Origin of the sequence: Vibrio sp. Vb339 (genome assembly GCF_902751245.1) — a bacterium.
GTDB classification, from domain to species: Bacteria; Pseudomonadota; Gammaproteobacteria; order Enterobacterales; family Vibrionaceae; genus Vibrio; species Vibrio coralliirubri.
In genome coordinates this window covers 115,343-207,909 of sequence record NZ_CADDIS010000007.1, presented here as the reverse complement: position 1 = coordinate 207,909, position 92,567 = coordinate 115,343, and the positions used below count along the sequence as shown (strand labels likewise).

Annotated in this window: 76 protein-coding genes, 12 tRNA genes and 1 riboswitch (1 of these 89 cut by a window edge); of the genes, 50 read left to right on the top strand and 38 right to left on the bottom strand. The window is 44.8% G+C overall.

The window, feature by feature from the left end; translation table 11 throughout:
• Positions 1 to 73 precede the first annotated feature (73 nt).
• The 13 genes from HRQ85_RS22795 to HRQ85_RS22735 all read left to right on the top strand — a co-directional run bounded on the left by HRQ85_RS22795 (position 74) and on the right by HRQ85_RS22735 (position 3,087).
• Positions 74 to 158, top strand: a tRNA-Leu gene (locus HRQ85_RS22795).
• A 30-nt stretch (positions 159 to 188) separates the two neighbouring features.
• Positions 189 to 263, top strand: a tRNA-Gln gene (locus tag HRQ85_RS22790).
• Positions 264 to 373: 110 nt separating this feature from the next.
• Positions 374 to 458: transfer RNA gene (locus tag HRQ85_RS22785), tRNA-Leu, on the top strand.
• A 199-nt stretch (positions 459 to 657) separates the two neighbouring features.
• Positions 658 to 742, top strand: a tRNA-Leu gene (locus HRQ85_RS22780).
• Positions 743 to 772: 30 nt separating this feature from the next.
• Positions 773 to 847, top strand: a tRNA-Gln gene (locus HRQ85_RS22775).
• A 94-nt stretch (positions 848 to 941) separates the two neighbouring features.
• Positions 942 to 1,026 (top strand) — tRNA-Leu (locus tag HRQ85_RS22770).
• A 30-nt stretch (positions 1,027 to 1,056) separates the two neighbouring features.
• A tRNA-Gln gene (locus tag HRQ85_RS22765) sits at positions 1,057 to 1,131 on the top strand.
• Between the two features lie 108 nt (positions 1,132 to 1,239).
• A tRNA-Leu gene (locus HRQ85_RS22760) sits at positions 1,240 to 1,324 on the top strand.
• A 30-nt stretch (positions 1,325 to 1,354) separates the two neighbouring features.
• A tRNA-Gln gene (locus HRQ85_RS22755) sits at positions 1,355 to 1,429 on the top strand.
• Between the two features lie 110 nt (positions 1,430 to 1,539).
• Positions 1,540 to 1,624, top strand: a tRNA-Leu gene (locus tag HRQ85_RS22750).
• A gap of 32 nt (positions 1,625 to 1,656) precedes the next feature.
• Positions 1,657 to 1,733: transfer RNA gene (locus tag HRQ85_RS22745), tRNA-Met, on the top strand.
• 70 nt (positions 1,734 to 1,803) lie between these two features.
• A tRNA-Leu gene (locus tag HRQ85_RS22740) sits at positions 1,804 to 1,888 on the top strand.
• Positions 1,889 to 2,046: 158 nt separating this feature from the next.
• Complete coding sequence (locus tag HRQ85_RS22735; protein WP_172380667.1) at positions 2,047 to 3,087, top strand: lactonase family protein; 1,041 nt, start codon at positions 2,047 to 2,049, stop codon at positions 3,085 to 3,087.
• A gap of 77 nt (positions 3,088 to 3,164) precedes the next feature.
• On the opposite strand, the gene HRQ85_RS22730 is transcribed toward HRQ85_RS22735, so the two are convergent.
• Positions 3,165 to 4,340 (bottom strand): 2-octaprenyl-3-methyl-6-methoxy-1,4-benzoquinol hydroxylase, encoded by a 1,176-nt coding sequence (locus HRQ85_RS22730; RefSeq protein ID WP_172380666.1) that lies wholly within the window; start codon positions 4,338 to 4,340, stop codon positions 3,165 to 3,167.
• A gap of 318 nt (positions 4,341 to 4,658) precedes the next feature.
• On the opposite strand from HRQ85_RS22730, the gene miaB reads away from it, so the two are divergent.
• From miaB to lnt, 5 genes are all read left to right on the top strand, one after another.
• A complete protein-coding gene (gene miaB, locus HRQ85_RS22725) occupies positions 4,659 to 6,083 on the top strand; it encodes a tRNA (N6-isopentenyl adenosine(37)-C2)-methylthiotransferase MiaB (protein WP_012603385.1) in 1,425 nt (474 codons plus the stop codon).
• Positions 6,084 to 6,246: 163 nt separating this feature from the next.
• On the top strand, positions 6,247 to 7,368 hold the full coding sequence (locus tag HRQ85_RS22720; protein ID WP_048607945.1) for a PhoH family protein: 1,122 nt from the start codon (positions 6,247 to 6,249) through the stop codon (positions 7,366 to 7,368).
• Positions 7,369 to 7,830: an rRNA maturation RNase YbeY gene (ybeY, locus tag HRQ85_RS22715; protein ID WP_012603383.1), complete on the top strand. Its 462-nt coding sequence runs from the start codon at positions 7,369 to 7,371 to the stop codon at positions 7,828 to 7,830.
• Positions 7,831 to 7,950: 120 nt separating this feature from the next.
• Positions 7,951 to 8,841, top strand: coding sequence for a CNNM family magnesium/cobalt transport protein CorC (gene corC / locus HRQ85_RS22710; protein ID WP_012603382.1), 891 nt, complete (start codon positions 7,951 to 7,953; stop codon positions 8,839 to 8,841).
• Positions 8,842 to 8,873: 32 nt separating this feature from the next.
• Positions 8,874 to 10,391, top strand: a complete 1,518-nt coding sequence (lnt, locus tag HRQ85_RS22705; protein WP_172380665.1) for an apolipoprotein N-acyltransferase — start codon at positions 8,874 to 8,876, stop codon at positions 10,389 to 10,391.
• 90 nt (positions 10,392 to 10,481) lie between these two features.
• On the opposite strand, the gene HRQ85_RS22700 is transcribed toward lnt, so the two are convergent.
• A complete protein-coding gene (locus tag HRQ85_RS22700) occupies positions 10,482 to 10,952 on the bottom strand; it encodes a zinc ribbon-containing protein (protein ID WP_017062329.1) in 471 nt (156 codons plus the stop codon).
• 263 nt (positions 10,953 to 11,215) lie between these two features.
• Here HRQ85_RS22700 and leuS point away from each other — a divergent pair, with 263 nt between their 5' ends.
• From leuS to lipA, 12 genes are all read left to right on the top strand, one after another.
• Positions 11,216 to 13,792: a leucine--tRNA ligase gene (leuS, locus tag HRQ85_RS22695; RefSeq protein ID WP_017068503.1), complete on the top strand. Its 2,577-nt coding sequence runs from the start codon at positions 11,216 to 11,218 to the stop codon at positions 13,790 to 13,792.
• Between the two features lie 179 nt (positions 13,793 to 13,971).
• Positions 13,972 to 14,625 (top strand): LPS-assembly lipoprotein LptE, encoded by a 654-nt coding sequence (locus HRQ85_RS22690; RefSeq protein WP_172380664.1) that lies wholly within the window; start codon positions 13,972 to 13,974, stop codon positions 14,623 to 14,625.
• Between the two features lie 12 nt (positions 14,626 to 14,637).
• The gene (gene holA, locus HRQ85_RS22685; RefSeq protein WP_048607954.1) at positions 14,638 to 15,663 is read left to right on the top strand and encodes a DNA polymerase III subunit delta; all 1,026 of its coding nucleotides are present in this window, start codon (positions 14,638 to 14,640) and stop codon (positions 15,661 to 15,663) included.
• Positions 15,664 to 15,727: 64 nt separating this feature from the next.
• Positions 15,728 to 16,045, top strand: a complete 318-nt coding sequence (gene rsfS, locus HRQ85_RS22680; protein WP_004735247.1) for a ribosome silencing factor — start codon at positions 15,728 to 15,730, stop codon at positions 16,043 to 16,045.
• 3 nt (positions 16,046 to 16,048) lie between these two features.
• Positions 16,049 to 16,519 (top strand): 23S rRNA (pseudouridine(1915)-N(3))-methyltransferase RlmH, encoded by a 471-nt coding sequence (gene rlmH, locus HRQ85_RS22675; RefSeq protein WP_004735246.1) that lies wholly within the window; start codon positions 16,049 to 16,051, stop codon positions 16,517 to 16,519.
• Positions 16,520 to 16,525: 6 nt separating this feature from the next.
• Positions 16,526 to 18,418, top strand: coding sequence for a penicillin-binding protein 2 (gene mrdA, locus HRQ85_RS22670; RefSeq protein WP_172380663.1), 1,893 nt, complete (start codon positions 16,526 to 16,528; stop codon positions 18,416 to 18,418).
• A complete protein-coding gene (gene rodA, locus HRQ85_RS22665; RefSeq protein ID WP_048607962.1) occupies positions 18,418 to 19,539 on the top strand; it encodes a rod shape-determining protein RodA in 1,122 nt (373 codons plus the stop codon). The genes mrdA and rodA overlap by 1 nt, the downstream gene beginning before the upstream one ends.
• 3 nt (positions 19,540 to 19,542) lie before the next feature.
• Complete coding sequence (locus tag HRQ85_RS22660) at positions 19,543 to 20,382, top strand: septal ring lytic transglycosylase RlpA family protein (RefSeq protein ID WP_172380662.1); 840 nt, start codon at positions 19,543 to 19,545, stop codon at positions 20,380 to 20,382.
• Between the two features lie 93 nt (positions 20,383 to 20,475).
• Positions 20,476 to 21,657, top strand: coding sequence for a serine hydrolase (locus tag HRQ85_RS22655; RefSeq protein WP_017068508.1), 1,182 nt, complete (start codon positions 20,476 to 20,478; stop codon positions 21,655 to 21,657).
• Between the two features lie 232 nt (positions 21,658 to 21,889).
• A complete protein-coding gene (gene ybeD / locus HRQ85_RS22650; protein WP_026084358.1) occupies positions 21,890 to 22,168 on the top strand; it encodes a DUF493 family protein YbeD in 279 nt (92 codons plus the stop codon).
• 195 nt (positions 22,169 to 22,363) lie between these two features.
• Positions 22,364 to 23,023, top strand: coding sequence for a lipoyl(octanoyl) transferase LipB (gene lipB / locus HRQ85_RS22645; protein ID WP_004737632.1), 660 nt, complete (start codon positions 22,364 to 22,366; stop codon positions 23,021 to 23,023).
• Between the two features lie 4 nt (positions 23,024 to 23,027).
• Positions 23,028 to 23,993, top strand: coding sequence for a lipoyl synthase (gene lipA / locus HRQ85_RS22640; RefSeq protein WP_017059920.1), 966 nt, complete (start codon positions 23,028 to 23,030; stop codon positions 23,991 to 23,993).
• 181 nt (positions 23,994 to 24,174) lie between these two features.
• Here lipA and HRQ85_RS22635 read toward each other — a convergent pair whose 3' ends face one another.
• The 3 genes from HRQ85_RS22635 to HRQ85_RS22625 all read right to left on the bottom strand — a co-directional run bounded on the left by HRQ85_RS22635 (position 24,175) and on the right by HRQ85_RS22625 (position 27,146).
• Positions 24,175 to 25,536, bottom strand: a complete 1,362-nt coding sequence (locus HRQ85_RS22635; protein ID WP_048614238.1) for a sodium-dependent transporter — start codon at positions 25,534 to 25,536, stop codon at positions 24,175 to 24,177.
• A gap of 289 nt (positions 25,537 to 25,825) precedes the next feature.
• Positions 25,826 to 26,584 carry a YggN family protein gene (locus tag HRQ85_RS22630; protein ID WP_172380661.1) on the bottom strand — a complete coding sequence of 253 codons (759 nt, stop codon included), beginning with the start codon at positions 26,582 to 26,584 and terminating at the stop codon, positions 25,826 to 25,828.
• 88 nt (positions 26,585 to 26,672) lie between these two features.
• On the bottom strand, positions 26,673 to 27,146 hold the full coding sequence (locus HRQ85_RS22625; protein WP_172380660.1) for a GreA/GreB family elongation factor: 474 nt from the start codon (positions 27,144 to 27,146) through the stop codon (positions 26,673 to 26,675).
• Positions 27,147 to 27,291: 145 nt separating this feature from the next.
• Here HRQ85_RS22625 and HRQ85_RS22620 point away from each other — a divergent pair, with 145 nt between their 5' ends.
• Entirely contained in the window at positions 27,292 to 29,226 is a 1,935-nt protein-coding gene (locus HRQ85_RS22620; protein ID WP_172380659.1) for a RecQ family ATP-dependent DNA helicase, read from the top strand.
• 108 nt (positions 29,227 to 29,334) lie between these two features.
• On the opposite strand, the gene dinB is transcribed toward HRQ85_RS22620, so the two are convergent.
• The gene (gene dinB / locus HRQ85_RS22615; RefSeq protein WP_050052879.1) at positions 29,335 to 30,411 is read right to left on the bottom strand and encodes a DNA polymerase IV; all 1,077 of its coding nucleotides are present in this window, start codon (positions 30,409 to 30,411) and stop codon (positions 29,335 to 29,337) included.
• A 164-nt stretch (positions 30,412 to 30,575) separates the two neighbouring features.
• On the opposite strand from dinB, the gene HRQ85_RS22610 reads away from it, so the two are divergent.
• Positions 30,576 to 31,814, top strand: a complete 1,239-nt coding sequence (locus HRQ85_RS22610) for a GGDEF domain-containing response regulator (protein ID WP_050619909.1) — start codon at positions 30,576 to 30,578, stop codon at positions 31,812 to 31,814.
• A 135-nt stretch (positions 31,815 to 31,949) separates the two neighbouring features.
• On the opposite strand, the gene nqrM is transcribed toward HRQ85_RS22610, so the two are convergent.
• The 9 genes from nqrM to bolA all read right to left on the bottom strand — a co-directional run bounded on the left by nqrM (position 31,950) and on the right by bolA (position 40,069).
• Positions 31,950 to 32,204, bottom strand: a complete 255-nt coding sequence (gene nqrM, locus HRQ85_RS22605) for a (Na+)-NQR maturation NqrM (protein ID WP_009848378.1) — start codon at positions 32,202 to 32,204, stop codon at positions 31,950 to 31,952.
• 16 nt (positions 32,205 to 32,220) lie between these two features.
• Positions 32,221 to 33,225: an FAD:protein FMN transferase gene (locus tag HRQ85_RS22600; protein ID WP_048607978.1), complete on the bottom strand. Its 1,005-nt coding sequence runs from the start codon at positions 33,223 to 33,225 to the stop codon at positions 32,221 to 32,223.
• A gap of 174 nt (positions 33,226 to 33,399) precedes the next feature.
• Entirely contained in the window at positions 33,400 to 34,626 is a 1,227-nt protein-coding gene (nqrF, locus tag HRQ85_RS22595) for an NADH:ubiquinone reductase (Na(+)-transporting) subunit F (RefSeq protein WP_017631923.1), read from the bottom strand.
• A 29-nt stretch (positions 34,627 to 34,655) separates the two neighbouring features.
• Complete coding sequence (gene nqrE, locus HRQ85_RS22590) at positions 34,656 to 35,252, bottom strand: NADH:ubiquinone reductase (Na(+)-transporting) subunit E (protein ID WP_009848375.1); 597 nt, start codon at positions 35,250 to 35,252, stop codon at positions 34,656 to 34,658.
• 7 nt (positions 35,253 to 35,259) lie between these two features.
• Positions 35,260 to 35,892: an NADH:ubiquinone reductase (Na(+)-transporting) subunit D gene (locus HRQ85_RS22585; protein WP_008223083.1), complete on the bottom strand. Its 633-nt coding sequence runs from the start codon at positions 35,890 to 35,892 to the stop codon at positions 35,260 to 35,262.
• Entirely contained in the window at positions 35,892 to 36,659 is a 768-nt protein-coding gene (locus tag HRQ85_RS22580) for a Na(+)-translocating NADH-quinone reductase subunit C (protein ID WP_019823841.1), read from the bottom strand. Before HRQ85_RS22580 ends, HRQ85_RS22585 begins: the two co-directional genes overlap by 1 nt.
• On the bottom strand, positions 36,649 to 37,893 hold the full coding sequence (locus HRQ85_RS22575; protein ID WP_017067139.1) for an NADH:ubiquinone reductase (Na(+)-transporting) subunit B: 1,245 nt from the start codon (positions 37,891 to 37,893) through the stop codon (positions 36,649 to 36,651). Before HRQ85_RS22575 ends, HRQ85_RS22580 begins: the two co-directional genes overlap by 11 nt.
• A 5-nt stretch (positions 37,894 to 37,898) precedes the next feature.
• Entirely contained in the window at positions 37,899 to 39,239 is a 1,341-nt protein-coding gene (locus tag HRQ85_RS22570; RefSeq protein WP_019823845.1) for a Na(+)-translocating NADH-quinone reductase subunit A, read from the bottom strand.
• A gap of 521 nt (positions 39,240 to 39,760) precedes the next feature.
• Entirely contained in the window at positions 39,761 to 40,069 is a 309-nt protein-coding gene (gene bolA / locus HRQ85_RS22565; RefSeq protein ID WP_017064186.1) for a transcriptional regulator BolA, read from the bottom strand.
• A 174-nt stretch (positions 40,070 to 40,243) separates the two neighbouring features.
• Here bolA and HRQ85_RS22560 point away from each other — a divergent pair, with 174 nt between their 5' ends.
• The 4 genes from HRQ85_RS22560 to HRQ85_RS22545 all read left to right on the top strand — a co-directional run bounded on the left by HRQ85_RS22560 (position 40,244) and on the right by HRQ85_RS22545 (position 43,991).
• On the top strand, positions 40,244 to 41,395 hold the full coding sequence (locus HRQ85_RS22560; protein ID WP_172380658.1) for a methyltransferase: 1,152 nt from the start codon (positions 40,244 to 40,246) through the stop codon (positions 41,393 to 41,395).
• 66 nt (positions 41,396 to 41,461) lie between these two features.
• Complete coding sequence (locus HRQ85_RS22555) at positions 41,462 to 42,031, top strand: YajG family lipoprotein (protein ID WP_017059907.1); 570 nt, start codon at positions 41,462 to 41,464, stop codon at positions 42,029 to 42,031.
• Positions 42,031 to 42,579, top strand: coding sequence for a peptidylprolyl isomerase (locus HRQ85_RS22550; protein ID WP_172380657.1), 549 nt, complete (start codon positions 42,031 to 42,033; stop codon positions 42,577 to 42,579). The genes HRQ85_RS22555 and HRQ85_RS22550 overlap by 1 nt, the downstream gene beginning before the upstream one ends.
• Before the next feature lie 53 nt (positions 42,580 to 42,632).
• Positions 42,633 to 43,991: an AmpG family muropeptide MFS transporter gene (locus tag HRQ85_RS22545; RefSeq protein ID WP_172380656.1), complete on the top strand. Its 1,359-nt coding sequence runs from the start codon at positions 42,633 to 42,635 to the stop codon at positions 43,989 to 43,991.
• Positions 43,992 to 44,069: 78 nt separating this feature from the next.
• Here HRQ85_RS22545 and HRQ85_RS22540 read toward each other — a convergent pair whose 3' ends face one another.
• Positions 44,070 to 45,416 (bottom strand): DUF4397 domain-containing protein, encoded by a 1,347-nt coding sequence (locus HRQ85_RS22540; protein WP_172380655.1) that lies wholly within the window; start codon positions 45,414 to 45,416, stop codon positions 44,070 to 44,072.
• Between the two features lie 586 nt (positions 45,417 to 46,002).
• Here HRQ85_RS22540 and HRQ85_RS22535 point away from each other — a divergent pair.
• The 3 genes from HRQ85_RS22535 (at position 46,003) to csdA (ending at position 49,162) form a co-directional block, all read left to right on the top strand.
• A complete protein-coding gene (locus HRQ85_RS22535; RefSeq protein WP_065584404.1) occupies positions 46,003 to 46,860 on the top strand; it encodes a nucleoside-specific channel-forming Tsx family protein in 858 nt (285 codons plus the stop codon).
• 110 nt (positions 46,861 to 46,970) lie between these two features.
• Positions 46,971 to 47,864 (top strand): 2-dehydropantoate 2-reductase, encoded by an 894-nt coding sequence (gene panE, locus HRQ85_RS22530; RefSeq protein WP_172380654.1) that lies wholly within the window; start codon positions 46,971 to 46,973, stop codon positions 47,862 to 47,864.
• An 86-nt stretch (positions 47,865 to 47,950) separates the two neighbouring features.
• Positions 47,951 to 49,162 carry a cysteine desulfurase CsdA gene (csdA, locus tag HRQ85_RS22525; RefSeq protein WP_172380653.1) on the top strand — a complete coding sequence of 404 codons (1,212 nt, stop codon included), beginning with the start codon at positions 47,951 to 47,953 and terminating at the stop codon, positions 49,160 to 49,162.
• A gap of 569 nt (positions 49,163 to 49,731) precedes the next feature.
• Here the strand turns inward: csdA and csdE are convergent.
• The 4 genes from csdE to HRQ85_RS22505 form a co-directional block, all read right to left on the bottom strand.
• On the bottom strand, positions 49,732 to 50,163 hold the full coding sequence (gene csdE / locus HRQ85_RS22520; RefSeq protein ID WP_046224553.1) for a cysteine desulfurase sulfur acceptor subunit CsdE: 432 nt from the start codon (positions 50,161 to 50,163) through the stop codon (positions 49,732 to 49,734).
• A gap of 37 nt (positions 50,164 to 50,200) precedes the next feature.
• Positions 50,201 to 51,010: a tRNA cyclic N6-threonylcarbamoyladenosine(37) synthase TcdA gene (gene tcdA, locus HRQ85_RS22515; RefSeq protein WP_065676375.1), complete on the bottom strand. Its 810-nt coding sequence runs from the start codon at positions 51,008 to 51,010 to the stop codon at positions 50,201 to 50,203.
• Between the two features lie 113 nt (positions 51,011 to 51,123).
• Positions 51,124 to 52,236: a murein transglycosylase A gene (gene mltA, locus HRQ85_RS22510; protein ID WP_172380652.1), complete on the bottom strand. Its 1,113-nt coding sequence runs from the start codon at positions 52,234 to 52,236 to the stop codon at positions 51,124 to 51,126.
• Between the two features lie 81 nt (positions 52,237 to 52,317).
• A complete protein-coding gene (locus HRQ85_RS22505) occupies positions 52,318 to 52,791 on the bottom strand; it encodes a DUF2850 domain-containing protein (RefSeq protein ID WP_050653300.1) in 474 nt (157 codons plus the stop codon).
• A 161-nt stretch (positions 52,792 to 52,952) separates the two neighbouring features.
• On the opposite strand from HRQ85_RS22505, the gene argA reads away from it, so the two are divergent.
• Positions 52,953 to 54,290, top strand: coding sequence for an amino-acid N-acetyltransferase (gene argA, locus HRQ85_RS22500; protein ID WP_172380651.1), 1,338 nt, complete (start codon positions 52,953 to 52,955; stop codon positions 54,288 to 54,290).
• A gap of 283 nt (positions 54,291 to 54,573) precedes the next feature.
• Entirely contained in the window at positions 54,574 to 54,765 is a 192-nt protein-coding gene (locus HRQ85_RS22495; protein WP_050649790.1) for a hypothetical protein, read from the top strand.
• Between the two features lie 81 nt (positions 54,766 to 54,846).
• On the opposite strand, the gene recD is transcribed toward HRQ85_RS22495, so the two are convergent.
• The 5 genes from recD to HRQ85_RS22470 form a co-directional block, all read right to left on the bottom strand.
• Positions 54,847 to 57,057 carry an exodeoxyribonuclease V subunit alpha gene (recD, locus tag HRQ85_RS22490; protein ID WP_172380650.1) on the bottom strand — a complete coding sequence of 737 codons (2,211 nt, stop codon included), beginning with the start codon at positions 57,055 to 57,057 and terminating at the stop codon, positions 54,847 to 54,849.
• Positions 57,057 to 60,731, bottom strand: coding sequence for an exodeoxyribonuclease V subunit beta (gene recB / locus HRQ85_RS22485; RefSeq protein WP_172380649.1), 3,675 nt, complete (start codon positions 60,729 to 60,731; stop codon positions 57,057 to 57,059). The genes recD and recB overlap by 1 nt, the downstream gene beginning before the upstream one ends.
• Positions 60,732 to 60,972: 241 nt before the next feature.
• Positions 60,973 to 61,119 carry a hypothetical protein gene (locus HRQ85_RS22480; protein WP_172380597.1) on the bottom strand — a complete coding sequence of 49 codons (147 nt, stop codon included), beginning with the start codon at positions 61,117 to 61,119 and terminating at the stop codon, positions 60,973 to 60,975.
• 6 nt (positions 61,120 to 61,125) lie between these two features.
• Positions 61,126 to 64,599 carry an exodeoxyribonuclease V subunit gamma gene (gene recC, locus HRQ85_RS22475; RefSeq protein ID WP_172380648.1) on the bottom strand — a complete coding sequence of 1,158 codons (3,474 nt, stop codon included), beginning with the start codon at positions 64,597 to 64,599 and terminating at the stop codon, positions 61,126 to 61,128.
• 127 nt (positions 64,600 to 64,726) lie between these two features.
• Positions 64,727 to 65,704: a TDT family transporter gene (locus HRQ85_RS22470; protein WP_048615247.1), complete on the bottom strand. Its 978-nt coding sequence runs from the start codon at positions 65,702 to 65,704 to the stop codon at positions 64,727 to 64,729.
• A 163-nt stretch (positions 65,705 to 65,867) separates the two neighbouring features.
• On the opposite strand from HRQ85_RS22470, the gene HRQ85_RS22465 reads away from it, so the two are divergent.
• From HRQ85_RS22465 to dapD, 6 genes are all read left to right on the top strand, one after another.
• Positions 65,868 to 66,764 carry a LysR family transcriptional regulator gene (locus HRQ85_RS22465; protein ID WP_050645516.1) on the top strand — a complete coding sequence of 299 codons (897 nt, stop codon included), beginning with the start codon at positions 65,868 to 65,870 and terminating at the stop codon, positions 66,762 to 66,764.
• A gap of 88 nt (positions 66,765 to 66,852) precedes the next feature.
• Positions 66,853 to 67,146 (top strand): YebG family protein, encoded by a 294-nt coding sequence (locus HRQ85_RS22460; protein ID WP_008223840.1) that lies wholly within the window; start codon positions 66,853 to 66,855, stop codon positions 67,144 to 67,146.
• A gap of 155 nt (positions 67,147 to 67,301) precedes the next feature.
• Positions 67,302 to 67,386, top strand: a riboswitch (Fluoride riboswitch).
• A gap of 194 nt (positions 67,387 to 67,580) precedes the next feature.
• On the top strand, positions 67,581 to 68,273 hold the full coding sequence (locus tag HRQ85_RS22455; protein ID WP_048608014.1) for an iron-sulfur cluster assembly scaffold protein: 693 nt from the start codon (positions 67,581 to 67,583) through the stop codon (positions 68,271 to 68,273).
• Positions 68,274 to 68,296: 23 nt separating this feature from the next.
• Positions 68,297 to 69,286, top strand: a complete 990-nt coding sequence (locus tag HRQ85_RS22450; RefSeq protein ID WP_065676367.1) for a GGGtGRT protein — start codon at positions 68,297 to 68,299, stop codon at positions 69,284 to 69,286.
• Positions 69,287 to 69,514: 228 nt separating this feature from the next.
• Positions 69,515 to 70,156, top strand: a complete 642-nt coding sequence (locus tag HRQ85_RS22445; RefSeq protein ID WP_048614308.1) for a MarC family protein — start codon at positions 69,515 to 69,517, stop codon at positions 70,154 to 70,156.
• Between the two features lie 256 nt (positions 70,157 to 70,412).
• Entirely contained in the window at positions 70,413 to 71,444 is a 1,032-nt protein-coding gene (gene dapD, locus HRQ85_RS22440; protein ID WP_172380647.1) for a 2,3,4,5-tetrahydropyridine-2,6-dicarboxylate N-succinyltransferase, read from the top strand.
• A 97-nt stretch (positions 71,445 to 71,541) separates the two neighbouring features.
• Here dapD and HRQ85_RS22435 read toward each other — a convergent pair whose 3' ends face one another.
• Together HRQ85_RS22435 and purL are read right to left on the bottom strand one after the other, a co-directional pair.
• On the bottom strand, positions 71,542 to 72,075 hold the full coding sequence (locus HRQ85_RS22435; protein ID WP_048608024.1) for a DUF3332 domain-containing protein: 534 nt from the start codon (positions 72,073 to 72,075) through the stop codon (positions 71,542 to 71,544).
• Between the two features lie 254 nt (positions 72,076 to 72,329).
• Positions 72,330 to 76,226, bottom strand: a complete 3,897-nt coding sequence (gene purL, locus HRQ85_RS22430) for a phosphoribosylformylglycinamidine synthase (RefSeq protein WP_172380646.1) — start codon at positions 76,224 to 76,226, stop codon at positions 72,330 to 72,332.
• A gap of 329 nt (positions 76,227 to 76,555) precedes the next feature.
• On the opposite strand from purL, the gene mltF reads away from it, so the two are divergent.
• Both mltF and HRQ85_RS26420 read left to right on the top strand, forming a co-directional pair.
• Positions 76,556 to 78,124 (top strand): membrane-bound lytic murein transglycosylase MltF, encoded by a 1,569-nt coding sequence (mltF, locus tag HRQ85_RS22425; protein ID WP_048614314.1) that lies wholly within the window; start codon positions 76,556 to 76,558, stop codon positions 78,122 to 78,124.
• Between the two features lie 329 nt (positions 78,125 to 78,453).
• Positions 78,454 to 78,585: a hypothetical protein gene (locus tag HRQ85_RS26420; RefSeq protein ID WP_017059878.1), complete on the top strand. Its 132-nt coding sequence runs from the start codon at positions 78,454 to 78,456 to the stop codon at positions 78,583 to 78,585.
• A gap of 61 nt (positions 78,586 to 78,646) precedes the next feature.
• On the opposite strand, the gene tadA is transcribed toward HRQ85_RS26420, so the two are convergent.
• The 7 genes from tadA to HRQ85_RS22390 all read right to left on the bottom strand — a co-directional run bounded on the left by tadA (position 78,647) and on the right by HRQ85_RS22390 (position 85,611).
• Positions 78,647 to 79,198, bottom strand: coding sequence for a tRNA adenosine(34) deaminase TadA (tadA, locus tag HRQ85_RS22420; RefSeq protein ID WP_172380645.1), 552 nt, complete (start codon positions 79,196 to 79,198; stop codon positions 78,647 to 78,649).
• Positions 79,199 to 79,333: 135 nt separating this feature from the next.
• Positions 79,334 to 80,623 (bottom strand): hemolysin family protein, encoded by a 1,290-nt coding sequence (locus HRQ85_RS22415; protein WP_172380644.1) that lies wholly within the window; start codon positions 80,621 to 80,623, stop codon positions 79,334 to 79,336.
• A gap of 222 nt (positions 80,624 to 80,845) precedes the next feature.
• On the bottom strand, positions 80,846 to 82,408 hold the full coding sequence (locus HRQ85_RS22410) for an AbgT family transporter (protein ID WP_019823905.1): 1,563 nt from the start codon (positions 82,406 to 82,408) through the stop codon (positions 80,846 to 80,848).
• 298 nt (positions 82,409 to 82,706) lie between these two features.
• The gene (locus HRQ85_RS22405; RefSeq protein ID WP_172380643.1) at positions 82,707 to 83,156 is read right to left on the bottom strand and encodes a type IV pilus modification PilV family protein; all 450 of its coding nucleotides are present in this window, start codon (positions 83,154 to 83,156) and stop codon (positions 82,707 to 82,709) included.
• Complete coding sequence (locus HRQ85_RS22400) at positions 83,146 to 84,456, bottom strand: hypothetical protein (protein WP_172380642.1); 1,311 nt, start codon at positions 84,454 to 84,456, stop codon at positions 83,146 to 83,148. Before HRQ85_RS22400 ends, HRQ85_RS22405 begins: the two co-directional genes overlap by 11 nt.
• Positions 84,453 to 85,034, bottom strand: a complete 582-nt coding sequence (locus tag HRQ85_RS22395; protein ID WP_172380670.1) for a PilW family protein — start codon at positions 85,032 to 85,034, stop codon at positions 84,453 to 84,455. Before HRQ85_RS22395 ends, HRQ85_RS22400 begins: the two co-directional genes overlap by 4 nt.
• Before the next feature lie 28 nt (positions 85,035 to 85,062).
• Entirely contained in the window at positions 85,063 to 85,611 is a 549-nt protein-coding gene (locus HRQ85_RS22390) for a GspH/FimT family pseudopilin (protein WP_172380641.1), read from the bottom strand.
• 102 nt (positions 85,612 to 85,713) lie between these two features.
• Here HRQ85_RS22390 and HRQ85_RS22385 point away from each other — a divergent pair, with 102 nt between their 5' ends.
• Positions 85,714 to 86,151, top strand: a complete 438-nt coding sequence (locus HRQ85_RS22385) for a type IV pilin protein (RefSeq protein WP_172380669.1) — start codon at positions 85,714 to 85,716, stop codon at positions 86,149 to 86,151.
• 117 nt (positions 86,152 to 86,268) lie between these two features.
• Here the strand turns inward: HRQ85_RS22385 and dnaJ are convergent, their stop codons facing one another.
• The 4 genes from dnaJ to HRQ85_RS22365 all read right to left on the bottom strand — a co-directional run.
• Complete coding sequence (gene dnaJ / locus HRQ85_RS22380) at positions 86,269 to 87,417, bottom strand: molecular chaperone DnaJ (RefSeq protein ID WP_048608049.1); 1,149 nt, start codon at positions 87,415 to 87,417, stop codon at positions 86,269 to 86,271.
• 284 nt (positions 87,418 to 87,701) lie between these two features.
• Positions 87,702 to 89,615, bottom strand: a complete 1,914-nt coding sequence (dnaK, locus tag HRQ85_RS22375) for a molecular chaperone DnaK (RefSeq protein ID WP_065677859.1) — start codon at positions 89,613 to 89,615, stop codon at positions 87,702 to 87,704.
• Positions 89,616 to 90,003: 388 nt separating this feature from the next.
• On the bottom strand, positions 90,004 to 91,041 hold the full coding sequence (locus HRQ85_RS22370) for a polysaccharide lyase family 7 protein (protein WP_172380640.1): 1,038 nt from the start codon (positions 91,039 to 91,041) through the stop codon (positions 90,004 to 90,006).
• 257 nt (positions 91,042 to 91,298) lie between these two features.
• On the bottom strand, positions 91,299 to 92,567 hold the 3' portion of the coding sequence (locus tag HRQ85_RS22365; protein ID WP_048614334.1) for a dicarboxylate/amino acid:cation symporter. It continues 6 nt past the right edge of the window; only the last 1,269 of its 1,275 coding nucleotides appear in the window; its start codon lies off the right edge, out of view — the gene reads right to left on this strand; it ends in the stop codon at positions 91,299 to 91,301.

Sequence of the window (92,567 nt, the reverse complement as noted above, 5' to 3'; positions counted from 1 at the left end):
TTASTTAAGTTGTTAACTAAGAGCACAACGTTATTTCGAATCACCTATTGCGAGATAACTATATAGATTTGCTGCGGGCGTGGCGGAATTGGTAGACGCACCAGATTTAGGTTCTGGCGCCTAGAGGTGTGAGAGTTCAAGTCTCTCCGACCGCACCATTATTTAGATATCTTAAATGATATCATTGTTGGGCTATCGCCAAGCGGTAAGGCACTGGCTTTTGATGCCAGCATTCCCTGGTTCGAATCCAGGTAGCCCAGCCACTATTTAAAACTCTTTGTTTTTAGTTAGCTTGTTTTCAAGTTAAATATCAAACCAAGAGCACAACGTTACATCGAACCACCAATATTCGATATGACTATAAAGATTTGCTGCGGTCGTGGCGGAATTGGTAGACGCACCAGATTTAGGTTCTGGCGCCGAGAGGTGTGAGAGTTCAAGTCTCTCCGACCGCACCATTATTTAGATATCTTAAATGATATCATTGTTGGGCTTGCCCCTTATACACATCTGATGGTGCTTACTAATAGAGATGCCTGGTTCGAATCCAGGGCGCCCAGCCACTATTTAAAATCTTTGTTTAATTACTTAAGTTGTTAACTAAGAGCACAACGTTAYATCGAATCACCAATGTCGATATAACCATAAAGATTTGCTGCGGTCGTGGCGGAATTGGTAGACGCACCAGATTTAGGTTCTGGCGCCGAGAGGTGTGAGAGTTCAAGTCTCTCCGACCGCACCATTATTTAGATATCTTAAATGATATCATTGTTGGGCTATCGCCAAGCGGTAAGGCACTGGCTTTTGATGCCAGCATTCCCTGGTTCGAATCCAGGTAGCCCAGCCACTATTTAAACTCTTTGTTTAATTACTTAAGTTGTTAACTAAGAGCACAACGTTATTTCGAATCACCAATGTCGATATAACCATAAAGATTTGCTGCGGTCGTGGCGGAATTGGTAGACGCACCAGATTTAGGTTCTGGCGCCGAGAGGTGTGAGAGTTCAAGTCTCTCCGACCGCACCATTATTTAGATATCTTAAATGATATCATTGTTGGGCTATCGCCAAGCGGTAAGGCACTGGCTTTTGATGCCAGCATTCCCTGGTTCGAATCCAGGTAGCCCAGCCACTATTTAAACTCTTTGTTTTTACTTAGCTTRTTTTTAAGTTAAATAGCAAACCAAGAGCACAACGTTACATCGAATCACCAATGTCGATATAACYATAAAGATTTGCTGCGGTCGTGGCGGAATTGGTAGACGCACCAGATTTAGGTTCTGGCGCCGAGAGGTGTGAGAGTTCAAGTCTCTCCGACCGCACCATTATTTAGATATCTTAAATGATATCATTGTTGGGCTATCGCCAAGCGGTAAGGCACTGGCTTTTGATGCCAGCATTCCCTGGTTCGAATCCAGGTAGCCCAGCCACTATTTAAAACTCTTTGTTTTTAGTTAGCTTGTTTTCAAGTTAAATATCAAACCAAGAGCACAACGTTACATCGAACCACCAATATTCGATATGACTATAAAGATTTGCTGCGGTCGTGGCGGAATTGGTAGACGCACCAGATTTAGGTTCTGGCGCCGAGAGGTGTGAGAGTTCAAGTCTCTCCGACCGCACCATTATTTAATAATGAATCTATTAGATTTATTATGGCTACTTAGCTCAGTTGGTTAGAGCACATCACTCATAATGATGGGGTCGCAGGTTCAAATCCCGCAGTAGCCACCATTTTTTCTTTGAAACAAGAAGACAACGTTATTTCGAACCACCAATGTCGATATAACTATAAAGATTTGCTGCGGTCGTGGCGGAATTGGTAGACGCACCAGATTTAGGTTCTGGCGCCGAGAGGTGTGAGAGTTCAAGTCTCTCCGACCGCACCATCATTAAATAAAACCCAGCTTTTTAGCTGGGTTTTGTTTTATCTGGAATGTGCAAATCTGCTAGCCAAGTCACCAAGTATTCTCTTCTATAACCTCACTTTTAATACGATTTTATAAGACAATGTCAGCTCTATTTTCTAATTGAGTATGACTAGCCTATGAAAGCCCTCCCCTTAACGATCGGTTGCTACACAGATACACCAAGTAAAAGCCAAGGTGTTTATCAAACTCAGTTAGATCTAGAAACAGGAAAACTATTACCTCTAGAGCTGATCATCAAATGTACTAACCCCTCTTTTGTTACTGTAACAAAAACTGGGATCTATACTGCATCGGAAGTTGACCAGCAAAAACAGCCCCAGCTCCTTCATATACCTAATGTTGATTCACAGCTAACGCCCAATGCGAGCCTTATCTCGGGAGATCACCCTTGTCACGTCGCAATAGATCCACACAATAAGTTTGCTATCACGTCGCAATACTCATCAGGCACATTCGATATTTTTAGCTTAAGTATCAATGGCAGCATCGATAAGCGACTCAAAACAATCAAGATGGTTGGTTCCGGGCCGAACAAAGAGAGACAAACTAGCCCACATGCCCATCAATGTTTGTTCTTACAAAACTCACCACAGTTTGTAACTGTCGATCTCGGCACCGATCGCATCAACTTCTATTGCTTTGATGAAGAGCAAGAAGAATTCCTTGATGAGCCAATGCAGTCAATTAAAGCGCCCGCTGGCAATGGACCTCGCCACCTAGTCTTTAACAAAGCTGAAGACAGAGCCTATGTAATCTGTGAACTCTCTGAGACGTTACTGGTTTTGGAAAAGGTTTTAGGCATTTGGAATGTAGTGGAAGAGATTGATGCATTACCTAATATGGAGAAGGGAGAAGCCGCAGCTGCGATTAAGCTATCGCCTGATGAGCAATTCCTTTATGTGTCATGTCGACATCAATCAAGAATCAGCAGCTTCAAAATCGACTCTGAGAATCAAAAGCTGACTTTCATTGATAGCTACGACACTGCAGGTAAATTCCCAAGAGACTTCCATATAACTGACGATGGAAAATGGCTTATCGCAGCCAACCAGCACTCCAATAACATCACCTCATTCAAGCGAGATAATGAGGACGGGTCTTTAGTTTATACAGGGTATTGTTTAGAGATCGATGCACCGGTTTGCGTTACGCAGTAGTTATAGCATTCAACACCATACAAAAAAGGAGAGCATCTGCTCTCCTTTTCTTTATAAATAACCGGAACTAATCAAAATTAAAGACCCAAGGCGTATTTCAATACTTGAGTTTTAATCGGCCCAGAGTTCTCTGCGAGTTTTAGTGCGGCATTACGAACAAACTTGAGCGGACCAATGTCGTTGCTGAATGTCTTGTAGAAGAAATCCATGCCACTCTGCATCATTAAGTTATCGCCTCTTCTCATCACTTCATAGCGTCTTGCTACAGACTGATTTAATTCACTCTTTTCTTTGGTGACATTCAACAGTACTGATACATCTTTAAAGCCTAAGTTAACACCCTGTCCAGCCAAAGGGTTGATCGTATGCACAGAGTCCCCGACTAAAATACAGTTATTCTTCGAGTATGATTGAGCATGACGTCGTGTCAGAGGAAAAGAACCCGAATTCAAGACTTTGATATCACCTAACTCTTTAGGAAAGTGAGTAAGTACTTCATTTCGTAGTTTTTCAGGAGTCATTGCTGACAGTTGCTTAATACGCAGCGGAGAATCATACCAAACTAACGAGCCCTGCCCGACTTCTTGATCGTCAGAGGTTAGAGAACACAAAGGCAAAAATGAACGAGGGCCACTTGGTAGAAATTGCTGCCAAGTAATATCTTGCTGAGGTTGTTCTGTTTCTACATTGATAAGCATACAGTGTTGTCGATAATCCCAAGCCGTAATGCCAATTCCAGCTTGTTGACGAACGGCTGAATTCGCACCATCAGCACCAACCACCCACTTCGCAGATAACTCAACCCCAGATTGAAGCTTAACGATATTGGTTTCACCAAACTCAATCTCATCGAGCTTTTCTGGGCATAACAGTTCGAGATTGTCGTAGGCATCAAATTGAGACCATAAACCCAATTGAATAAGTCTGTTCTCAACAATGTAGCCTAAACGAGGCAAATCTAATGACGCAGCATCAAAACGAGTACGACACTCTGGGTGCTCCCACGTCTCTAAACGCTTATAAGAACACACTCGCATCGCTGCAATACTTTGCCATGCACCAAGATCTTCAAGCAAATCGACCGATGCTTGAGAAATCGCTGACACACGAATATCCATCGCTTGTGACTCATCAAAAGCTTGTGGGGCAAAACCTTCGATTACCGCAACACTCAGACCTTGCTTTGCAAAACCGATTGCTGTTGCTGCGCCAACCATGCCGCCACCGACTACCACAATATCGTAACTGTTCATATTTTGTACTTATCAGTTTGATTCTTTGACTGTTTTTGATTGTTTTTGATTGTACTTTTTCATAACTAACTTGTAACCAAAAACCTTATTCGAAAAAAGGGTTATCCCTTATGGCATATGGCGTTAACGATAATAAAAACCACTACATAAGAGATTTGTTCAGACTACTAGTCAGTCGGTTTTGAAACCAGTACAATACGCCGCTTGCCGCTAGAGCCTGTCATAAAATTGAATACCGAATTATGACAAACGGGACTAGCGGATGAATAATGGGCGATTTGCTCCCTTAAATTAAACTAACGATCGAGCGAACATATAATGAGTAAGAAACTGCTAATTAAAACTTGGGGCTGTCAGATGAATGAATATGATTCATCAAAAATGGCCGACCTGCTTAACGCTGCAAATGGCTATGAGCTAACTGAAGTACCTGAGGAAGCAGACGTACTACTATTGAATACTTGTTCTATCCGCGAAAAAGCGCAAGAAAAAGTATTCCACCAGCTTGGTCGTTGGAAAACGCTTAAAGATAAAAAAGAAGGTGTGGTGATCGGTGTGGGTGGCTGTGTAGCAACTCAAGAAGGTGATCACATTCGTCAACGTGCACCATACGTAGACGTTATCTTTGGCCCACAAACATTACACCGTTTGCCAGAGATGATTAAATCATCACTGTCTAACGAAAAGCCAGTAATGGATATCTCTTTCCCAGAGATCGAAAAGTTCGACAACCTGCCAGAGCCAAAAGCTGAAGGCGCGACGGCGTTCGTTTCTATCATGGAAGGTTGTTCTAAATACTGTACTTACTGCGTTGTACCATACACACGTGGTGAAGAAGTTAGCCGTCCAATGGATGATGTACTTTTCGAAGTTGCTCAACTTGCCGAGCAAGGCGTACGTGAAGTTAACCTGCTAGGTCAAAACGTAAACGCATACCGCGGTCCAACACACGAAGGCGATATCTGTTCATTCGCAGAACTGCTTCGTCTTGTTGCTTCTATCGACGGTATCGACCGTATTCGTTTCACAACAAGCCACCCGCTTGAGTTTGGTGACGACATCATTGAAGTTTACAAAGATACACCAGAGCTAGTGAGCTTCCTTCACCTACCAGTACAAAGTGGTAGTGACCGTATTCTTACGATGATGAAACGCCCACATACGGCTATCGAGTACAAATCTATTATCCGTAAACTGCGTAAAGCTCGTCCTGACATTCAAATCAGCTCTGACTTTATTGTTGGTTTTCCTGGTGAGTCTAAGCAAGACTTCCAAGATACAATGAAGCTAATTAAAGAAGTTGATTTCGATATGAGCTTCAGCTTTGTTTTCTCTCCACGTCCAGGCACGCCAGCGGCAGATTACCCATGTGATGTACCAGCACAAGAGAAGAAAGATCGTCTATACGAACTACAACAAACGGTAAACACACAAGCTATGCGCTTCTCTCGTCTAATGTTAGGCACAGAGCAACGTATCCTTGTTGAAGGCCCATCAAGAAAGAACCTAATGGAACTTCGTGGCCGTACAGAAAACAGCCGTGTTGTGAACTTCGAAGGTTCTGCAGACCTAATCGGTCAGTTCGTAGATGTGAAGATCACTGAGGTTTACACCAACTCACTACGTGGTGAGCTAGTTCGCACAGAAAAAGACATGGGTCTACGCGTTGTTATGACTCCAGCAGAAATGATGGAAAAAACAAAACGTGAAGACGAGCTAGGTGTAGCAACATTTACGCCATAGGCAATACAACTGTTTGAGCACAAAGCGCAAACACAAAGCTTGAAATTACCTAACTAAGTGACCATCTTAGAAATAGGGATATCACCATCAGAAGCCCGGTCTAAATCGGGCTTTTTGCTCTTTGTTTTATTTAAGAGTGAGTGGCACAAAATGAGAGGCTAATTTGAGCAATAAAATCGTTACCTTAGAGATAAATCTAGAGCCAGCAGACAACAAGCGCTTGGCAAGTTTATGCGGACCATTTGACGACAACATCAAGCATCTTGAGCGTCGTCTGGGCGTTGAGATTAATTACCGTAGCAACTTTTTCACGATTGTCGGTAAGCCTCATACTACAGCCGCAGCTTTAGACATCATCAAACACCTCTATGTTGAAACGGCTCCAGTTAAAGGCAACATAATCGATATCGAACCAGAGCAAATACATCTGGCGATCACCGAGTCAGGCATTTTGGAGCAACACGTCGAGTCTGAAATTGACTACGGCAAAGAAGTGACTATTAAGACTAAAAAAGGCGTTATCAAACCTCGAACGCCAAACCAAGCACAGTACCTAATGAACATGGTGACTCATGACATCACCTTTGGTATTGGGCCAGCAGGTACAGGTAAAACCTACTTAGCCGTTGCTGCAGCAGTTGATGCACTTGAACGCCAAGAGGTTCGCCGAATCCTACTGACTCGCCCTGCTGTTGAAGCTGGTGAGAAGCTTGGTTTCCTACCTGGTGATTTAAGCCAGAAAGTAGACCCATATTTACGTCCACTTTACGATGCACTGTTTGAGATGCTTGGCTTTGAGCGAGTTGAGAAGCTGATTGAACGTAACGTAATTGAAGTTGCGCCACTGGCTTACATGCGTGGTCGTACATTGAATGATGCGTTTATCATTCTTGATGAGAGCCAAAACACCACGGTAGAACAGATGAAGATGTTCTTAACCCGTATCGGTTTTAACTCACGCGCTGTAATCACTGGTGATATTACGCAAATCGATTTACCTCGTGGGGCAAAGTCAGGCTTACGTCATGCGACTGAAGTGCTCAATGAAGTCGACGACATTAGCTTCAACTTCTTTATGTCTGAAGACGTCGTTCGTCACCCTGTGGTTGCCCGTATCGTCAACGCGTACGAGAAGTGGGAAGCAAAAGACCAGAAAGAGCGCAAAGAGTTTGAAAAGCGTAAACGTGAAGAGCGCGAAGCCAAACTTCTTGAGGCTCAGCAGGCAGTTACGACACAATTAGCAACACAAAATAGTTCTGTAATTGCAGAACAAGGTGATAAATAGATGTCTATTGAACTAGACCTGCAATTAGCGGTCGAAAATGAGCAAGGTCTTCCAACTGAGCAAGATATTCAGCTTTGGTTGGACAAGACCATTCCTCAGTTTCAAGAGAACGCTGAGTTGACGGTTCGTATCGTTGATACACAAGAAAGCCACCAGCTCAATCATGAATATCGTGGCAAAGACAAGCCAACTAACGTGTTGTCTTTTCCATTCGAGGCTCCTCCAGGGATCGAGTTAGATCTACTGGGCGACCTCATTATCTGCCGTCAAGTTGTCGAAAAAGAAGCAGAAGAGCAAAGTAAGCCTCTGCTAGCACACTGGGCTCATATGGTTGTACATGGCAGTCTGCATCTGCTAGGTTATGATCATATCGAAGATGATGAAGCTGAAGAGATGGAGTCACTCGAGACAGAAATCATGCAATCTATGGGGTTTGAAGACCCTTACATTCTAGAAAAGTAAATTGATTCTAGTAAAGTAGGTTGCAGAGAAACAATAACTCATCGAACCTGTGATTTTCGCAGGAATCTGAGTTGTAACGTGTGCTATCACACTTCTGATAGCGTTATTTTTTGAGAAATCATGAACGAAGGTAACCCCCCCACTTCTGAGGGAAGTAAAAAATCTGAAGGTCCGAGTAGAAAGTCCTTCTTTGAACGCCTAGGCCAACTATTTCAAGGTGAAGTAAAAGATCGCCAAGAGCTCGTAGATGTAATCCGCGACTCAGAAATTAATGACCTAATTGACCACGACACACGCGACATGCTCGAGGGTGTTATGGAAATTTCAGAGATGCGAGTACGCGATATCATGCTGCCTCGCTCTCAAATGGTTACAGTTGAACGCACCGATGATCTAGATACATTGATTGCGCTCATTACTGATGCTCAACACTCTCGCTACCCAGTGATCAGTGAAGATAAAGACCATGTTGAAGGCATTCTATTAGCGAAGGACCTACTTAAGTATTTGGGTTCAGAAAGTGCCCCATTTGATATCGAACAAGTGATTCGCCCTGTCGTGGTTGTTCCTGAAAGTAAGCGAGTTGATCGCCTGCTTAAGGAGTTCCAAGAAGAGCGTTACCACATGTCTATCGTTGTCGATGAGTTTGGCGGAGTTTCTGGCCTGGTAACCATTGAAGATATCCTCGAAGAAATCGTTGGTGAAATTGAAGACGAGTTCGACGATGAAGAAGAGTTAGATATTCGTAAGCTGAGTAAGCATACCTTCTCTGTAAAAGCTTTAACCACTATTGAAGAGTTCAACGATACGTTTAACACTGCCTTTAGTGACGATGAAGTGGATACAGTAGGCGGCATGGTTATGACAGCACTCGGTCACCTGCCGGTTCGTGGCGAAATTGTAGAAATCGAAAACTACCATTTCAAAATAACATCAGCAGATAACCGTCGTGTGATTCAGCTACAGGTAACCATTCCTGACGAACAGCCTCTTCCGACTATCGAAGAATAACAACTTCTCTCTAAAGAGATGACAGAAATTAGATGACTAAGACCTTTATTCATCGCCTATTACGGCCGCTTGCGGCCGTTTTTGTTGGCGCTATAACCACCCTTTCATTCGCTCCATACTCTATATGGCCTCTTGCTATTCTCAGCCCAGCTTTGTTGCTGTTACTGATCCACAACCGCTCTCCTAAAAGTGCGCTTTGGATTGGCTACGCATGGGGTTTAGGTCAATTCACCACAGGTATCAGCTGGGTATACGTCAGCATTGATGGTTTTGGCGGCATGCCACTGGCAGCCAACCTATTTTTGATGGCATTGCTTGTTGGCTACCTAGCCGTTTATTCCGGCCTATTTACCTGGAGTTTGAACAAGTTCTTCCCTGCCAATAATCTAAGCCGCTTTTTCCTCGCAGCTCCTGCATTGTGGTTAATCAGCGATTGGCTGCGTGGCTGGGTAATGACGGGGTTCCCTTGGCTTTGGTTAGGCTACAGTCAAATCGATTCGCCATTGGGGTCATTTGCACCGATTGGCGGTGTCGAGTTAATTACTCTAGTGATCATTGTTTCAGCCTCTGCATTCGCTTATGCGATTGTTAACCGGGCATGGAGTATCGCTATCATTCCCGCCGTCGTATTTAGCGCAGGTTTTGGTATTCGAAATATCGATTGGGTCACGCCTAACCCTGAAAAAACAACATCAGTGGTATTGATTCAAGGTAATGTCGATCAAGATAGCAAATGGCTGCCGAGTCATCGCTGGCCGACCATGATGAAGTACACCGACTTAAGCAGAGAAAATTGGGACGCGGATATCATCATCTGGCCTGAAGCCGCTATCCCTGCGTTTGAGGTAGAAATTCCTTCTTTCCTACGTAACTTAGATAGCGCAGCGAAGATGAATAACAGCTCGATCATCACTGGTGTGCTTAATCAGTCTGAAGATAAGAAATACTACAACAGTATTCTTTCTCTCGGCGTGAACCCATATGGTGAATACAGCTACGATCCTGACGAACGCTACCATAAACATCACCTATTGCCGTTTGGTGAATTTGTACCGTTTGAAGATATCTTACGCCCATTAGCGCCTTTCTTTAATTTGCCGATGTCATCATTCAGCCGTGGCGATTTTGTTCAACCCAACATAGTGGCAAATGGTCGTCACTTAGCGCCGGCACTGTGTTATGAGATCATCTTTAATGATCAAGTTAGACAGAACGTAACCGACGAGACTGACTTTATTTTAACGCTCTCTAACGATGCGTGGTTTGGTCGTTCGATTGGCCCTCTGCAACATATGGAAATTGCACAGATGCGTGCTCTGGAGCTTGGTAAGCCGGTTATTCGCTCGACCAACAACGGTGTGACGGCAGTTACTGATTACAAAGGCAATATAATCAAGCAAGTGCCTCAGTTTGAAACGGCAGTGTTAAAAGCTGAACTCATTTCAACGGATGGTCAAACGCCTTATCACACAGTAGGTACTTGGCCACTGTATATCTGGGCGATGCTCAGCTTGGTGATTGGTTGGATAATTAGAAAGCCAAAAATCTAGATTCGACGAAAAGTGATTTGAGGGTTGACTGATTGGGTCAACCCTTTTTCATTGCTGTGGTTTTACGTTGATACGCTATGGTTCAGAAGCTTACGGTTTAAGGGCTTTACGACTAAACCCTTTAGAACCACATTTAATGCATGGAATGATATTGGTTGGGTGGTTATATTCGGTTTGGTGACCACACTCGTCACATACTAAGGTGCCCAAGCCAATGACTTCACCCGCTTGATACAAGCCTTGGTGTTCTAAGTCTTGGAACAGTTCAACCCACTCCACCTTAGTACGATCAGTAATATCCAACAGCCCTTGCCAAATAGAGTCCGCAATCATCAAATAGAATGGACCGCTTTTACTCTCTTCATAGCTTTCGGAAAACTCTTTTAAGTCCGACTTCACGTAGGCAGAGATCAATGAAAGCTCATCTTTAGTCATATCATTAGCTGCTTTCGCAAACTTGCCCGACGTTTCGATTTTGTTGTTGAGCTCTTCAGGGCTATGCTTCAGCGTTTCAATCACCTCTTCGACGACTTCTTCATAGAGCGCTTTTTTCTTCGGCATAACAACCTCCTTAAGATAACCAACCTTTTAGTGAGCAAACGGATGCGCTGCAATGCACTCCCGCTTACAAACAAATGCAATTCATACTCTTAAGTATAGTTGCCCTGCGAAATTCAGTGAAAATTACACAATCTACTAGGCAGCAACTGCAAGTATGAAGGGTATAACTATTGTTGTACTCAGCTCCTTTAGGTATTCTATGACGATCTGTAAGATTCTGTTCTAACCGAACTCACAAATTCCAAGATAACCGGATACCATCGATGCAAGAACAATATAACCCGCAAGAGATTGAACAAAAGGTTCAACAACACTGGGATAACAGCGAGACTTTCGTTGTAAGTGAAGACCCAAACAAAGAAAAATTCTACTGTCTTTCTATGTTCCCTTACCCAAGTGGCCGACTGCACATGGGTCACGTGCGTAACTACACCATCGGTGATGTGGTATCTCGTTTCCAACGTCTACAAGGCAAAAACGTAATGCAGCCAATTGGTTGGGATGCATTCGGCCTACCAGCAGAAAATGCAGCTGTTAAAAACAACACAGCACCTGCACCATGGACTTACGAAAACATTGAGTACATGAAGAACCAACTGAAGCTTCTAGGCTTTGGTTACGACTGGAACCGTGAATTCGCAACCTGTACTCCAGAGTACTACCGTTGGGAACAAGAGTTCTTCACTAAGCTTTACGAAAAAGGCCTGGTTTACAAGAAGACTTCTTCTGTGAACTGGTGTCCAAACGACCAAACTGTACTGGCAAATGAGCAAGTAGAAGACGGTTGTTGCTGGCGTTGTGACACTCCAGTAGAGCAAAAGAAAATTCCACAGTGGTTTATTAAAATCACTGAGTACGCTCAAGAGCTACTAGACGATCTAGACAACCTTGAAGGTTGGCCTGAAATGGTTAAGACCATGCAGCGCAACTGGATCGGCCGCTCTGAAGGTGTTGAGCTATCTTTCGCTGTTAACGGCGAAGAAGCACCATTAGAAGTGTACACAACACGTCCAGATACACTAATGGGTGTTTCTTACGTTGGTATCGCTGCAGGTCACCCTCTTGCAGAGAAAGCATCGAAGAACAACCCAGAGCTTGCTGCATTCGTTGAAGAGTGTCGTAACACTAAAGTTGCTGAAGCTGAACTCGCAACGATGGAAAAGAAAGGTATGGATACTGGCCTAACGGCTATCCACCCTCTTAACGGTCGTGTTGTTCCTGTATACGTAGCAAACTTCGTACTGATGGATTACGGCACAGGTGCGGTAATGGCGGTTCCTGCTCACGATCAACGTGACTACGAGTTCGCAACTAAGTACGGCATCGATATCATCCCAGTAATCAAACCTGAAGATGGTTCTGAACTGGACGTTTCTGAAGCGGCTTACACAGAGAAAGGTGTTCTGTTCGATTCTGGTGAATTCGATGGTCTTGCGTTCCAAGAAGCATTCGATGCAATTGCTGCGAAGCTTGAAGCTGAAGGCAAAGGTAAGAAGACAGTAAACTTCCGTCTACGTGACTGGGGTGTATCTCGTCAGCGTTACTGGGGTGCTCCAATCCCAATGGTAACCACTGAAGACGGTGAAGTTCACCCAGTACCAGCAGACCAACTGCCAGTCATTCTTCCTGAAGATGTAGTAATGGATGGCGTAACTAGCCCAATCAAGGCAGACAAGTCTTGGGCTGAAACAACATTCAACGGCGAACCAGCTCTACGTGAGACTGACACGTTCGATACGTTTATGGAGTCTTCTTGGTACTACGCACGTTACTGTTCTCCACAAGCAGACGACATTCTAGATCCAGAGAAAGCAAACTACTGGCTACCCGTTGACCAATACGTTGGTGGTATCGAGCACGCGTGTATGCACCTGCTTTACTCTCGTTTCTTCCATAAGCTTCTACGTGATGCTGGTTACGTGACGTCTGACGAACCGTTCAAGCAACTACTGTGTCAAGGCATGGTTCTGGCTGACGCTTTCTATCACGAAAACGAAAAAGGCACCAAAGAGTGGATTGCACCGACTGACGTAACGGTTGAACGTGACGGAAAAGGTCGCATTGAAAAAGCAGTCGACGATCAAGGCCGTGAAGTTGAACACTCAGGCATGATCAAAATGTCTAAGTCTAAGAACAACGGTATCGACCCACAAGAGATGGTAGACAAGTACGGCGCTGATACAGTACGTCTATTCATGATGTTTGCATCACCTGCAGATATGACGCTTGAGTGGCAAGAGTCTGGCGTTGAAGGTGCTAACCGCTTCCTTAAACGTGTTTGGAAATTGGTTCACGCTCACTCTTCTAAGGGTGCTGCTGAATCTGTTGATGCTTCTGCGCTATCTGGCGACCAAAAAGCACTTCGTCGTGATATCCACAAGACTATCGCGAAAGTAACGGACGATATTGGCCGCCGCCAAACGTTCAACACGGCAATCGCTGCAATCATGGAACTGATGAACAAGCTGGCGAAAGCTCCTCAAGAATCTGTACAAGATCGTGCAATCCTTGATGAAGCACTAAAAGCGGTAGTACGCATGCTTTACCCAATGACTCCACACATCTCTTACGAAATGTGGATTGCACTTGGTGAATCAAACGTAGACTCAGCAACATGGCCAACTTTCGATGAGAAAGCGCTAGTTGAAGACGAGAAAACTATCGTTGTCATGATCAACGGTAAGCTACGTGCGAAACTAACCGTTGCAGCTGATGCAACAGAAGAGCAAGTTCGTGAGCTTGGTCTAAACGATGAGAACGCTAAAAAGTTCCTAGATGGCTTAACTATCCGTAAAGTTATCTTCGTACCAGGTAAGCTTCTAAACATCGTTGCTAACTAATTTCGTTAGCACAATGCAATTGCTAAAGAATTAACGAACTTAATTCATCAAAAGCAGTCTGTAGACAGGGTAACTAATTGCCCTGTCTACTTATTTAAGCGCTTTAGACTTGAGCCTAACCACTCAAACGAATTAAAGCCTTTAAATAAGTATTCTACCTTCATGAGAGCCATCAAATAATGCGCCTGATTTCACTATCTTCATTGAAAGTTACTGTTGTTGTTTTAACCGTCAGCCTATTAAGTGCCTGTGGTTTCCACCTACGTGGTGATTACTCCGTACCAGAAGAACTCAACAAGATCTCCGTAACCAGTTACGACCAATACAGTACGTTTACACGTATGATGAAAGGTCAACTGCGTATGAATGATGTAGAAATTGTGCCACCGGCTGAAAATACCCCTAACCTGCATATTATTAGTGAAGGTGTTGGTGAGCGAACTCTGTCTCTATACCAAAACACTCGCGCAGCTGAAATTGAGCTAACGTTCTATGCTTCATACCGTGTAACTATCCCAGACCTTGGCTCAAAGACATTCTCAACCAGCGTAACCCGTAGTTACCTAGATAACCCGCTGACTGCACTTGCGAAGTCGGTTGAACGAGACATGATCGAAGATGAGATGCGTAAGTTGGCAACAAGCCAAATCCTTCGTCAGATGGCTCGACTAAAAGCGAACATTGCAGCTGATAGCATGGATCTAGATGCACTAGAGCACGTTCAAGTGAAAGAACTCGAAAAGCAATACAACATCAAGAATGTTGAAATTGACGACGTTGAGACCATACCAGCTTCAGAAGAACAACCAACACTTAGTGATTCGGCTGAGTAATAGGTTTATTTGATGCGTATTTTTGCTGACCGCTTATCAGAGCAACTGGCTAAACAGTTGAGTAATGTTTACCTAATTTTTGGTAACGAACCTCTACTACTGCAAGAGAGCCGAGAAGCGATTCAAAAGGCTGCAAAACAACAAGGCTTTGAAGAACGTCATCGCTTTGCGATTGATAGCAGTCTCGACTGGAATCAAGTCTACGACTGCACTCAAGCACTGAGCCTATTCTCTAGCCGTCAGGTCATCGAGCTTGAACTGCCAGAGTCAGGCGTCAATGCCGCAATAGCAAAAGAGCTACTCGCAATCTCCGAGCATATCCACAGTGATATCTTGTTGATTTTGGTAGGCACTAAGCTCACTAAAGCTCAAGAAAGCGCTAAGTGGTTTAAGGCACTTTCGAATCAGGGTCACTGGGTCAGCTGCCTAACGCCCGATGTCAGTCGGTTACCTCAGTTTGTCCAAGCACGCTGCCGTCAAATCGGTTTAACGCCAGATCCTGAAGCGATTCAAATGCTGGCGCAATGGCATGAGGGTAATCTATTTGCTCTGACCCAAAGCCTAGAAAAACTGGCTCTCCAATACCCAGATGGAAAACTCACGTTAGTACGCTTAGAAGAATCGCTGAGTCGACACAACCATTTTACTCCATTCCATTGGAGTGATGCGTTATTGGCAGGCAAAGGAAACCGTGCACAACGAATCCTACGTCAACTAGAAGCCGAAGGTGTCGAACCCGTCATTTTATTGCGTAGCATACAACGTGAGCTTGCTCTGCTGTTACAGATGCAGCAACAAATGAAACAGATGCCGATTGGCCAGGTCTTCGAGAAACACCGTATCTGGCAATCTAAAAAGCCTCTTTATAACGCCGCGCTAACAAGAGTTTCGATTTCTCAATTACACTCTTTGTTCGCGTTGCTCACTCAAGCTGAATTGATGACAAAAACTCAATATGAGCAGTCGCCTTGGCCACTAATTCATCAGTTAAGCGTAGAGTTTTGTATCCCTTCAGCTTCAATACCATTTCACGCATAAAAGCGTGGTATATTCTAGGGTCAACAGCCCCTAAAAAGCTAAATTCAGATTAAAGGAACACCCCGTGTTACGTGAAGAACTAAAAGATTTTCTTGCAGACAAAGCCGACGACATGAAAGCAGAATCGATTGTGACTATCGATGTAGAAGGTAAATCAAGCGTTACTGATTACATGATTGTTTGTACTGGTACGTCTAAGCGCCATGTTGCTTCTATTGCACAGCATGTTGCTGATGAAGTACGTAAAGCAGGTATGCAGCCACTAGGCATGGACGGCCAGCAAGAAGGTGAATGGGTTGTTCTAGATATGGGCACAAGCATGCTTCACGTTATGCAAGAAGAACACCGTGAACTGTATCAACTAGAAAAACTTTGGGGCTAAGCTTTGAAGATCCAATTAATCGCAGTTGGCACAAAAATGCCGAAGTGGGTTGAAGAAGGCTTTAAAGAATACAAACGCCGCTTCCCTCATGATATGCCATTAGAGCTCATTGAAATCACTGCGGGAAAGCGCGGTAAAAATGCGGATATTGCACGCATTCTTCAAAAAGAAGGCGAAGCAATGTTGGCAGCGGTTCCAAAAGGCAACCGCATTGTCACGCTTGATATCCCAGGTAAAAAGTGGGACACCCCACAACTGGCAGAGCAATTGGAAAGTTGGAAATTGGATGGACGCGACGTTTCTATCCTTATCGGCGGGCCTGAAGGATTAGCACCTGCATGTAAAGCGGCTGCAGACCAAAGTTGGTCTCTGTCTGCGCTTACTCTCCCTCACCCATTAGTACGCGTTATCATGGCTGAAAGCTTGTATCGAGCTTGGAGCATCACTGCTAACCACCCTTATCATCGAGAATAAGCGTTAATGTTACGTAAACGTAGCCAAATCCGTGATTACAAAGCAGAAGCACGACTATTTACTAATCGTGCTTTTGTTGCGTTTGCGGGGATCATAGTCATGATATCGATGTTGGTTGTTAACCTGTACAACATTCAGGTCAATCAATATCAAGACTATAAAACCCGCTCTAACGATAACCGCATCAAGGTCGTTCCAATCGCCCCTAACCGTGGTTTGATTTACGATCGTAATGGTGTACTTCTTGCCGAAAATCGCCCGGTTTTCAACCTAGAAATCACGCCAGAAAAAATCAAAGATATGGATGACTCGCTCGTCCGTCTACAAGAATTAATCGAGATCCCGCCAGAGCGCATTGAACGATTTGATCGTGATCGTCGCAATTCACGACGCTTCAAGTCAGTACCTATTCTGAATCAGCTTACCGAAGAACAAGTTGCGATCTTCTCTGTAAATCAACATAAGTTCCCAGGCGTTGAAGTTACAGGTACGCTAAAACGTTTCTACCCTTATGGTGATGTGTTAACTCACGTGATTGGCTACGTATCGCGCATCAATGACCGTGATATGCAGCGCCTGGTTCGCGAAGAGAAAGACGCCAATTACCAAGCCACTCGCGACATCGGTAAACTTGGTATTGAGCGCTACTACGAAGACATGCTTCACGGTACCGCTGGCTATCAAGAAGTCGAAGTTAACAGCCGTGGACGAGTGATCCGTACTCTAAAATTTGTACCGTCGGTTCCGGGTAAAGATATCGTGCTCAACTTGGATATCAAGCTACAACTATATGTACATAAGTTACTTGATGGCCGCCGTGGCTCAGCTATCGTTCTCGACCCGAAAGACAATGGCGTGTTAGCCATGGTATCTAGCCCAAGCTACGACCCAAATGCATTCGTACATGGTATTTCGTCTAAAGGTTATAACGCCCTGCTTCAAGACAAAGACCGCCCTTTGGTTAACCGTGCAACGCTAGGTATTTATCCACCAGCATCGACGATCAAGCCATTCATTGCTGTTGCGGCTCTGCAAGAAGGTGTGATTACACCTAATACAACGCGTAATGACCCAGGTTATTGGAAGATCCCTAATTCAAAAACAAGACCATTCCGTGACTGGTTGCGTTGGGGACACGGGGTCGTTGATATCGAGAAAGCGATTGAAGAGTCAGTGGATACTTTCTTTTACCAAATTGCTTATGATCTCGGCATTGATCGCATATCCAAATGGATGATGATGTTCGGCTTTGGTGATTATACTGGCATCGATATTTATGAAGAGAGCAAAGCCAATATGCCAACTCGTGATTGGAAGATGGCAAGACACCGTGTGCCTTGGTACCAAGGTGACACCATCCCAGTTGGCATTGGCCAAGGCTACTGGACTGCAACACCAATGCAGATTGCAAAAGCCACATCAGTTTTGGTCAATGAAGGTGAAGTAACCGCACCTCACCTACTTCGTTCAACCATTGATAACGGTCGTCCATTCGATGAACAAATCATGTCGGACATTGAAACTTACCCACCGCTAACCGGGGTTAAGAAGAAGTATTGGGATATCGCTCAGGAAGGTATGAGGCTGGCTAACCACGGTAAGAAAGGTACGGCAAGACGTTCATTCCAGAAGATGTCTTACCAAACCGCTGGTAAATCGGGTACCGCGCAGGTATTCGGCTTAAAAGAAGATGAAGAGTACAACGCGGATGAAATCGCAGAGCACTTACGCGATCACGCCCTCTTTACGGGTTACGCGCCTTTTGAAGATCCTGAAGCCGTCGTGACTATCGTTCTAGAGAACGCAGGTGGCGGTTCTTCTAACGGCGGCCCAGTAGTAAGAAGGATTTTAGACCATATTATCCTTGCAGAAGATTATCAAAGTGAGCCAATTAAATAATGAAACTTGATCCTTCAACTGGACGAAATAGAGCCCTATTCGAAAGGCTGCATATCGACCTGCCGCTATTGCTTGGCATTCTGGTTTTAATGGGCTTTGCCCTACTGATCATGTATAGCGCAAGCGGACAAAGCCTTGCGATGATGGATCGCCAGGCGATGCGTATGGCTCTGTCTTTAGGTGTGATGATCTTCCTAGCGCAAATCTCACCTCGCACTTATGAGACCTTGGCACCACTGCTGTTTGCAGGTGGTGTCATCTTGCTATTAGGCGTGTTGTTCTTTGGTGAAGCCTCTAAAGGTGCACAGCGTTGGTTAAACTTCGGCTTTGTTCGATTCCAACCCTCAGAGCTATTAAAGCTCGCGGTGCCTTTGATGCTGGCACGATTTATCGGTAAGCGCTCACTTCCGCCCACCTTCCAAACATTAGCGATCTCGCTAGTGATGGTGTTTGTACCGACGATTCTAATCGCAAAGCAACCTGACCTAGGTACATCTATCCTTATCGCCGCATCTGGTATCTTCGTGATATTCCTGGCAGGTATCAGTTGGAAAATCATAGCTAGCGCTGCAATCGCGTTGGGGGCATTTATCCCAATCTTATGGTTCTTCTTGATGCGTGAATATCAAAAGGTACGTGTAAGAACCCTCTTTGATCCTGAATCAGATCCATTAGGTGCGGGTTACCACATCATTCAAAGTAAGATTGCGATAGGTTCGGGCGGTATATCTGGAAAAGGTTGGCTGCAAGGCACTCAATCTCAACTGGAGTTCATCCCAGAGCGTCATACCGACTTCATTTTTGCGGTCATCGCCGAAGAGTGGGGCATGATTGGTATATTGTTCTTGCTTGCTATTTACTTGTTTATTATTGGACGTGGCTTAGTGCTTGCGAGCCAAGCTCAAACCGCATTCGGTCGAATGATGGGCGGCAGTATTGTACTGAGCTTCTTCGTTTATATTTTTGTAAACATTGGCATGGTAAGTGGCATTCTACCTGTGGTTGGTGTTCCTCTTCCTCTAGTCAGTTATGGCGGTACTTCAATGGTTACCCTTATGGCTGGTTTTGGTATTTTAATGTCGATACATACACACAGAAAAGCATTCTCAAAGGCGACCTAATCGATGTCTATTACAACGTTTCTAAAAAAAGCATCCTTGGTTGAAGAGCTGCCAATCAAAAAAATAGTCTCTATCTTGGGGCTAGCGATTTTAATCAATGGTTGTTCTTCAAAACAGCCAACAGGGCGCTACGATATTGATTCAGATATTGCACCAGACGCACCGATCTCAGTAGAGCATCTCGAGGATGCTCACCCTCAATATGAACCTTATAGTTTAGGTGGTAACACGGATTACACTTTGCGTGGCGAAGACTACAAGATCGTAAAGAAGACCGAAGGGTTTACTGAGAAAGGCAAAGCCTCTTGGTACGGTAAGAAATTTCATGGTCACTTAACGTCTAATGGCGAGATCTACGACATGTATTCGATGTCTGCGGCGCACAAAACATTGCCAATTCCAAGCTATGTAAAAGTGACGAATATCGACAATAACAAAACGACGATTGTTCGTATCAATGACCGCGGCCCATTCCATGAAGGCCGAATCATTGACCTTAGTTATGCGGCAGCTTACAAACTCGATGTATTGAGAACCGGCACGGCAAATGTTGAGATTGAAGTCATTACTGTGGCTATGCCAACCGACGCAAATAAAAAGGCTGCTTTACCGCAATTTATTATTCAAGTCGCAACATCTCCGCATGAAGATAGAACCGAAAAGTTAGCTAAAGATCTAGCCGAAAAGCTAGAAGTAGCAACGTTCTTGCAGCCAAATGATGACAACTACCGTCTGATGATTGGGCCATTTCATGACTATGCTCTGACTCAAGAGAAATTAGAACAAGTTAAGCTAATGGGTTACCCGTCAGCTTATATAAAAAAACACACCCTAACTCGCTAATTAATCTAACAGTTACTTCTGGTAATCAGCGCTCTGGTGTGACAGAGTGATTCTGTTAATATATGAATAGTTCACCAAATAATTGCATTCAAAATGATTAAATCTAATAAACTTGTTAAATCGATTTTTGCTACTTCTGTTGCTCTTTCTGCAACGATAGCTACATCGTCATTCGCCGCTCCTATTGTTGTTCCTGATGCACCTCAAATCGCCGCTAAAGGTTTTGTTCTGATGGATTACCATTCAGGCAAAGTACTAGCAGAGAAAGAGATGAATACTCAGCTTTCTCCAGCAAGTTTAACCAAGATGATGACGAGCTACGTGATCGGCCAAGAGCTCGATCGTGGCAACATCAACCTGAACGACGATGTTGTAATCAGTGAAAATGCTTGGGCTAAAAACTTCCCAGATTCATCTAAGATGTTCGTTGAAGTTGGCACTACGGTAAAAGTTGAAGAACTGAACCGCGGTATCATCATTCAATCAGGTAACGATGCATGTGTTGCTATGGCTGAACACATCGCTGGCTCTGAAGATGCATTCGTTGATCTAATGAACGCTTGGGCAAGCTCTATCGGCATGAAAGACACGCACTTTGCTAACGTGCACGGTCTAGACAACCCGAACCTATACTCAACGCCTTACGATATGGCGCTACTTGGTCAGGCACTGATTCGCGACGTACCAGACGAGTACCGTATCTACTCAGAGAAGAAATTCACATACAACGGCATCACCCAATACAACCGTAACGGTCTGTTATGGGATAAGAGCATGAACGTTGATGGCATCAAAACGGGCCACACAAGCAATGCAGGTTACAGCCTAGTAAGCTCAGCGACAGAAGGCAAAATGCGCCTAGTTGCTGTAGTTATGGGCACCAAGAATGCGAATGCTCGTAAAACAGAAAGCAAAAAACTGCTTAGCTACGGCTTCCGCTTCTTTGAAACAGTGGCACCACACACAGCCGGTGAAACCTTCGTAGAAGAGAAGATCTGGATGGGTAGCAAGGACACAGTTGCGCTAGGTGTCGACGAAGATACGTTCGTGACGCTTCCTCGTGGTCAAGCTAAGAACCTGAAGGCAAGCTTTGTTCTTGAGAAAGAGCTAGAAGCGCCAATCAGCAAAGGGGATGTGGTTGGTAAACTATTCTACCAAGTAGACGGTGAAGACGTTGCTGAATACCCACTACTAGCACTTGAAGATGTAGACCAAGGCAGCCTATTCAGCCGTCTATGGGACTACCTAGTTCTTCTGTTCAAGGGTTTATTCTAAACAAGCCAAAGGTTTGTTCTAGGTAAAACCTAAGCTTGTTGTATAGCTAACCTAATGAGTAAGTTCATGATTTACTCATTAGTGAACCAAAAGCCGCCATGTGCGGCTTTTGTTGATCTTGAGTTCGGTGATATTTACACGTAATATTCCGCCTTATTACTCGTGTCTGTTGACCGAACACGCTTTTTATCGACATTTCGCCAATTTGCGAGAGTCTAGCCTTTTGGAGCTAATCATGAACATCAATTCTGATGCAAAACTAAAAGACCTCTTAGAGTTCCCTTGTTCATTCACTTACAAAGTAATGGGCCACGCTAAGCCAGAACTGACTGAGCTAGTACTAGAAGTGATCCAGCGCCACGCTCCTGGTGACTATAGCCCAACACTAAAACCGAGTGCGAAAGGCAACTACCACTCTGTTTCTATCAATATTACTGCGACTTCAATTGAACAAGTAGAAACTCTTTATAAAGAACTGGGCGAGATCGAAATCGTTCGTATGGTTCTGTAATCTCCGATTACACATGAAAAACAGCGGCTTATTGCCGCTGTTTTTGTTTAAAGCCCCGTAAAGAACTCAAATTCACTCAACTTAATTTTCAATAAATACAAAGAAAGTTGAAAAACCTTGCAGTCCGTCTGTAGTTAGAATCATGTTTCGCGTTTATAATGCGTTCACTTTATTAATCCTTGAGGGAGTGCAGCTTTGCAAAATAAGCTAATCGTAAAAAAATTAGGCCGTCAGGATTACGAACCTGTATGGAAAGCCATGCATAAGTTCACAGACGAACGCACGGAAGAAGACGTAGACCAAGTTTGGTTGGTTGAGCACAACCCTGTCTTCACTCAAGGACAAGCAGGCAAAGCTGAGCATGTATTAAATGCCGGTGATATCCCTGTAATACAAAGCGATCGCGGTGGCCAAGTGACTTATCACGGCCCAGGCCAATTAGTGGCTTACTTTCTGATTAACATCCGCCGCAAGAAATTCGGAGTGCGTGATTTGGTTACTCATATCGAGAACCTCGTAATCAATACTCTGAAAGCTTACAATATAGATTCAGCTGCCCGACCTGACGCTCCTGGTGTTTATGTCGATGGCAAGAAAATCTGTTCACTCGGATTACGTATTCGACGTGGCTGCTCGTTCCACGGGCTAGCACTCAACGTCGATATGGACCTGTCTCCATTCCTACGTATTAACCCATGTGGTTACCAAGGTATGGAAATGGCGCAGGTAAGCCAACTCGGCGGACCAAGTGAACTAGAAAACGTTGAGCAACAGTTAATACAAGAGCTCGTAGAGCTACTCGGCTATGACCAAGTAGACATTCAAGCCACCAGTAACATTACAGCAGAAGCATAAAATCATGAGCAAACCAATCCAAATGGAAAAAGGCGTTAAATATCGTGACGCTGACAAAATGGCATTAATTCCCGTAAAGAATATGCCTGCTGAACAGAAAGAAGTTCTACGTAAACCTGAATGGATGAAGATTAAACTTCCTTCAGACAGCCATCGTATTCAAGAAATCAAATCAGCAATGCGCAAAAACAACCTGCACTCAGTTTGTGAAGAAGCGTCTTGCCCTAACCTAGCCGAGTGTTTCAACCACGGTACGGCAACGTTTATGATTCTTGGCGCTATCTGTACTCGTCGCTGCCCGTTCTGTGATGTTGCCCATGGTCGTCCTGTTGCTCCTGAAGCTGAAGAGCCGAAGAAACTGGCTAAGACGATTAAAGACATGAAACTGAAGTACGTTGTAATCACTTCAGTTGACCGTGATGACTTGCGTGACGGCGGTGCTCAGCACTTTGCTGACTGTAACCGTGAGATTCGCGAACTAAACCCAAATATTCGTATCGAAACTCTGGTTCCAGACTTCCGCGGTCGTATGGACGTTGCACTTGATCTAATGAAAGACAACCCGCCAGATGTTTTCAACCACAACCTAGAGACAGCGCCACGTCTATACCGTAAAGCGCGTCCAGGTGCGAACTACAAGTGGTCTCTTGATCTACTGAAGAAATTCAAAGAGCAGCACCCTGATATCCCAACAAAATCAGGTGTGATGATGGGTCTTGGTGAGACAAAAGAAGAGATCGTTCAAGTACTGAAAGACCTTCGTGAACATGGTGTGACGATGCTGACACTAGGCCAATACCTAGCACCAAGCCGTCACCACTTACCAGTAGAACGCTACGTGCCGCCTTCTGAGTTCGATGAGCTGAAAGAGATTGCTCTAGAGCTAGGCTTCACTCACGCAGCGTGTGGCCCGTTTGTACGTTCTTCTTACCATGCAGACTTGCAAGCTCAAGGTATGGAAATCAAGTAATCACGATTGCTGAACGAACACTACAAAGGCGCTGAATATTATGTTCAGCGCCTTTTTTCTATCTTGTTCGTGCTGCTATAGCTTTATATTAAAACAACAAAGCCACTCTTATGAGTGGCCTTGTGCTTAATATTTCAAGTTCTGAGGAGGTAATTTCAAAAAGCCCTGAAAGGGTTCTGCATTAACCGAAAGAAGCCCAGATAACCGTTGCTACCAAGATTGGGCACACAAACTTCACATACATTGGCCAAACCTTACCAAACCAACCCAATTGGAAATCCGGACAACCTTGTTCAAGCTCTTTCACTTTTGAAGCTCGGCTCCACACCCAACCACCAAACACACAGAACATCAGTGCTGCGACTGGTTGAAGATACTGAGTTGCAATCATCGCTACCATGCCAAACATCGCAGCAAAGTTGTAAACAATCACCACACTAAACAGCGCGATAGCACCACCAATCACCCAGCTTGTTGGCGTTCGTCTAGTATTGAAACGCTCACTCACTAGCGCTACAGGGCCTTCAAGCATCGAAATCGACGAAGTCAGTGCAGCAATCGTTAGTAGTAAGAAGAACACAATCGCAAAGATCTGACCAAGCACACCTAAACTATCAAACATCAACGGTAGAACCGTGAATACGAGCGTGTCAGAACTTAATAGTGAGCCATCTTCCGCATAGATTTGTACGCCCTTTTGCATCGCAACAAACATTGCAGGCATCACCACTAGGCCAGCAATAAAAGCGACAGCAGTATCCACCAAAGTTACGTTCATCGCCATTTTTGGCAGGTTCTCTTTCTTACTTAAGTAAGAGCCATAAACCAACATCGAGCAACCACCAATGGTGAGTGAGAAGAACCCCTGTCCCATTGCCGCCAGAATCAGTTTTCTATCCCACACTTTCTCAAAGTCTGGGACTAGGTAATGTTTTAGGCCTTCCATCGCGCCAGATTGCGTCATGATGTAAACAAACAATAAGCCAAATAAAACAAACAGCGCAGGCATCAGACGAGTCGACCACTTCTCGATGCCTTGTTTAACACCGCCCTGCACAATCAAGATAGTCAGTACATAAAACGCGACGGTACCAAATACGTTGCGCTCAACACTGAAGCCTTTAAACCAATCAGCAATCGCTTCTAGACCGATAAGATCCGCGACCGCACCAATTAGGAAGCAGATCAACCAACCACCAACAATACTGTAAAACGCCAACACAGCGCTTGGTACACTCAGTCCAATCCAACCGACAAACTCACCGACTTTCTTACCCAAAGGGTTTGTCGTCAAAGATCGCATGCTATCAACTGGGTTTGCTTGGCCATGACGGCCGATAGCCATCTCTACCACCAGCATTGGGAAAGCAACCACGAAGATCATGATCAAATAGACCAAAAGGAAAGCACCGCCACCGTTGCTGGCAACTTGAGTCGGGAAGCCCCAAATATTACCCAAGCCAACCGCTGCACCAGCCGCTGCTAAAATAAAGCCTAAACGAGAGCTAAAGTGCTCTCTTGAAGAGGAAGATTGTTGGTCCATATCGCCCGCATTAAAAATCAGTGAACTAGTTGAGAAGTACAGTAATAAAAAGCAATGATAGGCACAACTAATAAATGAACAATTCTCTGATTTTTACAATCAATGCGCTATTTAGAACCACAAAATTAACAAATAACCAGTCTTATCGTTCAATTAGAAGCAACAAAGCGAAGTGGAAGGCTTGAGAAGGAAATAGATTAAATAGAGATAAATACTCGCCGTGTGGTTCCATTTATACAAACAAAAAGAGCACCAAACGGTGCTCTTGTGATTCATCAGTCAATTCAGATTAGATCGTGAAGACTTGATAGTCTTTTAGGTTCGGAATGATTTCATGCAACTCTTGCTCTTGTTCCGCCATCTCATCCAGAGAATCGCAGAACTCATTCGCTTCTTCTTGTACTTGTTGAGAGTGTTCTTTCATTCGCTCTTCAACTTTCAGCTGTAATTCAGCCATGCTGTCAGCTAATTCAGTCAGGTTTAGGCCACCGTCTTGTTTCATCTTTTCTGACATCGCATTAAAAGCACTAGAGATAAATTCTTGGTTAAAGATCTCTTTTGCCTTCTCGAAATCTTCAGACCAGCCATTGGCCATAGAATCAAAGCTTTCTGCTGGTAACACTAACTCGCCATCTTTGTAGTAACGCGCTTCCAGTTCTGCAAAGTAGGTTTTCATTGATTCTTTTACGTTATCAAATGACTCAGGTGAATCCAGGCTAGCCGCGATATCATCAATCACGTCATTGGCTAACGCTAAGCTATCGTTGGCCATTTGTTTCGCTCGAGGTAAGTACTCACTCATATTTTCGCGATATTTCTCAATCGCCGCTTGTTGGTCGGCATCAAGCTCAACCTTCTCACCATGGATATAGAGGTCGTTGTTATCATCAAAAACGGCCGTATCACCATTCACTTGATGGATTTCGACTTTTTGATCATCGATTCTTAGTTCATTTTTCAAATCAACTCGACACTGCGCTGCAAACGTTGGCAGGCTCACAACAGCGATAACCGCTGTTAGTGATGCAATTAATACATTGTTTTTCATAACATCCTCTCATCAATCTGACAGATTACTATACCCTTGGTATATGCTTCTTTGTCAGAGAAACGTTTAATATCTACTAATCAACCAGTTAGTCGATAGAGATAACTTCATAGCAAAACTGTTTATCAGCGACCTTAAATTCAATCTCATCGCCAACTTCTTTACCCATTAGAGCCTGACCGAAAGGTGCATTTGCCGTCACAATAGCTACTTCCTTGTCATTCCACGTGACAGAAAGTCCGCCGACTCTCGGCCCCATAAAGAAATGTTTATATTGATCATGCTCGTCAATGACCACAACATAACTGCTCACCGTAATCTTCTCACTATCACGCAACACTAAGTTACGATAACACTGAATGTCGTCTTCACACTCTTGTACCCTCACCGCTTGACCATGAGCAAGATACGAAGCTTCTAGTGCCAGTGTATCGTACTTATGCTCAGGCACTGTCTCTTCATCTGTCGCAGCGTCAATCGCGCGTTGAGTAGCAGATTGTGCGATACGTAATCGGGATTCGAGTTGCTCGATGATTATTTGGTGAAGCTCAGACTTATTCATACTATTGGGGTGCTTTTCTATAGGAGCTACAGAATAGAATTAGGTACAATCAGGTGCAAGACATTTGATTCATCAAGCGACGCTATCATGAATAGGCGCCCGCTTTAGCATCAATACGACACTTAATAACTCAGGTAGAACATAAATGATTGAGCAGAAGCTAAAACAAGTATTCGGATTCGACTCACTGCGTAATGGGCAAAAGCAAGTCATTGATAATGTTCTATCTGGTCACTCGACTGCCGCGATATTCCCGACAGGCTCAGGTAAATCGCTGTGCTATCAATTACCAGCATTAGAGTTGCCGCACTTAACCTTGGTGATATCGCCGCTGTTAGCCTTGATGAAAGACCAACTCGCTTTCCTGCACAGTAAAGGCATTAGCGCAGCGGCAATCGAGTCAAGCCAAGACAGACAAACCACACAACAGGTTATGCAGTCGGTACGTAACGGTGACACCAAGATCCTCATGATCTCCGTTGAGCGCTTGAAGAACGAACGCTTTCGCCAGTTTATCTCTCAAGTGCCGATCTCACTGCTTGTAGTCGATGAAGCGCACTGTATTTCAGAGTGGGGACACAACTTCAGACCCGATTACCTGAAGCTTCCTCAATACCAAAAACAGCTCAATATTCCTCAGGTTCTGCTACTGACAGCCACCGCGACCACTTCAGTTATCCAAGACATGAACTCAAAGTTTGAAATTGATGAGGAGCGCGTTGTGGTTACGGGCTTCTATCGTCAAAACCTCGATCTATCGATTCAACCTTGTGAACAAACCAGCAAGCTAGAAACCTTGTGCAATGTGGTTAACCAAGCTTCTCTCGCTCCGACTATTGTTTATGTCACCCTTCAACAAACAGCTGAGATGGTGGCTCAGCAGCTTCGAAACGCTGGCGTTAATGCTGTGGCTTACCATGCCGGTCTTAAGCCTGAAAATAGAGATGCTATTCAACATCAATTCATGAATGATGAAGTGAGCTGTATCGTGGCAACCATTGCGTTTGGTATGGGCGTAGATAAATCTAACATCCGCCGAGTAATTCACTTTGACCTACCAAAATCGATCGAAAACTACTCGCAAGAGATCGGCAGAGCTGGCCGAGATGGGCAAGCGTCTGAATGTATTTTACTGGCTAACAAACATGGTTTGAGCACACTCGAGAACTTCGTTTTTGGTGATACGCCAGACAAGATATCGATCCAAGCGGTATTAAAAGAGATTTACGAAAATCAAAACATTGGCGCTTCTGGCTCGAATCAATGGGAGATCATGCTTAACCAACTATCACGTGAATCCAACATTCGTCAGTTACCGCTAAAAACTCTGCTGGTGTATCTCGAAATTGAAGGCGTGATCGAGCCTAAGTACAGTTACTTCGCAGACTACAAATTTAAGTTCATTCGCCCGAAACAACAAATCACCGAACAGTTCCAAAGTGAACGTCGTCAATTTGTCGAAGCTATTTTCCAATGCTCTCCTCAAGCAAGAGTGTGGTGCCAAGTCGACTTCGATGCGCTTTGGACTCACTACCAAGCCGATCGCCAGCGTGTGATTGCGGCTATCGACTACTTCAATGAACAAGGTTGGATTGAACTAGAAAGCAAGCAGATCACCGATGTCTACGCAATCCACAATACTTCTGAAGATATGATGCAACTGTCAGAGCGTCTAACTGAGTTGTTTAAAGCAAAAGAAAACAGCGAGATAAACCGCCTAAACCAAATGCTGAATTTCTTTGAGGCGGATACTTGCCTAAGCTCACGCCTTGCGAGTTACTTTGCCGATGATAAAGCGCCAACAAACTGCGGTCATTGCTCTGTATGTCGAGGAGAAGTGGCAATCTTACCAACCGTTGATGTTGAACCTATCGATGATGAGACGGTGATGACATGGATACATGAGTTTATTTCGGCTAGCCAACAACTGATTACCGACGAGGCAATTACTCGCTTCTTATGCGGAATCGCCACCCCGCTTTCAACCAAACTGAAAGCCAGCAAAATGGTCGGTTACGGCAAGCTAGAGCAGCAACCGTTCAGTGATACCTTAGCGCGAGTTAAACTGCTTCCTAGGTAACCCAACTTCCTTGTTTAGAAAAAACCGACTAGGTTATCAAACCTAGTCGGCATTAAAACACCAACACTTCCAGTACCACCTCTAAGCCTAAATTCTCAGCGCCTTTCCCTAAAAGAAACTCAACTGACGCATTTGGTCTTTGGGTTGCAGCATTACGCTTAAACCAAGCAGACGTATTTCTCTCCCCTGTTGCCTTTTCAGTATTTCACTTAGCAGTTCTTTGAAATGTTCACGATCGAGAGAGGCGTGGATGTGTTCAATCGTGGTTTGTTGAAAGTCGGCGAACTTGAGCTTAATGCCCTGCTTGATAATCGCTTTACTTGGGCTGGCTTTTTCTAAGCGAGTTTCGAGTTCAGGAAATAGCTTGTCTTCGATTACCTGCCAACATTCAGCGTAAGTTGAAATATTTTGAGTGAAGGTGCGCTCTACGCCTACCGATTTTCGCTCGCGCTCGATGATAACTTCTCGATCATCAATGCCATGACTGCGCTTCCAGAGTGATGCACCTTGGCGGCCAAACTTGAGTAGCAGGTCTCGATAATCAGACTCTTTAATATCCTTACAAGTAAAGAAACCCGCTTGATGCAGCTTTTCAATGCTCACCTTGCCAACACCGGGAATCTTTTCAAGTGGCAGCTCATCAATCACAGCTTGAACGTCCTGTGGAGGGATCACAAACTGACCATTGGGCTTATTCAGATCCGAGGCCACTTTCGCCAAGAATTTAATCGGTGCAATACCAGCAGAAGCGGTCAGGTTCAGTTCGTTCCAAATATCACGGCGAATCGACTCTGCAATCAGAGTGGCCGAACCGTGACACTGTTTAGAATCGGTGACATCAAGGAAAGCTTCATCCAAGGAAAGAGGTTCAATGATTGATGTGTATCGAGAGAAGATTTCACGGATCTTTTTAGATATCTCGACATAGACCGACATTCTTCCCGGCACAACCAATAGATTAGGACAAAGCTGTAGGGCTTTTCCGGTAGGCATTGCAGAGCGAACACCAAACTTGCGGGCTTCATAATTACAGGTGCTCAAAACGCCGCGTTGCTTTTCATGCCCACCAACAGCTAACGGGCGATTTCGGTAAGCAGGGTTATCACGCATTTCTACAGCCGCGTAAAAACAATCCATATCAACATGAATTATTTTTCTTACTTTCTCTTCACCCGCGCTACACATCTAGGAATTACTCGACCTTACAACTGTGTCTATAAACAGTATAATCCAATTATTATCAGATTTAAAACGATCTCGAGTCCAGCTAAAGAGGTTTCGCTTCAATAGCCATGAGCTCTTCTGATACTATTGTTAACGAGTATTTAGTCTATAAGTAGGGATCGCTTGTGAGTGAAAAAATACTAGTAGTGGAAGATAGCCGAGCATTCCGCAACTACCTGTACCAACAGCTTAAAAATAGCGGTTATGAGGTAGCAGTTGCTGAATCGATTGCAGAAGCAAAAAACATCTTGGAACAAGAGACAGATTTCTTGTGTGCCGTATTGGATTACTGCTTACCTGACGGGCAAGACGGTGAGATCATTGACCTCGTCTTAGGCTACCAACAGAAAATCATTGTCCTGACCGGGATGTTTGACAATCAACTGCGAGAGCAAGTCCTAGCCAAAGGCGTTATCGATTACATACTTAAAGACAGTATGTCATCAGTAAGCTACCTACTCCCTCTGGTTCAAAGAATTTCGAATAATCGCCACCACAAAGCATTGGTTGTCGATGATTCAGCAGTCGTTCGCCGTTACATAGCTCAACTTCTAGAACACCAATATATCCAAACTATCCAAGCCGAAGATGGCGAACAAGCATTAAAGCTTCTTCATAACGATCCCGATATTACATTCGTTGTTACAGACCATGATATGCCGAAGAAAGACGGTATAGCGATGATCCGTGAGATTCGACGTGATCACGACAGAAACCAGCTGGCCATTCTAGGTCTATCGGGCAGCGATGACCGCACCATGACAGCGCGATTCCTTAAAGCGGGGGCTAACGACTTCCTTTACAAGCCTTTTAACCAAGAAGAGTTTTTCTGCCGAATCCATCAACTGCTTGATATGAAAGAAGCAGCCAATGAGCTGTTTCGACATGCCAACGAGGATGCTCTTACTGGCTTATGGAATCGTCGCTACCTGTTCAATCATCCTTGTAAAGGCTGCGATCAACGAAACATCGCGATGATGGATATCGACTTCTTTAAGAAAGTGAATGATACCTTTGGCCACGATGGTGGTGATGCAGTGCTGATCGATGTAGGGAAAATCATCAAAGATCATTTCAAAGACGATGTCGCTGTGCGCTTCGGTGGTGAAGAGTTTTGTATTCAGTCATGCGGTGCATTTGAGAGCTTTGTTGACAACTTAGAGTCCATGAGAGAAGCCATTGAAAGCCATGTTGTTGAGCATGACTCTCAAAGAATCAAGGTCAGTATCAGTATCGGCGTAACCGATTTAGACGCGAAGCTAGATGAGCAGATCAAAGCCGCTGATGAGCTTCTTTATACGGCAAAAGAGCAAGGTAGAAACCAGCTAGTGTTTGCGCGTAACAGCATGCAAATCGAACAATAGTCATTCGCTTTTGTTTCCATTTTTAGTATGCCAAGATTAATTGCTATACTTCAAAACTAAAAAAGCTCAAGACGGTAATCTTGAGCTTTTCAATTTAAGGGCATAGATAACTCTACCCCTAATGACTGTCACCAATTAAGCGATACGGTCTTTACTCCAAGCCGCTTCTTTTTGTTGACGCTCAGCCAGCTTCTCTTCACGGTAAGCTTCACGTGCTTCACGCTTCTTACGCGCGTCACAAGGTTCAGGGCAGTTACATACTTTATCAATACCAACAGCACCCAAACCGCCACAGCTACCTTTCACAACTTTCTTTTGGATAATGTAGCCAATTGACATCGCTGCGATTACTGCAAGAAAAACACCAAATGTAATCAGAAATGTATTCATAATTATCTCGCTTACCTTATTTACCTAAGTATGGCTTAAATGCTTCAGAAGCAATTTCTTTAAAGCCATCTGCTGTTTTTACCACCATGAACACTGGGATGTTATGTTGGTTTGCGACTTCCATTCCTTTTTCCTCACCTAAGACCATAAGGCCCGTAGATAAGCCGTCTGCAGTCATTGAAGACGGGTTTAAAACAGTCACAGAAACCACTTTATGATGAAGAGGCTTTCCTGTTTCTGGGTTGATGATGTGTGAGTAACGAACACCATCACGCTCAAAATAGTTGCGGTAGTCACCAGACGTTGCGATCGCCATATCACCAGGTTCGATGATCTCTTGAATGTTGCGTTCGTCAATACTTGGCTTTTCGATGGCAATACGCCAGCCTACACTTTCGCGGTTAAGGCCTTTTAAACGGATTTCACCGCCGACTTCTACCATGTAGTTGTGAATACCAATGGAATCAAGGTAATCAGCAACAACATCAACGCCCCAACCTTTTGCAATGGTTGACAGGTCGACGTACAAATTAGGCAAATCTTTAGTTAGCTTGTTGCCTTCAACGCTCAAGTGGTGAATACCGACTTTAGCTTTACGAGCAGCAAGCTCTTCATCTGATGGAACTACTTCCGGACGCGCTTCAGGACCAAAACCCCAAAGATTAACTAATGGACCAACCGTAACGTCCAACGCACCTTCAGTAAGACCGTTCAAACGAATGGCTTCTTTCACAACGATAGCGGTTTGTTCAGAGACTTCGAATGCGTCAGCGCCTTTGTGTTGGTTGAAACGGCTCAGCTCTGAATCTTCACGGTAAGTCGACATTTGATCATTCACTTCTTCGAGTAGACGATCGATCTCTGTATGAACTTCATTAGACTCGGGAAATTCATCACCATTGATGTATTTAATATTGTAACTGGTGCCCATAGTCGGGCCACTTAAATGCACTTGCTCTCTTGCCTGCTCACAGCCCGCAAGAAAAATCAAAGAAGTTAATGCAACAAGCCAAATTCTCACTTGCTTACTCCTGTCTAATGTTGAGGATTTATATAAGGAAAAATAAGAGTAAAAAATAGGTATTTTGAATGCCTTACTCTTTCTTATATAAGCCAGTATGTTGTCAAAAATAGTCTTAGAAAAACAAATGGCTGACTCGTGAGAGTCAGCCATAATATCAATCACTTAAATGGATTAACCACCGAAGTCATCTAGTAGGATGTTTTCATCTTCTACACCAAGATCTTTCAGCATGCCGATAACAGCCGCGTTCATCATTGGTGGACCACACATGTAGTACTCACAGTCTTCAGGAGCTTCGTGATCCTTCAGGTAGTTTTCGTACAATACGTTGTGGATGAAACCTGTGTAACCGTCCCAGTTGTCCTCAGGTTGAGGATCAGACAGAGCACAGTGCCACACAAAGTTCTCGTTTGCAGCCGCTAGGCCATCGAAATCTTCAATGTAGAACATCTCACGCTTAGAACGTGCACCGTACCAGTAAGACATCTTACGAGTAGAGTTAAGACGCTTAAGTTGGTCGAAGATATGTGAACGCATTGGCGCCATACCTGCACCACCACCGATGAATACCATTTCATTGTCTGTGTCTTTAGCAAAGAACTCACCAAATGGACCAGAAATAGTACATTTGTCGCCTTCTTTAAGAGACCAGATGTATGAAGACATCACACCAGGAGCTACGTCAGGATTGTTTGGCGGCGGAGTTGCGATACGCACGTTAAGCTTGATGATGCCTTTCTCTTCTGGGTATGAAGCCATAGAGTAAGCACGGATCGAATGCTCTTTAACGATAGACTCGTAACGGAACAAGTTGAACTTATCCCAGTCACCACGGTATTCCTCAGGAATATCGTAATCTGCGTATTTCACGTGATGTGGTTCAGCTTCAATCTGAATGTAACCACCCGCGCGGAACGGAACTTCTTCACCTTCAGGGATCGCTAGAGCAAGTTCTTTGATGAAAGTAGCTTCGTTGTTATTCGAGATAACAGTACATTCCCACTTTTTAACACCAAAGATATCTTCGTCTAGTTCAATCTCCATGTCAGTTTTCATAGCAACTTGACATGCAAGACGTTCGCCTTCGCGAGCTTCACCTTTTGTGATGTGATCAAGTTCAGTTGGAAGGATGTCGCCACCACCAGACTTAACTTTTACACGACACTGACCACAAGAGCCACCGCCACCACAAGCAGAAGATACGAAGATACCAGCGCCAGCTAGGGCACCAAGTAGCTTGCTACCAGGTTGAGTAACGATCGCCTTTTCAGGGTCGCCGTTTACAGCAATAGTGATGTCACCTGATGGTACTAGCTTAGACTTAGCGAAAAGAATCACTAGTACTAGAGCCAATACAATAATGGTAAACATCGCTACGCCAAGAATAATGCTTTGCATTTGTTATTCCTTATTACTGGGTGCTTACCCTACAGTTGAACACCAGAGAAAGACATAAAGCCTAACGCCATCAGACCAACAGTAATGAACGTGATACCAAGGCCACGAAGACCTGGAGGAACGTCAGAGTACTTCATCTTCTCACGGATACCCGCAAGAGCAACGATAGCTAACATCCAACCCACACCAGAACCGAAGCCGTAAACAACAGATTCAGCAAAGTTGTAGTCACGAGTTACCATGAAAGATACACCACCAAAGATTGCACAGTTAACTGTGATCAGTGGAAGGAAGATACCTAGTGCGTTGTACAAAGGTGGGAAGAAACGGTCTAGAACCATCTCTAGGATTTGTACAAGTGCCGCGATAACACCGATGAATGCGATGAAGTTAAGGAAACTTAAATCGACACCTTCAACAAGCGCGTTTTCTTTCAGGATGTGTGTGTAAACAAGATTGTTTACAGGAACAGCGATTGTAAGTACTACAACTACCGCAACACCAAGACCAAAAGAAGTTTTAACTTTCTTAGATACCGCTAGGAATGTACACATACCTAGGAAGAAAGAAAGCGCCATGTTTTCGATGAAAATCGATTTAACTAGCAGACTAATATAATGTTCCATGACTACCTTACCCCTTCGCTTCTACTTGTTCTGGTTTGAACACACGAATTGCCCAAATCAAGAAACCAATTAGGAAGAATGCAGAAGGTGCTAGAAGCATCAAGCCGTTTGGCTGATACCAACCACCGTTGCTCACTAGAGGTAGTACTTCCATACCAAATAGTTTGCCAGAGCCTAAAAGCTCACGGAAGAAACCAACAGTGATAAGAACGAAACCGTAACCAAGACCGTTACCAAGACCATCGATTAGAGATGGGATTGGTGCAGACTTCATTGCGAATGCTTCAGCACGACCCATTACAATACAGTTAGTAATGATTAGGCCTACGAATACAGATAGCTGCTTCGAGATATCGTATAGGTATGCTTTAAGCACTTGGTCTACCACGATTACTAGTGATGCGATAATTGCCATCTGAACGATGATACGCACACTGTTAGGAATGTGGTTACGGATCAAAGAAACGAAGAAGTTAGACAGAGCAGTAACAAACATTACCGCGATAGTCATAACAAATGCTGTTTCTAGCTTAGTGGTTACCGCAAGAGCAGAACACACACCAAGAACCTGTAGCGCGATTGGGTTGTTGTCCAACACCGGCGCTAAGATGCTCTTTTTAATTTCTTTTGCACTAGACATTAGTTCAGACCTCCGTCACGAACTTTTGCTAGGAACGGACCAAAGCCCATATCACCTAACCAGAAGTCAAATGTATGTTGAACACCAACGCTAGTCAGTGTTGCACCAGAAAGGCCATCTACACCGTGCTCAGAACCTTGAGGAGCGCCACCTTTAACAACCTGAATAGCCGGTTTGTGGTTTTCGTCGAATAATTTCTTACCAACGAATTGAGCGCGCCAAGTTGGGTTCTCAACTTCACCACCAAGTCCAGGAGTTTCACCTTGCTCGTAGTAAGTGATACCAGAAACTGTGTTGCCATCAGTTTCTACCGCAACGAATGCGTACATCATTGACCATAGACCGTTACCGTGAACAGGGATGATAACTTTAGAAGTTTCAGCGCCATCTTTCACAAGGTATACAGTACCCGTGTTAGCACGACGAAGGATCTTAGCGATGTCATCTTCAGCTGAAAGCTTGATTGACTGAGCTGGATCTTTTGCCGCTTTACGTTGGTCGTATGCAGCAGCATCGCCGTCAACGAAATCGCCAGTAGCGAAATCAACTAGACGAGGTTCAATGTTCTCTGCGTACAGTTCAGGGATATTACCCGCAAGTTCAATGCCCGCAACTTCAAGGATCTTAGTTTGCTGATCCAGAACCGCGTTAGCTTGTTGCTTAGGTTTAAGAACAACTGCAGCTGTTGAAACGATGATTGAGCACACTAGGCTCAATGCGATAACAACAAACAGCGTCTTTTTAATGCTATCGTTATTACTTGCCATAGCGCGCTAGTCTCCGCTTAATGTTCTTCTCGATTACAACGTGGTCAAACAGAGGAGCAAATAGGTTTGCGAATAGAATCGCAAGCATCATGCCTTCTGGGTATGCAGGGTTAACTACACGAATCATTACACACATTGCGCCGATTAGGATGCCGTACCACCACTTACCTTTGTTGGTAAATGAAGCTGATACTGGGTCAGTCGCCATGAAGAACATACCGAATGCGAAGCCACCTAGAACTAGATGCCAGTGCCAAGGCATGCTGAACATTGCGTTAGTATCAGAACCGATCACGTTAAACAGCGTAGACACAGCAATCATACCGATCATTACACCAGCAATGATGCGCCATGAAGCGATACGCATGTAAACGATCATCGCTGCACCAATCATAAGTGCTAGAGTCGATACTTCACCGATAGAACCTGGGATGTTACCAATGAATGCGTCCATCCAAGTGATTGCTTCACCAGATGTTACGTTCATTAGTGCGCTACCGCCGCCTTGAGCCCATTGGCTAAGAGCAGTTGCACCAGAGAAACCATCTGCAGCAGTCCAAACTACGTCACCTGAAATCTGTGCAGGGTATGCAAAGAATAGGAACGCACGACCAGCAAGTGCAGGGTTCAGGAAGTTACGACCCGTACCACCGAAGATCTCTTTAGCGACTACAACACCGAAGGTAATACCTAGTGCTGCTTGCCATAGAGGAAGTGTTGGCGGAACGATAAGCGCGAATAAGATAGAAGTAACAAAGAAACCTTCGTTTACTTCGTGCTTACGCACCATACAGAACAGAACTTCCCAGAAACCACCAACGATGAATACCGTTGCGTAGATAGGTAGGAAGTATGTCGCACCAAGTAGCATCTTACTGCCAACACCTGCATCGGCTCCTAAGGAGGCTCCAAGCATTTCGGTTAGCCAGTAGTGCCAGTTACCACTGATAACAGATGCTAGTTCAGCGCCTGCGTACATATGGTTAAGTGCTGCGATAGCTTGGCCACCCGCGTTGTACATACCCCAGAACATTGCTGGGAATACCGCGAACCAAACCATGATCATGATACGTTTTAAATCAACGCTATCACGAACGTGCGAGCTTTTCTTTGTAATAAGACCTGGCGTGTAGAACACTGTCGCTGCTGCTTCATAAAGCGCAAACCACTTCTCGTGTTTACCACCTGGTTCAAAATGATGCTCGATGTCTTCAAGAAACTTTTTAAGGCCCATGAAAATTACCCTTCCTTCTCAATCGTATCTAGGCATTCACGAAGTAGTTGACCGTACTCGTACTTACCTGGACATACAAAGGTACACAATGCTACATCTTCTTCGTCTAGCTCTAGCGCACCAAGTGCTTGAGCACTATCAATGTCGCCTGCACATAGATCACGAAGCAGCAATGTAGGTTCCATATCTAGAGGCATTACGCGCTCGTAGTTACCAATTGGAACCATTGAGCGGTCACTACCGTTTGTTGTCGTTGTCATGTTGAACAACTGACCTTTAAACAGGTGACCAAGGAATGAACGAGTAACAGAGAACTTGTTCTTACCAGGCATAGCCCAGCCGAATAGCTCTTTATCACGACCTTCACGTAGAACAGAAACTTGCTGATGGTAACGACCAAGGAAAGCATGTGGACCTGTTGCTTCAGTACCCGTAAGTACAGAACCAGAAATCACACGAACTTCGCCTGGCATTAACTCGCTGTCTGTCAACTCTTCAAGGCTAGCACCAATTTGAGTACGAACTAGACGTGGGTTGTTAACCACTGGACCAGCCAGAGAAACAACACGCTCAGAGTAAATCTCACCAGTAAGGAAAAGCTTACCGAATGCGATAACATCTTGGTAGTTAATGCTCCACGCTACATTTTGTGCATTTACCGGATATAGGTAATGCATATGCGTGCCTGCAAGACCTGCAGGGTGTGGGCCATCAAAAACATGTTCTTCAACGTTAGACTGAGCTGAACGAGGTAAGCTAGTACCTTTTTTACAAACGTACACTTTACCGTTAGTCAGAGTTGAAAGAAGATCTAAACCAGCAACGAAAGCATCAGACTGCTCGTTAATGATTAATTCTGGCTCAGCTGCTAGCGGATTAGTATCCATAGCAGTAACGAAAATAGCCTGAGTTTCAGAATCAACTGCTGGAACCTTGCTGAACGGACGAGTTCGCAAAGCGGTCCATGCGCCAGACTCAACTAACTGAGCTTTAACCGTTTCACGGTCAAGGCCTACTAGTTGGTTAGCTTCATAGCTATTGAACGTGATTTGCTCATTGCCTGCTACTTCAATCACTACTGATTGAAGAACACGCTTAGCACCACGGTTCACTTCAATAACTTTACCGCTTGCTGGAGAAGTAAATACAACACCTGGGTTCTTTTTATCTGCAAAAAGAACTTGGCCTTTCTTCACTTCATCACCAACGCGAGCATGCATCGTAGGACGCATACCAACGTACTCTTCGCCAAGCAAGGCGACTTTAGTGATGGACTTACCATCATTAATCACCTGGGATGGAGTTCCTGCGATAGGAAGATCCAAACCCTTCTTTATTGTAATCATACGCACTTGCACTACTTTATCGGGAAAAAGATTCTTTTAATTGCGTAAATTCGGGACGTTTTAAAATCGCCCTTAGACACGACATTACAGTGTCCGGTTTTGGTAAATTTGAGATACCAAAATCGCAACATTACATTAATAAACTCATCACAAAGATTATGTGAGATTTATCAGGTGCCGTATTCTAGCATTTTTTGACAACTTGATGCCATGACCAATAACTTGAATACCGCGTTTATTTGGTGAGATTTGAAGCATATGGACTCTCAAATATGTATAAATTTGACGAGCCGCACAGATAAAATAGCTTTTGAAACGTGTTTTAAACAAGAGATTAATACTCTGTCACAAACTATTATTTTACGAGTTATGTTGAAACACTGTTAATAAAAACATTACTCATTGTAGGTATTTTTAGTCGTTCAAATTGCCATCAGTTTGAGTGATATAACAACGAAAAACACATAGGTTTGGCGACAAAAAAGGCGGCATCACCACCTTTTGTCAATATGCTCGCTTTGTTACTTGCCACCACCCATACACATAGGGCTGTCTGGCACGTTATCGAGCTGCTTCATCCATTCATCTTTTGTATAAGTGTGAATGGACAGTGCGTGAATATTATTCGCTAACTCTTCTGAAAGAGCTTTATTTACCGCTCGATGACGAGCAATAAGACGCAATCCTTCAAACACATCACTGACAACAATCACTTTAAAATGACTCTCAGAACCGGCCGGAACATTGTGCATATAGCTCTCATTAACCACGTTTAAATGACTTGGTGAAAACTCATTGTGCAATTTTGTTTCGATAACTTCTTGGATCATTGTGATTCCTTAATAACGTATTGGCATTATCCGTGGGGTGAGTATAAACCCTAACAGGTCGAGTGTCTGAATATTTGATAGCGAATGGCATAGGTTTGGTTGAGTTTTTTCTATCTTGTTCAGCCTGCATTTGAGACAATATCTTTGTTATTTCTTACATAAGTATCTCAAGCAATGAAAACCGAACTTACCCTTCACGACAGAACTTTGACCTTACATCGTTTCCCGAAACGTTCAAATGAAACCCTTCAAGCTTGGGATGCGGGCGACGAATACATTATTAGCCATGTTGAAGAGATGAACCTTGAACCAGGCAAACACATCCTGATCATGAACGATAGCTTCGGTGCCCTATCGACTTGGTTCTCGAAAGATCATGATGTCACTATGATGAGCGACTCATTTATCTCTCACCGTGGTGCCCTGAAAAACTTGCAGCGCAATCAAACTAACCGAGTGAACTTCTTGAACACGATGGATGATATCCCACACGGTATCGATCTTGTGATCATGCAGCTGCCAAAAACAAATCGTCACCTAATCTGGCAACTGAGCCAGCTACGCCAAGCATTGCCTGAAGGCTGCCAAGTGATTGGCGTCAACAAGGTAAAAGAGATTCACACCTCTACGCTTAACCTATTCGAAAAATACCTAGGCGAAACCAAAACATCACTAGCGAAGAAAAAGCACCGCTTAGTACTCTCATCTCCAAACTGCCAGCCAATTCAAACGGTAGAGCCTTTTGTTGAATGGGATGTAGACGGTGAAGATATCCGATTGAAAAATTTACCAAATGTTTACTCAGGGGAAGCACTCGATCAGGGCGCTCGCTATATGCTAGAGCACATCCCTCAAGATCCTGAGCTGCGTCATATCATCGATCTTGGCTGTGGCAACGGTGTATTGAGTGTAAAAGCAGGGCAATTGAACCCACAAGCTCGTATCACCTGTGTGGATGAAAGCTTTATGGCGGTGGAATCGGCGCGCCAAAACGTCAAGGATAACCTTGGTGAAGAAGGCAACTTCCAGTTCATCGCCAATAACTGTTTAGATGGCTTCAAGAAAAACAGCACCTACTTAGTGATGTGTAATCCTCCATTCCATCAACAACAAGCGATTACGGATCACATTGCGTGGCAAATGTTCTGTGATGCAAAGCATGTTCTTAGCAATGGAGGCAAATTAATTGTTATTGGCAACCGACACCTCGGATACGATGTCAAACTAGCAAGACTATTTGGTGAAGCTAACGTTGAAACGCTTGAACTAAACCAAAAATTTGAGATATTACAAGCAACAAGAGAACCTGCGAATTTTAATAAATAAGCAGAAACGACTTCACAAGAATTTAAGATACCGAGCTTCTGGTGTGAATTTAGAAAGGATAAAGGAATGAAAAAACTGATTTTGGCTGCTTCTATTATGGCTTTGACAGCATGTTCAGCCCCTCAGCAAGAACAGATCAATGTAATGCCAGAAGCTTCACTAAGCTCAAGCAACCTTGTACAAGGCAAAACATACACACTAACCAGTAAAGATGTTCGTGCCGCTCAATATGTTGCATTGGTTGATAGTGGCCGTTCAAACATTCAGCCAATTCACGCTAAGCAAAACATGCGTATTTCTCTAGAAAACGCTGTGGCTCAACAGTTAGAGTCTCAAGGTTTTCGTGCAAGCGTAAACAGTGAAAACTCAATTGTTTTAGAAATTCAAGAAGCACTCGTTACCGTAGAACACACCATTATGGAAAACAAAATGGACGGTAAAGTAACGCTTGAAGTTACCGCGGAAACGCCTGAAGGCAAACTAGTTAAAACATTCAACGGTACTGCAACACGCACTGGTGCATTGAGCGCATCAAACGACGACATCTCTATGGTTCTTAATGACGTAATCAACTTGGTTCTTACTGAGATCGCTAACGACCAAGAGCTACAAACTTACATGAAGGAACGTTTCTAATGGGTCGTATTTTATCTTCTATCGCATTAATGCTAGTGAGTGTGAGCGTTTGGGCTGGTCCTAAAGTAAACGTGGAAACAACATTAGGCGACTTCATTATTGAGCTTAACCAAGAACAAGCACCGGTTAGCGCGGAGAACTTCCTAAAATACGTGGCAGACGGCAGCTACGAAGGTACTATCTTCCACCGTGTTATTCCTGGCTTTATGGCGCAAGGTGGCGGCTTTGATCAAGAGATGAATCAACAAGCAACTTACGCTCCTATCAAGAATGAGGGCAGCAATGGCTTGAAGAACGATACAGCAACAATCGCTATGGCTCGTACCAATGCGCCAGATTCTGCAACTCGTCAGTTCTTCATTAACTTCTCTGATAATGACTTCTTGAACGCAAAAGGTGGCAACCCAGGCTACGCTGTATTCGGCAAAGTAACTGAAGGTTTTGATGTTGTTCAAAAGATGGCAACGATTCCAACCAAGCGAATGGGCCGCATGTCAGACATCCCAGTCGACCCAATCGTCATCACTAAAGTGACCCTTCTTAAGTAATCCAATCTAACGCCCTTATTTCTTAAGGGCGTTTTTCTACACAAGGACGCCCTATGTCATCAGGCACTCCCTCTCTTTCTTGGATGCAGACTTTTCGCAGCTACCTAGATAAACGCCTACTTTGGGTGTTTATGCTCGGCTGTTCGAGTGGCTTCCCATGGGTTCTTATTGGATCCAACATGTCTGGTTGGCTAAAAGATGCAGGTTTAACGCGTGCTGCCATCGGCTACTTTGGTAGTGTGTTTGCCGTGTATGCAATTAACTTTCTATGGGCACCATTGGTAGACCGAGTAAAACTGCCGGTGCTTCACGCAATACTCGGCCAGCGCCGCAGTTGGATCTTTTTCTGCCAAACCATTGTTTTAATCGGTACCTTGTTCATCGCAGGCGTCAATCCCGCAGAGAATTTGGCGTTTACCTCAATATTGGCGCTCGCTATTGCCATTGCCTCAGCCACGCAAGACATCGCGATTGATGCATTTCGTATTGATACCTTCCCAAAATCCGAAGCATCAAAACTGCCGCAAGCTTCTGCAATGGCAGTGATGGGTTGGTGGACGGGGTATTCTCTACCAGGCTACCTTGCCTTTATTAACGCAGACTCAATCGGTTGGAATGGTGTGTATTACGGAATGGCAGGCGTCGTTGTCGTACTAATGCTGTTTACGCTTTTTGTCGGAGAGCCAAACACACAACGCGAAGCCCTGCAAGAACAGGCTCAGCAACGCCACAATAAGGTTATCGGTTCGAAAGTCGTGGCTTGGTTCAGTGTTACCGTGTTAGAACCGTTTTATGACTTCTTCAAACGAAACGGAGTTCAAGTTGCCATCACCCTACTGCTGTTCGTATTCCTATTTAAGATAGGTGAAGCCTTCCTAGGTCGTATGTCGATCACCTTCTATAAAGAGATAGGTTTTAGTAACGAACAGATCGGCCACTATTCGAAGTTAATTGGTTGGGGCGCAACCATATTCTTCACTTTGGTAGGCAGTGTCTTCAATGTGAAATTCGGTATTGTACGCGGACTGATGATTGGCGGTGTTGCAATGGCAGCCAGTAATCTAATGTTTGCGTGGATCGCTCAGACTGGCCCAAGTGAGACCTTGTTCTTGGCAACCATCATTGTCGATAACTTCACGACCGCCTTTTCAACAGTAGCTTTTGTCTCTTTCCTAACGTTATTAACAGGCCAAGCGTTTTCGGCAACACAATACGCCTTACTCGCATCCTTAGGTAACTTCGGTCGCACCACACTGGCTTCCTTCAGTGGTGAGTTGGTTGATTACCTCAATGACTGGTCAACCTTCTTTATACTTACTGCACTTATGGTGATTCCAAGTTTGATCATGCTCTATTCGTTACGCCACTTTTTCACAGATTTACTAGAAAAAGCGAAAACCAACCACGAATAAGAGAAAAAGAAGACAAAATAGAAAGAGGGTAGCATCACGCTACCCTCTTTTACTTTGCCACTAATGATTTAGTAAACACTAGTCTGTTGTATCACTCACAATAAGGTTGAAGCCTGTGCCAGCCGAATCGTCGATCGCCACAACTTGATACACCACGCCATCAGCTAATATCGCCTGTGCTGAATTAACCGCTATTGTTGATGGGTCACCTGCAACGGTAATCGTTACATAATAGGTTCCCGCTGCAACATAAATTCCATTCACATAATCTTTAAATTTCACATCACTCAGCGCAGGAGTGCTGCCAGCAATACCCGTATTCTCGGTCAAGTAAATATCAACCGAAGACGCAATTGGATTAGCCGCCGCGTGCGTAATATTCAATACTGCACTGGTCGCAACCGGGCGACGGTTTTCAGGAACAATCATAGGTTCCAAGTTGAGCGGACTTACTGTCCCTACCGCATAGATGCTGTAATCCATACCTGCAAATACAGCGACACCATCTGCATCTATCAGTGCATTAGTTGTAGTACCATCTGCAAAGATATCAATATCGTAACTTCCCACAGCTAAATCGATAAATCCTCGGATTTCCTTGAACATCAAATCAGCTAAAGGCGCAAAAGCCGAACCATTTACAAATGGGTCTACATCCGGAGCACCATCGACCAAATGCCCGACTCTTACTTCGGCAGTTTCTGCCATGTCATAGATTAACGATGATCCACTACCATCCATCACCATCAATTTTACTGGGGAAGCGCTATTGGAGTCAGCTCTTGGCACAGCCGCAATCGTTAGCTCGCTGCCGCCAGACAGAGTGATTTCTCCAGAGTCAAAAGCAATAGCACTGCCGCTCACGGTTTCTAATCTCACACGATATTGTCCTGCAGGGATATTGAGTACGTCAGTAAAATCTTTATAAGCTAAAGTCCCTAACGGTGCGCCCAATGGATCACTCGGCCCTGTCACATATAGGTTTACATCGCCAACTCCTGTTGCCGCGTGTACTACTTGCACATCTAGACTTGAACTGGTTGCCGTTCCTGCAGCAGGGCGAGTAACAACCAAAGCCTCTACAGGATTGTTGGATCCATCGGCGTCGCCTACAATCATCACGGTGTAATCTAAGTCACCGCTTAAATCGAATTGGCTTTGAGGGATAACAGTGGCCACTTCGTCACCTGGGAGTTGGACATCGACTTGAAGAGTTGTCTGTCCTTGACCTACGGAGGCGTATCCGGATGCTTGAGCATAATCGACATCGCTCCAACGAGCCTGACTATTGACTAGAACGTTAGCTAAAGGAGCATCTGGCGATGCATGTACAGCTTGTAGTTGAGTTGTTGATTCATCGTCGTCATCACACCCAACAATAAATAGGGCTGAAATTGCTACAGCGAGTATAGGTGAATATTTCATTGGTCTTCTCTCCAAAAAAGTTAGACCAGTTCGTCACACAAATGATTAGTCCAATAACTAATCTTTAAAAAGTATTTCAAAATCTAGTGCAGTGAACTGTCTTTAATTCTCCGTGATTCAAAAAGTAGCTAGGTTCAAATCCCTAGGCAGTCATCACATGAGTTGTCCATCAATTGATTCCAACTCCATTACGCTGTTGGTCAAAAATAGATCAAAGACAAGATTAAGAGGTGGTTTGAATGAGTCATTTTTTAAGAGAAAACGCTTAGAAAGGAATACTGTTGATTTTGATATGCATGTCACTCTAATTAGTAGAATCGTTTGCTTAGCGCAGTATTTCACCTATTTATCCACAAAATAATCGAATTTCACAAAATCAATAGAATTAGAGGTGCATCAAGATGCATTGCCATCTTAAAGTTCCATCATTTAGATCATTAGTGTGATCAAGTTCACCTTAATAATTGCAATTTTCATCGCGTCTCACTTTTATTTGAGAACAAAATCGCTATTATGCTCGGCATTCGGACATCATAAACACGCACGGATTAGCGGGTTATTCATTTTTAACATAGAGAGTTCCATTATGCGTAAATCACTTTTAACTCTTGCCCTACTAGCAGCAGCTTCTGCTCCAGTAATGGCAGCGGATTATTCTGACGGCGACATCCACAAGAACGATTACAAGTTCCTACAGTTCAACTTGATGGGTGCTTTTAATGAGAAAGGTGTTTCTGAGTCTACTCATGATTACCTAGAGATGGAGTTTGGTGGTCGCAATGGTATTTTCGATCTTTACGGCTATGTTGATGTATTTAACCTAACGTCGGACTCAAGCAGCGATAAAGCAAAATCTGAAAAAATGTTCATGAAGTTTGCTCCTCGTATGTCTATCGATGGCCTAACTGGTAAAGACCTTTCTTTTGGTCCAGTTCAAGAGCTATACGTTGCATCTCTTATGGAATGGGGTGGTGGTGGTGCTACTAACTGTGATGCTACAGGTTGTATCGATGGTAGCCCTGGTGTTAACACTCAAAAAATTGGTCTTGGTTCTGACGTAATGGTTCCATGGTTCGGTAAAATGGGTCTAAACCTTTACGGTACATACGACTCAAACAAAAAAGATTGGAACGGTTTCCAAATCTCGACTAACTGGTTCAAACCTTTCCACTTCTTCGAGAACGGTTCATTCATCTCTTACCAAGGTTACATCGATTACCAATTCGGTATGGATGAAGGTAAAGGGTATGCAACATCAAGCAATGGTGGTGCAATGTTCAACGGTCTTTACTGGCACTCAGATCAGTTCGCAGTTGGCTACGGTCTAAAACTATACAAAGATGTATACGGTTTTGCAGATGGCGAAGGCCTTCCATGGAATGCATCAGCACAAGCTGAGTCTTCAGGCGTAGGTCACTACGTAGCAGTAACTTACAAATTCTAATAGAACTTCTAAGAAAGTTTCCAAAATGGCACCCTCGGGTGCCATTTTTTATTGCTTTCATTTAATGCCTCGTTATCCTTGCAGCATCACTTTCTTATCTCGGTATTGCTGTGAACATCTCAATTATTGGGCCTGGAGCTATCGGCTCTTTGTGGGCTATCAAACTCTCTCAAGCGGGTCATAATGTGTCTTTGTGGAGTCGCTCCACTGATAACTCAATTGACGTATCGCTTGATGGACAAGCTTCACTTTCCTTCAGTAACAACAATATCGAGAAGCTATCAGAAAGTGACCTAGTGATCTTCACGGTCAAAGCTTGGCAAGTAGAAGAAGCCACCACTCCACTGCTTCAACACCTAGACCCTGACACCATTCTCATGTTCATGCACAATGGAATGGGCGCGGTCGACCATATAGAGACTCAAATTGATGCTCACCCAGTAGTATTGGCGACCACCACCCAAGCGGCATTCAAACCCAATCGCAACAATGTATCCCATACAGGAATCGGACAAACCCAGTTGGGTGCTTTTAACCTCAAAGGTCAACAGTGCACTTTTTTAGTTGATGTGTTGGAACACGCTTTACCTACCGTGAGTTGGAATCCTGAAATAAAAACGGCGCTATGGACTAAGCTCGCCATCAATTGTGCCATCAACCCACTGACCGGGTTGGAACAGATCAAAAACGGAGAGCTTGCTGACAAAAGATTTAGCGAAGCTCTGAGTTCTATAATTAAAGAACTCATGCAAGTGATGCAGGCTGAAGGTATTACTTGTTCATTTGACGAATTAGAGACAAGCGTCAACAAGGTTATTCAAGCGACAGCAAAGAACAATTCCTCAATGAAGCAAGATGTGTTTTACCAACGAAAGACAGAGATCGACTTCATTACCGGACACCTAATAAAGACGGCACTTAAGCATCAGATAGAGGTTCCTGTTAACCAAAAACTCTTCGATCAGGTTAAAGCACAAGAAAATAGCTGGAATCATCAAGATTAGTCAGCAACGGTTAACAAGTCGCGATAAAATAACGATACTGATCAGCATGACGCTGGCACCAATTTCCAAGATTTAGGTAAGAATAGATGCTTGATATCAATCACATCCGAGAGCAGTTTCCTGCGCTATCACAAACCATCAACCAACAACCGTTGATTTACTTAGACAGCGCGGCAACGACACAAAAACCTCAGGTGGTTATTGATGCTATTAGCCAATATTACTCCAAGCAAAATGCCAATGTTCACCGTGGCAGTCATAGCTTAACAGCTCAAGCAACCAGTCAATTTGAATCGGCTAGAGACAAGGTCGCTCAGTTTATTGGCGCGACATCGTCAAAAGAGATTATTTGGACTCGTGGTGCAACCGAAGCACTTAACCTGATCGCACAAACTTACGCAAGAAGCACGCTTCAACCTGGCGATGAGATCTTAGTCAGTGAAATGGAGCATCACGCCAACATCGTGCCTTGGCAAATTGTGGCTGAACAAACCGGTGCTAAAGTCGTGAAAGTACCAATGACATCAGATTGTGACTTTGACGTTGTTGCGTTTGACGCCCTTTTGAATGAACGAACTAAGATTGTTGCTCTGGCTCAGATAACCAATGTTACGGGTTCTCGCCAGCCCATTGAAACAGTTATCGAGAAAGCACATAAAATGAATGCAATTGTTGTGGTCGATGGCGCGCAAGGTATCGTTCATGAGCCCGTTGATGTTGCTGCTTTAGGGGCTGATTTCTACGTGTTCTCTGGACATAAGCTCTATGCTCCCGCTGGTATTGGGGTGCTTTACGGCAAGCTTGAATTGCTAGACGCGATGCCACCTTGGCATGGTGGTGGCAAGATGGTTGAACGCGTGTCTTTCTCTGGCACTACCTTTTCTGAACTGCCGGGAAAATTTGAAGCGGGCACGCCAAACGTGGCGGGAGCGATAGCATTAAGTACCGCAATAGAATGGTTAAGTGGTTTTGCTCAGCAAGATATCGAAAATCATATCCACCAGCTTCAGCACGAGACTTATCTTGCACTCAGTAAACTGGATGATATTCAGGTATTGGGTTATCAACCCAACGCAAGTGTGATTACTTTTGTGATGGATGGTGTTCACCATCAGGATATAGCGACGCTTTTGGATCAGCAAGGTATCGCGGTACGTGCAGGACATCATTGTGCTCACCCATTAATGGATGCACTTAATGTGAAAGGCACGGTTCGAATTTCATTTGGTATTTACAACAACATGGATGACGTTGATAAGCTTACAGCTGCGATAGAAAAAGCCGTTGATATGCTTTAGGGAGTGGCGAGACTAAGTTAGAAATCGTCATTCCAGAACTGAGGAACGAAATATCTGGAATCTCTAATAGCAAACTATCCAAACGAGATTCCCTATTACGCTCCTTCGTCGCTTTAGGGAATGACGAAATACAGTTAGAAATCGTCATTCCAGAACTGAGGAACGAAGTATTTGGAATCTCTAATAGCAATACTATCCAAACGGGATTCCCTATTACGCTCCTTCGCCGCTTTAGGGAATGACGAAACACAGTTAGAAATCGTCATTCCAGAACTGAGGAACGAAGTATTTGGAATCTCTAATAGCAATACTACCCAAACGAGATTCCCTTTTACGCTCCTTCGTCGCTTTAGGGAATGACGAAACACAGTTAGAAATCGTCATTCCAGAACTGAGGAACGAAGTATTTGGAATCTCTAATAGCAATACTATCCAAACGAGATTCCCTATTACGCTCCTTCGTCGCTTTAGGGAATGACGAAATACAGTTAGAAATCGTCATTCCAGAACTGAGGAACGAAGTATCTGGAATCTCTTTAAAGCACTACGATAAAAATGTATGGAGACAATTACAAGTTAGCGAGGTTCTTGATTTGCTCAACAATCGCTTTTAATCCATTACCGCGAGATGGGCTAAGGTGGGTAATTAGACCGATTTGTTCAAAGTAACCATCAATATCGAACGCTTGAACCTGCTCTGATGTTTTTCCATCATACGCAGCCATTACTAATGCAATCAGACCGCGAACGATACGCGCATCAGAATCAGCACAAAAGTGCCAAACACCATCGATATTCTGAGAAACCAACCACACTTGGCTTTCACAGCCAGAGACAATCACCTGCTCACTTTTCAGTTCATCAGGCATCGTTGGCAGTTTCTTACCCCATTGAATCACTTGGCGATAACGGTCTTCCCAGCCGCTGAATGTCTGCATTTTCGCGACAATATCATCACTGGTAATTTCAGTGCCGAATGGAGAGCTTGGGAATGTGGTCATTTTAATATCCAGTCGATTGTTAATTGAGTAGAAGACGTTACTTAGCGTGCTTTTGAATCAGCTTTTCGACGATACGTGAAACAGCCACAAAGCCAAACGTCGCTGTTACAACCGTTGCCGCACCAAAACCCGTCGCACAATCCATGCGTTTTGGACCTTCTGCTGTCGCTTTCGCAGCACATACACTGCCGTCAGCTTGAGGGTATTTCAGCTGTTCAGTTGAGAACACACAATCGATACCAAACTTACGTGCTGGATTCTTAGGGAAGTTATGATGACGACGAAGGGTATCTTTTAGCTTCTTCGCTAGCGGATCTTGAATCGTCTTAGTCAGATCAGCCACTTTGATTTGAGTGGGATCGATTTGACCACCCGCACCACCGGTGGTGATCACCTTAATTTTGTTGCTACGACAATATGCCAACAGTGAAGCCTTAGCTTTCATGCTATCAATCGCATCTAACACAAAGTCGAACTCTTTCGATAGGTATTCAGCCTGATTGTCTGGGCCGATGAAGTCGTCAACCAGGTTAACTTTACACTCAGGGTTAATCAGCTTAACGCGCTCTGCCATCACTTCGATTTTACTTTTACCAACGGTACCCGACATTGCGTGGATCTGACGGTTAATGTTAGTTACACACACGTCATCCATATCGATCAAAGTCAGCTCACCTAAACCAGTACGAGCAAGCGCTTCAACCGCCCATGAACCTACACCACCAATACCGATCACACACACGTGTGCTGCTCTAAGTATATCGACTTCACTATTGCCATATAGGCGACGAGTGCCACCAAATCGTTGGTCATAGTTTTCTGAAGCTGGAGTGGTCAATTCACGCATTGTTGCCGCCAATTTATTTCTGAGAAAAAGAAAAGAGTGCGTTTTATACGCACTCTTGAATAAAAAGTCTAGGGGATTAGCGATTCGCTTTCAATGCCCTATTTTATTGTCGCTTACTCAACCTTTTCAGGAGGCAAAGCCCAAGGCGCTTCGGTTGCGCTGCCATCTAAGCCAAGCTTCCACACACGACCAAAATGCTTGTAATGGCCCGCTTCGGTACCTGCTCGTGGGCCCATGCCGTGGTAAAGATCCAAATGGTTTTGCTTAACCGCGCCGCCCGTATCCAAAACCAGTAACAGTCTTAGTTGGTGGGCACCGCTCCAAGTACCATCAGCATTCAGTAATGGAACCTCAGCAAGAATCGGCGTACCCATAGGCAAGATAGAGCGATCGCCCGCTACCGCCGCCATTGGTAATAGAGGAATGCCCGCGCTACCTATCACAGATAGGTCGTCTCTCGCTTCAAAAAACACGAAAGATGGGTTTTGTTCAAGCAGCTCTTTCACTACTTCAGGGTCGTTTGCCAATACCCACTCTTTGATTGCTTTTAGCGACATTTTTTCGCGTGGAACTAAGCCTCGTTCAATCAGAACACGGCCAATGCTCACATAAGCTTTATTATTCTTACCCGCGTATGCGAAATACTGCAGCGTGTCATCATCACCGAAGTGCACAAATCCACTGCCCTGCACTTCCATCATAAATGGGTCGATACGGTTTGCTGAGTAACCTAATTCAAGGCCTTGACCTTCTAATGCACCGTTGTAAATATCTTCGCGTGTTGGACACTCTTTGCCACACTCAGGAAGCCCGTAAACAGGATAACGGTATTCTTCATTCGCTTCGTGGCGCAGTTCCATCACAGGAGAAAAGTAGCCAGTGAATAAAACATTGCCTTGCTTATCACCACCGCCTAGTTGAGCAGTTTGAACGCCAAAATTAGCGAGTTCGCTTGGATCTCCACTCAGCATCGCCCACTCATTGAGTTGTTGATAAAGCGGCTCATAGATTTTAGCCATCGAAGGGGATTTAGAAACCACCATCTCAGCTTGCTCTGCAAATGCGGTGTAGTCTCTTGGTTTATTGGATTCAACCTGATCGACCTTATTCAAGGTACGAGAAAATTCGTCATCAAGATGTTGTTGAGCAAGATCAGTGGGTTGAGCACAGCCAAATAGCAAAGAGGCAGCGACTAGGGGAAGCCATTTTTTAATCACAAGAGTCATCCTAAAAATTCTATGCATCGAGGATGACAAAAACAGTCAGATAACACAATCGTAGATTGTAAGAGTTTACAATAAGATAACCTATCGGACGGAGTTATCGATATGGCCTTTAAGGCGGAAGATGGGATTGTAGTGACTGTCAGAATCGAGCACCATTTCTGTATTGTCAGAATTGGTCATGCGGAAGCGATAGGTTTTATCACCCGCCTTGTATTCAAAGTAGTTACCGTCAAAGTCAAAGCTCGTCGAAACAACAGACCCACGAACTGATACACCATTAGCATTCAGAACAAACTCATCCGTCGCATAATGTGCAACATCCTGCTCTATCCAAGTACCGTATATCAGATTGTCGGGCGTCGCCGCATCTTGCACTCGGGAAAGCACATCGCCGAACAAAGAAACCACCGCAAACGAACCCACCAAAGCTAGAACCATTAAACAACGTTCAATGATCTTACGCTTCAACTTAGATTGATTGCGCTGATCAGCTTCGCTGTAGAGACCTTTGGTTATCTCATCGATTTTGTTGTTTGTCGCTGGAGCTTGTTGCATTCGGTGACTACTCATAAGGATGCTATGCGCATTCTACACTGAGACAGTTTATATATTGAAGCCTAGATAAGAATAGTTTGCGCTTTATTCCAAAAAGGTGTTGTTTACATTTGAATTTAAATGCTAAATTATCGAATAAATAAACAAAATGGACTTGTTCTGTGAAATTAAGAAGTACAGCGCTAGTAAAAGGTTTCAGACAATCAACCCCTTATGTCAATGCTCACCGAGGCAAAACCATGGTCATTATGCTGGGAGGCGAAGCCGTTGCCGACAGGAACTTTGGTAACATTATTAGTGATATAGCCTTACTCCACAGCCTTGGAGTAAAAATTGTTCTCGTTCACGGGGCAAGACCGCAGATCAACCAATTGATCGCTAAGCAAGATTGCCATACGCCTTATCACAAGAATATTAGGGTCACTGATGAATATTCTCTGGGCGTCGCTATGCAGGCTGCTGGCCAACTACAACTTGCCATCACTGCTCGACTTTCGATGAGTTTAAACAACACCCCGATGGCAGGCACTCAACTCAATGTGATGAGTGGTAACTTCATTACGGCTCAACCGCTTGGCGTGGATGACGGTACGGATTATTGCCACAGCGGGCGTATTCGTCGAATCGATATCGAAGGGATCAATCGCACACTTGACCAAGGTTCAATTGTACTGCTTGGCCCTATTGCCAGCTCCGTGACAGGCGAAAGCTTTAACCTACTTTCTGAAGAGGTCGCGACCCAAGTTGCTATTCGTCTAAAGGCCGACAAGCTGATTGGCTTTTGCTCCGAACAAGGGGTAACAGATGAACGCGGTAATGTGCTCGCCGAACTCTTCCCAAAAGACGCCAAGCAAATTCTAGAACGATTAACGGAATCTCAAAACCCTGCCGAAGACATGAGCACAGGAACACTGCGCTTCTTGAAAGGAGCGATCTCCGCTTGTCGTGCCGGGGTGCCTCGTTGTCATCTAATCAGCTACAAGGTAGATGGCGCGTTAATCCAAGAATTGTTCTCTTTTGATGGTATTGGGACCCAAGTGGTTATGGCGAGTGCTGAGCAAGTAAGACAAGCTCAGATTGACGATATTGGTGGCATCTTTGACCTTATTCGTCCTTTGGAAGAACAAGGCATTCTTGTTCGTCGTTCAAGAGAACAATTGGAACAAGAAATTCACCGTTTTACGATCATCGAAAAAGACGGTCTGATTATTGGTTGCGCTGCACTATATGCGTATCCGGAAGATCACATGGCAGAGATGGCGTGTGTGGCGATTCACCCTGACTATCGCGATGGAAACCGTGGGCAATTGCTGCTGGATTACATGCGCCACCAATCAAAATCTCGTGATATCGACCAGATCTTTGTCCTTACTACGCACAGCCTTCACTGGTTCCGTGAACAAGGCTTTTACGAGATAGCGGTTGATGAATTGCCGATGGAAAAACAAGGGTTATACAACTATCAGAGAAACTCAAAGATCTTGGCGCTCAACGTATAAATAAAGTTTTGGAGCACAATCTCACTTCAGAAGAAAAATAATTGCAAATGTAATCGTTTTCTATATGAGATTCATCAACTATGCACTTTCACTCACACGTATAATTGTATAGAATTTAAACGCTTTAATAATCTTAACAAATGTTTATATTGGAATTGCCATCTCGATAGTCATATCGAACTCATTGAGGTGGTCACTGCACGGATTGCTATACCCGTTGACGGTCAGCACGCTAACATTAGCTCTGCTCGTTAATATAAACAGCAAAAAGAGCAACATTGATATGAGAACCATTGTTTGTAACTCGCTGCAAAGTTTTTGGGATATGGCTGATAACCAATTCTTAGAAGGGCTAGACGTACACTGCGTGTTCCCTGTTAGCGAGAATCTAAAAGAGTTTATTTTGAATTGCCAAGCAAAATACAAGATAAACCACATATCGTTTACTCGAGCGTTTTTAAGCAAAGAGCCTTAATAACGTTCAAAGCAACCAGGGATGGTTGCTTTGTGTTTATCTAGCTCTAAGTGCAAGCCCTTCTCTAGCGTCCATTATCGACTAATTCGTTAAACGACTGCCTAAACCACTCACTCGCTCTGTTTTCACCTTAATCCCACGCTTCAACACGTTGGTATCGCTGAACATCATCAGTCGTTTCTTCGCACGTGTAATACCGGTATAGATAAGCTCCCGCGTTAAAATAGGGCTGAAATCTGGCGGCAAGATCATTAAGGTCAGATCAAATTCACTACCCTGAGATTTATGTATCGTCATTGCATAAGCTGTTTCATGATCGGGAACTCGGCTTGGCAGCACGGCTTTCACACTGCCATCTGGCAACTCAAAATAGACCTTCAAACGAGGGGTTAAGTCAGGTTGACTAGAATCCGCCTCAAGCATACAGATACCAATATCACCATTATACAAACCCAAGCCATGATCATTTCGAGTCACCATGACAGGTCGCCCGTGATACCACAGCTCATCATTATGAGGGCTCACCAAACGCCTTGCGGCCAGTGCTCTTTCAATTCTGTGGTTGAGGCCTTTAACACCAAAATCCCCTTCACGAATGGAACACAACAGTCGGCATTGGCTGAACAAATCGAGCACTGATTTTGCGCGTGCTTCTTGAGTTTCTAACTCTTCCAACGGCGCATTCATTCTATTGAGGTACGCACCATACTCGTTAACCAAAGTACGCAGCATCAAGTTATAGCTGTCGCTCGATAGAGGATGATTTTCGATATCGCCAAAACCTTTGGCAAACACTTGATCTACTTGATTCGCAGAACCATTATTGATTGCTTTTGCCAGCTGACCAATACCGGAACGCGCATCGAAACGATAACTCTTCTGCAGCATACACAAGCTGTCTGCAATCGCAGGCGAATTCACCGCTCCAGCTTTGTCTTGTCTTGGATTAGCGATCGCATCAAAGCCTGTCATCTCCGCAATCAAATTGCCTTGCGCTGCGCTGTACCCTGCAGAGTTGAATGAACAGATATCACCGAGCACAGCACCTGCCTCTACTGAAGCGAGTTGGTCTTTATCACCCAATAAGATGAGCCTTGCGTGCTCCGGAAGTGCATCCACCAGCTTATACATCATCGACAGATCAACCATAGAAGCTTCATCCACTACCAAGATATCAAGGTGGAGTGGATTGCGTCGGTTATGTCTAAACTCAGCACGGTTAGGAATCGCACCGAGTAATCTGTGTAAGGTGCTCGATTCCGTTGGTATATTGGCTTTCACTTCAGGCGCTAATGGCAGCTGTTCAATCGCTTTACCGATCGACTCGGTTAAACGCGCCGCGGCTTTACCTGTAGGTGCCACCAGTTTAATTGTCGGTGTTTTACCCTGGCTGAGCGATTGCTCGACCATAGCCGAAAGCAACTTAGTTACCGTGGTCGTTTTACCAGTACCCGGCCCACCAGAAATCACCGCAAAGCGACGACTTAACGCCACCGCTGCCGCCACTTTTTGCCAATTCAAACAAACAGATAACGGCACTAGACTATCCAGCACATCTAAATCGGTCACTTGTTTAGCTTGAACAATCGCTTGGTCTATCGCGCCCCAATCCAAAACATGTTCGTCGACAATATCTAGATGGTCACACACCAGTTGTTGGCGAAACACTTGAGACGTTTGTTGGTTTGCTTCAGCCTTCGCTAAGGCATTAAACAGAAAATGGTAACTGCGTGCGAATAGTTGATTGAGCGTTTCAGTCAGTGCCTTCTTCTGTTCAGTATTGAACTCTACTGGCTTACTTAAACGGTTTAAGGTCTCAGCCAACACAACTTCGTAGTTCCAATAACGCTGTAAGTAGACACGCTGTCCATCAAACATCAGCGGCTTAACACAGTCATTGGTTGTACCTACTAGGTTTGACGATTGAAGTACCGCCACCCAATCAATACCTAATAACTTTTGATTCAATTGCAGGGCAGTTTCACCGTACAACCCAAGTAACTGAGCAAGATCCGCCGTTTGTTCAGGGCCTACCGTATACTGCTGTATAAGCTGAGTACAAATATGACCCTTGCCCAACTCATGGCTCACCAACCCAGCGAGAAAACCGATCTCTTGAGAATGACTCGTGGCTTGCTGCGAAATAAAACGGGCAAACTGATAATCCAGCTGACGAATCGAGCCCTTATCCGCAAGGAACTTGAGTACATCCATGAGCTGTTCAGGGATAAGTGAAACTGGCTTTACAGAGTTCGCTGCTTCTACGCTGGTATTAGTGGTCGTCGTTGTCATTATAAAAGCCCCATCTGTCCAGTTTCATCGTCATTCAATTGTGCTGAACGTCTGTCTATCACTTTACCGTCAATCAATTGATCCATTTCATCGAGCAAAGCCAATGTTGGTTTAGCCGAGAAAACACCTTGTTGTGATTGGCCATCCATTCCTCTTAGGAACAAGTAATAAACCCCACCGAAATGTTGTTCATAACTGTAATCTGCAACGCGACTGCGTAGGAAGCGGTGCAATGCCAACGCATAGATTTGATATTGAAGATCGTAACGGTGGTCGGCCATAGCCGATTTCAATGCCTCACCATGGTAGACGGCAACGTCATCACCTAAATGATTCGATTTCCAGTCGAGGACATAGTATTTACCTTGGTGCTCGAACACCAAATCGATGAAGCCTTTCAACATGCCTTGCACGGTTTGGAAGCCAAGGTCACCCGCTTTTGCTGATAGCGGATCGTGATACTGAATGGTTTGATTCAATTCCGATGCGGCTAACACTTCGATCGGCAACAAGAACTCCATCTCGACTAATCGTTGCGTTGAGTCTTTCTCGCTTAGCTTTAAGTTCTTACCATCCAGCGCGGTGTTCAGCACCGTATCGACCAGTTGTTGAAGCACAGGTAACCACTCTAGTTCGTATTGCTCCGACTCTAATAAGTGAGTGATTACTTGCGTGTTATGTTCGCTGGTTGCTGGCTCGGTAAATTCAACATCCTCAAACAAGGTGTGTAAGAAGGTACCCGGGCGAGCGCCGCGAGGGAACGTGAATATAGAACGTTCAGGTTCAATCAATTCCGACTCATCTTGTTCATCCGCCGAGTCAATATCAAAGCCAGACACCTCAATAGTCGCGTCATGGCTCGCACCGTGACTGCCTTGCTTTACAAGCCCCGAGTAACTGGTAATACGCCAAGCTCGGTCAATTGAAGCCTTAAGTTCACTGGCCTGTAAGTCGTCACTCACTTGCTCTGTTTGCACAAAAATTTGTTCGTGAGCGGTAGGTGTTTCGGCTAACAGCACACTGGAATTCTTACCCTCAATAGCCGATAGAGCTTGATGCAACTCGGCGATGCCTTGCTCTTGTCCGTTTTGAACCAAATAGCCCATAGCACTCAAGTGAACGCCAGTTGGCTCTTTGGTTGAACGCCCTTTACGTAAAGGAGCCATACCAATAAAACATCCATATACTGCACGAGTCAGCGCCACATAAATCAAGCGTAAGTCTTCCGCCAATCGCTCTTTATCGGCTTGTGCTAAGGCACTGTCGCTGCCAGTAATATCAAGCACGGTAGTATCTGAATCATGATCGTAGAACTTGCCTTCGCTCGCTTCACGGTAGCTCGCGACAAACGGCAAAAATACCAGGTCATATTCCAAGCCTTTCGACTTATGAATGGTAACGATTTGAACCAAGTTTCTTTCTGATTCAAGGCGTTGAATATCATCTTCACTGCCACCTAAACCATTCTGAGCATCGGAAATCGCTTCTGCCAACCAACGCAGCAAGCCATAGTCACTGTCGAGTTCCTGCCTTGCTTGTTGTAGCAATTCGCCAATGTGCATCAAATCAGTGAGTGAGCGCTCACCATTTTCTTCTTCCAGTAAGCGCTCAGCGAGATGTCGTTTGCTAATAACGCTACGAAGCATTGGCAGCACGCCGCGCTGAAGCCACAACTTACGATATTCTCGAAATTCGTTAACTACGTTTTCCCACACAACCTCATCATTATTGAGTTCATCCAATGAAGCCGCATCCAGAGCAAACAACTCGGAGGCTAAACTGGCACGCAATGCACGATCGTTTTCTGGTGTCAGCACCGCTTGTAGCAGGCGTTGAATATCTTGCGCGACCAAGCTGGTAAACACACTGTCTCGGTTGGACAAATACACACTCGCAATGCCTTGCTCCGATAGCGCGTTCTTGATCAGGCGACCTTCACTACCGGTTCGAACCAAAACAGCAATATCACCCGCATTCACGGCATGTTGTTTTTTGCCGTTATCAAAATAGGCTTGATGATTTTGAGAAGCGGCCAGAATGGTTTGAATTTGACTCGCCGTCGCTTCTGCCATTGCCTTGTGATATTCGCCTTTAGGTAGTGGCTTATCTTCTGCTTCTTGTAGCCAAAAGGTCAGTGCGTGTTGAGTTTCTCCGTTCATTACCCATTGACGTTTATCAGCCGATGGACTGGCAGCGACGGGCAGAAATGGAATGTCTTGGTCGTAGATAAACGGGCTATCTGAATTCATAAACACTTGGTTTACCGCGCTGACCATATCAGCACTCGAACGCCAGTTAGTGCCTAACGTATAGTGAGCACTAACTTGGCTTCTTGCCTTAATGTAGGTAAAGATATCCGCACCACGGAAGCCGTAAATAGCCTGCTTCGGGTCACCGATCATAAACAGACCACACTGCGGGTTATCGAGATAGATTCGGCTAAAAATACTGTATTGCAGCGGATCGGTATCTTGGAATTCATCGATCATCGCCACCGGGTAAAGCGTGCGAATTCTTTCCACCAGCAATGATTGCTCATCGACATCAATCGACGCCGATAACTGAGTCAGCAAGTCATCAAATGATAGCCACTGCTTCTGTTGTTTCGCCTTGGCTAACATAGTTCGACAATGGGTAATCGCATGCGCTAGCAATGGAGCTTTTAGATCTGCTGGAGAATTTAAGAAGTCCTCAATCGCCTCAAACACCGCGTGCTGAGGCGCGGCGCCCTTTGGTGTTTTTTCAATTAGAGTGGCTTGAGAGAACTTCTCTAGTTTATCTGGAAACTGGTAATCATGAGTGTCGCTTTGTGCCCATGCAGTCACCGCTTCTAACCAAGTCGGCAGAGACTTCTTGGTGTAACTGCGTTTGTTCACATCCGAGCCAGAGATCAAAGCCAAAAAATCCGCTTCGGATTCACACCACAGCGCTTTAAGTTGCTTCACTTTATCTAGGTTTTGATTGTGCAGAGTTTGCAGGTCGCCAGACATCGCATCTACCGTTAGCTTCAACGGAGATCCTGTCAGGTAACGATTTACGTCAGCTAATAGCGAAGCGGGAGAACCCCAGATATTACGAACCTCACCTGCTAATTGAATTGGCAATGGGTAGAACTGTTTACGCCAATAGTCGGCAACCACTTGTGCTTTTAGGTGGCTTTCATCGGTCACAAATTCATTATCAAAGCGGCTTCCAGACTCGAAGGCATTTTGAGTCAACATTCGCTGACAGAAACCGTGAATGGTGTAGACCGCTGCTTCATCCATTTGTCTTTCAGCGTTAAGCAGAGTTTTAGCTGCGCCAGCATGATCATCGATGGCTTGTAACAAAGGCGCAATCACTGGGTCGTCACTTTGCCCACGTGCAAACGCAATCCGTGCATCATGGATTCGAGCACGGATACGATCTCGCAGCTCAGCCGTTGCCGCTTCAGTAAAGGTCACCACCAGAATTTGCTCCACGGTTAGCGGCTCATGGTGTCGTGTGGCTTCCGTCAGATCACCTTGTGGAGCGGCCGTGCCGTGCCCCAGCAGTAAGCGTAAGTACAAGCCAGCAATGGTAAATGTCTTACCCGTACCCGCCGATGCTTCAATTAAACGCGCGCCATGAAGTGGAAACGTCATGGTATCGAGTGTTTTTGGAGCGATTACCTGAACACTGCTTGTGGTCGTCATGCCTTACTGCCTTCTGATAAATGTGTTGTTACAAATGTGACCTAGCGTGGAAAACGTCATTCAATTTACGTCCTACGCTAATTTGTTAATAGTTAGTGCGATCTCTCTCACGGATCAATTCGGATCGCCTCGCTACTATGCGCCCACGAGTTCAGGAGCGCGTACGAGTTTTGTACTTTACGACGTTACTTTGAACCACAGAATAATGGTCCCTCTGACCTGTGGCCGTACAGCGAACGCCCTACACTAATAATGATTTACTGGCGGCCACTTTATTTCCTGTAACTTGATTCACTTCACCTGGAAAGTAAGCATCCCAAACGCTTACCAGCGACTCTCTTTTGTCTTTCATTAATTCAGCGCACTCGCTATTGATCTTGTCGATCACAGCCACCTACTCCTGATCTTCCAGATCGGCTGCAGCCAACCTTGCCGCCTGCAACACAAGTGTCGAGTACATACGTGATTGAGCAGCCAGTTCATTATCCCACTTAGGCCAAATTCGTGAGATGTAGGTATCTCTGCCCTCGCCCGTAAAGGCGAAGCTATCATTAAAGGTATCGGCCATTTTCTTGAGTGACTTTTCTTCGTCATCAATCCACTTACCACGGCTAAAGCCAGCCTCAACGCCAGCCAATGCGGTTTTCGGGAAGTAAGGTAGCGGTGCTGTCATACCTTGATAAAACAGTCGTACTAATTCTGCCAGCAAACCTCTCGCCTGCTGTGCATCACCAATAGGCTGTAGCGTTTGGTGAACCACGCCCTCTTTTCTGTCATAGCCAATAATATGAGTCGTTTTTCCGTGTCCCATAACAGCGCAGGATAGATGGTCAATCCACGCTGCCAAGTAATCTTGAGAGCGTATTTTTCCGCTACGAAAACGCACTAGACCTGATTGATAGTTTTGAGTTAACCACCCCATCAAGCGAACAGGCTTACCTTCGCCTAACACGTCAAACTCGATATTCACTTCGAGATCTTGCTGCGGCGAACCGCTCACAAATCGAATCTCTTTGGCTAAGTCTTCCGCTTGAACACGGTTGGTTTCAAATTCGATGTCACCGAAAGCGCCAACAGGTAATCGACCTTGTGCTTTTTGCTCAGAGACAAACAGGCGCACCGCTTCATCTGCACCTTCAGGATGGTCCAGCAACACTTGCAGCAGCGCATCTTTAAGCTGGAAGCTCTCTAGCCCATTGAGTACGAATGGTTCATCGTCCTCCATTACCGGAAGAGGAGGCTCAAACACGACTTTTAGACGACGATTAAAGAAGTATTGCACCGGTAAGCGCCAGAAACGCTGCAACTCAACCAAGTCGAGTTCTAACGGATACGTTGCACCCAACAAATAGTCGTCCAATGCACGATTGAATTCACCACTGCGTTCACCTGAACGGTTAGCCGCAGGTAACCACTCTTTGGCATAACTCAATACATGGCTCGCATCACCTTGAGTAAACGCAGCGGGGCTGAACGGTGTCATGGTGTGCTCAAAGCTGATCGCTTGAGTCAGGTTGATACCAGAATCGTCACTTGGTAGTGCTTGGTCTTCACTTAGGCAGTAGTTCTGTTGGCAGTACTCTATCAATTCAGAAACCAACACCGACGGCACTCGCTCGGTATTATCTTGAATCGAACGGCCGACATAGCTGATGTATAAACACTCTTGCGCCGACAGCATCGCCTCTAAGAATAGATAGCGGTCATCATCACGACGAGAACGGTCACCGGGACGAGTGCGCCCGTTCATCAGGTCAAAACCTTCTGGCGGCATTGAACGAGGGTAAACACCATCATTCATGCCCAACAGACAAACGGTTTTGAACGGAATAGAACGCATCGGCATCAGGGTACAAAAGTTAACTTGCCCCGCTAAGAAACGCTGACTAATACGGGCGCCCGACAGTTTATTATTTAGGTACTGATAAATGATGCTTGGCGACAGTTCTTGTTCGTATAAGGCATCATCAAGCTGTTCATTCAGTTGTGAAAGTGCATCGCGAATCGATTTGAGCACCACCTCGCCTTCCAGCTCAACCGCAAAGAAATCATCAATCATTTGCAGCAAGGTTTCACGCCACATATCGATTGATTGTGTTTCAGTCAGACGCTGGCGGTAATGGGCAATACGATCGATAAAGTGCGCTAATTTACCCGCAAGTTCGGCGTTAATACCCTGAACTTCATTGTAAGCGGCAATTGGAGAGTGTTCAGTTTCAAACAAACCTGCAGAATCCGACATCGCATAGCCTAAGAGCATGCGCTGAATACCGAATAGCCAAGTATTTTGTTCGGTCGCAGGTAGATCAAATTCTGTCGCAGTTGAAGCATCAACACCCCAACGGATACCCGCTTCTTCAACCCACTGCTTGGCTTGCTCGAATTGAAACTCATCAATACCAAAGCGCGCCATCATTGCAGGGATTTCTAATAGCTCTAGTAACTCAGACGCTAAACAACGCGTATTCGGTAGCGCGACCAGCTGCATGAAGGCGGTCAGAATTGGGCTTTCTTGGTCGGCGGTTCTATCAGAGATCGAGTAAGGGATATAACGCTCACCCGGGGCATTACCAAATACTGCCTGAATCGCTGGGCTATAAGCATTAATGTCAGACACCATCACGATGATATCGCGCGGTTTCAGGGTCGGGTCAGCATCAAACATTGCCAACAGCTGATCATGAAGGACTTCAACCTCACGCATTGGGCTGTGACACGCATGTACAGTCAGAGAACGATCGCCAAGCTCAACCACCTGTTTATGGAGGCTGGAGTCTAAAATTTCATCATTGCGATGCTCTTCCAATTCAAGGATATCTCTTTGAATTTGATGCAATAAGCCATCTCGCTCTACATCAATAAAAAATTGATACTCCTCAGTATCTCCCTCAGAGAGCAAAAGTAAGTTATCTCGTCCTAATTTTCCCATCGAAGCTAATAAGTTATTTCCAATGGCATTATCAATATGCAGTTCATCATGCACTTCATATTTCCCCCCTTCCATTAAGGAAGACGAGCCAGCTGATGAGAGCATATTGTTAGACAAAGCGAGCTTTTTACGTTGCTTAGCCTCAAATCTTGCTAAATCTTTGAGGCTTTTGATATCTCCCCAATAAGGCTTACTTGGGTTGGTAAACATCAAGTGCACATCAATCTGCTCACCTAGCGCTTTCAACGCGTCCATATAACGAGGAGGCAAAGAAGAAATACCAAACACAAATAAGCGCTTAGGCAGATGCTGCAGTTGGCCCTGTTGATTGGCTAGCGCTTCAATAAAGTCGTGATACAAGTTACCACGGTGGTATTTAGATTGGCCTTGTGACAGAGTTTGATCATAGAGCGCTTGCCACAAAATCGGTTGCCAAGGGTGCTCTTGCTGCCCTTCCTCATCGATAAGTTCTGCAACGGGCTCTCCCGCTTCCCACATCGCCATCCATTCAGGTCGATACACTAAATAGCCATCGAAGATATCGGCAATTTTTTCTGCCAATTGGTACAACTTCGAATCATCTTCGTCGTTTTCAAGATAGCGCTGTAAAGGAAGAAAATCAGGGTGGTCAAGCTTAGCGGGTAGCAAACTCATCAGCTTCCACGTCATCGCTTCTTTGTTAAAAGCACTGCGTTTAGGAACATCAGGAAGCACTTGGGTAAACATATCCCAAATGAAGGTTGCTGGAAGTGGGAAGTCGATATTTGCTGCTACGCCAAACTCTTTGGCGAGTTCCATCTTAAGCCATTGAGACATACCTGGGCTCTGAACCAAGATCTGCTCTTTTGCGAAGGGATTGGCTAAAGGGTCACTTTTGATTAAGTGAACGAGAAGGATTTTTAAAGTATCAACTTTATTGGAATGGTAAACAGTAAACAAAGTGCACTCACGCTAATCTTGCCACAATATAAAGCCAGATTAGCATAAGTGCCGTGTTTGGATTAGGAATATAAGCTTATGAAATACTGAAAACTTAAGGTCCGTTTATCTTTTGAACTAATGCGGATTACAATTTACCGCTTACCGAACTTAGAACACGATGTGGTTTGTAGTTCATGTAGTAACGAATAGCTACATAGCTGACGACAAGCGTTGCAATCATTAGCTCAATGTCCGCCAACCCATTCACTTGCGCTACATACTCGCTCGCTACATTAACACTCTCCATCCAGTCAGCCGTTTTAAATAATGCCGTTGCGCTAATCACTAGTGGGAAAGTGAACGCTGCATAGCCAGGGCTAAATGGTAAACGCATAAGCTTTAGAAACGCTACGTAGATTATCGATGTCATCAGAACCGCAATACCAAACAACATACCAATGATAACTGGAGATGGTTCAGGGCTCACCGCTAAATAACCAGCCAATGAAACACTTGCAGGGGCAGCCATTACCGCAATAGTTGGTTTTGCTGCATCTGGAACTTCATTAGTAAAGATTAGGCGATAAATCATCATAGGTAGCATGACGACATAAGATGCCAAACCAAACCACAGAACCGAATCTGCTATCCATTGTAATGAAGGTTCACCAGAGAAAGCCACATCAGCAACTACGATGCCGATAGGTGGAACGAACCAACTTGGTACCATGTGGTGTAATTCAAAGTCTTTTGCACGGTGGTAAAAGAAACTCACTAAAAACACGACGTGTAGTACGACAGCCGCTAGCCAAATTGCATTGCCAGCTTGTGGGTAAAAGTGTCCAATTGAGCTTGAAACTACCATAACCCCCATCGCAAATGTTGGGACAACACTTCCTACAACTGGGTGAGCAAGGTCTTGACGCAATAGGTGGCCGTGGACTAAAAATTTGATAGCTAGAATTGTGAGTAATACTCCACCAATTGCGGCACTAAACCATTGAGCATAACCATTGCAGTCTAAAACATTTTCCCAGCTCCAGCCTAAGCTTGCTATTGCTAGGCCTAACCCTGCCATGGGTGTTGGAGCTCCTGTTAATCTATATTTAATACGTTGAATCATGTCAGCCTCTCTTAAACTTAATTCACAAAACTTGTGAACTCATCAGCTTGTTGAAGCCATAATACGCTTGCACTTCGTTAAACAATATCCAATTATATATAACAAGTGTTCACAAATAATGAACAAAACCCATTTTCACCAGCAGAGTTAAACTAGGGATCTGATGGCTAATATTTCAATAAAACAGCTCAAAGTGTTCGTCACTATCACTCAGCACTCGACATTGACTGCTGCCTCTGAGGCTCTGTTTCTGTCTAAGGCCGCTGTCAGCATGGCACTAGGCGAAATGGAGAAGCAACTCGGCCACTCTCTATTTGACCGGGTCAACAACCGATTAATTCTCAACCAAGAGGGACATAAGTTACTTCCATTGGCGGATGAGATATTACATCGTGCTGCTGGTATTGATGTTTTGTTCCGTGATGATCAGCCTTTAAGTGGCAATCTAAAGGTCGGCGCGAGTGACACGATTGGTAATCAGGTCGCACCGTTTATTTTGTCAGGCTTTCGCGAACGAACTCAACATCAGGATCAAAGCTTGTTCATTTCAAACAGTGCACTGATCTGTCAAAAGTTGGTGGATTATGAACTTGATATCGCGCTAATTGAAGGAAAAACATTACACCCTGAACTCATTTCGAGTCAGTTTAGCAGCGATGAAATGTGTATTATTGTGAGTAATCAACATCCTCTCGTTGCAAAAGAAAAAGTAACTTTAAGCGATTTAGAAGACAGCCATTGGATTTTACGTGAATCAGGTTCAGGGACTCGCGAGTTTTTCCTTCGTGCCGTTGCACCGCGCATCGAACATTGGTATGAATCCTTTGAACTCAACACCACAGAGGCGATCATCAATTCAGTTTCCGCCAATCTTGGATTCGCGTGTTTATCACGATTGGCAGCACAACGAGCGATTGATTCAGGCCGAGTAAAAGCGCTTGATGTGCCACTCGACATGAAACGACGTTTCTGGATGCTGGTACACAAAGACAAATACCAGAGCCCTCTGCTGAAATCTTTCATGAGTTATTGTGAAGACTGGGCTACACATCAAGATTGAGGCCGCATAGTTAGGGCTCCAACTGGACTTTTAGCATCAGAAACTGTATAAAAAGCCAGTAAAATTTATCAAACTTAGAGGATTAACCATGGCTGTTATCGTCAAGTACGTGGTGGAACGCAACGGAGAAGAGAAAATGACTTTTACCTCTAAAGCCGAAGCCGACGCATACGACAAAATGCTGGATATGGCTGATGAGCTTTTTGAACTTTTAGGCAAAAGCGATTTAGTTGAAGATGAAGGCAAGCAAGAAGAACTTGCAATGTACCTAGCGAAGAACAAAGAAGAAGTTCTTTACGCATTAGGTGCTAAGCGTAAACCAGCTCCGAAAAAAGCTAAGAAGCTTGAAGCTGTTGAAGACGCAGAAGAAGATGCAGCGTAACTAGCTGATCACTATGCTAAAAAACGTCAATGACGCCTCTAATCAGAGTTCGTTATTGGCGTTTTTTATACTTATCGAAATATAATGAAGCTTGTTTATAGTCGAAATTGCTCTAAACATTCGCTTGCATGAAAGTGTGATAAAGATCTAATCTATAGCCATCAGGTGATGGGGTTCCACCTAAGCTTTTGCTTCAACCGCCCGTTCTTTCCGAACAGTGCTAATGACTCCTACAGAATCGAAAACAGGTAATACTGTTGGATGTATCGCTATTCCTCCATTTTGAAATGGACTTAGTCTATTAAGACCAAGCTCCATGACGCCTTTGGATTATCGATACTCAAGATCTGTAGTGAATTAGCCGCACCTCTTCCAACACATCCTGTTTTCTCAACGCCCTAGGTCTTCAATGACTCTAATAGTGAGAAAACATTATGCACTACTCTTCAGAAATTCAATCAATGTGCCCTATTCAAAGGGGTGATCTGCACACTTCAGCACCAATTCCAGTTGAAGGCGCTATGGTTAGTCCAAAAGATGTCATCGCTATTTCTGGCTTAAGCCATGGCGTCGGCACTTGTGCACCACAACAAGGTGCAGCAAAACTAACGCTGAACGTAAAAAACGGCATCATCGAAGAAGCACTAATCGAAACAATTGGCTGTTCAGGCATGACTCAATCAGCCGCGATGGCAGCAGAAATCCTCACCGGAAGAACCATTCTTGAAGCCCTAAATACTGACTTAGTGTGTGACGCTATTAACGTAGCCATGCGTGAAATCTTCCTGCAATTTGTTTACGGTCGAACTCAATCAGCTTTCTCTGAAGGCGGTCTAGAAATTGGCGCTGCATTAGAAGACTTAGGTCAAACACAGCGCAGCCAAGTGGGTACCAGTTACTCAACTGCAGCAAAAGGCGTTCGTTATCTAGAGCTTGCAGAAGGTTACGTTACCAAGCTAGCGCTTGATGATCACAGCGAAGTGATTGGCTACGAATATCTTAACCTCGGCAAAATGATGAAGGCGATTAACCAAGGCGTGCCAGCGAATGAAGCAGCCGACCTTGCGACAGGGACCTATGGCCGCTTCGATGAAGCCGTGACCACTATTAACCCACGCCAACAGTAATTTTGCCAATTTAGAGGAAAGATATTATGAACACTCAATTTAATGAATCCGTAACTCGCGTATTGGCAGAAATGAACTTCGACTCTTTGGAGCAAGCGAACCAATACTGTTTATCACATAATGTCGACCCAAAAGCATTAGTGATGGACACTCAACCTATCGCTTTTGAAAGCGCTGCCGATGCTTATATCCTTGGCTCAGCACTGGCGCTATTTCGTAAAGCCACCAGCGCAGAACAAGCCGCTAATATTATTGGTGAAGGTCTTCAAGCATTCACCAAACCTGGCAGTGTTGCTGAACAACGACAAGTTGGTATTGGACATGGCGCGCTAGCCGCTCGTCTTCTCAATGAAGAGAGCCACTGCTTCGCCTTCCTAGCGGGTCACGAATCTTTTGCTGCAGCAGAAGGTGCGATTAAAATTGCGCTAAACGTCAACAAATCACGCAAAAACCCATTGAAAGTGATCTTAAATGGCCTAGGTAAAGATGCGGCTTATCTTATCTCGCGCATCAACGGCTTCACTTACGTGCGCACTCAATACGATTACCAAACCGGTGAACTTGTTGAAACAGAACGTCGTCGTTTCTCACAAGGCCCTCGCGGCGACATCTTGTGTTACGGCGCTGATGACGTACGTGAAGGTGTGGCTATCATGCACAGAGAAGAAGTTGATGTAAGTATTACGGGTAACTCAACCAACCCTACTCGCTTCCAACACCCTGTAGCGGGTATCTACAAAGCAGAACGTACTCGTCAAGGTTTGCCATACTTCTCAGTTGCTTCAGGCGGCGGTACAGGTCGAACATTGCACCCAGATAACGTAGCAGCAGGCCCAGCGTCTTACGGCATGACAGACACCATGGGCAGAATGCACGCTGACGCGCAGTTCGCAGGTAGCTCTTCTGTTCCTGCTCACGTGGCGATGATGGGCTTCATCGGCATGGGCAACAACCCAATGGTCGGAGCGACGGTTGCATTGGCTGTGGCTGTGAGTGAATCTCAAAACGCATAGCGACAAAATGAGCTCCACAGTCTGCCTGTTATGTAGAGTCTATTAGTTGAGAATCAAGCAATAACGAACGACTAAAACTCTACACCTATCACTAAAACCAAACAGCCAGCCTTATGCTGGCTGTTTTTTATTCACACTTGCTCTACTATCTATTTCTAATAATTATTTGTATCTAAGATTAAATACATTCTACTGTCGTATTTAACTGCATATTTTCAAAGGAATAATATGAAAGAGCTCATCATTCATACCATTACCGTGTTCATGGGCTTTTTTGCCATCATGAACCCTATCGCCAACACACCGATCTTTCTTGGATTAACGGGTGATAATGATAGGGAAACGGTCAAGTCTATCGCTTTCCGCTCGGTTTTCATCGCCTTCATCATCGTCAGCACCTTTGCTGTGTCGGGTAAGCTCATCTTCGACCTCTTTGGTATCACGCTTTACGCGCTTCGCATCACTGGTGGGATCCTCGTGTTCTTGATTGGCTTTCACATGCTGCAAGGAGACTCAACCCACTCTAAAGCGAAAGAGAAGGTCAACTCAGACGCCCAACAAGATGCGGCGCTCAGTATCGCCGTCTCGCCACTGGCAATGCCAATACTGGCCGGACCGGGCACCATTGCCACCGCGATGAACTTTGCCAGCACCGAAGGCATCTACGAAACCATCATCACCATCGTCGCGTTTGGTCTATTATGTGCCTTAACCTACGTATTGTTTGTATTCGGCGAGCGCTTCGTTAAAGCCGTTGGACCAAGTGCATTGAATGTAATTACCCGAATGATGGGTTTGATACTCGCCGTTATCGGTATGCAGATGCTGATTGAAGGTATTGAACAAGCTCATAAGGCGCTGTTTGTTTAGAGAAGGCTATTTAATAGAGAAAATTGATTAAACGAGCCAATTTGTGTTGATCTACACCGCTTTCTCATTGCAGAAAAACATCTCCCAAAAGACAAGCAATATCATTTTACAGACTTTATCCCAATGCGCCCTTTCATAACGAGGGCGCTCTCTTTATGATGAACGCAATTAAATTAACTTTGCTAACGGCAGCGCTTGTTATTCGAGCCGTTGTTTTGGAATAGCAAAATCAAGACTCAACACATGGAGATTCAACATGGCTTACTTTTCACTAGCCTTCGGTACGGCAACCAAAAATCGCGACAATAAAATCATTGAAGCGTTCTTCCCTAACCCACTTCTAAACCCAAGCGACGCTCTTGTAGCGGCTGTGGCAGAAGTATCAGGTTACACTGAAGGCAACCAAGCTATCGAAATCTCTGCTGCACAAAGCGCAGAACTGGCGAAAGCATTCGCAGCAAACGACGATGCAGCAAACGCATCTTTCGCAGAAAAAGCGGCAGCGTCTGAACAGCCACTTGTTCTTGTTGTTCTTGCTACTGACGAGAAGCCAGCATCAGTTGCTGAAGGCTTCCTAAAGCTACAACTTATCTCTAACCGCCTAGTACAACCACACGGTACGGTACTGGACGGCATCTTCGGTCTACTGCACAACATCGCATGGACAAACGAAGGCCCAATCGACCTACCTGAGCTGGCTGAGCGTCAAATCGAAGCTCGCCTTGCAGGTCGCGCTTTGTCTGTAGATTGCGTAGACAAGTTCCCTAAAATGGTGGATTACGTGGTACCAACAGGTATTCGTATTGCTGATACTTCTCGTGTTCGTCTTGGCGCACATGTGGGTGAAGGCACAACAGTAATGCACGAAGGTTTCATCAACTTCAATGCTGGTACAACTGGAGTAAGCATGGTTGAAGGTCGTATCTCTGCAGGTGTTGTTGTAGGTAACGGTTCAGACATCGGCGGCGGCGCTTCTATCATGGGTACTCTGTCTGGTGGCGGTACTATGGTTATCTCTATCGGCGAAAACTGCCTACTAGGCGCAAACGCGGGTCTTGGCTTCCCTATGGGCCACCGTTGCACGGTTGAGTCTGGTCTTTACGTGACTGCGGGTACTAAGGTTCGCATGCTAGATAAAGAAGGCAACGAAGTAGAAATCATTAAAGCTCGCGATCTAGCTGGTGTTTCTGACCTTCTGTTCCGTCGTAACTCGATCACTGGTCAAATTGAATGTCTAGCGAACAAGTCAGCTGTTGAACTAAACAGCGAGCTACACAGCAACAACTAATCTAAGCGCTAGATGCTAGATGCTAGATGCTAGAAAGTACGAAGCCGTTGGGGTTGAATCCAACGGCTTTTCTTTTATATAGGCAGATCAGTGTGGGTTATGCTTTCTCTGCGGCTAGCTGCTCAAGAGCTTGAATAGAAGTCTCTGAAACTAGTGTGCCATCCATGTAGTAGCTGACCTTGTCACCATCACGAACGCCTGTCAGTACTGCTTTTTGACCATCGTTGTAAGTAATGTCCATACGAATGGTATTCTCGTCGATTTGCTGCATTTCACCCCATTCAATCTGACGATTGTTGAAGCCAAGTGGCGCATCTTTCAGTGAATCATCAAGGCTGTCGTTCACATCAATCATGGTATCGACTTTACTATCGAAGATGTGAGGCGCACCAGTCAGTGGGTTTTTACCCGCCCAGAATTCGATCGAGTTAAATACGATGTAATCGGCTGCGGTTGTTAGTGCATAAACCGGAGCAAGCAAGAAGTTGACCCCTGCTCGAGCGTAACGGTTATCTACAACCTCAACGTTGAACTTCATTAATTTACCAGTAACGGCGTTACTACCGACACACCCAGCTAACGACATGACAATCGCTGCCACTGCAACTGCTTTTGTGATTGTTGTTTTCATAGTTCCCTCTTATGCCACGATGATTGATTCAGTTTTTGCATAGCCAAACCTGCACACATACAGAAATTCATGGCCTAACAAATTGATTCCATAACATTTAGCGTAGTGGAGATTTTTAGAACAGCAAACTGCAAATGTTAATTTCTTCGCTCTGGTTCCTAAATTTTGAGAAATAAAAAAGCGCAGACCTTTCGATCTGCGCTTTTCATTTTTGCATAACCTAGCCTAGATTAATGCGGCTAGTAAGAAAGTGATTAACCCACATTCTTACGTGCGTTTTGGAACATACGCATCCAAGCGCCATTCTCGCCCCAACCTTCCGGAGACCAAGAGTTTGCAACCGTACGGAATACACGCTCTGGGTGCGGCATCATGATAGTCACACGGCCATCTGTCGTCGTTAAACCAGTGATAGCGTTTGGCGAGCCGTTCGGGTTGTTCGGGTATTGCTGCGTTTGGTTACCGTTGTTATCAACGTAACGTAGAGCAACTGTACCTGAATTTTCAATCGCGTTTAGGTGGTCGTTATCACGTACTTCTACGCGGCCTTCACCGTGAGAAACTGCGATTGGCATACGAGAGCCTTCCATGCCGTTGAAGAATACAGAATCTGACTTCTGAACCTCAACTAGGCTGAAACGTGCTTCGAAACGCTCTGATTCGTTGCGAACGAAACGTGGCCAGTACTCAGCACCTGGGATAAGTTCACGTAGATTAGACAACATCTGACAACCGTTACACACACCTAGAGAGAAGGTATCTTCACGCTTGAAGAAGTTTTCAAATTGGTCACGCGTCGAGTCGTTAAACAGAACTGACTTAGCCCAACCTTCACCAGCGCCTAGTACGTCACCGTAAGAGAAGCCACCACAAGCCACTAGGCCGTTGTACTCTTCTAGAACCGCTTGACCCGTTAGGATGTCGCTCATGTGAATATCTGTCGCTTCGAAGCCTGCACGGTCAAATGCTGCTGCCATTTCAACGTGAGAGTTAACACCCTGCTCACGCAGAATCGCCATCTTAGGCTTAGCACCTGTATTGATGAACGGTGCAGCAATATCTTCGTTTACGTCAAAGCTTAGTTTCACGTTCAGACCTGGGTCTGAGTTGTCTTTCTTCGCTTCGTGTTCTTGGTCAGCACATACTGGGTTATCACGTAGACCTTGCATCTTGTGTGTTGTCTCAGCCCAGATAGTACGTAGTTCAGTACGGTTACGTTCGATAACTACAGACTCGCCAGACTTAATCACTAGCTCATCAGAAGCTTCAACAGAACCAATGACATGTGAACACGCTTCTAGGCCGTTTTCTGTAAGAGTAGCGAGTACTGCGTCTAGGTCATCGTTGCGAACTTGGATTACAGCACCCAGTTCTTCGTTGAATAGTGCCGCAAGTGTATCTTCGCCTAACGCCGCAATATCAGCGTTAACACCACAGTGACCTGCGAACGCCATTTCAGCTAGCGTTACGAATAGACCACCGTCACCTTTATCGTGGTAAGCCACAACTTGGTCGTTCGCTACAAGTGTTTGAACGCCTTCGTAGAAACCTTTTAGTTGCGCTGCGTTGTCTACGTCTGCTGGCTTATCACCAAGCTGCTTGTAAACCTGTGCAAGTGCTGTCGCACCCATACGGTTTTTACCGTTACCTAGGTCGATAAGAACCAGTGACGTGTCACCTTTGTCAGTGCGCAATTGAGGAGTAATTGTCTTACGAACGTCTTCAACACGTGCAAACGCAGTGATAACAAGAGATAGCGGAGACGTTACTTCTTTCTGCTCGCCATTCTCTTCCCACTTGGTCTTCATCGACATTGAGTCTTTACCCACTGGAATAGTTAGACCCAGTGCTGGACATAGTTCTTCACCAACCGCTTTAACCGCTTCGTAAAGACCTGCATCTTCACCTGGGTGACCTGCTGGAGACATCCAGTTAGCCGACAGTTTAATGTGTTTGATATCGCCGATGTTGGTCGCTGCGATGTTAGTGATAGCTTCACCAACCGCTAGACGAGCCGATGCACCGAAGTCTAGAAGTGCAACTGGCGTACGCTCACCAAGAGACATAGCCTCACCGTGGTAAGAGTCGTAGCTTGCCGCTGTTACAGCACAGTTAGCAACAGGAACCTGCCATGGGCCAACCATTTGGTCACGAGCTACAAGGCCTGTTACCGAGCGGTCACCGATGGTGATAAGGAATGTTTTCTCAGCAACTGTTGGTAGACGAAGAACACGGTCAACCGCTTCGTTCATCTCGATACCAGAGCGGTCAATCGCAGGGTTGTTCGCTTTTAGCGTTTTCGCGTCACGGTGCATCTTAGGTGTTTTACCTAATAGGATGTCCATTGGCATGTCGATTGGCGTGTTGTCGAAGTGTGAATCTTCTAGTTTAAGTTCACGCTCTTCCGTTGCTTTACCAACCACTGCGTATGGTGCACGCTCACGCTTACAAATCGCGTCGAATGTTGCCATGTCTTTATCAGCAACCGCCATTACGTAACGCTCTTGAGATTCGTTACACCAGATCTCAAGTGGGCTCATGCCCGGCTCATCGTTTGGTACGTCACGTAGGTTGAAGATACCGCCACGCTCACCGTCGTCTACTAGCTCAGGAAGTGCGTTCGAGATACCGCCCGCACCCACATCGTGGATGAATGCGATTGGGTTCGCATCACCTAGCTGCCAACAACGGTCAATAACTTCCTGACAACGACGCTCCATTTCTGGGTTTTCACGTTGTACAGAAGCGAAATCAAGATCTTCAGAAGAAGAGCCAGAATCCATTGAAGATGCCGCACCGCCGCCAAGGCCGATGTTCATCGCAGGACCACCAAGAACGATTAGGCTTGCACCTACTGGGATCTCTTTCTTCTGAACGTGCTCGTCACGGATGTTACCAAGACCACCAGCTAGCATGATTGGTTTGTGGTAACCACGCACTTCTTCACCTGCGTGAGAGTTTACTTTCTCTTCGTAAGTACGGAAGTAGCCAAGTAAGTTTGGACGACCAAATTCGTTGTTGAATGCCGCGCCACCAAGAGGACCTTCAAGCATGATATCCAGAGCAGTAACGATACGGCTTGGCTTACCAAAGTCAGTTTCCCAAGGTTGAACGAAGTTCGGGATCTTAAGGTTAGATACAGAGAAAGCAACAAGACCCGCTTTTGGCTTACCACCAATACCGGTTGCGCCTTCATCACGGATTTCACCGCCTGAACCTGTCGATGCGCCCGGCCACGGAGAGATTGCCGTTGGGTGGTTGTGCGTTTCAACTTTCATCAAGATGTGTGTTTTCTCTTGGTGGTAGCTGTACTGGCGAGTTTCTGGATCTGGGAAGAAACGACCGACTTCAGAACCTGTCATTACCGCTGCGTTATCTTTATAAGCAGACAGAACGTGCTCTGGTGTCGTTTCAAAGGTGTTCTTAATCATCTTGAACAATGATTTTTCTTGTTTAACGCCATCGATAGTCCAATCAGCGTTAAAGATCTTGTGACGACAGTGCTCTGAGTTCGCTTGTGCAAACATCATTAGCTCGATGTCAGTCGGGTTACGACCTAGCTTCTCAGTGAAGCTTTCAAGAAGGTAATCAATCTCATCTTCTGCAAGTGCAAGACCTAGGGTAACGTTTGCTTTTTCAAGCGCTTTACGTCCGCCAGTTAGTAGGTCAACTTCCGCATAAGGAGCAGGCTCAGCAACGGTAAATAGTGCCGCCGCTGATTCAAAGTCAGTGAAAACCACTTCCATCATACGGTCGTGCAGGATTGCTTTCAGCTCAACAAGTTGAAGTTCAGAAAGTTCAGCAGAGGTTTCAATGTAGAAAGCGGTACCGCGCTCTAGACGTGCCACTTTAGCCAGTCCGCAGTTGTGTGCGATATCTGTTGATTTTGAAGACCAAGGCGAGATAGTGCCCGGGCGTGGCGTTGCAAGCAGCAGTAAACCTTCAGGTTCATGCTCTTCAATCGTTGGACCGTAAGTCAGTAGCTTTTCTAGCTTCTCAACTTCAGACTCATCTAGGTCTGCCGTTAGATCAGCAAAGTGGGCAAACTCAGCGTAAATACCTGTTACAGGTAAGCTTAATTCACGACAAAGCTCTAAAAGCTTGTTAACACGAAACTCAGATAGAGCTGGGGAGCCACGCAAAATTCTCATGTGCTTACGTCTCTTATGCAGTTGATTAAGGTAGTATTGGAATAAATTCAGTGGGTTATAGGAACAACCTAACTGTTTTCTTCGAAGCTATTCCCGAAGGTTGCCAAACCTATGCCGATTCCACCTCTTCAATGCGAGCGCATTATAAAGCATTTCTTTTTGTGACGTAACACCAAAAGCAACCGTTTGCGTGTTTTTTTTTATCTTTCTGCGTAAATGGTACTTTTGCTGCATTTATCACCACTTTTACAACTGTTTAATTAAACCTGCTTTGCCAGCCTTGCGGGGTTTGGTATAAAGGGGCTTCCACTTTTCGAGATTTCATTTTGATGCCTAAATTTACGCTCATCTTTTCGTCTAAGTTCCTTCTGCTCGCCATCGCCCTATTTGGGTTGGCTGGATGCCAGATTGAATCTGAACCTAAAAGTGTCCTTGAGCAGATACGAGATCGTGGCGTTCTTCGTGTCGGCACCCTAAATAACCAACTCTCTTATTACATCGGTCCTGATGGCCCTGCTGGCTTGGATTACGAATTAGCTCGTGAATTTGCGCAGGAGCTTGGTGTAAAGCTTGAGGTTAAACCCGCTTACCGTTTGTCTGGCTTGTTCCCTGCACTGCAGAAAGGCGAAATCGATCTTATCGCGACCGGCTTAACGCAAAACAACAAACTGACACGCGCTTATCGCGCCGCGCCTGCTTATTACTATGTAAGCCAACAGGTCGTATACAAAAAGGGCCAGTGGCGACCAAGAAACCTTGAACAACTGATCAATTTCGAGAATGAGCGTCAGGCTGACTTTGTTAAAGCGCAAACTGAATCAGAAGAGGCGGCGTCTACTGACACATTAACGCCATCTTTGGTCGTGGTGAAAGACTCACACTTTGAGCCAACACTAAAACAGCTGCAGAAAACACACGATGACTTTATCTATGATGCGGTCGGCAATGCTGATATCAACGACCTGTTAAAAGAAGTTTCGACTGGCGAGCGCTTATTCACTGTGGCTGACTCAATTGAATTGTCACTGGCACAACGTTTATACCCAGACGTAGCTTTGGCTTTTGAACTGACAGAAGACCAACCTATCTCTTGGTATTTGCAGAAGTCTGAAGATGAAAGCCTTTACGCTCTGTTGATTGAGTTCTTCGGAAACCTAAAACAGTCTGGTGAACTGGCTTCACTGGAAGAGAAATACATCGGCCACATCGGTACTTTTGACTACGTTGATACTCGCGCCTTTATCCGCGCACTGGACAGCAAGCTGCCAAAATGGTCGCCGCTATTTCAAAAGTACTCTCAAGAATTTGATTGGCGCTTGATTGCCGCTTTGGCCTACCAAGAATCACACTGGAACCCTGTTGCGCGCTCACCAACGGGTGTTCGTGGCATGATGATGTTGACACTACCTACCGCGAAGAGTGTTGGGGTAACCAACCGTCTCGACCCGAAACAGTCGGTACAAGGTGGTGTTGAGTACCTGCGTCGTATCGTTAACCGAGTGCCAGATTCGATCACTCAGCACGAGAAGATTTGGTTTGCCCTAGCCTCATACAATGTAGGTTACGGACACATGATGGATGCTCGCCGCTTAACCAAAGCACAAGGTGGTGATCCTGACGCTTGGGGTGATGTGAAAGACCGATTGCCTCTATTGAGACAGAAGAAATACTACAGCCAAACTCGATATGGGTATGCGCGTGGTGATGAAGCGAGAAACTACGTTGAAAACATTCGCCGTTATTACCAAAGCATTATTGGCCATGTAAATAAGCGCAATAAAGAACAAGAAGCGACCCTTGAAGGCTTGGTGGTGATCCCACCTTTAGAAACCTCAGGTGCTGAATCGAGTATCAGCGCAGCTCAGTCGACAGTAAGCAGTTCTGAGCCTTCACAGTAAAACCCAAAAGAGCAATGCCATCTAGCATTGCTCTTTTTTATTGTCTTTTTTATTGTCTTTTTTCGACTCTTCTTTCGTCGCTACGTGATAAGGAGAAGAGACAGGGAAAATAATGATGAGAGCTCGAGTGTCATATTACAGTAACAATCGAGCCTTATAACGGCACACCACAACCAAGATTATGCTCTGTTGCACTTCGAACCTGGCTTTAGACTAGAACTGCTCTTCTATTTAAGCCAAGCGTGCGACAGGCCAAACAAACGAATAACACTATAATTAAATCGTTAGTCCAAACTAAAAAGTCAGACGACAAATAGGAAATCATTGAAATGATGAAGAAACTGAAATCGAAACGCCTTGATAAGACCGTTGCTGCAAACCGTCGTAAGCGTATGCTTTCAAATAATAAGAAGAAGATCATTTGGCGCAATCGCGCTTTCATGCAGATGATTGCTGAGTAAATGTAGTTACTCAATCAGTTTGCTTGGCACTCTTGCGATTGAGAGTGCCGAAAGCACGCTGCTATTTCTTATTCCCAGCCTTCATCTCGGCTTCTAAACGCTGCTCTTCCAACAGACGTTCTTGCTTTCGCTTCTCTTTTATCTCTTTTCTACGACGCTTGAAAAACGCCTGCAATTGTTCACGGCACTCTTCCTCTAACAAGCCATGTTCAACGTCGGCATAGTGGTATGAGGCCTGGCTTTCAAACAAATTCAACACTGTACCTGCAGCGCCCGCTTTTAAGTCTGGAGCACCAAACACAATGCGCTTTACTCGGCTGTGTAGCAAGGCGCCTGCGCACATTGGGCAAGGCTCTAGCGTGACGTATAAAGTGGTATCGAGTAGGCGATAGTTTGCTAAGGTTTGACCGGCTTTACGCAAGGTTTCAATTTCTGCGTGTGCCGTAGCATCGTGGTTGCCAATCGAACGGTTCCATCCTTCAGAGATAATCTCCCCATCTTTCACTAATACAGCCCCCACAGGAACCTCTCCCTCACTCTCAGCTTGCTTAGCCACCTCGAGGGCGCGTCGCATGAAGATTTCATCTTGAGGGGTGAATTGATGGTCTGACAAAGGGAACTCCAGAAAAACAATAGGAACAAAAAAGGTATGCGGTGAAGCATACCTAATCTTCGTGATAATGAACAATAAAGAGGTTAAGACAACAAGAGACAATGAACCATTGCCGCTTGTTGGTTGATCTAACTGTTAGCTATTAGCATCTTCTGTGTCATCGGCTATTGGCGTCGCTTTGATGCTCACAATGCGATTGTTCTCAACAGAGATAATTTCGAACTGCCACTGCTGGTATTGAACAACTTCGCCAGCATCCGGTAAGCGCCCTATTAACCATGTCACAAGGCCATTCAGCGTTTGGAAGCTCTCGCTTTCGCCCTCAAAATCCGACAGCTCTAAACGGTTCTTCAGTTCACTGATAGGAATCAATCCATCCACCAGCAAACCGTCTTCCACTTGCTCGGTCCAAAGATCGTTCGGGTTATTCGATAGCTCTCCAGCAATCGCCTCGAGGATATCGTAATGAGTCACAAGACCTTGAACATCGCCATACTCGTCGACAATGAAAGCCATCTCGGTACCCGACTCTTTAAAGTAGCCAAGTAAACGCAGAGCTTTCATCGATTCTGGAACATAGATCGGCGAGCGAGACAGCCCCATGATCACTTGAATGCTCAAATTGCCCGCCTGATTCAGCAAAGCTTTAGCTGATACTGTACCCACCACTTTATTGAGGTGATCTTGGCACAATGGAAACACACTGTGTTTTGATGAACGCAGTTTCTTTAAGATTTGCTCAACGGGTTGGTCGACATCCAGAAAATCGATGTCTCGACGCGGAGTCATCAATGAGCTCACAAGGCGATCATCAAGCTGCAAGATATTACGAATCATTTCTTGTTCGCCGCGTTCAATCACACCCGATTCAGAGCCCTCTTTCACAAGTGCATGGATATCATCTTCAGTAACGCTATCTTCTTCACCGCCTCGGCCCATCAACTTAAGAATACCTTCCGTTGAAGCCGACAATGCAAACACAAACGGCGTTGCAATTTTAGATAACCAGAAGATTGGTAGCGCGACTAACACAGCAATGTTTTCAGCTTGGGACTGAGCAAAACGCTTTGGTACCAACTCACCGACAACGATAGCGAAATAAGTAATACCCACCACCACAACCGCAGTAGACAAGATATTCGCTTGTGTTGGGTCTAATCCCCACAGTTCAAGTTGAACGGCCAGTGGAGCCGATAGCGTCGCCTCACCCACAATACCGCTGAGTAGGCCGATTACCGTGATACCGATTTGGATTGTAGAGAGGAAGCGGGTTGGGTTTTCTTTGAGCTCAAGAGCAACCTGAGCGGAGCGGTGTTTTTCGGCTAAGCGTTTCAGCCGACTATTTTTTGCTGCTACCAATGCAATCTCTGACATGGCAAACAGACCATTTAAAACAATTAACCCTACTAAAAGCAGAATCTTCATGTGGCTTGGATTTCCTAAATTTACCGGCCAACAATTAGCCGTAATCCGGAGTATAAGCTGAGTGCCATTATTTTGAATATAAAAATTTTTGGATATAGAAAGTTTTGGATATAAAAACCTTGGATATAAAAAAACGGAAAAAATAGCGAAAAAAAAGCCCGCACATTTCGGTGCGGGCTTCGATGATTTTTATGTTACTTACTTTTGCTTTTCTTACTTCGCTTACATTGTGTAAGTGTAAGGTGCTTGGATACCTAGTGGGATACCAAGAGCCCAGTAAGCTAGCAAGAAGATAGACCAACCGATTAGCATAGCAATCGAGAATGGCATCATTAGAGAAGCTAGAGTACCGATACCTGTCGACTTAACGTAGCGCTGACAGTAAACAACAACCAGTGGGAAGAACACCATTAGTGGAGAGATGATGTTAGACACTGAGTCACCTACACGGTAAGCCGCTTGAGATAGCTCAGGAGAGATACCCACAACCATTAGCATTGGAACTAGGATAGGACCAATCAGTGCCCACTTAGCTGAAGCAGAACCAACAAGAAGGTTAACTGCAGCCGTTAGTAGAATCATACCAACAACCGTTGCTTCACCTGGAAGGTCCATCGCTTTCAAGCCTTCAGCACCGTAAAGTGCCAGCATAGTACCGATGTTTGATTGAGCGAATGCAGATAGGAACTGAGCACAGAAGAACGACATTACAATGTATGCGCCCATCGTTGCCATCGTCTCAGACATTGCTTTGATAACATCATTACTATTCTTGAATGTACCCGCTACACGGCCGTAGACGATACCCGGAATAATAAACAGGATGAAGATCAGAGGAACAATAGACTTCATCACTGGTGCTGAGAACGCCGTTAGTTCGCCTTCAGGTGAACGAAGTGCTGAGTTTTCAGGCATTAGAGCCGCGATAAGCAGACCAATACCGGCAACCATTGCCCAACCAGCGAATTTGAATGCTTTAGATTCAATGGCTGTGAACGTACCTAGATCAGGTGCTTGTTCTGCATCTTCATCTACAGGCGTATTAGCAAGACGAGGCTCGATGATTTTCTCTGTAACGTACCAACCAATTGCCACAATTAGAATTGAAGACAAACCAGTAAAGAAGATGTTCGCTAGAGGGTTGATCACATATGCAGGGTCAAGAACGTTTGCCGCTGTTTGAGTGAAACCAGCTAGTAGCGGGTCAATACCTGAAGGGATGAAGTTTGCAGAGAAACCACCTGATACACCAGCAAACGCTGCTGCAATACCCGCAAGAGGGTGACGACCCGCAGCGTGGAAGATGATACCGCCAAGAGGGATTACTAGAACGTAACCTGCATCTGCTGCTGTGTGAGACACGATAGCAACAAGAATTAGCATTGGCGTTAGTAGCTTAGCTGGCGTGAAGTTAAGCATCTTCTTAAGGCCAGTCGTAATGAAGCCTGAAGAGTCAGCAACGCCAACACCTAGCATAGCAACAAGTACGATGCCTAGAGGTGCGAAGCCTGTGAACGTGGTAACCATATTCGCTAGGAAGCTAGCAAGCGCTTCACCAGTTAGTAGGTTGTTTACTTCAAGAGCAGCACCCGTTTGAGGGTTGATTAAGTCGAATGAAAGATTCGATAAAAGTGCAGATGCTACCCATACAATAACTAGAGCCCAGAAGAACAGGATTGCGGGATCTGGAATTTTGTTGCCGGCGCGTTCAATGAAGTTTAGAAAGCGGTCCATACCACTGATCTTGTCAGTCGATGGTGCTTTTTTTACGGCTTGGTTACTCATGGTAACTCCATATGTGATGTTGTTTTGTTTAGGCCTAATATAAGTTTTGACCACGGCCTATTGGTACAGCACATATTCTATTAAAGTCGTTGTTAAAAAGCACAAGATTCCACCTGATTTTCCATAAATGGAGACATATTTTGCAAAAACACCATACAACCACAACAATATAAAAACACAAAAAACACCATTCCATATACAGAGTTTTAACTAGCACGCAAACAATGTCCGAGGAGTGAAAATTATCAGTAAAAGGAGTGGCATGAGCCTTGGCATGCAGTAAACGTTTGCTTGAGGGTCAATCAAACTCACTGTATTTGGAGAGCATAGTTTCGAGGTAAATACGTTGTGCGTGGTTCATACGATCTTGCCATGCAATTGTGACAGTAATGCTTTTTAACGCACTAGACAAAGCACCGTTTGCATCAGTCACTTCACAAGTCATGGCATAGGCAGAACCCGACAAACCAGATAAAGGATCTGAACTTGCTGTGTTGAGACAATGACTCGCCTGATTTAGTTCCGAAAAAGGAATTAAACCTACTGCCCCACTCGCATTAGACGCCCGAGTTCGATAATACTCCATCTGCCTTTCTGCAAAATGCAGCGCTTCGATACTCTGAATCGCATAGTCGGCTTTCTGCTCAGTGTAGGTCTGCAGCTTGACCATGCCTAACGCGGCCACGCCCACCAGTAGAAAAGAGATAAGTACTTCAAGTAAACTAAAACCACGCTGGTTAGAAATCACTCCATGAGCCCTTTTTCCACTGTATTTCGACAGGTTCATCATGCGGATTGTATTCTCCTCGATAATCTAGATTCATCGAGCCTTTAATCGTAGAAAGCCCCCCGATTGAATCCAAAAATATGCCTCCTTTAGGGAAGAAGGAAGCGTTAGCTATATAGGTACTATTTTCTTTAACCAATGAAGAGTAATCCATCGTTGCTGGTAACTTATCCCAACTATCAGCAAGAAAGTCCGTGTTGTTTTCAGCACCTGAAGCATCCTTGAAGACACTCATGTCATTCAAGTGATAAAAAGCACCATCAAGTACACTGGCGTTTCCATTTGCGAAAATCCCATTTTCGACCACTAAAGATCGTGGTGTGATCGTTCCTGCACTATCCACAATATTAATGGCTGGGTGCCAAACTACACAGTCCCCAATGACCCACACCTTAGTTTTACCAGCTGAAAAGGCATCATTGATTCGAGTACTGCACTCCTTGCCCACGTATTTATTTGTGTTTGAATCGAAATCTACATGCACGGTATTCCCGTGAGAATCCGTCTCTAATAGGTTTATTACCTCATATTCATTACTTTTAAGGGTGTTGATATTGTCCGTTGTTTTCTTTACCCCGAAGTAGTTTTCGAAACCATTTAGATTGGTGTCATGAACGTAATCACTCATAAAAGCACCGCTAGGATCACTACCCGATGCGGTAATCGTTGCGCTCTCACTCAAGTCAGTTACCGCATCTTTACAAGCGCTAAAATCTGCAGGTGCATTCTCAGGATGAGAAACGGTGGTTAAGCTCCCCCCTGTACCTTTGGTGTGTATAACAGAGTCGAAAAACCGAACTGCCACACACTCATATACACCGTTGTTATTGGTTTCACTGAGTTCAGGGTCGATATCCATGATGTCCTCGGAAATAATTTCGAGAGCCGATATTGCTTGTATGGCCCCCAAACCCGAATCATTAGAAAATCGAATTTCTTTATTAATCGATGTTCTGTTGGCGGTTGAGACAAGGATATTGGCGTTATAGGATGATTTATCTAATGAAGAAAGCTTGTTGCTACAGGAATCCAGGAGATCACCTGGGATCGCGGTACTGCTGTTTTCAATAATAACGCTTAGACCACACTCCAATCCCCCCTCGGCGGTCCAATGTTCTTTGCGAGCTTGAACCTCGTTTTGAGCACGCTTTATTTGGTAAAAAGTAGTTTTAAAGCTACCAAGAGAAACGATCAGCACACCAATCAATAGAATACTGACTAGAAGTAGTGTTACCGCTCCATTTTGCTTTAATCGCATCATTGCCAATTCCTTTGTACCACTGAAGTCACTACTCTCTGACTTTCATCTGCATTCACAAGAGAAGCTTCTAGAGCGATATCGACTCTTTGCGAGGTTGCCAGACTGTTAGATAACTCAGTTACAGAAACCAAAAAATCGTCTACTTCTATTTGCTTTTCGAAAAACAAACTTTCACATGTCATTGCTCCCAAACCAGATGACGTAATCTGAGTGATATCTAATAAATAAGAAGATTCTTCTTGGCAGTAGTTCAGCTTATTACCCTTAAATTGATAGACAATGTTTCGATAGGCCGAAGATGCGCTGTTTTGTCGATAAACAAAACCAACGTAAGATTCACTGGCACTGGATTGAAAGGTATAAATCGTATTGGCAGCGCCCGATAGCTTCACTGATTGTCCAGAGTCTGCATCATAACCGGCTCGCCAGAGCTCCTCTTTCATCATTTGAGTAGTAGCGAATAGGTTCTGAGATAAGAGCAGCTCCAAGCTCTTTTCTGAACTCAAACGTTGGTTGGTAACAAATACCGAGCCGATAGTACCGATAACAATCACACCGATCACAGAGGCCACTAACATTTCGACCAAGGTACTACCTTGAACACTCCTAACCACAGATCTCATAACCATAATGACCTATGCTATTGCGCCCATCACTGTTTGGGTCACTGCTGCAAATTCGGATCCGCCCTGTCGTTTTCGATGCGATGATTGAAAGTACATCCGACAGCGCATTCGTGGAGGCGAGTGAAACATTACCGTCTCGAAAACGTCCCCTGACGTTATCGATCGCAATTGAAGTACTATTGGAGAAATTAAAGTCTACTTTTATACCTCTATATGCCGAACCATCAAGATGCATAAGTACATTATCAGAAACGTAAGATGTTGAACTGCTCAACACCATATCCCAATCACCATCAGAACTTTCGGTTCCACCTAAGGCACCTGAAACCAAGAACAAAACATAAAGCTCTTGGTTACGAGTGACCGCTTCTGATCGGGCAGTAATAAGAAAACTATGAACCTCAGGGGCTAAGCGCTGCAGTTTAGAAGAAGCCAACAAAGAACTAAAACTAGGGGCAGCCGCAGCCAGTAGCACTGAAAGCACCACGACAGTAATCAGCAGCTCTAATAGCGTAAACCCGCGAGTCATTTCCCAAATTCCTATGTAATAACTTGAGCAACCGTACTCAATCTTGCGCATATGCTAACACTAAGGAAAAATAGCCAGATAAGTGAAAAGGAAGTCCTCGTGATGATTCGAAAAAATATATGCAACAGTAACAACACGCGCGTAAAAGGGATGACATTGATCGAGTTATTGATTGTGGTTGCCATCATTGGGATTTTGGGGGCTATCGCCTATCCGAGCTATACCAACCACGTAGTGACTGGACATCGAACTAGCGCACTCGCTGACATCGCTCGAATTCAATTAGAACTAGAAGCAGCCTATGACAGCGGTTATGACTGGAGTGGTATTGTTTCGGGAAGCGATTGTTTGATCTGCGATACCGAAGCGAGCCGTTTTGTTTTCAGTGTCACCAGTTCGGCTTCTGCTGCCTATACGATTACAGCAACACCTCAGTCGGGAGTAGGTCAAGATAAAGACAACTGCTTCGATGGACAAAACCAGAAAGTGCTCACTCTCGACAGCGCTAATGTCGAATACCCAGAAGCCTGCTGGATGTAGTGTGATGAGGGTTTCAGGTGAAGAGAAAGAGAAAGAACCAGATTTGAGATACAAAAAAACCTGCTACATGAGCAGGTTTTTTAATTCCATCAACAACTTAAAGTATCAACAACCTAATTACTTAGTTAGGTCATCGAAGAAGTTTTTAACGCCGCTAAAGAAACCTTCAGACTTTGGCTTGTGCTTGCTTGCCGCTTCGCCACAACATGTTTCTTCGAATTCACGCAGTAGTTCTTTCTGACGAGAGCTTAGCTTAACTGGAGTCTCAACCACTAGCTTAACGATTAGGTCACCCACACCTCCGCCACGAACGCCTTTCACGCCTTTGCCACGCATACGGAACATACGGCCCGTTTGTGTTTCTTCTGGCACTTTAAGGTTTACACGACCATCCAGTGTTGGAACTTCAACTTCACCGCCTAAAGCAGCCATAGAGAAGCTTACTGGAACTTCACAGTAAAGGTTATTGCCGTCACGCTCAAAGATGTTGTGCTCTTTTACGTGTACTTGTACGTACAGGTCGCCAGCCGGAGCGCCTTGCTCTCCCGCTTCGCCTTCGCCTGATAGACGAATACGATCGCCAGTATCAACACCAGCAGGGATCTTAACGTTAAGTGTTTTCGTCTTCTGTTTGCGACCTTGACCATGACATGAGTTACATGGGTCTTTGATGATCTTGCCTTTACCGTTACAAGTAGGACAAGTCTGTTGAACCGCAAAGAAACCTTGGCGCATTTGTACTTGGCCGTGGCCATGACAAGTGCCACACGTTTGTGCAGAAGAACCCGCTTTCGCGCCGCTGCCGTCACAAGTATCACACTCTACAAGTGTTGGTACTTCGATTTCTTTAGAAACACCACGAACCGCTTCTTCTAGAGAAAGTTCCATGTTGTAACGTAGATCTGAACCACGTTGTGCACGCTGTTGACCGCCACCACGACGACCGCCGCCGAAGATGTCGCCAAATACGTCACCGAAGATATCGCCGAAGTCACCTTGGCCACCGCCGCCGAAACCACCGCCGCCGCCCATGCCACCTTGTTCAAAGGCTGCATGACCGTATTGATCGTAAGCTGCTTTCTTTTGAGAATCGGTTAGGATCTCGTACGCTACTTTTACTTCTTTAAACTTATCTGCTGCGGTCTCATCACCCTGGTTACGGTCCGGGTGGAATTTCATCGCTAAGCGTTTGTACGCTTTTTTAATATCGCGCTCTGATGCATCGCGGCTTACGCCTAATACTTCGTAAAAATCACGTTTTGACATGTTCTAGGTCACCAAAATAATTGCTACTACCGAATGATCACTTCAGTAGTCTGTGTATCAATCTAGATAAAAGTTCTGCCGGCTGAAATGCCGAATAAAGCTATTATCTAGATCGACAAGTCTAAATACAAATTTACGGGCGTGAGAGTTACCTCTGACGCCCGCAATAATAAGTCTTTGAGACAAATTTCTAAGCAGATAGCTTGAGTCCTAAGTGGAAGCTCGGAGCCTACGTTAGTAGGTGGGCACTTCCGATAACGAAATCAGGCTACTCTGCGACGAAATTATTTTTTGTCTTCTTTAACTTCTTCAAACTCAGCATCAACAACGTCGTCATCTTGCTTAGGCTGTTCACCAGCGTCAGCACCAGCTTGTTCAGCTTGAGCTTTCTGTTGAGCGATTTCCATTAGCTTTTGAGCTGCTTGCATAAGTTCTTGAACTTTAGCGTCGATAGCTTCTTTGTCGTCACCAGACTTAACTGATTCTAGCGCTTCGATAGCTGCTTCGATTTTAGCTTTCTCGTCTGCAGGTAGAGCTTCACCAGCTTCTTCTACTTGCTTCTTAGTGCCGTGAATCATTTGGTCAGCTTGGTTACGTGCAGTTACTAGCTCTTCGAACTTTTTGTCCGCTTCTTTGTTAGCTTCTGCTTCTTGTACCATTGCTTCGATCTCTTCCTCAGACAGACCGCCTGATGCTTGGATAGTGATCTTCTGCTCTTTACCTGTTGCTTTATCTTTAGCAGATACGTTCAGGATACCATCAGCATCTAGGTCGAATGTTACTTCGATTTGTGGCATGCCACGTGGTGCTGGTTGGATACCTTCTAGGTTGAACTGACCAAGAGACTTGTTGTAAGTCGCTTGCTTACGCTCACCTTGAAGAACGTGGATAGTTACTGCGTTTTGGTTGTCTTCAGCTGTAGAGAACACTTGATCCGCTTTAGTAGGGATAGTTGTGTTTTTCTCGATAAGCTTAGTCATCACGCCGCCCATCGTTTCGATACCGAAAGATAGAGGAGTAACGTCTAGTAGTAGAACGTCTTTAACGTCACCAGCTAGTACACCACCTTGAACAGCAGCACCCATTGCAACAGCTTCGTCAGGGTTCACGTCTTTACGTGGCTCTTTACCGAAGAATTCAGTTACTTTAGCTTGAACCATAGGCATACGAGTTTGACCACCAACTAGGATAACGTCAGTGATTTCGCCTACAGATAGGTCAGCATCTGCTAGAGCAACTTTTAGTGGCTCAAGAGAACGTTGAACTAGGTCTTCAACTAGAGACTCAAGCTTCGCACGAGTCACTTTGATGTTCATGTGCTTAGGACCAGTCGCATCAGCAGTAACGTAAGGTAGGTTTACGTCAGTTTGAGTAGTAGAAGAAAGCTCGATTTTCGCTTTTTCTGCTGCTTCTTTAACACGCTGCATTGCTAGTGGATCAGCTTTAAGGTCGATACCTTGCTCTTTCTTGAACTCATCTACTAGGTAGTTGATCATGCGGTTATCGAAATCTTCACCACCAAGGTGAGTGTCACCGTTAGTTGAAAGAACTTCGAAAGTCTTCTCGCCTTCTACTTCATCGATTTCGATGATAGAGATATCGAATGTACCACCACCAAGGTCGTATACAGCGATAGTGCGATCACCACCTTGCTTGTCTAGGCCGTAAGCTAGAGCAGCAGCAGTTGGTTCGTTGATGATACGTTTAACATCTAGACCAGCGATACGGCCAGCATCTTTCGTTGCTTGACGTTGAGCATCGTTGAAGTAAGCAGGAACAGTAACAACTGCGCCAGTTACTTCTTCGCCTAGGAAGTCTTCAGCTGTTTTCTTCATTTTCTTAAGAACTTCAGCAGATACTTGAGGAGCAGCCATTTTTTGGCCTTGCGCTTCAACCCATGCATCACCGTTATCAGCTTTAACAATGTTAAAAGGCATGATTTCGATATCGCGTTGAACTTCTTCATCTTCAAAACGACGACCGATTAGACGCTTAATTGCGTATAGCGTGTTTTGAGGGTTAGTAACTGCTTGACGTTTCGCAGGTTGACCAACTAGCGTCTCGCCGTCAGTGTATGCGATTACCGATGCTGTTGTGCGTTCGCCTTCAGCATTTTCTAGTACGCGTGGTTTGTCGCCGTCTAAAACAGCAACACAAGAGTTAGTAGTACCTAAATCAATACCAATGATTCGACCCATCAGGCTATCTCCGAAATATAATCTATATTAGTTTTTGCTATACCCACATATGTGGGGGGCGGTAATCAGGGATTCAACCCTAATACACAAAATTTAAGTGCAAATGTAATTTGCTTTCGTATGCACCATAGATAAGGGCTGCAAACTGGTTTTCAAGGGAATAAGTAAAAAAAATCTATTTTTTCCCGTATCTTTTTACATAAAAGTAAAAAGTGACCGATCCCTTGCCAATTAAGGCTCCGATGTTGAGAAAGTCTCGCATTTATCCCCACATTGAAACCTCAACCCTATTCCAGATGCCATAAAAAAAGACCTTCATGTAGAAGGTCTTTTTCAAATAGATATTAATCAGTTAAATATTATTCAAATGATTACTGATTCAGCCATATTATTGATTAAGCACTAACTGGTAGAAGCTCGCTTGAGTGTAATCACCCGCTTCCATACCACGCCATTCACAGGCAGAGCTCGACTTCTTGGTGTTGCATTGATTGTATGCGCCCGCCTTGAAGTACATCCAGTCTTGTCCATAACCAAGATCGATATCATGCCCCTGATATTTACCCTTAGCTAAATCAACATCATACGTCTTCACAATTGGAACGGCTGAGTTTGGATTCTTAGTAAATGTTAAGTGCATGATGTTGTCTTTGATGTTCACATCGTATGAGAACACTTCACCTAACTTAATACCATCAGCAGGATCAGAACTGCCTTTTTTCAGATTGTATTGACCAAACACATCATGGCGAATGTCTTTACGAAGTTTCTTTCCGTTTTCATCCTTCGCATTTTTCATCTCTGTCGGCGGGTTTAATTCATAGTTCCACGTTAACGAACCATGCTCATGCTCCGGCAGTTTACGGTAAACAATTTTCAGAGGCTCATTGTCTGAACCATGAATTTGGCCAATCACTACCGAGAATGCGCCTGTTTTTTTATAGCTACCGCTGGTACTCACCTGATCAACAGAAAGTGTTGCCGTCATTTGACCACCGATAGAACCGAACTCTTCTGCATTCTCATGGCTTGAAATCGCGAAGTTGTTGCTCGGCGCCGAGTAGCTGTCTGCCAGCATCGCTCTTAGTTCACTGCGCGTGTTTTTACTGTTTGGTGTCGTTGGTGCTGTATTCGGAGCAACAAATACCATCGCGCCAGATTCTGCATCAGTGTAGAACCATTTAGGATGAACGTAAGGTGTGTCTACATTCGACAACTCTTGCTTACCGATCTCCAACGTTTTGCCTTTTCTAGAGCCTTCTGTAGTTAGCTCCGGTAGGTTAATTTTCCATTTAGATAAATCGAAGTTTTGTGCTGGTGCTTTTGCTGGATCAAGATTGAACTGTTGACCAATATCGTGATTAGAAGCAAGAGCGGGAGCCGCTAAGAGGCTAGCAGTCAGTAGGCTAAGGTAAGACAACTTCATTATTTGGTTTCCTTTATGTCGTCATAATGTAGGTTGCCAGAACAATAAAATGATATTGTATTATTATATGTGATCTATATTAAATATTGAAAACTGATGACCCATTCAGCGCGAGTAAAAAGAAAAAATGAGACTTCGCACCAACACAGCCCCCTCTTTTAACCCAGCAGCAGATAGCCCAAAGCACTGATCAGCAGAGACAAAAAAGCCCCGCTCTAGTTGAGCGGGGCTTCTAATTATCGAGTCTTAATTAGGAATTAAGCTTCTGCTTTTTGCAGCTCAGTTTCTTCGTTAGCTTCAACGCCAATTTCGTTTTCAGATTTAGCAACGATAGTGTTAACCGCTGTATCACCGACTACGTTTGAAGAAGTACAGAACATGTCACAGATACGGTCAACAGCAGCAACAATCGCTAGACCTTCGGGTGGTAAACCTAGTTGGTGTAATAGAACACCGACCATCACAACACCGCCACCAGGAACACCACCAGCACCGATAGACAGTAGCAGGATAGTTAGACCAAGAGTGAAGATATCAGCAGTGTTGATTGGCTGACCAAATGCGTTTGCTACGAACATAGTTGCTAGTGCGATGTAGATAGATACACCAGACATGTTCATTGTTGCACCTAGTGGTACACCGAAACCTGCTACTGACTTAGATACGTTTAGTTTGTCAGTTAGAGTACGCATTGTTACTGGGATTGTTGCATTCGAACTTGCTGTAGATAGTGAGAATAGAACTTGCTCACGAGTTGCACGTAGGAACTGCTTTGGAGAAATACCAGTGAATGAACCAACCATCATTGGGTAGAAGAAGAAAATCCAGAACACTAGCATTGCAACCACAAGCGCCACATAGCCAGCAACTGACATTAGCGTGTCTGCATCCAGTGTTGCGCCCAGTTGAATCATCAGAGCAAATACACCGTATGGCGCCAAGCTCATTACTAGGCCGATAAGCTTCATCATGATTTCGTTAGCCATCTTGAATGTCTTGATAGCTGGGCCACCACGAGAATCAAGCGCTTGAATAGCAAGACCAGTCAAAATTGCCATGAAGATGATTTGTAGCATGTCGCCGCTTGCGAACGCTTCTACAGGGTTGCTAGGAACGATGTTAACAACAAGAGAGAAGATGTCTGGTGTTTCAGTTGTTGTAAGCGCAATTGTCTCAGAAACCGTACCCGCCAGATTCGCACCTGCACCTGGTTGGAAAATAAGACCAATCGTTAGCGCTGCTGAAATCGCGATGATGGTGTTAATAATGTAAAGACCAAAGGTTTTACCACCAAGACGACCAAATGAACGAATATCTTTTAGCTCAACAATACCGCAAACAATAGATACGTATACAAGAGGAACTACAAGCAATTTGATAAGTGATACGAACATACCACCAGCACCTTCGGCAGCGCCAAGTAGATACGTATCAAAAATAGCAATACCGCTGAATAGGTACTGAATAGCAGTACCAATAAGTAGACCGGCGAACAAGCCTACAAAAATTTTACTTGAGAGCGATTT

What these genes read in the sequence shown, in the direction of transcription:
- miaB (WP_012603385.1), top strand. Translation starts at nt 4,659, where the DNA reads ATGAGTAAGAAACTGCTAATTAAAACTTGGGGCTGTCAGATGAATGAA.
- HRQ85_RS22385 (WP_172380669.1), top strand. Translation starts at nt 85,714, where the DNA reads ATGATTCGAAAAAATATATGCAACAGTAACAACACGCGCGTAAAAGGG.
- HRQ85_RS22390 (WP_172380641.1), bottom strand. Translation starts at nt 85,611, where the DNA reads ATGACTCGCGGGTTTACGCTATTAGAGCTGCTGATTACTGTCGTGGTG.
- recB (WP_172380649.1), bottom strand. Translation starts at nt 60,731, where the DNA reads ATGACGACCACAAGCAGTGTTCAGGTAATCGCTCCAAAAACACTCGAT.
- HRQ85_RS22410 (WP_019823905.1), bottom strand. Translation starts at nt 82,408, where the DNA reads ATGAGTAACCAAGCCGTAAAAAAAGCACCATCGACTGACAAGATCAGT.
- nqrE (WP_009848375.1), bottom strand. Translation starts at nt 35,252, where the DNA reads ATGGAACATTATATTAGTCTGCTAGTTAAATCGATTTTCATCGAAAAC.
- bolA (WP_017064186.1), bottom strand. Translation starts at nt 40,069, where the DNA reads ATGATCCAAGAAGTTATCGAAACAAAATTGCACAATGAGTTTTCACCA.
- mltF (WP_048614314.1), top strand. Translation starts at nt 76,556, where the DNA reads ATGCCTAAATTTACGCTCATCTTTTCGTCTAAGTTCCTTCTGCTCGCC.
- HRQ85_RS22635 (WP_048614238.1), bottom strand. Translation starts at nt 25,536, where the DNA reads ATGGACCAACAATCTTCCTCTTCAAGAGAGCACTTTAGCTCTCGTTTA.
- HRQ85_RS22455 (WP_048608014.1), top strand. Translation starts at nt 67,581, where the DNA reads ATGCACTACTCTTCAGAAATTCAATCAATGTGCCCTATTCAAAGGGGT.
- tcdA (WP_065676375.1), bottom strand. Translation starts at nt 51,010, where the DNA reads ATGCGTGAATTGACCACTCCAGCTTCAGAAAACTATGACCAACGATTT.
- HRQ85_RS22535 (WP_065584404.1), top strand. Translation starts at nt 46,003, where the DNA reads ATGCGTAAATCACTTTTAACTCTTGCCCTACTAGCAGCAGCTTCTGCT.
- HRQ85_RS22465 (WP_050645516.1), top strand. Translation starts at nt 65,868, where the DNA reads ATGGCTAATATTTCAATAAAACAGCTCAAAGTGTTCGTCACTATCACT.
- csdE (WP_046224553.1), bottom strand. Translation starts at nt 50,163, where the DNA reads ATGACCACATTCCCAAGCTCTCCATTCGGCACTGAAATTACCAGTGAT.
- HRQ85_RS22700 (WP_017062329.1), bottom strand. Translation starts at nt 10,952, where the DNA reads ATGCCGAAGAAAAAAGCGCTCTATGAAGAAGTCGTCGAAGAGGTGATT.
- lnt (WP_172380665.1), top strand. Translation starts at nt 8,874, where the DNA reads ATGACTAAGACCTTTATTCATCGCCTATTACGGCCGCTTGCGGCCGTT.
- HRQ85_RS22690 (WP_172380664.1), top strand. Translation starts at nt 13,972, where the DNA reads ATGCGCCTGATTTCACTATCTTCATTGAAAGTTACTGTTGTTGTTTTA.
- HRQ85_RS22505 (WP_050653300.1), bottom strand. Translation starts at nt 52,791, where the DNA reads ATGCAACAAGCTCCAGCGACAAACAACAAAATCGATGAGATAACCAAA.
- nqrF (WP_017631923.1), bottom strand. Translation starts at nt 34,626, where the DNA reads ATGCAAAGCATTATTCTTGGCGTAGCGATGTTTACCATTATTGTATTG.
- HRQ85_RS22445 (WP_048614308.1), top strand. Translation starts at nt 69,515, where the DNA reads ATGAAAGAGCTCATCATTCATACCATTACCGTGTTCATGGGCTTTTTT.
- HRQ85_RS22370 (WP_172380640.1), bottom strand. Translation starts at nt 91,041, where the DNA reads ATGAAGTTGTCTTACCTTAGCCTACTGACTGCTAGCCTCTTAGCGGCT.
- HRQ85_RS22540 (WP_172380655.1), bottom strand. Translation starts at nt 45,416, where the DNA reads ATGAAATATTCACCTATACTCGCTGTAGCAATTTCAGCCCTATTTATT.
- HRQ85_RS22630 (WP_172380661.1), bottom strand. Translation starts at nt 26,584, where the DNA reads ATGAAAAACAATGTATTAATTGCATCACTAACAGCGGTTATCGCTGTT.
- HRQ85_RS22660 (WP_172380662.1), top strand. Translation starts at nt 19,543, where the DNA reads ATGTCTATTACAACGTTTCTAAAAAAAGCATCCTTGGTTGAAGAGCTG.
- holA (WP_048607954.1), top strand. Translation starts at nt 14,638, where the DNA reads ATGCGTATTTTTGCTGACCGCTTATCAGAGCAACTGGCTAAACAGTTG.
- HRQ85_RS22730 (WP_172380666.1), bottom strand. Translation starts at nt 4,340, where the DNA reads ATGAACAGTTACGATATTGTGGTAGTCGGTGGCGGCATGGTTGGCGCA.
- corC (WP_012603382.1), top strand. Translation starts at nt 7,951, where the DNA reads ATGAACGAAGGTAACCCCCCCACTTCTGAGGGAAGTAAAAAATCTGAA.
- HRQ85_RS22555 (WP_017059907.1), top strand. Translation starts at nt 41,462, where the DNA reads ATGAAAAAACTGATTTTGGCTGCTTCTATTATGGCTTTGACAGCATGT.
- HRQ85_RS22560 (WP_172380658.1), top strand. Translation starts at nt 40,244, where the DNA reads ATGAAAACCGAACTTACCCTTCACGACAGAACTTTGACCTTACATCGT.
- dnaJ (WP_048608049.1), bottom strand. Translation starts at nt 87,417, where the DNA reads ATGTCAAAACGTGATTTTTACGAAGTATTAGGCGTAAGCCGCGATGCA.
- HRQ85_RS22550 (WP_172380657.1), top strand. Translation starts at nt 42,031, where the DNA reads ATGGGTCGTATTTTATCTTCTATCGCATTAATGCTAGTGAGTGTGAGC.
- nqrM (WP_009848378.1), bottom strand. Translation starts at nt 32,204, where the DNA reads ATGAATACATTTCTGATTACATTTGGTGTTTTTCTTGCAGTAATCGCA.
- dapD (WP_172380647.1), top strand. Translation starts at nt 70,413, where the DNA reads ATGGCTTACTTTTCACTAGCCTTCGGTACGGCAACCAAAAATCGCGAC.
- mrdA (WP_172380663.1), top strand. Translation starts at nt 16,526, where the DNA reads ATGTTACGTAAACGTAGCCAAATCCGTGATTACAAAGCAGAAGCACGA.
- HRQ85_RS22620 (WP_172380659.1), top strand. Translation starts at nt 27,292, where the DNA reads ATGATTGAGCAGAAGCTAAAACAAGTATTCGGATTCGACTCACTGCGT.
- dinB (WP_050052879.1), bottom strand. Translation starts at nt 30,411, where the DNA reads ATGTGTAGCGCGGGTGAAGAGAAAGTAAGAAAAATAATTCATGTTGAT.
- HRQ85_RS22545 (WP_172380656.1), top strand. Translation starts at nt 42,633, where the DNA reads ATGTCATCAGGCACTCCCTCTCTTTCTTGGATGCAGACTTTTCGCAGC.
- HRQ85_RS22570 (WP_019823845.1), bottom strand. Translation starts at nt 39,239, where the DNA reads ATGATTACAATAAAGAAGGGTTTGGATCTTCCTATCGCAGGAACTCCA.
- HRQ85_RS22495 (WP_050649790.1), top strand. Translation starts at nt 54,574, where the DNA reads ATGAGAACCATTGTTTGTAACTCGCTGCAAAGTTTTTGGGATATGGCT.
- mltA (WP_172380652.1), bottom strand. Translation starts at nt 52,236, where the DNA reads ATGACTCTTGTGATTAAAAAATGGCTTCCCCTAGTCGCTGCCTCTTTG.
- HRQ85_RS22625 (WP_172380660.1), bottom strand. Translation starts at nt 27,146, where the DNA reads ATGAATAAGTCTGAGCTTCACCAAATAATCATCGAGCAACTCGAATCC.
- ybeY (WP_012603383.1), top strand. Translation starts at nt 7,369, where the DNA reads ATGTCTATTGAACTAGACCTGCAATTAGCGGTCGAAAATGAGCAAGGT.
- dnaK (WP_065677859.1), bottom strand. Translation starts at nt 89,615, where the DNA reads ATGGGTCGAATCATTGGTATTGATTTAGGTACTACTAACTCTTGTGTT.
- HRQ85_RS22575 (WP_017067139.1), bottom strand. Translation starts at nt 37,893, where the DNA reads ATGGGCCTTAAAAAGTTTCTTGAAGACATCGAGCATCATTTTGAACCA.
- csdA (WP_172380653.1), top strand. Translation starts at nt 47,951, where the DNA reads ATGCTTGATATCAATCACATCCGAGAGCAGTTTCCTGCGCTATCACAA.
- HRQ85_RS22585 (WP_008223083.1), bottom strand. Translation starts at nt 35,892, where the DNA reads ATGTCTAGTGCAAAAGAAATTAAAAAGAGCATCTTAGCGCCGGTGTTG.
- HRQ85_RS22400 (WP_172380642.1), bottom strand. Translation starts at nt 84,456, where the DNA reads ATGATGCGATTAAAGCAAAATGGAGCGGTAACACTACTTCTAGTCAGT.
- HRQ85_RS22395 (WP_172380670.1), bottom strand. Translation starts at nt 85,034, where the DNA reads ATGTTAGTGGCCTCTGTGATCGGTGTGATTGTTATCGGTACTATCGGC.
- HRQ85_RS22435 (WP_048608024.1), bottom strand. Translation starts at nt 72,075, where the DNA reads ATGAAAACAACAATCACAAAAGCAGTTGCAGTGGCAGCGATTGTCATG.
- HRQ85_RS22470 (WP_048615247.1), bottom strand. Translation starts at nt 65,704, where the DNA reads ATGATTCAACGTATTAAATATAGATTAACAGGAGCTCCAACACCCATG.
- HRQ85_RS22580 (WP_019823841.1), bottom strand. Translation starts at nt 36,659, where the DNA reads ATGGCAAGTAATAACGATAGCATTAAAAAGACGCTGTTTGTTGTTATC.
- purL (WP_172380646.1), bottom strand. Translation starts at nt 76,226, where the DNA reads ATGAGAATTTTGCGTGGCTCCCCAGCTCTATCTGAGTTTCGTGTTAAC.
- HRQ85_RS22655 (WP_017068508.1), top strand. Translation starts at nt 20,476, where the DNA reads ATGATTAAATCTAATAAACTTGTTAAATCGATTTTTGCTACTTCTGTT.
- HRQ85_RS22460 (WP_008223840.1), top strand. Translation starts at nt 66,853, where the DNA reads ATGGCTGTTATCGTCAAGTACGTGGTGGAACGCAACGGAGAAGAGAAA.
- leuS (WP_017068503.1), top strand. Translation starts at nt 11,216, where the DNA reads ATGCAAGAACAATATAACCCGCAAGAGATTGAACAAAAGGTTCAACAA.
- HRQ85_RS26420 (WP_017059878.1), top strand. Translation starts at nt 78,454, where the DNA reads ATGATGAAGAAACTGAAATCGAAACGCCTTGATAAGACCGTTGCTGCA.
- lipA (WP_017059920.1), top strand. Translation starts at nt 23,028, where the DNA reads ATGAGCAAACCAATCCAAATGGAAAAAGGCGTTAAATATCGTGACGCT.
- HRQ85_RS22735 (WP_172380667.1), top strand. Translation starts at nt 2,047, where the DNA reads ATGAAAGCCCTCCCCTTAACGATCGGTTGCTACACAGATACACCAAGT.
- rodA (WP_048607962.1), top strand. Translation starts at nt 18,418, where the DNA reads ATGAAACTTGATCCTTCAACTGGACGAAATAGAGCCCTATTCGAAAGG.
- recD (WP_172380650.1), bottom strand. Translation starts at nt 57,057, where the DNA reads ATGACAACGACGACCACTAATACCAGCGTAGAAGCAGCGAACTCTGTA.
- HRQ85_RS22415 (WP_172380644.1), bottom strand. Translation starts at nt 80,623, where the DNA reads ATGAAGATTCTGCTTTTAGTAGGGTTAATTGTTTTAAATGGTCTGTTT.